Origin of the sequence: Cytobacillus sp. OWB-43 (assembly GCF_034651445.1) — a bacterium.
GTDB lineage: Bacteria > Bacillota > Bacilli > Bacillales > Cytobacillaceae > Cytobacillus > Cytobacillus kochii.
Genome location: NZ_JAYEFF010000002.1, coordinates 314,870 through 430,212, shown reverse-complemented (window position 1 = coordinate 430,212; position 115,343 = coordinate 314,870). Strand labels below are relative to the sequence as shown.

The 115,343-nt window shown below is 37.5% G+C and carries 100 protein-coding genes (1 of these 100 cut by a window edge); 82 read left to right on the top strand and 18 right to left on the bottom strand.

Going from position 1 to position 115,343, the window contains the following annotated elements:
* Positions 1-199: 199 nt before the first annotated feature.
* Positions 200-640 (bottom strand): DUF2798 domain-containing protein, encoded by a 441-nt coding sequence (locus tag U9M49_RS11880; RefSeq protein WP_307316600.1) that lies wholly within the window; start codon positions 638-640, stop codon positions 200-202.
* A gap of 407 nt (positions 641-1,047) precedes the next feature.
* On the opposite strand from U9M49_RS11880, the gene U9M49_RS11875 reads away from it, so the two are divergent.
* Positions 1,048-1,545 (top strand): MerR family transcriptional regulator, encoded by a 498-nt coding sequence (locus U9M49_RS11875; RefSeq protein WP_233435182.1) that lies wholly within the window; start codon positions 1,048-1,050, stop codon positions 1,543-1,545.
* Between the two features lie 169 nt (positions 1,546-1,714).
* On the opposite strand, the gene U9M49_RS11870 is transcribed toward U9M49_RS11875, so the two are convergent.
* The 5 genes from U9M49_RS11870 to U9M49_RS11850 all read right to left on the bottom strand — a co-directional run bounded on the left by U9M49_RS11870 (position 1,715) and on the right by U9M49_RS11850 (position 6,933).
* Positions 1,715-2,365, bottom strand: a complete 651-nt coding sequence (locus U9M49_RS11870) for a hypothetical protein (RefSeq protein WP_095371501.1) — start codon at positions 2,363-2,365, stop codon at positions 1,715-1,717.
* A 13-nt stretch (positions 2,366-2,378) separates the two neighbouring features.
* Positions 2,379-2,879: a PadR family transcriptional regulator gene (locus tag U9M49_RS11865; RefSeq protein ID WP_095371502.1), complete on the bottom strand. Its 501-nt coding sequence runs from the start codon at positions 2,877-2,879 to the stop codon at positions 2,379-2,381.
* Between the two features lie 60 nt (positions 2,880-2,939).
* Positions 2,940-5,408, bottom strand: coding sequence for an ABC transporter permease (locus U9M49_RS11860; RefSeq protein ID WP_322909861.1), 2,469 nt, complete (start codon positions 5,406-5,408; stop codon positions 2,940-2,942).
* Positions 5,371-6,102 carry an ABC transporter ATP-binding protein gene (locus U9M49_RS11855; protein WP_095371504.1) on the bottom strand — a complete coding sequence of 244 codons (732 nt, stop codon included), beginning with the start codon at positions 6,100-6,102 and terminating at the stop codon, positions 5,371-5,373. The genes U9M49_RS11860 and U9M49_RS11855 overlap by 38 nt, the downstream gene beginning before the upstream one ends.
* Positions 6,103-6,234: 132 nt before the next feature.
* A complete protein-coding gene (locus tag U9M49_RS11850; protein WP_307316496.1) occupies positions 6,235-6,933 on the bottom strand; it encodes a 4'-phosphopantetheinyl transferase family protein in 699 nt (232 codons plus the stop codon).
* A 165-nt stretch (positions 6,934-7,098) separates the two neighbouring features.
* On the opposite strand from U9M49_RS11850, the gene U9M49_RS11845 reads away from it, so the two are divergent.
* The 10 genes from U9M49_RS11845 (at position 7,099) to U9M49_RS11800 (ending at position 29,072) form a co-directional block, all read left to right on the top strand.
* Positions 7,099-8,364: a cation:proton antiporter gene (locus U9M49_RS11845; protein WP_095371506.1), complete on the top strand. Its 1,266-nt coding sequence runs from the start codon at positions 7,099-7,101 to the stop codon at positions 8,362-8,364.
* Between the two features lie 16 nt (positions 8,365-8,380).
* Positions 8,381-9,943: an NAD(P)-binding domain-containing protein gene (locus tag U9M49_RS11840; protein WP_322909860.1), complete on the top strand. Its 1,563-nt coding sequence runs from the start codon at positions 8,381-8,383 to the stop codon at positions 9,941-9,943.
* Positions 9,944-10,004: 61 nt separating this feature from the next.
* Positions 10,005-11,246, top strand: a complete 1,242-nt coding sequence (gene fabF, locus U9M49_RS11835) for a beta-ketoacyl-ACP synthase II (RefSeq protein WP_307316500.1) — start codon at positions 10,005-10,007, stop codon at positions 11,244-11,246.
* A 14-nt stretch (positions 11,247-11,260) separates the two neighbouring features.
* The gene (locus tag U9M49_RS11830) at positions 11,261-19,405 is read left to right on the top strand and encodes a non-ribosomal peptide synthetase (protein ID WP_322909859.1); all 8,145 of its coding nucleotides are present in this window, start codon (positions 11,261-11,263) and stop codon (positions 19,403-19,405) included.
* A gap of 4 nt (positions 19,406-19,409) precedes the next feature.
* The gene (locus U9M49_RS11825; protein ID WP_095371509.1) at positions 19,410-23,393 is read left to right on the top strand and encodes a non-ribosomal peptide synthetase; all 3,984 of its coding nucleotides are present in this window, start codon (positions 19,410-19,412) and stop codon (positions 23,391-23,393) included.
* Entirely contained in the window at positions 23,362-24,855 is a 1,494-nt protein-coding gene (locus tag U9M49_RS11820; RefSeq protein WP_322909916.1) for an argininosuccinate lyase, read from the top strand. Before U9M49_RS11825 ends, U9M49_RS11820 begins: the two co-directional genes overlap by 32 nt.
* On the top strand, positions 24,848-25,771 hold the full coding sequence (locus tag U9M49_RS11815) for a kinase (protein ID WP_095371510.1): 924 nt from the start codon (positions 24,848-24,850) through the stop codon (positions 25,769-25,771). Before U9M49_RS11820 ends, U9M49_RS11815 begins: the two co-directional genes overlap by 8 nt.
* Complete coding sequence (locus U9M49_RS11810; protein WP_307316606.1) at positions 25,765-26,820, top strand: PLP-dependent cysteine synthase family protein; 1,056 nt, start codon at positions 25,765-25,767, stop codon at positions 26,818-26,820. Before U9M49_RS11815 ends, U9M49_RS11810 begins: the two co-directional genes overlap by 7 nt.
* On the top strand, positions 26,798-28,036 hold the full coding sequence (locus U9M49_RS11805; RefSeq protein ID WP_095371512.1) for an ATP-grasp domain-containing protein: 1,239 nt from the start codon (positions 26,798-26,800) through the stop codon (positions 28,034-28,036). Before U9M49_RS11810 ends, U9M49_RS11805 begins: the two co-directional genes overlap by 23 nt.
* Positions 28,017-29,072, top strand: a complete 1,056-nt coding sequence (locus U9M49_RS11800; RefSeq protein WP_322909858.1) for a GntG family PLP-dependent aldolase — start codon at positions 28,017-28,019, stop codon at positions 29,070-29,072. The genes U9M49_RS11805 and U9M49_RS11800 overlap by 20 nt, the downstream gene beginning before the upstream one ends.
* Here the strand turns inward: U9M49_RS11800 and U9M49_RS11795 are convergent.
* A complete protein-coding gene (locus U9M49_RS11795) occupies positions 29,059-30,069 on the bottom strand; it encodes a helix-turn-helix domain-containing protein (protein ID WP_157733856.1) in 1,011 nt (336 codons plus the stop codon). The genes U9M49_RS11800 and U9M49_RS11795 overlap by 14 nt on opposite strands.
* Positions 30,070-30,181: 112 nt before the next feature.
* On the opposite strand from U9M49_RS11795, the gene U9M49_RS11790 reads away from it, so the two are divergent.
* The 14 genes from U9M49_RS11790 to U9M49_RS11725 all read left to right on the top strand — a co-directional run bounded on the left by U9M49_RS11790 (position 30,182) and on the right by U9M49_RS11725 (position 45,118).
* A complete protein-coding gene (locus U9M49_RS11790) occupies positions 30,182-30,331 on the top strand; it encodes a hypothetical protein (RefSeq protein WP_157733857.1) in 150 nt (49 codons plus the stop codon).
* Between the two features lie 11 nt (positions 30,332-30,342).
* Positions 30,343-31,014: a response regulator transcription factor gene (locus U9M49_RS11785; protein ID WP_095371515.1), complete on the top strand. Its 672-nt coding sequence runs from the start codon at positions 30,343-30,345 to the stop codon at positions 31,012-31,014.
* A 230-nt stretch (positions 31,015-31,244) separates the two neighbouring features.
* Positions 31,245-31,895: a GNAT family N-acetyltransferase gene (locus U9M49_RS11780; RefSeq protein ID WP_095371516.1), complete on the top strand. Its 651-nt coding sequence runs from the start codon at positions 31,245-31,247 to the stop codon at positions 31,893-31,895.
* Positions 31,885-32,634 (top strand): SDR family NAD(P)-dependent oxidoreductase, encoded by a 750-nt coding sequence (locus U9M49_RS11775; protein ID WP_322909857.1) that lies wholly within the window; start codon positions 31,885-31,887, stop codon positions 32,632-32,634. Before U9M49_RS11780 ends, U9M49_RS11775 begins: the two co-directional genes overlap by 11 nt.
* A gap of 19 nt (positions 32,635-32,653) precedes the next feature.
* Entirely contained in the window at positions 32,654-33,604 is a 951-nt protein-coding gene (locus U9M49_RS11770; protein WP_307316521.1) for an ACP S-malonyltransferase, read from the top strand.
* Positions 33,605-33,607: 3 nt separating this feature from the next.
* Entirely contained in the window at positions 33,608-34,516 is a 909-nt protein-coding gene (locus U9M49_RS11765) for a hypothetical protein (protein ID WP_095371519.1), read from the top strand.
* A 13-nt stretch (positions 34,517-34,529) separates the two neighbouring features.
* The gene (locus U9M49_RS11760) at positions 34,530-35,966 is read left to right on the top strand and encodes a class I adenylate-forming enzyme family protein (protein WP_322909856.1); all 1,437 of its coding nucleotides are present in this window, start codon (positions 34,530-34,532) and stop codon (positions 35,964-35,966) included.
* Positions 35,948-37,174 (top strand): aldehyde dehydrogenase family protein, encoded by a 1,227-nt coding sequence (locus U9M49_RS11755; RefSeq protein WP_095373583.1) that lies wholly within the window; start codon positions 35,948-35,950, stop codon positions 37,172-37,174. The genes U9M49_RS11760 and U9M49_RS11755 overlap by 19 nt, the downstream gene beginning before the upstream one ends.
* Positions 37,167-38,843 (top strand): thiamine pyrophosphate-binding protein, encoded by a 1,677-nt coding sequence (locus U9M49_RS11750; RefSeq protein ID WP_322909855.1) that lies wholly within the window; start codon positions 37,167-37,169, stop codon positions 38,841-38,843. Before U9M49_RS11755 ends, U9M49_RS11750 begins: the two co-directional genes overlap by 8 nt.
* Positions 38,844-38,852: 9 nt before the next feature.
* Positions 38,853-39,893 (top strand): 3-oxoacyl-ACP synthase III family protein, encoded by a 1,041-nt coding sequence (locus tag U9M49_RS11745; protein ID WP_095371522.1) that lies wholly within the window; start codon positions 38,853-38,855, stop codon positions 39,891-39,893.
* Between the two features lie 4 nt (positions 39,894-39,897).
* A complete protein-coding gene (locus tag U9M49_RS11740; RefSeq protein WP_095371523.1) occupies positions 39,898-40,152 on the top strand; it encodes an acyl carrier protein in 255 nt (84 codons plus the stop codon).
* Positions 40,153-40,156: 4 nt separating this feature from the next.
* Positions 40,157-40,552 (top strand): 3-hydroxyacyl-ACP dehydratase FabZ family protein, encoded by a 396-nt coding sequence (locus tag U9M49_RS11735; protein WP_095371524.1) that lies wholly within the window; start codon positions 40,157-40,159, stop codon positions 40,550-40,552.
* Positions 40,553-40,698: 146 nt separating this feature from the next.
* Positions 40,699-43,779, top strand: a complete 3,081-nt coding sequence (locus tag U9M49_RS11730) for an efflux RND transporter permease subunit (RefSeq protein WP_322909854.1) — start codon at positions 40,699-40,701, stop codon at positions 43,777-43,779.
* A 112-nt stretch (positions 43,780-43,891) separates the two neighbouring features.
* The gene (locus tag U9M49_RS11725) at positions 43,892-45,118 is read left to right on the top strand and encodes an MFS transporter (protein WP_095371526.1); all 1,227 of its coding nucleotides are present in this window, start codon (positions 43,892-43,894) and stop codon (positions 45,116-45,118) included.
* A gap of 168 nt (positions 45,119-45,286) precedes the next feature.
* Here U9M49_RS11725 and U9M49_RS11720 read toward each other — a convergent pair whose 3' ends face one another.
* The gene (locus tag U9M49_RS11720) at positions 45,287-45,922 is read right to left on the bottom strand and encodes an aspartate/glutamate racemase family protein (protein ID WP_095371527.1); all 636 of its coding nucleotides are present in this window, start codon (positions 45,920-45,922) and stop codon (positions 45,287-45,289) included.
* A 122-nt stretch (positions 45,923-46,044) separates the two neighbouring features.
* Between U9M49_RS11720 and U9M49_RS11715 the strand changes: the two genes are divergently transcribed.
* The 3 genes from U9M49_RS11715 (at position 46,045) to U9M49_RS11705 (ending at position 47,689) form a co-directional block, all read left to right on the top strand.
* Positions 46,045-46,710, top strand: coding sequence for a uracil-DNA glycosylase (locus tag U9M49_RS11715; RefSeq protein WP_322909853.1), 666 nt, complete (start codon positions 46,045-46,047; stop codon positions 46,708-46,710).
* A 260-nt stretch (positions 46,711-46,970) separates the two neighbouring features.
* Entirely contained in the window at positions 46,971-47,255 is a 285-nt protein-coding gene (locus U9M49_RS11710) for a YwdI family protein (RefSeq protein ID WP_157733858.1), read from the top strand.
* A 62-nt stretch (positions 47,256-47,317) separates the two neighbouring features.
* Positions 47,318-47,689, top strand: coding sequence for a DUF423 domain-containing protein (locus tag U9M49_RS11705; RefSeq protein ID WP_095371531.1), 372 nt, complete (start codon positions 47,318-47,320; stop codon positions 47,687-47,689).
* A gap of 326 nt (positions 47,690-48,015) precedes the next feature.
* On the opposite strand, the gene gerQ is transcribed toward U9M49_RS11705, so the two are convergent.
* The 3 genes from gerQ to hemQ form a co-directional block, all read right to left on the bottom strand.
* Positions 48,016-48,456: a spore coat protein GerQ gene (gene gerQ, locus U9M49_RS11700; RefSeq protein ID WP_322909852.1), complete on the bottom strand. Its 441-nt coding sequence runs from the start codon at positions 48,454-48,456 to the stop codon at positions 48,016-48,018.
* 20 nt (positions 48,457-48,476) lie between these two features.
* Positions 48,477-48,899 carry a cell wall hydrolase gene (locus U9M49_RS11695; protein ID WP_095371533.1) on the bottom strand — a complete coding sequence of 141 codons (423 nt, stop codon included), beginning with the start codon at positions 48,897-48,899 and terminating at the stop codon, positions 48,477-48,479.
* A gap of 135 nt (positions 48,900-49,034) precedes the next feature.
* On the bottom strand, positions 49,035-49,787 hold the full coding sequence (gene hemQ / locus U9M49_RS11690) for a hydrogen peroxide-dependent heme synthase (RefSeq protein WP_095371534.1): 753 nt from the start codon (positions 49,785-49,787) through the stop codon (positions 49,035-49,037).
* Between the two features lie 289 nt (positions 49,788-50,076).
* Here hemQ and pta point away from each other — a divergent pair, with 289 nt between their 5' ends.
* Together pta and U9M49_RS11680 are read left to right on the top strand one after the other, a co-directional pair.
* Positions 50,077-51,054 (top strand): phosphate acetyltransferase, encoded by a 978-nt coding sequence (gene pta, locus U9M49_RS11685; RefSeq protein ID WP_095371535.1) that lies wholly within the window; start codon positions 50,077-50,079, stop codon positions 51,052-51,054.
* Between the two features lie 27 nt (positions 51,055-51,081).
* Positions 51,082-51,924, top strand: a complete 843-nt coding sequence (locus U9M49_RS11680; RefSeq protein ID WP_322909851.1) for a lipoate--protein ligase family protein — start codon at positions 51,082-51,084, stop codon at positions 51,922-51,924.
* A 212-nt stretch (positions 51,925-52,136) separates the two neighbouring features.
* On the opposite strand, the gene U9M49_RS11675 is transcribed toward U9M49_RS11680, so the two are convergent.
* Complete coding sequence (locus U9M49_RS11675) at positions 52,137-52,868, bottom strand: RsfA family transcriptional regulator (RefSeq protein WP_095371537.1); 732 nt, start codon at positions 52,866-52,868, stop codon at positions 52,137-52,139.
* A 356-nt stretch (positions 52,869-53,224) separates the two neighbouring features.
* Here U9M49_RS11675 and U9M49_RS11670 point away from each other — a divergent pair, with 356 nt between their 5' ends.
* From U9M49_RS11670 to U9M49_RS11660, 3 genes are all read left to right on the top strand, one after another.
* On the top strand, positions 53,225-54,526 hold the full coding sequence (locus tag U9M49_RS11670; RefSeq protein WP_095371539.1) for an HD domain-containing protein: 1,302 nt from the start codon (positions 53,225-53,227) through the stop codon (positions 54,524-54,526).
* A gap of 45 nt (positions 54,527-54,571) precedes the next feature.
* On the top strand, positions 54,572-55,084 hold the full coding sequence (locus U9M49_RS11665; RefSeq protein WP_095371540.1) for a YwgA family protein: 513 nt from the start codon (positions 54,572-54,574) through the stop codon (positions 55,082-55,084).
* A 127-nt stretch (positions 55,085-55,211) separates the two neighbouring features.
* The gene (locus U9M49_RS11660) at positions 55,212-56,318 is read left to right on the top strand and encodes a hypothetical protein (RefSeq protein ID WP_322909849.1); all 1,107 of its coding nucleotides are present in this window, start codon (positions 55,212-55,214) and stop codon (positions 56,316-56,318) included.
* Positions 56,319-56,722: 404 nt separating this feature from the next.
* Here the strand turns inward: U9M49_RS11660 and U9M49_RS11655 are convergent, their stop codons facing one another.
* On the bottom strand, positions 56,723-56,908 hold the full coding sequence (locus U9M49_RS11655; RefSeq protein ID WP_095371543.1) for a 2-hydroxymuconate tautomerase: 186 nt from the start codon (positions 56,906-56,908) through the stop codon (positions 56,723-56,725).
* 222 nt (positions 56,909-57,130) lie between these two features.
* On the opposite strand from U9M49_RS11655, the gene U9M49_RS11650 reads away from it, so the two are divergent.
* Both U9M49_RS11650 and U9M49_RS11645 read left to right on the top strand, forming a co-directional pair.
* Positions 57,131-57,787 (top strand): site-2 protease family protein, encoded by a 657-nt coding sequence (locus U9M49_RS11650; RefSeq protein ID WP_322909848.1) that lies wholly within the window; start codon positions 57,131-57,133, stop codon positions 57,785-57,787.
* Positions 57,788-57,805: 18 nt separating this feature from the next.
* Entirely contained in the window at positions 57,806-58,312 is a 507-nt protein-coding gene (locus tag U9M49_RS11645) for a YwhD family protein (protein WP_095371545.1), read from the top strand.
* Positions 58,313-58,507: 195 nt separating this feature from the next.
* On the opposite strand, the gene U9M49_RS11640 is transcribed toward U9M49_RS11645, so the two are convergent.
* Positions 58,508-60,586 carry a transglycosylase domain-containing protein gene (locus tag U9M49_RS11640; protein WP_307316562.1) on the bottom strand — a complete coding sequence of 693 codons (2,079 nt, stop codon included), beginning with the start codon at positions 60,584-60,586 and terminating at the stop codon, positions 58,508-58,510.
* A gap of 397 nt (positions 60,587-60,983) precedes the next feature.
* On the opposite strand from U9M49_RS11640, the gene speE reads away from it, so the two are divergent.
* The 5 genes from speE (at position 60,984) to U9M49_RS11615 (ending at position 65,781) form a co-directional block, all read left to right on the top strand.
* Positions 60,984-61,811 (top strand): spermidine synthase, encoded by an 828-nt coding sequence (gene speE, locus U9M49_RS11635; protein ID WP_322909847.1) that lies wholly within the window; start codon positions 60,984-60,986, stop codon positions 61,809-61,811.
* Positions 61,812-61,823: 12 nt separating this feature from the next.
* Positions 61,824-62,696: an agmatinase gene (speB, locus tag U9M49_RS11630; protein ID WP_095371548.1), complete on the top strand. Its 873-nt coding sequence runs from the start codon at positions 61,824-61,826 to the stop codon at positions 62,694-62,696.
* A gap of 272 nt (positions 62,697-62,968) precedes the next feature.
* Positions 62,969-63,409, top strand: coding sequence for a DUF1934 domain-containing protein (locus U9M49_RS11625; RefSeq protein ID WP_233435184.1), 441 nt, complete (start codon positions 62,969-62,971; stop codon positions 63,407-63,409).
* Positions 63,410-65,080, top strand: coding sequence for an arginine--tRNA ligase (gene argS / locus U9M49_RS11620; protein WP_322909846.1), 1,671 nt, complete (start codon positions 63,410-63,412; stop codon positions 65,078-65,080).
* Positions 65,081-65,220: 140 nt separating this feature from the next.
* Positions 65,221-65,781, top strand: a complete 561-nt coding sequence (locus U9M49_RS11615; RefSeq protein ID WP_322909845.1) for a hypothetical protein — start codon at positions 65,221-65,223, stop codon at positions 65,779-65,781.
* An 81-nt stretch (positions 65,782-65,862) separates the two neighbouring features.
* Here U9M49_RS11615 and uvsE read toward each other — a convergent pair whose 3' ends face one another.
* Both uvsE and cls read right to left on the bottom strand, forming a co-directional pair.
* On the bottom strand, positions 65,863-66,819 hold the full coding sequence (gene uvsE, locus U9M49_RS11610) for a UV DNA damage repair endonuclease UvsE (RefSeq protein ID WP_322909915.1): 957 nt from the start codon (positions 66,817-66,819) through the stop codon (positions 65,863-65,865).
* Between the two features lie 17 nt (positions 66,820-66,836).
* Complete coding sequence (gene cls, locus U9M49_RS11605) at positions 66,837-68,054, bottom strand: cardiolipin synthase (protein WP_322909844.1); 1,218 nt, start codon at positions 68,052-68,054, stop codon at positions 66,837-66,839.
* Positions 68,055-68,295: 241 nt separating this feature from the next.
* Between cls and U9M49_RS11600 the strand changes: the two genes are divergently transcribed.
* The 10 genes from U9M49_RS11600 to U9M49_RS11555 all read left to right on the top strand — a co-directional run bounded on the left by U9M49_RS11600 (position 68,296) and on the right by U9M49_RS11555 (position 82,896).
* Entirely contained in the window at positions 68,296-70,404 is a 2,109-nt protein-coding gene (locus U9M49_RS11600) for a heterodisulfide reductase-related iron-sulfur binding cluster (RefSeq protein WP_307316578.1), read from the top strand.
* Positions 70,405-70,648: 244 nt separating this feature from the next.
* Positions 70,649-71,836, top strand: a complete 1,188-nt coding sequence (locus U9M49_RS11595; protein WP_307316581.1) for an acetyl-CoA C-acetyltransferase — start codon at positions 70,649-70,651, stop codon at positions 71,834-71,836.
* Positions 71,837-71,857: 21 nt separating this feature from the next.
* Positions 71,858-72,709 carry a 3-hydroxybutyryl-CoA dehydrogenase gene (locus U9M49_RS11590; protein ID WP_251162327.1) on the top strand — a complete coding sequence of 284 codons (852 nt, stop codon included), beginning with the start codon at positions 71,858-71,860 and terminating at the stop codon, positions 72,707-72,709.
* Positions 72,710-72,804: 95 nt separating this feature from the next.
* Positions 72,805-73,935 carry an acyl-CoA dehydrogenase gene (locus U9M49_RS11585; RefSeq protein ID WP_095371556.1) on the top strand — a complete coding sequence of 377 codons (1,131 nt, stop codon included), beginning with the start codon at positions 72,805-72,807 and terminating at the stop codon, positions 73,933-73,935.
* Between the two features lie 23 nt (positions 73,936-73,958).
* Positions 73,959-75,098, top strand: a complete 1,140-nt coding sequence (locus U9M49_RS11580; protein ID WP_095371557.1) for an acyl-CoA dehydrogenase — start codon at positions 73,959-73,961, stop codon at positions 75,096-75,098.
* Between the two features lie 150 nt (positions 75,099-75,248).
* Entirely contained in the window at positions 75,249-75,878 is a 630-nt protein-coding gene (locus U9M49_RS11575; RefSeq protein WP_095371558.1) for a TetR/AcrR family transcriptional regulator, read from the top strand.
* A gap of 110 nt (positions 75,879-75,988) precedes the next feature.
* Complete coding sequence (icmF, locus tag U9M49_RS11570; protein ID WP_095371559.1) at positions 75,989-79,252, top strand: fused isobutyryl-CoA mutase/GTPase IcmF; 3,264 nt, start codon at positions 75,989-75,991, stop codon at positions 79,250-79,252.
* Positions 79,253-79,883: 631 nt separating this feature from the next.
* A complete protein-coding gene (gene rpoE / locus U9M49_RS11565; RefSeq protein ID WP_095371560.1) occupies positions 79,884-80,423 on the top strand; it encodes a DNA-directed RNA polymerase subunit delta in 540 nt (179 codons plus the stop codon).
* A gap of 282 nt (positions 80,424-80,705) precedes the next feature.
* Complete coding sequence (locus tag U9M49_RS11560) at positions 80,706-82,307, top strand: CTP synthase (protein ID WP_095371561.1); 1,602 nt, start codon at positions 80,706-80,708, stop codon at positions 82,305-82,307.
* 262 nt (positions 82,308-82,569) lie between these two features.
* Complete coding sequence (locus tag U9M49_RS11555; protein ID WP_322909843.1) at positions 82,570-82,896, top strand: hypothetical protein; 327 nt, start codon at positions 82,570-82,572, stop codon at positions 82,894-82,896.
* Between the two features lie 246 nt (positions 82,897-83,142).
* Here U9M49_RS11555 and U9M49_RS11550 read toward each other — a convergent pair whose 3' ends face one another.
* Positions 83,143-83,670, bottom strand: coding sequence for a DUF2529 domain-containing protein (locus U9M49_RS11550; RefSeq protein ID WP_307318189.1), 528 nt, complete (start codon positions 83,668-83,670; stop codon positions 83,143-83,145).
* A gap of 267 nt (positions 83,671-83,937) precedes the next feature.
* Here U9M49_RS11550 and U9M49_RS11545 point away from each other — a divergent pair, with 267 nt between their 5' ends.
* The 8 genes from U9M49_RS11545 (at position 83,938) to U9M49_RS11510 (ending at position 91,530) form a co-directional block, all read left to right on the top strand.
* Complete coding sequence (locus U9M49_RS11545) at positions 83,938-84,306, top strand: response regulator (protein ID WP_095371562.1); 369 nt, start codon at positions 83,938-83,940, stop codon at positions 84,304-84,306.
* Positions 84,307-84,534: 228 nt separating this feature from the next.
* A complete protein-coding gene (locus U9M49_RS11540; protein WP_095371563.1) occupies positions 84,535-85,392 on the top strand; it encodes a class II fructose-bisphosphate aldolase in 858 nt (285 codons plus the stop codon).
* 458 nt (positions 85,393-85,850) lie between these two features.
* The gene (locus U9M49_RS11535; RefSeq protein ID WP_095371564.1) at positions 85,851-87,137 is read left to right on the top strand and encodes a UDP-N-acetylglucosamine 1-carboxyvinyltransferase; all 1,287 of its coding nucleotides are present in this window, start codon (positions 85,851-85,853) and stop codon (positions 87,135-87,137) included.
* Between the two features lie 92 nt (positions 87,138-87,229).
* Entirely contained in the window at positions 87,230-88,192 is a 963-nt protein-coding gene (gene glpX / locus U9M49_RS11530) for a class II fructose-bisphosphatase (protein WP_095371565.1), read from the top strand.
* A 308-nt stretch (positions 88,193-88,500) separates the two neighbouring features.
* Positions 88,501-89,769, top strand: coding sequence for a transcription termination factor Rho (rho, locus tag U9M49_RS11525; RefSeq protein ID WP_095371566.1), 1,269 nt, complete (start codon positions 88,501-88,503; stop codon positions 89,767-89,769).
* Between the two features lie 155 nt (positions 89,770-89,924).
* Positions 89,925-90,131, top strand: coding sequence for a 50S ribosomal protein L31 (gene rpmE / locus U9M49_RS11520; protein WP_095371567.1), 207 nt, complete (start codon positions 89,925-89,927; stop codon positions 90,129-90,131).
* A gap of 192 nt (positions 90,132-90,323) precedes the next feature.
* Positions 90,324-90,938 (top strand): thymidine kinase, encoded by a 615-nt coding sequence (locus U9M49_RS11515; RefSeq protein ID WP_095371568.1) that lies wholly within the window; start codon positions 90,324-90,326, stop codon positions 90,936-90,938.
* Between the two features lie 145 nt (positions 90,939-91,083).
* Positions 91,084-91,530, top strand: a complete 447-nt coding sequence (locus tag U9M49_RS11510; protein ID WP_095371569.1) for a hypothetical protein — start codon at positions 91,084-91,086, stop codon at positions 91,528-91,530.
* 12 nt (positions 91,531-91,542) lie between these two features.
* On the opposite strand, the gene U9M49_RS11505 is transcribed toward U9M49_RS11510, so the two are convergent.
* The gene (locus tag U9M49_RS11505; RefSeq protein ID WP_322909842.1) at positions 91,543-92,517 is read right to left on the bottom strand and encodes a multidrug resistance efflux transporter family protein; all 975 of its coding nucleotides are present in this window, start codon (positions 92,515-92,517) and stop codon (positions 91,543-91,545) included.
* Between the two features lie 216 nt (positions 92,518-92,733).
* Here U9M49_RS11505 and prfA point away from each other — a divergent pair, with 216 nt between their 5' ends.
* From prfA to atpD, 24 genes are all read left to right on the top strand, one after another.
* Positions 92,734-93,807 carry a peptide chain release factor 1 gene (gene prfA / locus U9M49_RS11500; RefSeq protein ID WP_322909841.1) on the top strand — a complete coding sequence of 358 codons (1,074 nt, stop codon included), beginning with the start codon at positions 92,734-92,736 and terminating at the stop codon, positions 93,805-93,807.
* Complete coding sequence (prmC, locus tag U9M49_RS11495) at positions 93,800-94,666, top strand: peptide chain release factor N(5)-glutamine methyltransferase (RefSeq protein WP_322909840.1); 867 nt, start codon at positions 93,800-93,802, stop codon at positions 94,664-94,666. The genes prfA and prmC overlap by 8 nt, the downstream gene beginning before the upstream one ends.
* A 406-nt stretch (positions 94,667-95,072) precedes the next feature.
* Positions 95,073-95,756 carry a stage II sporulation protein R gene (gene spoIIR / locus U9M49_RS11490; RefSeq protein WP_322909839.1) on the top strand — a complete coding sequence of 228 codons (684 nt, stop codon included), beginning with the start codon at positions 95,073-95,075 and terminating at the stop codon, positions 95,754-95,756.
* Positions 95,757-95,842: 86 nt separating this feature from the next.
* On the top strand, positions 95,843-96,295 hold the full coding sequence (locus tag U9M49_RS11485) for a GNAT family N-acetyltransferase (protein WP_095371574.1): 453 nt from the start codon (positions 95,843-95,845) through the stop codon (positions 96,293-96,295).
* Between the two features lie 165 nt (positions 96,296-96,460).
* Complete coding sequence (locus U9M49_RS11480) at positions 96,461-97,504, top strand: L-threonylcarbamoyladenylate synthase (RefSeq protein ID WP_322909837.1); 1,044 nt, start codon at positions 96,461-96,463, stop codon at positions 97,502-97,504.
* 210 nt (positions 97,505-97,714) lie between these two features.
* Positions 97,715-98,047, top strand: coding sequence for a hypothetical protein (locus tag U9M49_RS11475; protein WP_322909836.1), 333 nt, complete (start codon positions 97,715-97,717; stop codon positions 98,045-98,047).
* A 457-nt stretch (positions 98,048-98,504) separates the two neighbouring features.
* Positions 98,505-99,056, top strand: coding sequence for a manganese efflux pump MntP family protein (locus tag U9M49_RS11470; protein ID WP_095371577.1), 552 nt, complete (start codon positions 98,505-98,507; stop codon positions 99,054-99,056).
* A gap of 163 nt (positions 99,057-99,219) precedes the next feature.
* The gene (locus tag U9M49_RS11465) at positions 99,220-99,681 is read left to right on the top strand and encodes a low molecular weight protein arginine phosphatase (protein ID WP_095371578.1); all 462 of its coding nucleotides are present in this window, start codon (positions 99,220-99,222) and stop codon (positions 99,679-99,681) included.
* A gap of 23 nt (positions 99,682-99,704) precedes the next feature.
* Positions 99,705-100,994, top strand: a complete 1,290-nt coding sequence (locus U9M49_RS11460; protein ID WP_095371579.1) for a methyl-accepting chemotaxis protein — start codon at positions 99,705-99,707, stop codon at positions 100,992-100,994.
* A gap of 99 nt (positions 100,995-101,093) precedes the next feature.
* Positions 101,094-101,540: a ribose 5-phosphate isomerase B gene (gene rpiB / locus U9M49_RS11455; RefSeq protein ID WP_095371580.1), complete on the top strand. Its 447-nt coding sequence runs from the start codon at positions 101,094-101,096 to the stop codon at positions 101,538-101,540.
* Positions 101,541-101,618: 78 nt separating this feature from the next.
* Positions 101,619-102,161, top strand: a complete 543-nt coding sequence (locus U9M49_RS11450; RefSeq protein ID WP_095371581.1) for a TIGR01440 family protein — start codon at positions 101,619-101,621, stop codon at positions 102,159-102,161.
* A 279-nt stretch (positions 102,162-102,440) separates the two neighbouring features.
* Entirely contained in the window at positions 102,441-103,682 is a 1,242-nt protein-coding gene (glyA, locus tag U9M49_RS11445) for a serine hydroxymethyltransferase (protein ID WP_095371582.1), read from the top strand.
* A 210-nt stretch (positions 103,683-103,892) separates the two neighbouring features.
* Positions 103,893-104,522, top strand: coding sequence for a uracil phosphoribosyltransferase (gene upp, locus U9M49_RS11440; RefSeq protein ID WP_095371583.1), 630 nt, complete (start codon positions 103,893-103,895; stop codon positions 104,520-104,522).
* A gap of 158 nt (positions 104,523-104,680) precedes the next feature.
* Positions 104,681-105,832, top strand: coding sequence for a non-hydrolyzing UDP-N-acetylglucosamine 2-epimerase (gene wecB, locus U9M49_RS11435; protein WP_307318204.1), 1,152 nt, complete (start codon positions 104,681-104,683; stop codon positions 105,830-105,832).
* A 298-nt stretch (positions 105,833-106,130) separates the two neighbouring features.
* Positions 106,131-108,377, top strand: a complete 2,247-nt coding sequence (locus tag U9M49_RS11430; RefSeq protein WP_322909835.1) for a S8 family serine peptidase — start codon at positions 106,131-106,133, stop codon at positions 108,375-108,377.
* Positions 108,378-108,690: 313 nt separating this feature from the next.
* On the top strand, positions 108,691-108,912 hold the full coding sequence (locus tag U9M49_RS11425) for an AtpZ/AtpI family protein (protein ID WP_095371586.1): 222 nt from the start codon (positions 108,691-108,693) through the stop codon (positions 108,910-108,912).
* A 6-nt stretch (positions 108,913-108,918) separates the two neighbouring features.
* Positions 108,919-109,308: an ATP synthase subunit I gene (locus tag U9M49_RS11420; RefSeq protein ID WP_095371587.1), complete on the top strand. Its 390-nt coding sequence runs from the start codon at positions 108,919-108,921 to the stop codon at positions 109,306-109,308.
* Positions 109,309-109,315: 7 nt separating this feature from the next.
* The gene (atpB, locus tag U9M49_RS11415; protein WP_281203301.1) at positions 109,316-110,026 is read left to right on the top strand and encodes a F0F1 ATP synthase subunit A; all 711 of its coding nucleotides are present in this window, start codon (positions 109,316-109,318) and stop codon (positions 110,024-110,026) included.
* A gap of 79 nt (positions 110,027-110,105) precedes the next feature.
* Positions 110,106-110,318, top strand: coding sequence for a F0F1 ATP synthase subunit C (gene atpE, locus U9M49_RS11410; protein WP_095371589.1), 213 nt, complete (start codon positions 110,106-110,108; stop codon positions 110,316-110,318).
* A gap of 130 nt (positions 110,319-110,448) precedes the next feature.
* On the top strand, positions 110,449-110,967 hold the full coding sequence (locus tag U9M49_RS11405; protein WP_224936757.1) for a F0F1 ATP synthase subunit B: 519 nt from the start codon (positions 110,449-110,451) through the stop codon (positions 110,965-110,967).
* Positions 110,964-111,500, top strand: coding sequence for a F0F1 ATP synthase subunit delta (locus U9M49_RS11400; protein WP_095371591.1), 537 nt, complete (start codon positions 110,964-110,966; stop codon positions 111,498-111,500). The genes U9M49_RS11405 and U9M49_RS11400 overlap by 4 nt, the downstream gene beginning before the upstream one ends.
* Before the next feature lie 24 nt (positions 111,501-111,524).
* Entirely contained in the window at positions 111,525-113,033 is a 1,509-nt protein-coding gene (gene atpA / locus U9M49_RS11395) for a F0F1 ATP synthase subunit alpha (RefSeq protein WP_095371592.1), read from the top strand.
* Between the two features lie 146 nt (positions 113,034-113,179).
* Positions 113,180-114,040, top strand: coding sequence for a F0F1 ATP synthase subunit gamma (locus tag U9M49_RS11390; RefSeq protein ID WP_095371593.1), 861 nt, complete (start codon positions 113,180-113,182; stop codon positions 114,038-114,040).
* 32 nt (positions 114,041-114,072) lie between these two features.
* Positions 114,073-115,343: the 5' portion of a F0F1 ATP synthase subunit beta gene (gene atpD, locus U9M49_RS11385; RefSeq protein WP_095371594.1), read on the top strand. Its footprint extends 151 nt past the window's final position; only the first 1,271 of its 1,422 coding nucleotides appear in the window; it begins with the start codon at positions 114,073-114,075; its stop codon lies off the right edge, out of view.

Genomic DNA, 115,343 nt, shown 5'->3' with positions numbered 1-115,343 from the left:
CATTCGACTCCCTGAGGGAAATAGAGGGGAATTTGAGACCCCACAGGTATTGCAGAGAAGGCTCAAGCGTTCCCTCCCCGTGGAAAGCGAATGTCTGTAGTGAAATGGAACGGACTTTTTTACAATTGATTTTTTATAGATTACAATTTGTTTTTGTTCGTTTTGAAGTTAGGTCATTTAGTTTTGCTCCACCCTGTTTTTATCCATTCAGTTCGGGTTTTTGTATGGCCGGTTTTATATATTTACATAGTAATTTCCTCGAGATAGGGCCAACGATTAATAACTGTGAAGGAAGGGCAACAATAATATTTAAGGCTAATGTCTTTAGATAAGCGGTAAAAATAGAACCTTCAATCCCTGTTGTTATCAAGGTCAAGATGATTCCGTATGCTGACATGATGGCAACCATTATAGGAACCATACAAAAAGCAAAAACAATAATAAAGTTGAATTCTTTTGATTGGTCATAAGGTAGAGACCTTGCAAGTTTGTGTGCGACTGGCTCAACGAAAGACTCTGCGATAAAAGCAACAATAAAAGTTATTGCAAATTGAATCAATGCACTACCTAAGCTATACGATGAAAAGCCGTGTAAAGCTGAGTTGTAAACGGACATGATTAAAACCATCCCAAAACACATGAATAGGCCAAAAATAAGGCCTTCTTTTTTATTACTAGGCAAATGAAAAACAACCTTTCTTTTAAGAGAATAAATGTAATTATATCGGTTCAAATTTTTCTTCATAAGTGACATATTTGTGAATTTTACTAAGAGATTTCATTTCCTTATATATCTTTTGGGGGTTTTTAAAGGTTATGAAATTAGTTTTGCTAGTTTAAAAATAAAACATATAAGTTTAACTAATAGGGCTCTCGTTAAAACCGTTCTTTTGAGGGCATTTTTCATTTGTCCATAGAAGGAGAGAAAATTGAAGTTGAGAAATTGTTTAATAAATAGCGATGGAAGCTTTCCATTACGAATTTGCTTTTTAACTAAATATTTAAAATTTATAAATAACTACTATATTGAATGTTGAGGAATATGTTATGGTAAAGTTACACAATGAAAAAATATTGCGAAATGAGAGGATGACCATTAAAAAGACTAAATATTGGACAGTTGGAGACTTATCAAAACTAACGGGGCTTACGTTTCGAACTTTACGATATTATGATCAAATTAGTTTATTATCTCCATCTGAATATTCCGAATCTGGACATAGGTTATATGATGAGGAAGACATTTTAATTTTATTTCAAATTCTTACTCTGAAAGATTTGGGGTTATCACTCGAAGAGATTAAATCTACTTTGAAAGATGAAGATTACACACCTAAGAAAGTCATTAACCTTCATATAGAGCGGTTGAAAATTGCGATAAAAAATCAGGAAGGTCTTTTAAAAGAATTACAAAATTTATCTTCTCTTATGCAACTAGAACAACATATAACGTTTGATGATTTAGCCCAGGTCTTAATGATGAAAAAGAATGCAACCCCTACCCAGAGAAGAAGTAAAGCATTAACCTTTAAAGAAATCACATAGTATGATATTTGTTAGGAAGAAGGAGCCCATTTTTCAACATATGTATTATTACTTTGATATTTGCATGGCTTGAATCATAGGTTCAAAAAAGTAAGTAAAAAGCCCGATTACCCTCAAAAAACTGGTAAACGGACTTTTGTTTTATAAAGTGATGGAAAATCATTTCTAATTATGACGATGCGTGTTTTTTCGATTCTTTTGGAAAAATTGTGTAGGAAAAAGAAATTAATCCATCAATAACTAAAATAATTGTCCAAATCCTACTTAAGTTATTTGTTGCTGAATGATCAAAAGGGAACGCAGCGTTACTTGATGCAAACCATTGTTGAAAGAAGTCCCCTATAGAACTAATCGTGGAGAATTGGTTTGATAATCCAAGAAAAAGGGCTAAAAGAATATGCACACCTAAAAATATGAGAAGATGCATAAAAAAGTGTTTTCTTTCTACAGCAGCAAATTCCTTTCCATCCAACTCTTTTACTTGATCTTCTATATTAATTGTTTCGCCTCTCCAGTTTGCTACTTTTTTCTGTATAAATCGATCAAGCTTTCTGAAATCTGATTTCCCATAGGTAAATGCGTATACAATCACAATTAATATAACAACCTGGTAGCTTGTAAATTCACCAGTTCTCATATAATCCATAAAGCCCATTGTGGCAATCCATAGGTCGTTCACTATAAAAATGCCGAAGAAAAGAAAACTGAGCTTATTTAACTTGAACCAATATCTTAAAATGAGAAAAGATAGTATTGAAATCCAGAAAATAACTTCAGCAGCAATAAAAAACTCCCATTTATGGTCTAAAATAAAATCCATTTAGTAAACCCTCCTAATTTTCTGTTAGCATTTCTATCCATTTCATGTCAGCTTCAAGATGCAGTATCTTACCATCAATTAAATAATGAATGGCCTCATTTTCTTCAGAAAATACGTGACTATTTCTTAGTTGTTGTAATTGAAAGATGTTTTTAATGATGAGTTCCTTATGTTGTTTAATCATCTCGCCAAGATTTTTAAATGATAGTTGTTTTGCACAAAGTAATTTAAAGTAAAACTCATCTTGAAGGAGGGAGCTTTCAACCGGTAGCAATAGCCATTTTTGAAGCTCAGCTTTCCCCTTTGGTGTAATGCGATAAATTTTCAGTTCTGACTCTTTTTCTTGTGCTTCTTGTACAAATTCATCTCTAATTAATCGATCAATCGTTGTATATATTTGTCCAGCGTTTAAATCCCACTGTTTATAAACCATAGATTCGAAAGAGACTTTTAAATCATAACGATGGCGAGGAGACTGGGATAAAAGCGTCAATATGGCATGCTTTACTGACATATAAATTCCTCTTTCCTCTTTTTAATAATATGAATGGGTAGTTGTAGAAATGCTACCCATCTAATCTTGTTTAAGTGATTTTGATATCGTTATTTTATTGACTGTATATGAAGGTAATACTGAAGCTGCTATGCTGACAATTAAGCCACAAATGATAGAAATAAGTATTGTCTCTAATGGTACAATAAATTCTATCAGTATATCTTCTGAGGTTTTGGCGTTTAAATAGATTGTGGCAATTCCAAGAGATATGCCAATCAAAATACCGTTTAACCCAATAATAAGCCCTTCACTTATGATGGTTTTATAGATTTGCCATCTTGTAAAAGCAATAGCTCTCATCACGCCAATTTCCCTAACTCGGTCCATTACATTCATTGTTAATGTGTTTAATATACCAATTCCCGTTATGATGATAGCAATCATTAATAATCCACTAAAGAGTGATTTTACGCCTGGAAGGGCACGCTCTTGTTTAGATATTTCTTCATTTAAAGTCTGTACAGAGCTTAAATCAAAAGGAAAAGTGTTAAGAAGTTCATTTTTTACAGAGCTTTCATCTGTATGTTCATCTAAGACTATTAATCCCTTAGAAGGAGACACATTGGGATGCAGTTGGTTGATATTCTCTTCTGAAATAAACGCAGTATAGCCACCATATTGTGTTGTATTAACTTTCCCAACAACTCTTAAGCTGTTTTCTTTTCCATTTTGATAAATAGTCATAGTATCGCCTATTTTTCCGCCCCACTCACGAAACGCATATTCTCCTAGTAAAATGGTATCTTTTTCTTCAAGTGCATCCAATATTTGCTTTTGCTCAGATTCATGAGCGTAAAATAAAGGATTATTACTATACCAATCATTCTTCACTTCTATCATTGTAAATTGGCGATTCTCATCGCCTATGCTCCAAGTGGCTTGGCTTTCGCTATAAGCCATAACATCTTTTACACCATCCATCTGACTAATCTGTTCTAGTTTTTCATTAGAGATCGGAGTCTCGCTGCTAAACTGAATATTACCACCAAAGGAACGGATGACATCTCGGCTTATGTTTTGTTCTAAAGAAGTAAAGATAGATGAAACGAGTAAGCCAAGACAAATAGCAATTGCAAGAATTAATGACATATTTGAAGAACGATTTAATGTAAGTAATGTGCTCTTTCCGGCAATACTTCCCTCGTATCCCAAAAATGAAGTTTTAGAAAAGAGAATCGTCAAAGCCTTCATCATTATAGGATATAGAAGTATAACAGCTACTAAAAGAAAAACGATGGATATGGCATGAGGAATAAACACACCTAATAATACAATACACCCAATGATCGTTCGCTTTTTTTGACCGCTGACCTTTTCAGTAGGTATGGACTTTAAACTACTAATTACATCTACTTTGCTAGCATAAGTAACTGGAATTAAAGATGCGAGCATAGGTATGATAATACCTAATAAAATGGAAAGGGGAAGTGCATACATGAATTGCATTTTGACTTCAATGTTTGTTTGGAAAGAACCGAATAACCCATCTTGGAGCAAGTTTGCTAGCATAAACCCTGCTGGAATGCCAAGAATAAGTCCAATAATTACGAGATATAAGACTTCCATAAGAAATAGGATTTTGACTTGATTAGGTGTATAGCCGACAGTCTTCATGATGGCTATTTCATTCTTTCGTTCCGATACACTAACATAAAGGGTGTTGTATAAAATGAAAGCCCCAATAAGCATGGCGAGTCCACCAATGGCATAAAGCATGAAATACAACTCTTCTAATTGATTGGTTTGTCTTTCATCTAAAACGACCTTTTGAAATATGAGTTCTTCATTTTGTAAGCTGTCCTTTATTGCTGTTATACTGCTTATTTGTTCCACATTCTCTTTAAACTTTATTCTTATTTCACCAATTTGGTTTGGTGCATTATACAATTCTTGAATATTATCTAAAGTTGTAAGAGCTCGCCAATTCTTATTACTTGCCTCATTCCAGCTTGCTGGACCTTCCAACAAAGCTGTATCAGCTACAATTGCTGATATGGCTACATCTTTATTACCTTTAGGAAGTTGTATATTCAATATTTCTCCTGCGCGTAGATTCCACAATTCGGCGGTAGTCTCTGATATAATAATGCCCTTTTGATCAAGGTTACCAGCAATGACATCTAATGATAATAACTCGTTATCAAAGGAAGAAAGCCCGGTTAATCTCAGATTGCTTTCAGCGGAATGATGTGCACTATCTAAATTAATTTTTGTTTGTCTATGGACTAGCCCTGTTATGCTACTAATATCTGAGTTTGTTTCAACTTCATCCAATATTTCTTCTGAAAAAGTATTGGATGTTGAATGGATAGTATAATCAGCGTTCCCTGTGAACTCCTTTAGTTGCTCCGTTGTAAGATATTTTGCCGTTTCGACAGTGCTGATAACTGCGAACATCGTGGTAATCCCAATGAGAATGGCCAATAAAGTAAAGAAGGAACGTGATTTTTTACGAATTAAGTTTCGTAATGATGCTAGCCATAGCATTTTGATCCCCGCCTTCTGCTTGCTTAATATCCGATTCAATCATTCCGTCTTTTAACAAAATAATACGATTCGCAAAGCTTGCTGCATACATATCATGAGTAACCATGATAATCGTGAGTTTCTGGTCTTGGTGAAGAGAAGAGAGTAGTCTTAATATTTCTGTTCCCATTTTTCTGTCAAGATTGCCAGTCGGTTCGTCTGCGAGTACTAATTTTGGTTCCATTGATAATGCTCTTGCTATAGAAACACGTTGTTGTTGACCACCACTTAATTGCGAAGGATAATTTTTTTCTTTGCCTTCCAGTTTTGTGGATTGGATGAGATTAGTAACAGTTGTTTGAATACTTGCTTTTGGCAAACGATCGGCGTGCATAGGAAAAGCAATATTTTCTTCAACTGTCATGTTAGGAAGAAGCTGATAATTCTGAAATACAAATCCAATATTCTTTCTGCGGAAAAGTGTTCTTTCCTTTTCTGACATGTCTTGAAGTTTTGCATGATTAACTTGGATGTTTCCAATATCCGCTTGGTCAAGGCCACCAAGAAGGTTCAATAGCGTACTTTTTCCAGAACCTGAGGGTCCCATAATTGCAATAAATTCCCCTTCATTTATTGTTAAATCAATGCCCTTTAATACTTCGTATGATTCCTTTCCAATTTCATAAGTTTTCTTTATACCTTCTATTTGAATCATATAAAGCCTCCTATTCAGTATATACTCAGTATATATATTGTATACTCAGTATATACCACTAATATATACTGAGTATACACTAAATGCCAATTTTTAATAAAAATAGTTCAATCTCCCTGTTAAAACATTTCACTAAAAGAATGAATCATACTTATAAAAGAAGGGGGAGACAGGCTGTGATGTACAAAGCGACAATATATAACTGGAAAGAGTGTAAGTATTTAAAAATAATGAATCGGTAGGATAGTTTCTTAAACAAACATCCTTTGAAATGATGGTATGAATTAATTTAGGGTCAGTATAAAAACCAACACCTAAATGTTTTAGTATGGATTCCTTTTGTGTCCAGCAGTGGATGAAAGCTCGTTCGCCATCTGATTCTATTTTCTTCAACTGGTCCAATTCTGTATTGGTCATGAATAGCTTAGCAGTATCATTCATATCTAGTTGGTAAGGTTTGAGTTCCTCGATATCAATTCCAACTGAATGGCTTAAACTAATTGCAATACAGGCCCAATTATTTGAGTGGCTTATATTAAAAGTATAAGGATGTTTATGCTTGTTAGATATGTACGGTTTGCCGTATTTAGAGTATTGGATATGGATTGAAGCAGGAGGAGTATGCAAATAATACCCGAGCAGATTTCTAAGTGCATATCTACAGGTTAAATAGCGATGTCTTTCCGTCTTATGTATAAATTGATTGGCTTTAGTGATTTCGACTGCTGAAAGTATACTGTATTGTTCCGTGTATGTTTTACTCAGGTCAATTAACCATATGGCACATTCCCCGTCGATGATGTGATGCATCTTCTCTTTAAAAACAACCATTTTCCCACCTTCTCGTTTTTTTATTTTACATTCTCATACTAATAACTTACTAAAATATGGCTATAACGCAATAGAATCAATTTAATTTTGCGTAAAATACGGATTTTTGAAACCCTTTAGACTATTAAACTTTAGGAGAAATAGTACAAGAAAAGGAGCCGTGATATGGGAAATGAGATGCATATATTTATAAAAATGTTAGTAGTTTTTATCCTAATATTGATTGCCTCCAGAAGTGTTGGAAGGCTATGCACTTATGTCGGACAACCACGTGTATTAGGGGAAATGTTAGCAGGGGTAATATTAGGACCAACATTATTTGGAGCAGTATTTCCGGGCCTGTATGCAAATTTGTTTGATGCTGATATTAAAAATATCCTGTACATGTTTAGTCATTTAGGACTGGCACTTTATATGTTTCTAGTTGGAATAGAGGTTAATTTTAAAAAGTATGATAAAAAGTTTTATCGAAACTCAGCAAAATTATCGCTATCAGGTTTTTTGGTACCCTTTGTAGCAGGAATCGCTTTGGCTTTTATTTTGAAGGATGCTTTCTTTCAAGGAGATAATTTCCTCCATTTTGCATTGTTTATTGCCATTGCAGTTTCCATGACAGCTTTTCCTATGTTGGCACGTATTCTCCAAGAAAAAAACATGATGAAGACAAAAATAGGTGGGATTACACTTTTATCTGCGAGTGTGATAGATGTCTTAGGTTGGTTGTCGCTAGCTGCAGTTATTGCTTTAGTAGAGACAAATTCCCTCAAAGGTGGAGGAGTGACATTTCTCGGAACTATAATCTTTGTCATTGTTTTATTTAAAGTATGTAAACCATTACTAGAGAGAATATTTGTAAGCGTAGTAGAAACAGGAAAGATGCATCAGGGGCTTTTAGCGCTGATACTTGTCCTCGTTTTAAGTGCAGCAGCATTTACTGATTATATAGGGGTGTATTCAGTATTTGGTGGTTTTATGATGGGGCTCATTATGCCTAAGAATAAAGTGTTTGAACAGCAGGTTCGCTCAAAATTAGAAGACATTGTAGTGGTCTTCCTTGTCCCCATTTTCTTTACGTACTCTGGGATCAACACGCAATTTACTACACTGAACGTCTCGCTGCTCATCATGTTTTTAATCATTCTTATTTTTTCATCTATCAGTAAATATGCTAGCTGTTTGATTACTATGAGGGCAGCTGGATTTGGATGGAGGGAGTCATCAGGGGTAGGTTCATTAATGAATGCCAGAGGATTAATGGAATTAATCGTACTTAATGTTGGCTTAACATATAACATTATTTCTCAAGACTTATTTAGTTTAATGGTTTGGATGGCAATTATCACGACTGCGATGGCGTTACCTGCTTATCATTTTTCGGAAAAATTCAAATTCAAGAAGGCGCTACCTTCAAATACTATCACAATAAAATAAAAGGAGAGATTTATATATGGAAGTAAAAATGGACAATCATATCTATGATGTATTAATTATTGGTGGAGGACCTGGTGGAATACAAACGGCACTTACTTATTCAGAGATATGTAGAGAAAATGGGGCTGAACCTAATATGGTTGTTCTAGAGGCTTTTAACAGAGCTGGATATAGCTTCACAAAGTATCCCGTTCACGAAAAACTTATTAGTAATAATAAATTGTATACTGGTAAACCATTTAAAAGCCGATATGCAGAAAGGTTCGATTGGAATAGCTTAATTACAAAAGAGAAGAATATATTAATGAGAAATTATAGCCAGGATTTTTATCCAAATAGGAAAGCAATTGTTGATATGTTAAATGATCTTATTGACGAATGTAATATCCCGATTAGTTATGATACTCAGTGGATTCAAACGAATAAAACAGAACAAGGGTTATTTGAGGTCATTACTACTAAAGGAACTTTTACAAGCAAAGCAGTTGTTGTAGCAACAGGTCTAAAACCTGTTATCCCAAAAATAGAGGGAATAGAGCATATAACCATGTATGAAAATATGAAAACAAAAGAATCATACAGGGACAAGCGTGTTCTAATCTTAGGGAAAGGCAATAGTGGACTTGAATGTGCACAGGAGATATTAAATGAAGCGAATGTGATTATGGTAGCAAGCCCTTCCTCAGCAAAAATGGCTTACAAAACCCACTATGTTGGAAATATCCGAGCGGTTAATTCGATTTTTGCAGAAAACTATCAACTTAAACATCAAGCAGCACTGCTTGATTGCCATATAAAGAGTATAGAGAAAGTAGCAACAGGTTTTAATGTAACCGTTGAATATATTCATGCAGACGGTGAAGTTGAAACACTTTTCTTCAATGAAGTAATTGCAGCAACAGGCTTTAAGTCAAATATAGATCAACTGATAAAGGATTTTAACATCCAGTTGTTGCATAAAAAATTCCCATCGATTAATGGGGTATTTGAATCGACAGAGGTATCCAATTTGTATTTTGCAGGAGCACAAACACATGGTCTAGATTATAGAGGATATTCTACAAGTGGATTTATTCACGGATTCCGTTATAACTCACAAATACTTGCGAACCATCTAGCTGAAAAATTTAATATCAGCAAAATGGAAAAATCATTAGAACAAGAGCCATCAAAGAGAATACTAGATGAGTTGAATGAATCGCCAGAATTATGGCTTCAGCCTGGATATGTTGGCTATCAATTAAAATTTGATGGGCAGCATTGGTATGAAAATGGTCATCGGACAATTAATGAATTCAAAGATTCAACATTGAACACTAATGAATTAACCATCTTTATTTCGCTGGAATATGGGGACATTAGTAAATTTGAAGAAACATTTAGTATTCCAAGAGTACCAGGGGATGCTACACAAAGTGTGCATATTCATCCAGTTATTAGAGTGAAACAAGGTGACGAAATAATTAAATATGACTTGGAAGAACATTTGGAATCAAAATTTGATGCTGATCTTTATGTTCCAGTAATAAAAGAGATAGTGACAAATGCAGTGGAAAAAGAGTCGTCATTATCCTACTAGACTATTGATTTTTTTTACAAGTTTAAAAATCTATTTTTGCAGTAATTAGGGAGGATAAAAATTGAAACAAAAAGCAGTTGTAACCGGAATGGGCGTTGTAACTCCTATTGGAATTGGGGTAGAGCAATTTTGGGCAAATTTAATTCGTGGTAAAAGTGGGGTAGAGCCCATTTCTAATTTTGATACCGAGCATTTTACTACTAAGTTTGCAGCACAAATCAAAGATTACCAAGCCGAAGACTATTTTAATAGTAAGGAAATTAAACGTATGGATGCATATACTCAATATGCATTAATTGCGACAAAAGAGGCACTCAAACAATCGCGTTTGCCCTTACAAAATATTGACCCCTATCGGATAGGTGTAATCGTTGGTTCGGGTTCTGGTGGGCTCAAGACAGTATTAGAAAATGATAAAAGGCTGATTGAACGAGGGGCTAAAAGGGTCAGCCCCTATCTTGTTTCATCTATGGTAGTAGATGCAGCCTCTAGTGAAATCACTTTATTAACCGGGGCTAAAGGGAAGAGTGGAGCCTTTGTTACTGCTTGTGCCACGGGTACAAATTGTATAGGTGAAGGTTTAAGAGCAATCCAGTGGGGTGAAGCGGATGTAATGATTGTTGGCGGAGCAGAAGGAGATTTGACCCCATTAGATCTTGCGGGATTTTCTAATATTAAAGCGTTATCAACTAGAAATGACGACCCACAAGGTGCAAGTAGACCATTTGATAAAGATAGGGATGGATTTGTACTAGGAAGTGGTGGGGGAGTTCTTATTCTTGAGTCTGAAGATTTTGCAAGAAACAGAGGGGCTACTATTCTTGCTGAAATCGCTGGATATGGCTCTACTTCAGATGCCTATCATCAGACTGCTCCTGACCCAAATGCTGAGGGAATGATGATGTCAATGAAGAAAGCTATTGAGGATGCTGGCGTAGAACTCTCTGAAATTGATTATATCAATGCTCATGGTACGAGTACAAAATACAATGATTATTATGAAACCATGGCCATTAAAAAACTGTGGGGAGAAGCAGCAACAAATATTCCTATAAGTGCAACAAAATCAATGACAGGCCATTTATTGGGGGGAGCAGGAGCGGTTGAACTAGTAGCAAGTATCTGCTCTATAAGGGAAAATCTTATACATCCTACAATCAATTGTGATCATATTGATCCTGAATTAAATCTTAACTTTGTCCCACATGAGGCATTAGCGAAACAGGTAAAAGTGGCTTTGAGTAACTCATTTGGGTTTGGTGGTCATAACGCAAGTTTAGTAGCGAAAGAATGGAATGAGTAAAGGGAGGGTGGATTATGGATATAACGAAGATGAGTTCATCATCAGCTGAAATAAATTTTCCAAACAGTGAGAAAAGTATTCATGAATTAATTGAAATGCAAGCGATTCAAACACCTAACCTTCCTGCAATTATTTTTGAAAACAAAGCTATGTCATATGCTGATTTAAATCAAAAAGCAAATCAGTTGGCAAATTATCTACTCAGTGAAGGTCTTCAGCCTGAAGAACCTGTGCTTGTATGTTTAGATCGTTCCTTTAATATGGTGATTACGCTTTTAGGTATTTTAAAAGCAGGAGGCGCTTATGTGCCGTTAGATTCAGATTACCCATCAGATAGGCTCTCATATATGGTGGAGGATATTCATTCTCCATTTTTAATTACCTCAAAAGAAAAAGAAAACTTATTTATAGCAATGAATAAATTAATAAATAAAAAAATTCTAGTAGATGAGGAGAAATGGAAAGTTCACTCTGGAGAATCCCCTTTGGTACAAGGAGATAATAATCGTTTAATGTATATTATTTACACTTCGGGCTCAACAGGAGAACCTAAAGGAGTGGCAAATACACATCAAGCATTAAACAACCGCTTACAGTGGATGCAGAATGAACATGTCTTAGGAACTGCCGATAGAGTACTCCAGAAAACCCCGTACAGTTTTGATGTTTCAGTATGGGAAATCTTTTTGCCATTAATGACCGGTGCTGCTATCGTACTGGCTAAGCCAGGAGGACATAAAGATCCCACTTACTTGTTGAATTTAATTAAAGAACAGAACGTAACAACCATACATTTTGTCCCGTCCATGTTATCTGTCTTTCTTGAAGTAATTCCAGCTAAACAGATAACATCATTGAAAAGGGTGATTTGCAGTGGTGAAGCCCTAACAAAGAAAATTGAATTAGATTTTTTTTCTAAATATGAAAATACCAATTTATATAACTACTATGGTCCAACAGAAGCAGCAATAGATGTTTCATTTTGGAAATGTACGGGTGATGAAAGTGAAAGAGTTGTACCTATTGGTTATCCGATAAGTAATACTCAATTATATATTTTAAATGAAAATCTGGCACCAGTTGTTCCTGGTGAGAGTGGCGAATTATATATCGGAGGGATTGGCCTTGCAAGAGGCTATTACAACAGAGAGGAATTAACTAGACATTCCTTTATACATCATCCAAATAAAGAGAGGGGTCGTTTATATAAAACAGGGGACTGGTGTAAGGAAAGGTCAGACGGAGCAATAGAATATATAGGAAGAAAAGATTTTCAAGTAAAGGTTCGTGGTTTTCGAGTTGAACTTGGAGAAATTGAAGCTTCTCTAGAAAAAAGAAAAGAAATAAAAAAGTGCATAGCAACACCGTGGGACCAATCTGGTGAAATGAGTATAGTAGCATATGTGCAATTTAGTAAAGGTTTTGTGCTCGAGGAGTCTGAATTGAGAGATTATCTTAATACTAAGTTGCCTGAACATATGATTCCTTCCGTATTTATAGAAGTGGAATCTATTCCATTATCATTAAATGGAAAAGTCGATAGGAAAAAGCTGCCAACTCCTTATAGAAGCAATATAGAAAGTGTCCCAACCAATGTAACGGAGCAAAAGGTGGCTGGGATTTGGAAACAACTTCTATACTTAGAGGCTGTTGATATGGATACGCCTTTTATCAAATTAGGTGGTAACTCTCTTTTCGTAGCAAGATTAGTAGGAAGAATTAATGGAACATTTAACCTTTTCCTTACTATTAAAGATGTTTTCGAAGCAAAGACTATAAGACAATTATCTATTCTCATAAATGAAAAGTATCAGGATGGTAAAAATGAGGAGTTGGTATGCAAAGAAGTACAGAAAGGCGAAGCATCTTGCCTATCTGATGCACAAAAACGTTTATGGTTTTTAAATAAATTGGATGGTGACAGTCCTCTATATAATTTACCTCATTATATAGAAATCAATGGGTTCTTGGATACTGCTGGTTTAAAGGCGAGTCTCCATCAAACATGTATAGAAAATGATATTTTTTCATACCGGTTTGGTGACAAGGATGGAGAACCTTACCAATATAAAGAAGTCATTGAAGGTATAACTGTATCGGAAGTTGATCTGTCAGACTATCCATTAGAATTGGCAAGAGAACAGGCAGTTAATTTTATGAAAATCGATGCAAAAATTCCTTTCTATATACAAAAAGAAAGGGTTTTTCGATTCAAGCTTTATAAATTAGCAGAAAATACGCATATTTTTTATTTTAATTTCCATCATATCATTTCAGATGGTTGGTCTGATCATGTTTTTATTCAAGCGCTCTTTAGACATTATCAATCATATATTCAAGAAAAAGAATTGAAAGAAAAAACGAAGGTAACATACCAAGATTATATTTCAATGCAATCTGCCCATTGGAATCAGCCATATATGGATGAGCAACTTGCCTTTTGGAAAAAGGAACTAGAAAAAGAGCAACCGATAGTAAACTTATCAGCTGGTAAGCAAAAGCAATCCAATTCAATGCAAGGTGAAGAGATTACCTTTTCATTACCAGAAGGAATAATAAAGGAGCTAAAAAACTATTGCAAGCATAAAGATGTAACGGTGTACACTGTATTTTTGGCTATTTATATTATATTTCTACATAGACTTTCAGGTGAACATGATATTTCTGTAGGTTCCCCTGTGGCCGGAAGAAAGCAAGCAAATTTTGAAGACATTATCGGCTTATTTGTTAATACGGTTGTTATACGAAATGAAATAGATAATGATCACAGCTTTGAACAATTCTTAAAGCAAATAAAAAATAAAGCGATGAATGTGTTTTCAAATGATGATGTTCCTTTTGAAAAGGTTGTTGAAGAGGTTAGGCCTAATAGGAAGTTGTTTGGAAGTCCTTTCTTTCAATATATGTTTGCTTTTGAAGAAATGCCAAATACAGATGTTACAGTTGAAGATTTAAACCTCAGTCCCATTAAATCTGTTTTTAATGGTTTATCGAAATTCGATTTAACATTATTTATTAAAAAAGAAGGGGCAGAATATCTAGGCAAGTGGGAATATAGAAGTGATCTATTTAGTGAAAAGATTATGAAGCAATATAATAATATTTTTCTTCAAATCCTTCAATCGGTGATGGAAAACACGCAGATTAAAATTAAAGATATTTCTATCATTAAGGAAGAGAGTAAAAGGGAGTTAATAGTAGATTTAAATAATACGAAGGTGGATTTTCCTAACTGTTGCCTACATGAGCTTTTTGAAGAACAGGTCAAAAGAACACCTTCTGCTACTGCAGCAATTTTCGAAAATGAGATTTTAACTTATGAAGAACTAGATAAGCGCGCCAATCAATTAGCACATGTTTTGATAGAAAGAGGTGTGCAACCTGATCAACCGGTAGGGTTAAGGATGGATAGGTCGTTGGGGCTTGTGGTTGCTATGCTTGGTATTTTAAAGGCAGGAGGCGCCTATTTGCCAATCGATAAGGAAGCACCTGTACAACGTGTGTATAGTTTATTAAAAAGTGCTAAATCAATTGTTTGTATCACAGATGAAAAGGGATTAGCAACTAAAAATACTACATTTATAGAATATGAATTAATAGATTCTTTCAGTACCTACAAGAGTGAAAAGCCAACGGTGAAAATATCTCCAGATCATTTGGTATCTGTATATTATACTTCGGGATCAACTGGGGCCCCTAAAGGAGTGAGTAGTACACATAGGGGTTGGGTTAATCGTATGTGTTGGATGCAAAATAAACATAAACTACAAGAAAATGAAGTAGCCTTGCAGAAGACAACTTTAACTTTCGATGATTCAGCAGTAGAGTTTTTCTGGCCATTGATGATAGGAGGAGCAGTCGCATTCATTCCTGCAGGTGCACATCGTGAACCGACAAGTATTATCGAATATGCAATACGATACAAGGTGGCTCTGCTACAATTTGTGCCAAGTATGCTCAAGATGGTTATTGAAGAAATCACACCTTTGCAGAAAGAGAAATTATCTAATTTAAGGGTTGTTGTTTCTAGTGGCGAAGCATTAAAGGCTTCATTGGTCAAAAAATTCTACGAAAAAATGCCTGGTAAATTATTTAATACCTGGGGAGCAACAGAGGTATCTATTGATTCAACGTGCTATGATTGCACGCCTGATGACGAATTTGAAACAGATATTGTATCAGTTGGACGCCCTATTGATAATAATCGGGTATACGTGCTTGATCATCAATTAAATCCACTTCCATATGGGGTCCCAGGAGATCTTTATATAGCTGGCATTGGTCTTGCCAGAGACTATTTGTATGACCCTAAAAAAACAAATGAGTCCTTTGTTGCTGATCCTTTTTTTGAAGGGGAGAAGATGTATAGAACAGGGGACAGAGGATATTTAAATGAACATGGCGAGATTATGTTCCTTGGAAGAGATGATAATCAAATTAAAATTCGAGGAATGAGAGTAGAACTTGGAGAGATAGAAAGTAGTATTGCAGCTTTAGATTTTATAAAAGAAGCCATTGTCACTGCAAATGGACAGCAATTAAGTTGTTATTACATTTTAAATGTAGGTGAAGATAAGCAGGCTGTTGATATAAGAGAACATCTAACAGAACACTTACCTTCTTATATGATACCTGCCTATTATATGAAGTTAGAGAGTTTTCCGCTGAATGCAAATGGAAAAGTAGATAGAAAAGTTCTTCCTCAACCCAATGCGGAACATCTTATGATTAATCAGGATTACGCAATCCCTGAAAGTGAGATAGAGAAAAAAGTAGCAGATATTTGGAGTGAAAGATTAGGCATTGATTCTGTTGGACTGAATGATCATTTTTTTGAATTAGGCGGCCATTCCTTATTAGGCGTACAGATTATCTCGCAAATAAACAAAGCCTTTCAAATCTCTTTAACCGTACGATCATTATTTGAAAATCCTACAGTTAAACAATTATCCAATTTGATTCAAGCTTCTACTTCTATTTCAGAATTGTCACCGATTGTTAAGGTAGCAGATAGACAAGATTGGCATCCTTTGACTGATGCACAGCAAAGAATTTGGTTTTTAGAAAAATTAAATACAGATAATACGAGTTATAACCTTCCGCTTATCATAAAATCAACTGGCAGGTTTGATATAAATCGTTTAAATGATGCAATAAACAAACTTATTATTCGGCATGAATCATTGAGGACTCAATTTTTAGAAATCGATGGTTTTCCTTTTCAGAAGGTCATTCCTGGATATGAACAGTGTGTGAAGGTTATAGAGGCAAGTGAGGATACTTTACAAGAGTGCATTAATCTTGAGATGAAAATGAAATTTAACCTAGAAGACCCTCCGTTAATTAGAGGAAGTGTTTTGCGATGTGAGGAACGAGATATCTTCGTACTAATACTTCACCATATTATTTGTGACGGTTGGTCTATAAATGTACTAAAAAATGAGCTTATTCAAGTTTATATGGGGAATGAGGATTGTTTTGCAGAAGAGCCAATTCAGTATTTAGATTATACTTATTGGTTGTCTAATAAGCAGAGTAAAATCCAACATCAACTAGAATATTGGAAAAAGATATTTAATGAAGATATTCCAATTATTCAGCTTCCAATGGATCATTTAGAAAATAACACAAGATATAATCATACGATTCACAAAAAAATTGATTTGAATAAAGCCAATGAAATTAGGGCTTTTGTTAGAAGCAATAAAGTAACCCCATTTATGTTTTTCTTGAGTGCATTTTATGTTCTTTTATCCCGCTTAAGTGGGCAAAAGGAAATTACTCTAGGTACACCGATTATTAATAGAAGTAATACCGAATTAGAAAAGGCAGTAGGGTTATATTTAAATACGCTACCACTTAAAGCGGATATCAATGAGCATTTGAGTTTTACCGAGTTTTTAATGAAGACAAAAGCAATTGTCTTGGGCGCATTCGAAAATCAAGATATTCCTTTTGAACAAATTGTTGAGGCTGTTCAACCTGAAAGAAATATAGACCGGAATCCGTTATTTGACATATTAATAAATTATCGGAAGTTTGAAGAGCAAAAAACGTTCAGCGTTCATGGTGAGGAAATAGCTGAACTAGAAGTAGCGGATATAACGTCTAAATTCCTGATGACTTTATATATTGAAGAGACAGCAGATCAATTTAAATTCAGTATAGCTTATCAAAATCATTTATTTTCAGTTGAGCGAATGGAAGACTTTTTTGAACAATACTTGAGTCTATTAAATACTTTTATCGCTAACAAAGAACAATCGATCCTACAACCGAGTTTAATGACGGGAAAATCAAAAAAAATATTACCTAACCCAGAGAAACCACTGTACAAAAAAAGCTATCCTTCTGTTACCGAACAGGTTGAATATTGGGCAAAGAACACGCCCGAGAAAATCGCCGTGGAAGAAGGTAATAAATTTTACTCGTATACGCAATTATCTAATTATTCTAATAAAGTGAGCGTTGGTTTACGAAGATGTGGCATTAAACCAGGGGATGTTATTGCTATTCAAGGCAAAAGAAGTTATTCGATGATAGGCACAATCGTAGGTGTATTAAAGGCAGGCGCAACATTTTTAAATATTGATAATGATCTACCTGCACAACGGGTTACTCAAATGATTGAGCAGTCAAAAGCTAAGGCTATTATTCTTACTGACAATTTAGGCATTCATCAGAGCGTTTTTTCAATTAGTACTCTCGCTACATACCATGTAGATGAGTTTGTTAATAGGTTGGAGAATTCAAGAAGTATGAAACCTATCAATCATGACAATGCTTATATATTCTTTACTTCAGGTACTACAGGTCAACCGAAAGGAATATTAGGATCTCATAATAGCCTTTCACATTTTCTCAATTGGCAAAGAAAGCATTTTAGTGTCAGTAATGAAGATAGAAGTGCCCAGCTGACTCATACAACGTTTGATGTATACTTACGTGATATATTTTTACCGTTAACAAGTGGATCTACAGTTTGTGTACCTGTAGAGGATGAGGAGGAAGATATTTTTCATTGGCTCAATGAGAAAAAAATCACGCTCCTTCACGCTGTCCCGTCTATTACCATGCACTGGTTTAGAAGCGGTTTGAAGATAAAATTGCCTTCATTAAGGCACATATTTTTTGCTGGTGAACCGTTACCTGATTATTTGGTAGAGAAGTGGAGAGAGGTAACATGTGCCCAGGTCAATAATTTTTACGGTCAAACGGAAACAACTTTAGCCAAGAGCAGTTGTCCCATCGATTCAGCATTACAAAGTAATACAGTAATGCCTATTGGTAGCCCTATTTCTGATGCTCAACTTCTTATTGTGAATAAAAGTGGTGATCAATGTGGAGTTGGTGAAATGGGTGAAATTACAATAAGAACACCTTATATGTCTATGGGCTATATTAATTCCCGAGACAAGATATTTGAACAACATAAATGGTCAGGTTCTTCAGATGATGTGTTATATAGGACAGGTGATTTGGGGAGATATCGTCCAGATGGATTAATTGAGATTTTGGGTAGGAAAGATCATCAAATAAAAATAAGAGGTGTAAGAGTAGATAAGAATGAAGTAGCAGCTGCTATCGTTAATGAAACTCAAATCACTGATTGTGCAGTAATAGATGTAAATACAGATGACGATGTTCACTTAATTGCTTTTGTTGTAGTAAACAAGGAAATGTTTAATCCGAATGAACTACGGATTCGGTTGAGAGAAGTACTGACATTGTCGATGATACCTAATAAATTTATATCCATACCAGAAATTCCTGTTACGAAAAATGGAAAAGTAGATGTATCGAAGTTAATGGCTTGGTCTAGTCAACAGGAACACATCACTGGCTCTTATTCTTTTCAAACAAAAATGGAAAAGGATATGAAAAGAATATGGAATCATCTTCTACCAGGAAAAGTGATACGTCCCGATGACAATTTCTTTGAATTGGGTGGCTATTCTTTGCTAATTGTACGTATGATTGCCGCTGTAAAAGATGAAATTGGCAAGGATTTATCCTTAATTGATATTTTTAAATACCCTACGATACGAAGCTTAACGGCCTATCTTTCTCTAAAATCAGGTCAAAGTGGTAATAAGACCGTAGCTGTGAGAAAAGTTGAGCGAATAAAAAGAACAGTTACTTATAGTGGAAAGGAGTGAAAAAATGGACGAGTCATTAGAAGAAAATGTGTACCTTCTCCCGGCTTCTTTTGGACAAAAGAGAATATGGTATTTTGAAAAGTTATTTCAAAAGAGTCCAACTTATAATATTCCTTTTATCTTTAAGCTTAGTGGTAGATTAAATGAAAAAATACTAGAACATTCAATTATGAAAATGATTGAAAGGCATGAAATATTTCGAACGACATTTCTTGAAGTGGATGGAGAGCCAGTACAAAAAGTTTCTGTCTCTTCTCCAACTTTTAAATTGATAATGAAAAATAAGCAAGAAATTGAAGAGGAAGTAAAGTTAGAAGAGTATATACAGAGCTTTGCCAAAAAAGCATTTGATATCGAAAAGGGTCCTCTCATTAATTTTGAATTAATTAAAATCGATGAGCATTTTCATTACTTTCTTTTTAATGTACACCATATTATTTATGATGCGTGGTCCTTAGATATATTCAAAAAAGAACTTTTAAATATATATACACACTTAGAAAAAGGGGATGAGCTTCAAATTAGCGATCCTGAATATCACTATGCGGATTTTGCTAATTGGGAAAGTGAGTCACTTCTTGATGGGAAACTAGAACAGAGTATTGGCTTCTGGAAGGAATACTTGAAAGATGCTTCTCCCTTTTTACAATTACAAGCTGATTTCCCAAGACCAAGAGAACAGACCTACAGCGGCAACAATATTAGGCTATCTTTTCCTAACGAGTTGGTAGGAAAGGTAAGGGAGTATACTCAAAAGAGTGGATCCACAATGAACGCCTTTTTTATGGCAGCCTATTTTATTTTGCTTTATAGATATACCGGTCAAAAAGATATTGTCATAGGTAGTCCAATATCTAATAGAAAAGCAGCATTTACCGAAGATATGATTGGATTTATTGTTAATACACTTCCTATTCGTATGTCTTTAAAACCCTATAGTAAATTTTCATCCGTATTGAAAAAGACAATCAAATCTTTTCTAAATGTATACGAAAACAGTACGGTTCCATTTGAGAGAATTGTCCAAGAGGTTAATCCCAAAAGGGAAAACTCTTATCATCCTATATTTCAGGTTCTATTTACTTACCATGAGCAAAGAACAGAAGTTGAACAATGTTTAAAAGTCGAGTATGAAAAAATTAATACAGGTACATCAAAGTTTGATAAGGTCCTGTATATAAATGCTGAAGGAAATCAAGCATATGCAGAAATTGAGTACAACCCTGATATTTTAAGCAAGCAATCAATGGAAAGGTTCATTAACCATTATATTCAATTAGTTCAAGATATTATGGCGGATCCTAATAAGCCAATATCTAAATTGAGCTTTATGAGTAAGCATGAAATTGCCGAATTAACAAGCTTTAATATGAAGGGAAGGCCGCCATCTTATATCCATGATAGGATTGCCTATCACTCTCTTCATAAGCCAAATGCCTGCGCTGTCAAAACAGATTCAGGCAGTTATACTTTTGCAGAATTGGAGAGAAAGAGTAATCAAATTGCAGCCATAATAAGAAGAAGCGGTAGTAAACAAGGGAGCATAATAGGTCTTTCCATGAGTCGGACTTTAGAGCAAATAGCGGCAATATTGGGAATTATCAAAAGTGGGTGTGCGTATTTACCAATTGATCCGTCGCTTCCTGTAAACAGGATGAATTTTATGCTTAGTGATGCAAATGCTCCGCTTTTGTTGACTGATAAAGTAGTGAATCAACATGGGGTTCCTTATCAGATTATCAACATAAAAGAGGCAATGCAATCAGAGCTGGATAAACCACTCCTGTGTTTAAAGGAATTGCCTCCAGATGAGATGCTAGCATATGTAATATATACATCGGGTTCATCCGGCAAACCAAAAGGAGTTAAAGTTACACATGCATCATTGCTCAATCATATTGATGATTACTTAGAAGTGTTTCCTTATCAAGAAAGTGAAAGGGTCTTACAAAACATAAATTTTACATTTGATGCGTCAATAACCGAAATATTTGGTTCGCTGATAGGAGGAGGTACACTGGTTCTCACGAAACAAGAGAATCAATTTGATATCGCTTATTTAGCGAATTTAATGTATCAAGAAAGAGTCACGAGAGCACAGCTGTTTCATAGTTTAATAGATAAATTGAATGATCAACCTCTATTTAATAATAATGACTCGCTTCGAATGGTTTTCACAGGAGGTGAAGCACTTAATAGGAAAATAGTGGAAAAATTCTATGAATCGATTAATATCGATGCAACACTAGTCAACTTATATGGACCAACAGAAGCGACTGTTGCGGCAAGTTATCATATATGTAGTAAAACATATCCTAACGTTACGATGCCAATAGGGAAAAACTTTGAAGGTTACCAACTAATAGTATTAGATGAGAATCTTCAACTCGTTCCTAAAGGCGTTGAAGGAGAATTGTTTATTGGTGGTCCAAGTGTATCACAGGGGTATATTAACAATGAAGAGTTAACAAAAAACACATTTATTACTTTAGATGTAATTGGACAAAATCAAATGTTTTACAAAACAGGGGACATTGTGAAGCAACTGGCAAGCAATGAGTTTTTGTTTATATCAAGGAAGGATTCCCAAGTAAAGATTAGAGGTTTTCGAATAGAATTAAACGAGATAAAAAGTACCATTCTAGATTACCCTGAGATAACAGATGCTGCAGTCGTTACACATATAAATAATGGAGAAAATCAAATCTATGCTTTTCTTGTTAAAAATAAAGATAGTCAAATAATAGCTGCAAACATAAAACGGAGACTGCAACAAGTGCTTCCGCATTATATGGTACCAGCATCCTTTGTTTGGGTGGATGAAATTCCCCTCTCCTCAAATGGTAAACTTCTCGTCAACGAATTGCCTTTTGAGCGAAATGACCTTGTGAGCAAAGTGAAGTTAATGCCAAAGAGCAATGTGGAAGTCAAACTTTGTCACATTTGGCAAGAGGTATTAGGTATTAAAGAATTGGGGGTTAAAGAGGATTTCTTTGATCTCGGTGGTTACAGTATTAAAGCCATTGAAGTAGTTGCCGCCGTTCGAAAAGAGTTTAATGTCAGTATGACGATTTCTGACTTATTTAAGTATAGAACGATTGAGCAATTGAGTGAATTTATTGAAGATGGGAACAAAGTGAAAGTTGATAATAATGTAGTTGTTTTAAAGCAATCAGATACAACTCACCCTCCATTATTTTTGATTCATCCGGGAGGTGGGGGGGCACTCTGTTATATGCCACTCGTGAAAGATATGTCTATAAATCTTACTATATATGGAATAGAATCCATTGGATATGGAGATAATCAGCAGCCATTAAATACTATACAAGAGATGGCAGTTAAATATGTGGAGGAAGTATTACAAATTCAAACGGAAGGTCCATACAGAATAGCTGGTTGGTCCATGGGTGGGACAATTGCGGTAGAAATGGCAAGAATATTAGAAGAGCGAAACTATCATGTATCATCAGTTATACTTTTTGATGCTCACCCTTTTCATAACTTGCAGTCAGTAGCTAATAGGGATCCATTAATCGTATGGGCACATAGTTTAGGGATGGACTTAGAGGCATTTAGTCAACTTTCAAATAAGGATAAATATACAGAAGTCTTAGAGAGAGCGATTAGAAAAGGTGTACTACCTAAAGGCTCAGAACAAGAGGATGTAAAAAGAATCATTGAAGTAATGGGGAAGAATAACATTGCATGTGAGTCGTATAAGTTTGTTCAAGAAATTACTTCAGATTTAGTTCTTTTTAAATGTAAAAAAATTGATGAGACTCAGCCTCATGCACTTGTTGATGAAAATATTTGGCGGAATAGGACGTTAGGCAAGGTAACGGTCATACCAGTTGATGGTAATCATAATAATTTACTGGAATCTCCACATTCTGTAGTAATAGGAACAATGATGGATCAATTATTATCGTTAAAGGAGATGAAGCAAATTGAGAATGACAGGAAGAGTCAAGAGTCCCCCGCATGAAATCATGAATAAGCTTATATTATATCCGCAGCTATTGTTTGAGTCAGATAACTATCTAGAACATTATCTATCTATTGAAAAAGTGCTCATAAAATCTTATGAGGAAATGAATTTAATTAATACAACAGATGCTGTAAAACTCTTAGAAAGTGTAAAATCTGTACAAAAAGAAAATATTATTAAAAGCGCCTATTCTAATATGAATGATATTGCCTTTTCTATTGAAAAGGCAATTGATGAGAACTTGGGTAAGCCAGTATTAAATTGGCATTTAGACAGAAGCAGAAATGATTTACAGGCATGCGGACAGTTAATGTATGCAAGGGATTCATGGATCAGTCTAATTCAAAAATTTCAAAAGCTCTTGATAGAGTTATGGGCACTGGCTTCTAAGTATAAAAGGACGATTATGCCAGGCTATACACACTTTCAAACGGCGCAGGTGATGAGTGTCGGATTCTATCTGACTGCCATAAGCCGTCATATACAGAAGACATTGGAGAAAATGGTTCTTTGTTTGGAGTCTATAAATGAAAGTTGTCCATTAGGCTCTGGGGCAATGTCAGGTCAGGAGTATCCATGGGATTTGGAAATGATGGCAAATGATCTAGGTTTCGATTCATTTGGTGGACATGCTTTAGTATGTGTGGCATCACGGGATTGGATTTTAGAAATAGGAGAGAGTCTGGCATTCTTTGGTGTTAATATGAGCCGTTTCATGACAGATATGATGAACTGGGGGAGTAGTGAATATCAATTCCTTCATTTTCCTGATGAACTAGTAGGTATCTCTTCCTCCATGCCACAAAAAAGAAATCTTCCTATACTAGAGAGAATTAGAGGAAAAACAAGTCATCTAATTAGTTATTATCAGGATTTTATGTTGGGTCAACGGAATACACCCTTTAGTAATCTAGTGGAGGTTTCAAAGGAATCATCGAGCAACCTACCACGGCTTTTCCAAACAGCAAATGACATTGCGGATCTTCTGCTACTTATTTTTGAGAATATTGATTTCAATATAAATAAGATGAAAAAAAGGTGTGAAGAGGATTACCTTGGTGGATTTACGTTAGCCAATTATTTATCAGCTAAAGAAGGCATTCCTTATCGTAAGGCCCAAGTCATTTCAGGTGAATTCATCACCTTAGCAATCAATGAGGGAATTGCGCCAAAAAAACTACCCATTTTATTATTATCACAAGTCTGCGAGCGGTATGGCTATAAACAGCTTCAGATAAATCAAGCTACTTTAGTTGATATATTTGACCCAGAAAAAGCCTTGTTTGTAAAAATTACAGCCGGATCTGTTCACCCTGAAGAAGTAAATGAAATCATAGAGTGTCAGAAAAGGCAAAACGCAGAGTTTATTCGTCGTTTTAATCGGATAACAGAAAAGGTGACCGAGGCAAAGCAGAGATTAGATAAATGGGTGCCCGGAAAGGAAAATGTAAATGATTAAGGAAGCCAAAATGGTATGTGATAACGAAGTGATTACCGGTGTTGGTAGAGCATGTGGTACCTTTGGAGAATTCCTACAAGGGATCCTACCAGATAATCAGGAATTTTTAGTCACTTTTCCAATTAATCGGTTTTCGACTTGCTATTTTAACTCATCCCCATCTGCTCAAGAGTTAGAAGTTTTTCCTCCCCATAAGAAAAAAACTAGACAATTAGCTATTAATATTTTGTCTTATTTTAACTTACCTACAGGAGGAAGACTGGAAATAGATAGTGAGCTTGTTGAGGGGAAAGGGTTGGCGAGTTCGACTGCTGATATGGTGGCAGCTATAAGGGCAATAGAAGACTGTTACCCAATTAAGATTCCTATTTATCTTTTAGAAGAGATGATGAGAAGAATTGAGCCCTCCGATGGCATTATGTATGAAGGCGTTGTGTCTTATTACCATCGCGAAGTTAAGATTAGAGGCAACTTTGGTAGTTGTCCACCATTAACCGTTCTTGCAATTGATGAAGGTGGGGTAGTAGATACAATTGAGTTCAACCACCAAATTAAACCATTTGATCAAAAAGAAAAGGTAGAATATGAACGTCTTTTACAACAGGCAGAAGGTGCTATTGTAGTAGGCGATGTGAACTTATTGGGGCAGGTAGCGACAAGAAGTACAGAGATGAATCAAAAGGTTAGACCGAAATTGTTAATAGATAAAATGAAAAGAATTAATCAAGAAATAGGAGGGGTTGGTATAGTTACAGCTCATAGTGGTACTTATATTGGAGTTTTACTATCGGATACGGATCCCAATTATATAGATAAATTGAAAAAGGGTATTGAAAAGTTTAAATCCTTTGGACTAAGTGCTGAAGTCTTTCACTCCCTACCCTCTACAAGAGAAGGCGGGGGGTGGCTTTGGTGAATGATAGTATGATCAATCTGATAGGTAGGACACCAGCAGTCAGGCTACGGCTGGAAGCAAATAGTGTCGCACCGGTTTATGCAAAGTTAGAGATGAATAATCCTTTCGGTATGAAGGATCGCGTAGCAAAAAAGGCAATTTATGAAGCAATCAATGCGGGAATTTTAAAACCTGGAGGCGTCATTGTAGAAAGTTCTTCAGGTACATTGGCTATGGGAGTCACATTAGTAGGAACGTATCTTGGCTATGATGTGCATATTATTACGGATCCACGTATTGATCAGTTAACGTTGGCGAAAATGAAGGCTTTGGGAGCCAATGTTCATATTGTAAAAGAAATGGAAGAGGAGGGAGGGTGGCAAAGGGCGAGACTTAATTACCTTCATCGCTTTATGGAAAGCCACCCCAATGCCTTTTGGCCAAGACAATATGAAAATCCTAATAACCCCCTTGCTTATGAGGATTTGGCCAATGACTTAATCAATGATATCGGTAGAGTTGATTATTTGGTAGCGGCAGTGGGAAGTGGAGGGTCCTTATGTGGAACGGCTAAAGCTTTAAAAAAGGAGAATCCCTCATTAAAGGTAATTGCAGTAGATGCAGTAGGAAGTGCGATTTTCCAACAAAAAGATCAGCCTCACAGACTCCAAGGAGGATTGGGGAATAGCTTGAAGCCGCAAAATGTTGATTACTCCATAATAGATAGTGTGCATTGGCTGAATGATCAGGAAGCTTTTTCATGGACTTTAGAACTTGCTAGACATGAGAAGATATTTGCTGGAAACAGTTCGGGGAGTGTTTATGCTGTAAGCAGATGGCTAAGTACACAAGTCAACAAAGACAATGTGATTGTTGGCATTTTTCCAGACAGAGGAGATCGATATTTTCATTCAATATATGATGAGAAGTATTTAAGGAAACACGGTATCATAAGCAATTGTTTAAACATGAATCCTGTCGAGGAAAAGGATATTAAGGATGTGTGTAATTGGTCATATACCCATATCAATCGAGGGGAGAAAGTGAATGAAAAAGTTGCTGTTTATTGAATCTAATACGACTGGTACAGGAATGCTGGCACTGGAAAAAACGGTGGAACTAGGGTTAAGGCCAGTGTTCATAACAAATAATTCTAGCCGTTATGAGCAATTGACATTAATTGATTGTGAGGTTGTTATAGCAGAAACGAATGATTTAGAAGGCTTGAAAAATACAATTTTGAATCACTTTACATTAGAAGAGATTGCAGGTATTACAACAACAAGTGAATTTTATATTTATACTGTCGCATGTTTGAATCGCCTTTTTCATTTTTCTGGTAATTCGCCAGATACAATCAAAATTGTAAGAAATAAGTCTGCTGTTAGACAGGTATTAAGAGAATGCTCAGAACTCTATCAGCCATATTTTAGATTAGTAGAATCAGAGCAAGACTTAGAATTATTAAAAGGTGAACTTAATTATCCAGTCATTGTAAAGCCAATTGATGATAGTGGGTCCAATTTCGTACGTAAATGTATGGACTATCCATCATTATCTGCATATGCAAAAGAGATAATGAGAATTACTCATAATGTCAGAGGTCAAACGAAAAAACAAGGAGCTTTGATCGAAGAGTATATAGAAGGGCAAGAATACAGCGTAGAAGTTTTTTCCGTTAAAGGTAAACATCATCTGATAGGAGTGACCGAAAAACAATTAAATAAGGGAGATTTTTTTATAGAAAGTGGTCATGTATTTCCAGCTAGGATAGATGAAAATCTTAAAGGAATAATTGAAAAAGGGGTTTTACTTATTCTTGAAAGTTTACTTTGGAAATCAGGACCTGCTCATCTAGAGATAAAGATAAAAGATAATAAAGTATTTTTAGTGGAGTTTAATGGGAGACTTGCAGGAGGTATGATACCTGAACTTATAAAATATGCAACTGGAGTGGATCTGCTTAAAGAACAATTAAAGAATGCATCAGGAATTGAACCGTTAATTGAGGAAAAAAAGTCATTAACTGCAGGTATCAAATTTTTAGTGCCTAGTGTGTCAGGGGAAATAAAAGAATTGCATAATGTTAAATCTCATAGTGATATAAAAGAGGTTCGTTATTCTAAAGTACCTGGTGACTATGTAAAGAAAGCGGAAAATGCGTATGGCCGAATAGGTTATATGGTGGTAGCCTCACGAACTTATAGTGAAATGAAATGTTTATTGGATGGTTTTGAACAATCAATGCTAATTGAGGAGTGTGTACATGATCAATTATTTAAGTGATACAATTACGTTGCCAACAGATGCCATGATGCAATCAATACAAGAAGCAAAGCTAGGTGATGATGTTTATGGGCAGGATGAAACAGTAAATCATCTTGAAGAATTTGCTGCAAAGTTAACAGGGAAAGAAGCGGCCTGCTTTATGCCGAGTGGTACAATGGCGAATTTAGCTTCTATCATGGCTTACTGTCCAAGAGGAACAAAAGCACTCGTTGGTGATGAATCTGATATCTATATTTTTGAAGCTGGAGGAGCTTCAGTTTGCGGGGGGATTATGTACGAACCTATTCGTACACAGTCTGATGGAAGTCTCTCTATAGAAGATTTAACCAACGCTATTCCAATCGATAAGAACGATCCACAATTTGCTCTGCCGGCGTTAATCTGTCTTGAGAATACACATAACAGGTGTGGAGGGAAAGCGTTAAGCTTAGATTACTTAAGTGAGATAAAGCGTTTTGGGGATGAAAATCATATCCCTATCTATATGGACGGGGCCCGTGTCTTTAATGCAGCTCTCTCATTAGGTGTCGATATAAAAGAGATTACACAGCATGTGGACTCTTTACAATTTTGTTTATCAAAAGGGTTATCGGCACCTGTAGGCTCGATTGTATCAGGTACAAAACAACACATTAACGAAGTACGAAGAATTAGAAAAATGTTGGGTGGAGGAATGCGCCAGACGGGAATTTTAGCAGCTCCCGCCTTGGTGGCCCTTCAAACCATGATAGATAGACTGACAGAAGATCATCAGAAAGCGAAAAGACTTGCGAAAGAATTAGAAGCGATTGATGGGATTGAGGTTGAAACAAAGGATGTACATTCAAATATAATCATGTTCAAAATCATTAATGAAAATTTCACTTGGAAGTCATTTCTTGAGGCTGCAGAAAAAAATAATGTAATATTTTCTGAGATGGGATATGGTAGAATACGAGCGGTTATTCATAGACATATTACAGATGACGATATCACTTCAACAATTAAGATCATAAAAGAGATACTACATTCTAATATTATTAAAGCCTACTAGCATACTGTTTTATAGTATGCTTTATTTCTTCTTTGATGGCGTTAGATATTTCTTGATCATTAATTGAATCTGCTATGCTTAATGCTTTGTTAACATGTAACTCACCATTTCTGGAATCCCCTTTTAAATAGTGAATTTCAGCAAGGGAGTGTAGTGATTGGCTACAGAAAGCATATTTCCTTTCAAAAGAAAATATATTTACTGCTTCATCGAAGTATTGTTGGGCGATATCTAAATCGTTTTTTCGCTTATGTAGAATGCCCAATAGATATCTTACTTCTCCTGCACAATAAAATAAGTGATTAGATTGTAAGTAGTACTCTAGGCGATAACAAATATCAAAGCATTCACTATCTCTATGATTTTCATAGTAAAGACAGGCCAGATTATAGGCTACTCTAGGGAAGAGGGACTTATCCTCAATATAGGGACTATTTTCTAAAGCTTTGTATGATGAAATAAAAAGACGAAGAGCCTCTTTTAGTTTATTTTGTTCTAAGAGTAATAATCCAAGAGAATTCGTAATATTAATATCTATTTCGTTAATTATTTTTCCGTTTTGGATGAGTTTCCGCAGCAGTATTTCAGCTTTTTCAGGGTTTTGGTCTCGTTTATGATAAAGAACTGCCTCAATCCAACTTAGAAATCTGAGGAATTGTCGGTTGTTTAATAAAGGGTTGTTATTAGAGAAATTTTTTGCCTCTTCATAGTGGTATTGTAAAGTGATAAAATCTAATTGATAGAGACTCTCTCGGCAAAGCCTCTTAAATTTTTGTACGTAGGATATAAGTTCTGCTTCATCATTATCTGATAAAATGTATTCAATAGGGATATTAAGTTTCATGCAGATCTCTTTCAGTATATCCAATCTAGGCAGTTGCTGTCCTTTTTCGATACGATATAAAGTGGATTCATCACATATATTATCAGCTAAATATTGCCTAGAAAACCCGTTTTTCTTTCGATAATAGGCAATTTTTTCACCTGTTTTCTCCAAAAGACCAATCCTCCTAATGAAATATGTCTAAATATTGCGTAAATACATATACATTTTAACAAATTTTTGGGTGATAATGGTATTAGATAATCAAAAGGAGGGGAAAAAGAGGATGAAAGTCCTAAATAAATTTATTATTGGTTTACTACTTACTATAGGCGTATTTAATGGAGTGATTAAATCTGAAGTAGTACAAAGTAATGGTGCTGATAACATCGGTATAGGTATATTCGAAGATAAACCTATCCCAGGCCATCACTAGGAGAAAAAGTTATGAAGCCTAAAAAAGTTTTGATTGTGGGGAAAGAGAAGGCGTTCAAAAAAGGCTCGATACATTCCGTATTATTGAATAAGGAAAAATATCAGCTTCATTACTTAAACAATGAAAATCTTTTACAAGATCCACTATTTTTAAAGGGATTCTCCTTGGCAATTATTAATAAAGTTAAAAGCATTTATATAGACAGTCTTCTAGAAAATAAAGTTCCTAGCATTGTATTAATTGGAAAAAGGGAGCAGCATTTAATCTCTGTTGTAAGTAATGTCCAAGGAATCGTTTCAAAGGAAAAACCAGAAGAGATACATTTTGCCATTGAAATGATAGAAAAGGGCGGCTTTTACTTTTCGACAGCTTTAAAGCAATATATCTTTCCTTTAATGGGTAATAAAATTCCGTTTGATCTTGACGAAGAGTTGAAGTATATACCTACGATTTTAACTGAAATGGAGTTAAAAGTCGTAGAAGAGTTAATAAATGATAAAACCAATCAACAAATCGCAGATACCTTGTATTTAAGTAAGCGGACAGTTGAATACTATATTACATCTAGTATGCAAAAATTAAAAGTAAACTCAAGAGTAGGTCTGGCGGTTAAGATGACGAAGGCCATACTATTGCAGAATCAATCAATAAGTATAAGAAAAGTTCAAACGGTATATGCCTAGAGTCTGACCAAATGTCAGACTTTTTTTTATGGAAAAAGAAAAAATAGAGGGAAGTAGTTCAAAAGTGAGATTGGCATCCAATTTATTTATACAGTATACACATCTCAACTAGTAACACAGAACTAAGATAGGAGAATGTAAGAAGACGACTTACATTTGCGTGATTTACGGGTTCTTTTGACCCACTCCTATTTTATGATGAGCTTAATAAATACAAATAGGAGGAAATTATGAAAGGTAATTTTGTTAAACTACAGGCTCTTGAAGAAGAAGATTTTAAGTTGTTCTCAAAATGGGTTTGTCCATCAAAAGTAAGTGCATTGGCGAGAGGGGCCCAAGACTTTGCCACATTGGAGGACATTAAGGCTGATATTAGAACAGGGAATACAAATTATGCCACAGTGCTTACACATGACAATGAAAAGATAGGATTTATCTCCTGGCAGCCTCAGAAGTATGAAGGAAGTTATTTACTTGGTGGTGTAATAGGAAATCCCGATTTATGGGATATGGGTTACGGGGCAGAAGCCTCATTATTGATTTTAGATTATTTATTTCATTTTAAAAATGCTCACAAAGTTCAATTCATTAATGGTTTATACAATTTGAGGACTATTCGTTTTCTAATAAAGAATAAAGTCACAATAGAAGGGGTTCTACGTGATTATTTCTTCTTAGATGGAGAGTATCATGATGCTGTGGTTTCTTCTATTTTGAGGGAGGAATATTACTCTCAGGATGAGGGGAATCTGCCAGAGGATATGATCCCCAAAAGTGAAAAAGAGAAAACTAGAAAAGAATTATATGAATATCTCAATCATCAATGGAAGGATGAGTGCTTTCCAAGTTTGGTAAAAGGTGTTGGCGTTAATGTGGAGTGAAAAGGTAGTAGTCATAACAGGAGCTTCAAAAGGAATAGGAAAAAGTATGTCAAAGCATTTTACTGAATTAGGTGCAACTGTAATCATGCTTTATCGATCTTCGTTATCAGAAATCAAACAAGTAGTTGAGGAGATAAAAAAAGAAACGGGTCATGAGCGCGTGTTTTTTGAAAAACTGGATGTCAATGATATTGAAATGGTCAAAAATGTTTTTCAAAATATAATATCCACGCATAAGCGAATTGATGTACTTGTTAATAATGCGGGTATCAGTTTTGGTGGTGCATTAATTCCAAGTAATCCGGTAGAGAAGTGGAAAGAGATTGTGGACACCAACATTATGGGAACAATTAATTGCATTCATGCTGTTTCTTTTCACATGTTGTTAGCACAAAGCGGTTCAATTATTAATATATCATCCCTTTCAGGGTTGGTAGGAATAGAACGACTAAGTGCGTATAGCGCAAGTAAAGCGGGAGTAATTGGTTTAACACGCTCACTTGGAAAGGAGTATGCCCCTTATAATGTCAGGGTGAATGCAGTTGCTCCAGGATATATTGAAGACACTGGAATGGTAGATCGAATTCCAGAAAAGCAGATGACTGAGTTTCGAAAGAAAATCGCCATGGGCAGATTAGGGACTGCAAAAGAAGTTGCTGAAGCTGTATCATTTCTTGCTTCAGATAAATCAAGTTATATCACGGGGCAAACGTTAGTCGTTGATGGAGGACTAATGTGAATGGATGGAGGTAGAAAAATTGAGAACAGCCATATTGTTTCCACCTTTAATGAAACTTAAAAAGGGAGATTTCAAAAATTTATATGATCGTTTCCCTTTAGTAAGAGAACAGTTTGAACAAGCAAGTGACATTATCGGTAAAGACTTAGCAAAAAGTTTTTTTTTAGAAAATGAGGCCATGACAAATCGTGGAGATATTGCCCGAACGAGCATTGTAACAATCAGTTCAGCTTTATATAAGCTGATTAGAAATGAAATTAGTCAGCCAGATTTTTATTTAGGTCCAAGTCTAGGCCAAGTAAATGCTATCCATTGTAGTGGAAGTCTTGATTTTACAGATACTGTTAAAATGATTCAAGCTATGTGCTTAATGGAGGCTGAGGAGAAGAGAAATAAGGGCAATGGAGTTTATTTCTTCTACAACATTGATACCGAGGTACTGGATGATCATATTACTGAATTACGTAATAAAGGCTGTACGCTAGAACCATGTATGTACGGAACTTCCAATCAAATGATTGTTAATGGAGATACAAAAAGTCTTGAGGAGCTAAGTAGCAAAATATCACCTCTTGGGGGCCTTGGAATCACAATTCCTTATGGACCACCAGGTCATTGTTCTCTTCTTCAATCTGTTAAAGAGAGATTTGAGAATGAATTCATGCCCATGATCAAGCCGGTGAATCCCATTAAACCTTTGGTTAGTAACGTAACTGCCACACCCTTATATACCGGGAAAGAGATAGCGAATGAGCTAGTTAATCAGTACACCAAACCTGTTCAATGGTATCAATCGCTAAAGTTTTTAGCAGAAAATAATGTGCAAAAGTTGATTGTGGTAGGGCCTGGGAATTTTGTAGCCAAATCACTACAATTTACAGATATTGATTTTGAAGTGGAATCATATCTTGTGGCGGAGGAGATCAATAAAATATGTACAAGAAGTAGTAGTTCGTCTATTGGAGGTTAAAAGATGATAGGTCTAGTGTTTCCCGGTTTAGCACCATCATACTATGAAGATATTAAAACTTTTATGCAAAATAGTCCATTTTCAAAAAGAAGATTTGAAGAGGCGAGTGAAGTTTTAGGTTTTTCATTGATTGAGGCTTTCAAAAGTGTAGGAGATAAAGATTACGTAGTGATGGAATGTGCTTTCCTTGCCAATACAATGGCTGTGTTAGACCATTTCTATGAGGAATATAGCCTTTCTCCTCAAGTGGTAATTGGTCCGAGTTTTGGTGGAATTGTTGCAGCGATTTACGTGAAAAGCATTTCTTATAAAGAAGCTGTATGGATAACAAAAGAATCCAATAAATTATCAGGTGAATGGTATGAACGGCTGGGGGATTTCAAAACCCACTTTGTTTATAATCTTTCATTGAATGAGTCCAATAAAATCATTGAGGATTTCAAGTCGAAAGGGCATTTTTTAGAATTGGTTGGAAATATGGAGAGTGTAATGTGTTTTTGCGGTAGCGCTTCTACAATTGATCTATTAAAAAGAACCTTAAATAATAGGCCAAAGTGTTTTTCTCTTCATACTATGGGACATCCAATCCATAGTGAGGTATTAACTCCTTTACGACTAGATGTAGAAAGGGAAGTTTTTGCTAATGTTCAATTTAAGCCCCCTACTCTACCCATCATCTCGGATGTAGATGGAAGATTAATTAATCAGTCAGAGCAATTAAAAGTGATGATGTCGGAAGGATATGACCTCCCTGTACGTTGGGACTTAGTAACTGAACAGATGGAATCTCTCGGAATCAAAGAGGTGTATGTTGTAGGTCCTAAAAATTTATTTTACCAACTTCTGAAAAATAAAATTAAGACCATTAAGGTTGATCCTGATTCGATAATTAAACAGGCAGTGACCCATTAAAGGACGGAATAAAATGATATTTACAGAGAGTGGATCCTATACAAAACAAATACTCTTCCACGATATAAGACAATCTATCGAAAGTTTATCTTTTCACAGTATCTCCAGTGGAGATCGAGTTGTAATTTCCGCAGAAAATTCTTATGAGTTTATTGTTACCCTATTTTCACTAATCCATTTAGACTGCTCCATTATACTTCTAGATGGACAGGTAGGTGAACAAAAAATTAAGAGAGTTATGGAAGAAACCAATGCAAAGATTTGCTTAATAGATCGTGATTTGCCTATCGTGAATTCAATAAGTATAAAGTCATTGGCATCATCAGATGAAATATCGTATATAGAATTTAAATTAAATATCGAAAAATGGAAATCAAGAAAGGATGCACTAATACTATATACATCAGGCTCAACGGGACAATCAAAAGCAATAATAAAGTCTGGACAGTCCATGTTTATCAATTTAGAAAGTACGATGAAAAGCATGTGCTACCTTCGAAACGACATATTATTACCGGTTATTCCTTTTTCGCATTTTTACGGATTATCTTTAGTGTTCATTTGGTGGATGATGGATTGTCATTTGGTCTTATGTGATTACAAGAAAGTAAGGAAAATTCTAAAGGCTATTTCTGATTACAAAGTAACGGTTGTTGATGCTATTCCTTCTACGTATCATGTTTTAATACAGCTAATGGAAAAAAGGCAAGAGGTTAGAAATGATTTAAAAAGATCAAGTGTTAGATTGTGGTGTATTGGAGGTTCTCCATTATCGGCTAAATTAGCTGCTGATTTTGAAGGTTATGTAGGCAGGCCCTTGCTTGACGGCTATGGTCTATCTGAAGCAGGAAATATAGCTTTAAATACAGGTAACGAGAAAGGCTGCGGTAAACCTTTAGAGGGTGTAACAATAATGATAATGGATGAATATGGAAAAGAAGCTCCAACTGGAAACATTGGTGAAGTGTTAATAAAAAGCCCCGGATTAATGGAAGGATACCTTGGTTTAAAGAAAGAAACAGAAAGAGCCTTTCTAGATGGATGGTATCGTACAAGTGATTTGGGATATATGACACAAGATCAGCATCTTTACGTAGTTGGGCGAAAAGGGGAGGGGTTCCTAAGGAAAGGTTATCTCATATACCCAGCAACAATTGAAAAAGAAATATTTGATTCTTTGGGATATAGAGGGAAGGTCTTTTCCTTTAGAGACGAAAAGAAAGATTCATATGTACTTATCTTTATAGAGGAAGATCCTGCAAAAATAGCTGAAATTAAACGAAATATTTATACACATATAGATCCTTTCTATCAGCCAAATAAAATCTTAGTGTTAAAGGAATTTCCATACTTGTTAAATGGAAAGGTTGATCAGGTTGGATTACAAAAACTTGCATCACAATGGAATCAAAATAGAGAGGAGGATTCAAATTGCATAGCACTATCATAGTTGATTCTTTCCCATCTTTAGTTCTGGAGAGAAAGGAAGCGATTGAGCGTACAATTGAATATCTCGAAAAAAACAGAGAATGTATGATGGAAATATTGACAGAGGTTTCACCTTATCATACAGCTAAAGATGAAATAAATATATCTATTCAAGCTCTCACCCGCGCGATTGCAGAGGTCAATGAAAATAGGCCACCAACATTGAATAGTATGTCAGTATTTATGCCATCAAACGTTTTGTTATACTCATATGTCCTCTACTTGTTAATCCCTTCGCTTTATGTAGAAAAAATTGAATTTAGGGGATCAGGGCTTGTTATTGAACAAGTTAGAAAGCTACACAATTTGTTAAAAGAAATACATCAGTTGCCTATTCACTTATTAGAATTGTCTCATCGAAAGTACATTAAAGAATCAGCTCTACAGGCGGAACTAGTCATTTTTACTGGTGCCTATAAAAATGCTGAGGAAATTAAATTCCAACTTTCAGAAGATCAATTCTTTGTTTTCTTTGGTCACGGAGTCAATCCATTTATCTTAACTGAATCAGCGGATGTAGAAAAATCCATCAATGACCTTGTTTCTATACGGACATATAATTCCGGGCAAGACTGCTTAGGTCCAGATGTTATTTATGTGCCAGAACATTTGAAAGAACCATTCGTTTCAATGTTAAAACAAAGATTAGAGATACTCAAATTCGGTAGCAATAAGGACGAAGTAATGGATTATGGCCCTATTCACTACCTATCTGCAATAGACGTTGTGGCCGTACATTTAAATCAATTTAGTAACTATATCTACTCAGGAGGTAATATTCATTATCGTGAAAGAAGAATAGAACCAACGATCTTGTTAAGCAAAATAGAGGATGATTTGCCAATGGCTGAATTCTTTTCTCCTATCTTTAATGTGGTTACGTATAAGAATGTTGACGAAATCTTGGAGGTTTTTAATACAGGTTATTTTCTTGAGAGAGCGATGGGGGCAACGGTGTATGGAGATTGCAATAAAAATTTAATCGATGCATTACATAAGAGGCATACGGTATCAATAAATGAAACCTTATTAGATATAGAAAATGGAAATGCCCCGTTCGGAGGTTATGGTCCGATGGCTAATTATGTTTCTTATAAAGGTCAATTAATCATTAAGCCTATTTTACTTTCGAAAATCCTCCATGATTATTGGGAGTCGAAGCATGACTAGTAATACAGTGTGGTATGCAATTACACAAGCCCTAAAATGCAATGGAGTAACTCAAGTTTTTGGTTTACCTAGTGATGATCTTGCACTAATGATAGAAATAAAAAAGAATAACATTAATTTTTTAATAACAAAGGATCAAAGAAATGCGATGTTCATGGCAACTGGTTATAGTTTGGCCATGAATCAATTAGGTGTATGTGTTGTTGGAAAAGGACCAGCAATGATGAATTGTATGACGGGTGTCCTTGAGGCAGATGCACAATGTGCACCGGTTTTAATCATTGCAACTAGCACTAAAACAGAAAAATATGGCTTTAATAGGTCCTTCCAGGAAGCTAATCAATACGAAGTTGTGTCTCCTCTAGCAAAGTGGGCCCACCGTGTGGAGAGCGCTGATTCAATTCATTGGGTAATGAAGAAAGCAATATTTCTTGCCACATCAGGATCACCTGGACCTGTTTATATAGAAATACCAGAGGACATTGGTTTTCAACAGGTGCAGAAAAATGAATTTTCCTCATATATACCTACCATTCATTCAAAGCTTTCTGCAGATGTAGAAAATATAAACAAAGCAAGAAGGATGATTAAAGAATCAACAAAACCGATCATCATTTACGGGGGCGGAACGAAACGGGGAAGAGATAGACATATATTAAAGGCATTTGCGGAATGGCTTAGGGCACCTATCTTTGTAACAGCTTCAGGACGTGGTGCGATTTCTGAAGAGGATCCTCTTTTTTGTGGTTTAGCAGGATTATATTGTCCAGCTCATATGATGGAACTTATCACACAATCAGATTTATTTATATCAGTGGGTAGTAGACTCGAAGAAACAGCTACTTTCGGTTGGGAAGCCTCACTAAAAGCAAATAAAATGATTCAAATTAATATCAGTGAGCAAGGTTTCAATCTTTTGTATGATAGTTTTAATCTCCAGGGGGATGCAGAAGAAATTTTAAGTAAATTAATGGAGACTAGTATTCCAAGAGAAGATTCATATCAGTGGATAGAATTTGCGGAAAATTTAAAGAATCATCTCTTTAGAGAAAAGGATGCAGTAACTTATCATTATAATCAATTAAGGGTTGCTGACATTCTTAACGTGTTAAATAGTTATTTACCTAAAGAGGTTGTTTTTGTTCATGAAAATGGTTTGCAAGACATGTGGAGTTATTTTTATCCTTATCATGCTCTAAAAGCGGGTCAGGATGCTATTACTCCTAGCGAACAAACGCCTTTAGGATTTGGAGCAGCAGCAGCAGTAGGGGTTGCCCAAGCTCAAAAAGACAAAATGGTTGTGGCTATAGTAGGAGACGGTGCATTTAATCTTTTCCAAAGCGATCTTTCAACTGTAGTACAAAATAAAATTCCCATCATATATGTTGTTTTAAATAATGGTGGATATGGATGGTTAGCTTATCAAAATAAAAATAATGGGGCATCTTCCGTTTTTATTCATGAAGAGGAATCGGCGCTTATAGGTGTACATTCAAATCTGCATCACCTACAAGTAAAATCCTGTCATGAACTCGTAGATTCAATTAAAGAAGCTATGGCTGCGTATAGAGTAGGTAAATCAGTTATACTAGAATGCTTTGTACAAGTAAATGATGTAGCATCTGCTTTAAAAGATATATATGGGGATTTTCCAATAAAGGAGAGGTGAATAAGGTAAATGGAAGCATTACTCACTGAAAAAATATTGAATCAAACGGGTTTAGAAATCCCAGTTAATATTCAAGGGATAGGATTTCGTGTACCAGGCAAAATTGTAAAAAATGAAGATCTGGTGAAAGAACTAGATACAAGTGATCAATGGATACAGGACAAAACCGGAATAAAGGAAAGGAGGTACTTAGAAGATGAGTATGTGACTTCTGACCTCTGTGCAAGTGCAGCGGCGGAGGCACTCTTGGATGCCGATATTCAAGCAGAAGAGATTGATGCCATTATTGTAACCACTACATCACCTGATCAAGCATTACCTTCAACTGCAATGATTATCAAAGAAAAAATAGGTGCAGAAAAAGCGATTCCGATTGATCTTACGCAAAGTGGCTGTGCAGGTGGGATATATGCTATGTATGTCGGGACTCATCTACTCCAAAATAGCAATGTGAAAAATGTATTAGTGATCGGTTGTGAAATCCTTTCGAGGATTAGTGATCCAAAGGATCGCACTACACGTGTGTTTTTTGGTGATGCAGCTGGAGCAATGGTGTTGCAAAAAACAAGAGAGGGTGAAGGCATTCTTTCCTTCCATTTAGATTCAGAGCTTAATTATGCAGTTCAAATCCCTGGAGGCGGGACAGTACCATTGGGTGAAAATGAAGATTATAGAACAAGCCAATTTGTTAAGATGAATGGTCGTGAAGTCTGGAATACTGCAACAAGAGTAGTTCCAACCTCTATAAGGGAAGCCATATTATCTGCAGGATTAACAATAGGTGATATTGATCATTTCTTAGTCCATCAGGCAAATCTTAATATAGTAAAAGAAGTTATGCATGATTTAAATGTCCCACTCGAAAAAACGACCATAACTGTACAAGAATATGCCAATACTGGTTCAGCGACATTATATTCAGTTTTATATAAAGCCTTGAAAGATGGAAAAGTGAAAGAGGATGATACGATTGTTCTTTCAGCTATTGGTGCGGGTTTCTTATGGGGTTCTATCTGCTTAAAATATACTAAAAATGAGAAAAGGGGTTAGGAAAATGAAAGAAAAAATAAAAGAAAAATTTATTGAGGTCTACAAAATGGACATTAAACCGGAGGAATTATTGGATGATAGCTATTTATTTGGGCCAGATTCAGTATATGGTTTAGATTCTATGGATGTTTTGGTTTTCATTAATGAATTAAAAAAAGAATTTGGCTTAGAATATAGCACACTAGATACTGATTCCTTTATGACTATCAATAATATTATTAGTTTTATTGAGAAACAAAAAAAATCTGAATCTGTTTAAGGTTATGGAAAGCTTATCGTATTTACCGCACAAATACCCTTTCCTATACGTAGATCGAGTAGTTGAAAGAGACCCGATGAAGTGGGTAAAGGGTTATAAAAATATAAGCAATAACGAATGGTTTATCAGTGAAAGTCAAAAAAGTATGCCCTCTACACTTATTATTGAAGCAATTGGTCAAATAGGCGCTTTTGTCCGTATTGAAAAATCAGAAAAATATGAAATATTAGCTGGGATTAATGGCGCTCAAATACATGGTTCAGCCTATCCAGGGGATAAGTTAGATTTGTACTTTGAGGTTACAAGGATAAGAAATGGATTAATGAAAGGGAAGGGTATTGCTTCAGTTAATGGTTCTGTAATTGTTTCTATAGATGAAATTACAACTGTTTACCTATGAAAAAACCTCCTTTTTTAGGAGGTTTTTAGCATTTTTTAATAACAGGCGAAATTTGCGTGATACTCTAATCTTTTTGTTGTTCAAACTGAATACAATAGAGAGGTGTTTGTAGGTGATAATAAGTAAAATATAGAAGGAGTCGAAGAATGAAGTCAATCATTAATTTTTCAATTAAGAACAAGCTCGCAATTTGGATCGTCACAATCTTTATTATAGTCTTTGGTATGTTTTCTGCCTTTCAAATGAAAATGGAGCAACTCCCAAATATTAATGAGCCAATCGTTGATATTACAACTATTTATCCCGGTGCATCGTCTGAAGAAGTTTCGGATAAAATTACCAATCAGATAGAAAATGGTGTGCGGAATTTAGATGGGGTAAAAAATGTGGTATCAACTTCCATGCAAGACGCGTCATCGATCCAAGTAGAATATGGATTTGACAAGGATCTTAAGGAAGCAGAGCAGGAAATTGAAGAAACGATAAAAAACCTGAATCTTCCGGAGGATGCCCAGACACCAAAGGTTGCGAGACTTAGCTTTAATGATTTACCAATTTTAGTAGTATCCGTATTAAATCAGAATAGTAACCTTTCGGAAGTAAGCAATCTCGTAAAAAATGAAATACAGCCGGCTTTTGAAGAAATTCAGGGAATCTCTACAGTAAATATCGTTGGGAATGAGACGAAAGAGGTCAGAATCAATCTTTTACCGGAAAGACTACAAGAATATCAACTGCGTGATCAAGACGTAGCAGAATATTTGAATAGCGTGTTAAATGAATTTTCATTAGGCGTGAAAGAGGTTGATAATCAAGAAAAGGTCGTTGCGATTCAAAGCGAATTGGATATAGAAAAACTAAAGGATATTAGTGTGCCAATTAATCCGCAATCTGTAATAGAAGGAGTAGATCAAACAGCAGAAGCAACACCTACCCTTAATGATATTGCCGAAATTGAGTTAGAGCAAAGCTCTTCGTCCATCTCTAGATTTAATGGGGAAGAGTCAATTGGTATCCAAGTAGTACAAGGAGTAAACGGGAATACGGTTGAAATTATTGACGCAATAACCAATAAAATGGATGAATTAGAAAAACAGTATGACGGTTTAACATTTGAAACAGTATTGAATAGTGGCGATCCAATAAAAGATTCCATCAGTATGATGTTCAAAAAGGCTCTAATAGGAGCCGCCTTTGCAGTATTGATTATATTACTGTTTCTGAGAGATATAAAATCTACCCTTATATCGGTTATTTCAATTCCACTATCATTACTCATTGCATTATTGTTACTTCATCGAATTGGAATTAGCTTGAACTTAATGACAATTGGAGCGATGACAGTTGCCATTGGAAGAGTAGTTGATGACTCAATTGTTGTTATTGAGAACATTCATAGAAAAATAAAGTTATCTAAAGAACCATTGAGTGGAAATGCATTAATTGTAGCAGCTACAAAGGAAATGTTTTCACCAATTATGTCCTCTACGATTGTAACAATTGCAGTGTTCCTTCCATTAGGGCTTGTTGATGGTCCAGTAGGAGAACTATTTTATCCTTTTGGATTAACAATCGTATTTGCCCTTTTAGCCTCACTGTTAGTTTCTATAACAATTGTGCCAATGATGGCTCATTTTATGATGAGTAGAAAAGTTGAAAAGCGTGCTTCTAGAGATAAGAAACATAAAGGAGAAACGTATAGAAAGATACTAAGATGGAGTCTTAATCATAAAATCGTATCTTTCACATGTATCAATATTCTTTTAATTGGTAGTTTGTTTTTGATTCCATTTATTGGCGTCACCTTCATACAAGAAGATGAAAATAATTTACTTATTATCACTTATGATCCAAAAACAGGTGATACAAGAGAAGAAATTAATGAGCAAGTGGAGACTGTAGAAGATTATTTGCTTGGCAGGGAACATATTGAGCTCGTTCAATCATCACAAGGTGGAGGAAATCCACTTAACCCAGCGGATACGCGACAAGTTTTATTCTTCATTAAATATAAAGGAAGCGTTGAAGACTTTGGAAAAGAGCAGGAAGTAATCTCTGCTGAAATTCGGAAGCAAACCGAGGGAGAATGGAGTTTTCAGGATTCTGGTTCAGGCAATAGTCAAATGAATATTTATGTTTACGGTAATAATTTTGAAGAGATTAATCAGTCAATAGGTCAGATTGAAGATAAACTATCAAATAGAGAAGAAGTAAAGAGCATAAAAACTAATGTCTCTGAGTTGCATGATAAGCTTGGTTTTCAGCTGAAACTGGATGAATTAATTGATAATGGTGTGCACCCAGAACAGGTTTATTCAGCACTAGGTGGAGGGGTTGACATGAGACTCACCACTATAAATGAGGAAGGAGACGACTTACCTGTTTACTTGAATACAGCAAAAGCGATTGAAAAACAGGAGGATTATCTTAAGTTGCCTATTTCCACTTTGTCTGGTGAAGAGATAGAACTATCAGAGGTGACAGAACTTATTGAGCAAGAAGCTCCCTCAGCTATATACAATCGTAATGGCAAGCAATATGGTGAAGTAACGATTAATGTTCAAAGCAATGATATCAATAAGACAATCAAAGGTTTAGAAAGTGAATTAAAAGGGATTTCATTTGGGAATGGAGTCAACCTCGAATTTGGCGGTGTTTCAGATCAAATTGAAGACTCTTTTAATCAATTAATTATTGCTTCAGGTCTTGCTATCTTCGTTGTATTTTTCGTTTTAATTGTCACATTTGGAGGTGGTCTAGCACCATTTGCTATCCTATTCTCCTTGCCATATGCAATTATTGGGAGTTTGGTTGGACTCTTGTTAACTAGAGAACCAATTAGTATTTCAGTAATGATTGGTGCCTTAATGTTAATCGGAATAGTTGTAACAAATGCGATCGTTTTAGTGGCGAGAATTATTCAGAATGAAAAAGAAGGTATTGATTTAAGGGAGGCAATATTAGAAGCGGGTACAACACGTTTGAGACCGATATTAATGACCGCTTTTGCAACTGTAGGGGCATTGGTTCCACTTGTGTTTACTGGTGAGACGGATGGAAGTGGCTTAATTTCGAGGGGGTTAGGGATAACAGTCATTGGTGGTCTTACAACTTCAACAATACTCACTTTGATTGTAGTTCCAGTTGTTTATGAAGCTTTAATGAAGATGAAAAAGAAGTTTAAAAAGAAAAGAGCTCAAAAAGAAGAAGTAAACATTGAGGCTTAGTGGTGTTTTCACTAGGCTTTCTTTTTCTCAATTCTGTGGGTATTTTGGACGAGAATAAGATCTGTTTATGCTTTTAAATTTGTGTGAAAGTATTCAAAAAGGAGAATGAAAGGTGAGTTCAATTTTTAATAACCGCTTTATTTATTGTATCCTTTTCTCTGCCTTATTTCTTCAAATGGGTATTTGGATTAGGAACTTTTCGATATTACTATTTGTTACTGAACAAACGAATGGGAACGCTATAGCCATTTCTTTTATTATGCTTGCGGAGTATGCCCCCATTTTCTTGTTTTCTTTCCTAGGAGGAACATTTGCAGACCGTTGGCGACCAAAGAAGACGATGGTATGGTGTGATATTCTTACGGCAATATCAATTTTTGCTATTTTTGCTGCGCTACTTTTTAGTACTTGGAAAGTTGTCTTTTTTATTACTTTAATTTCTGCAGTACTTTCCCAGCTTTCACAACCAGCGGGTATGAAGTTATTTAAGCAAAATCTCCCAGACAAACTATTACAGCCTGCGATGTCTCTTTATCAAACCTTATCTGCTGTTTTTATGATAATGGGGCCGGTCATTGGTACCATTGTTTATGAAAACTTAGGCCTTCTCCCTTCCATTTTAATAACTGGAAGTGCCTTTCTATTATCTGCTTTTTCGTTGTTTTTCATTACAGAGAGTAAAAATATTGAAAGGGAGTCGTCCATACATATAGCCAATATTTTGGATGATATGAGGGGTGGAATAAAATACGTCCTTAAAAATAATCAATTAAAAGCGCTGGGAGCATGTTTCTTATTTGCAGGACTAGCAGTAGGGCTCATTCAACCAATGAACATTTTTATTGTCATGGAAAAATTGTCATTAGGAACAGAGTATTTACAGTGGCTTCTCATGATAAATGGCTTAGGAATGGTGATTGGTGGAGTAATATCATTTACTTTATCTAGTAAGATACAACCGATGAAGTTTTTAGCAATAGGAGTGGCAATGACCGCGATATCTATAAGTATAATTGGCTATTCAACAGTACTTATGCTAACACTATTAGGACAATTTTTATATGGGGTATTTCTTCCGGTTATTCAAATTGGCATTCATACAATGGTATTAAAAAATACGAATGATCATCTTATAGGGAGGGTCAACGGTATTTTAGTGCCTCTGTTTAGTGGGTCTATGGTAATGAGTATAACATTAGTAGGCATATTAAAAAGTGTGGTATCAGTAACTTTTATCTTTCAAGTGTCTGCTTGTTTATTCCTTGTTGCTTTGGCGATTATTTTACGAAACACAAAGCAGCAGTCATTGAATGAACCAGGACAAGCTAGAAATGTTTAATGTGTGAAGCTACTAAATAGTGAGCAACTACTATATGAATTTATCATTCCTTGTGAATAGGTGGCTTCATTTGAATCCGTATCGATACAAACATTTCTTAATAAAAATGAACAGTAGAGCAATTTAGTGAATAAAAGAAACAAGCAGTGGTTATGCTTGTTTCTTAAATCATTTTTGCAGTATATATTGAAAACACCGTTTCGCAGTTGCTTCCGGTGCAACAAGAATAGGGGTGTTGGGTGTTACTTGGTTAGCTACATGTGCCATGCTGTATTGCGAGAGGACGATGACATCTACCTTTCCATCCATTTCCGCCACCATTCTCCTGACTCTTTCGTCATGCTCTTCTTTTTTCCCTTCAAAAAGTAGATGGATGATGCCAGGATCAACAACAGATTCAATGGCACAGTTCGGTTGACGTGCTTGTAGGTAATTAATTAGCGCTTCGGGTGTTTCTCTGACGGTAGAGATTAAACCGATACGATTATATTCTAAAGCCTCATCTAGCATCGCTTCGTCTGAACGGAACATTTTCACTCGACAAAGTGGTTGAAGGATAGCTGTTAAAGGATTGAATGCCGAACAAGTTAGCTGAATACAATCAGGGCGAGCTTCCGCTGCTAAAGAGACAGATTTTGAAAAGCGCCGAGCAATTTCTGGTGTCAATGAGCCGCTTTCTTCAATCATCGTCAGTAAGTGAGTATCCATGAAATGTAATAATTCAACCTCAGGCGCCACTTTTCTAAACGCTTCTTCTATAGGCTTTAAAGCAGTCGTTGTTGCGTGTATTAAGGCAACCTTCATTTTATCTATCACCTCATCCTTTCCGCTTTCGTGCTTTCATTTCCGAGCAGTTAATTGTATTCTCTATAGTATATCTAATAATCAATGAAAATAGTATAAAAACTAATGAAGGAGAGAAAGAGATGAATTCGGATTGGCAGAATAGACTTTCTCCGGAGAAAGAAAAGCCTTACTTCCAAAAGTTGATGAGCTTTTTAGAACAGGAATATCGGCATCATACGATTTATCCTGTAAAGGGAAATATCTTTAATGCATTGGAATATACGAGCTTTGAAGAGACAAAGGTGGTTATCCTTGGTCAAGACCCATATCATGGTGCCAATCAGGCGCATGGCTTAAGCTTTTCGGTACAACCTGGTGTGAAAATACCTCCGTCTCTACGAAATATATATAAAGAATTAGAAGCAGATATTGGTTGTCCCATACCTAACCATGGTTGCCTCATTTCTTGGGCGAAGCAGGGGGTATTATTATTAAATACGGTATTAACAGTAAGAGAAGGAGAGGCCAATGCTCATCGTGGACAAGGGTGGGAAGAGTTTACGAATCATATTATTACTTCTTTAAATCATAGAGAGAAGCCTATTATTTTTGTGTTGTGGGGGAAGCCCGCGCAAGCGAAGTTAAAGTTAATTAATACAGAAAAACATGCCACTATCCTCGCGCCCCATCCGAGTCCGTTATCTGCTCATAGAGGCTTCTTTGGTAGCAAGCCATTCTCAAAAATTAATCAAAAATTGTTAGAATGGGGAGAGAAACCGATAGATTGGAAAATAGACAATTTATAAGACTTTTCGTCATGTTTCACGTGAAACGAGAGGGGTGCTGTCGAAATGCCGGAGAAAAAGGTAAGCTGTGTCAAATGTAAATTTTTCTATGTTACATGGGATCAAAGATTTCCCAGAGGCTGCAAGGCATTTGGTTTTAAAACAAAAAAATGGCCATCGATGGAGGTTCATACTGCGTCAGGGCAATCGTGTTTGCGTTTTGAAAAGAAGAACTGATACACTATAAGAAGAAAAAGATGGTAGATGAAGTAGGTGAATACATGAGTATTTCAATCGAGAAAATGCTAAGTAAAATGGAAGCTGAGATTAGTGAGGCGAAGGGGTTAAATGAATCGGCAGTAAGAGAAAGAGTCCATGCTATTAAAACGTTGTGTGAAGTGATTCTTGATCAACAATCAACGGGAGCAGTCCGGGCGGCGCAAACGCAGCAACAACCGATGGTAACTACCCAGACGAATATCCCCAGTCCTCAACAGGTAAGCCTGAATGAAAAACCAATGAAAATGGGTGATGAGGCAAACGGTGAGTCAATTTTTGACTTTTAAGGAGTGGCTTTGCTTTACCTGTTATACTAAATATATACTTAAAAGAAAGAGGCTGAAAATAAATGAAGCTTTTCATCATTATTGGGGCGATTTTTGCCTTTCTAGCAGTTGCATTTGGTGCATTTGGTGCCCATGCTTTAGAAGGTAAAGTAGTAGGCAAGTATATGGATAATTGGCAAACGGCTGTACAATATCAAATGTTCCATGCTATTGGAATTTTTATTGTTGCTTTATTATTATCGAAAATGCCAGACTCCTCCTTATTAACTTGGTCGGGCTGGTTAATGGCATTTGGTATCTTATTTTTCTCTGGAAGTTTATATATCTTAGCATTAACGAAAATATCCATATTAGGCGCCATTACACCTATTGGTGGTGTAGCATTCCTTGTAGGTTGGGTACTTATTCTTGTATTTGCTGTAAAACACCTATAATAATGAAGGGCTGAACATTTATGATGTTCAGCCCTTTTTCAAAAGAAAGTATAAAATTGTTCAATGAGTTATCATGTCTAGCTCCAGCGTCATGGAGCTCGAGGTCATAAGTCAAAGCTGTCTATGAGGTAAAGGACAACCTCACAGCCATCTTCGTCTTATGCTTGTCGCTCCAGAGCGAGCCGCTTCCGCTTTTCATCATGTCTAGCTCCAGCGTCATGGAGCTCGAGGTCATAAGCTAATCCGTCAAAAAGGTTAAAGAACAACCTTTCCGCCGGCTCGTCTTATGCTTGTCGCCGAAAGGCGGGCGCCTTCCGCTTTTCTGCTTACCTTGGGTTGTATTGTGTTAATTGTGCTGGATAATAGTATTCAATCTCCTCAGGAAAAACAACATAATCTAAATAAATCATTGGGATTAAGTAGCGCTCACCCGTTTCGGGGTCACTAATAATGACATGATCACGTCCAGCTGCTTCAATGATTCCTTTAAACACTTTGGCATTCCATTGTGAATTATTTTCAAATGTTGTATAAATGGATGCAAGCTTGCCGCGATTTAATCTGAGAATATTTTCAATAAAGGATTGTTCCATTGGCAGTTGACCTGTTGTTTGACCTTGAACGTTTGTTGGCATCCCTTGTGTTGGTATGTTTACTTGAGGTGGTTGAGTGTTGTAATTCTGTTGAGGCTGCTGCTGATATTGGTTGCTGTATTGCTGTTGTTGTTGGGGATACCCACCATAATAAGGATAACCTTGTTGAGTCATTGCACTTCCCTCCAAATAAATTAATAAACAGATGGGCAATCTGATTCGGTAGGGATATAGAAACAGTGTGATTTGAACCTACCTGAATTCCATTGGTTATACCATTGTGCTGGACAATCGCCACCTGGTCTAAAAAACCATAAAGCATTACTAGCAGGGTGTTGCCTTTCGCCTTTTAAAACTCTTCTTGCTAAGTTCAATTCATTCGATCGTGCCGCTTGATAAAAATAGCCTTTCTGCGTTGCTTCAAACCCACCAGGATTTTGAAAAACCATTTGCCTAATGGATGTAATGTCTTTAAAATCCAAGCAATTACCAAGGACGCGATTGACGCCGACATTGCCAACCATTAACATACCAAGATTTCCTTCACCTTCTGCTTCTGCACGCAAAAGTCTTGCTAGTAGCTTTACATCTGCTTCTGTGTAGGCTATCACGCCCATACAATCACCTCTTAAAAGTTTTGCCATGTTGCTAGATAGAGGCTTATTCATAAACTCACTATTTATAACTATGTATAAGCCTTTTCTTTTATGACAAAAAAACTCCCGCCAATAAATTGACGGGAACAATATCGATTAATTAACATGTAAAAACTTACTTAAGCCACTTTCTGGTAATAGGTTGCCTACATAGAAGGCACCGAACTCTCCGTAACGAGCACTTACTTCATCAAAACGCATTTCGTATACGAGCTTTTTGAATTGTAGCACATCGTCGGCAAATAAAGTGACGCCCCACTCATAATCGTCAAATCCAACTGAGCCAGTGATGATTTGTTTAACTTTGCCAGCATAAGAGCGCCCGATGAGACCATGGCTGCGCATTAATTCACGACGTTGATCCATTGGGAGCATATACCAGTTATCCTCACCTTGTCTACGCTTATCCATTGGATAGAAACAAACATATTTCGCTTGTGGAAGTGTTGGATATAGTCGACTTCTCACATGAGGATTCTGATAAGGGTCTTCATTAGAATCTCCTGCCATATAGTTACTTAATTCTACGACAGAAACATAAGAGAAAGTCGGAATCGTATATTCTGCTAATTTTGTTTTATTGAATTCGTTTTCTAGCTCATTTAATTCTTCCATTGTTGGGCGTAAAAGCATCATCATAAAGTCTGCTTTTTGACCGACAATTGTATATAGTGCATGGCTACCTTGCTCGGCAGCTTGCGTGGTGTTCCATTTATCAACCAGTGATAGAAATTCGTGAATAGCGGCTTCACGCTCATCGCTAGAAATCATTTTCCATGTAGTCCAATCGATGGCACGGAAGTCATGGAGACAATACCAGCCGTCAAGAGTTTTTGCTGCTTCGTTCATTGTCATCGCTCCTCATATATGTACTATTTACTTCATGTTTACTATACCATAGTTTAGCCAGCAAACCACACGATTAAAACTAGCTAGTGTTGATTAGTTATTTTGCTTAATGGATAGGTTATAAGTATGATATGAATGAAGAGCTTCAGTGCACTGTTTTATTTAAGAGAATTCATTTTTTGGAATTAACCGACATTTGCCTTTTCTATTGCTATTTAACGAGCGGTCTATTGTAATGGAAGAAGAGAAGAAATAATTGCATTTAAATGATTAATTGGAGGGGCTTAATATGAGCAACTTATTTGAAATAATGAAAGCAAAAATAAACGGGAAGAGCTTGAAAATCGTTTTTCCTGAAGGTACAGACGATAGAATTCTTATTGCTGCCAGTCGCTTAGCTGAGGAAGGCATTCTTGTACCTATTTTACTTGGAGATGAAGAGGGAATTACTAATCAGGCCACTAAATTAGGGGTTTCTTTAGAAAATTGTACAATCATTGACCCAAAAAATAGTGAGTATATGGATGAATTGCTTCCTGTATTTGTCGACCGGAGAAAAGGGAAAGTAACAGCGGAAGCAGCAAAGGAAATTCTTTTGGATGAAAACTATTTTGGAACGATGCTTGTTTATGCAAACAAAGCGGACGGCTTGGTAAGTGGAGCGGCACATTCAACAGCAGACACTGTCAGACCGGCATTACAAATTATTAAAACAAAAGCAGGGGTGAAAAGGACCTCTGGTGTATTTATTATGGTTCGTGGGGAAGAACAATATGTTTTTGCTGACTGTGCGATCAATATTTCCCCTGATGCAGAAGGATTAGCAGAAATCGCTGTAGAGAGTGCAAAAACAGCAAAAATGATGGATATTGATCCTCGTGTGGCTATGTTGAGCTTTTCGACAAAAGGATCTGCAAATTCTCCAGAAACTGATAAGGTCATTGAGGCAGTAACTATGGCAAAAGAAAAAAATTCAGAGCTTGTCATTGATGGAGAGCTTCAGTTTGACGCAGCGTTCGTACCTTCTGTCGCAGAGAAAAAAGCGCCGGGTTCACCAATCAATGGACAAGCAAATGTCTTTGTATTCCCAAGCCTCGAAGCAGGAAATATTGGCTATAAGTTAGCGCAAAGATTAGGTGGATTTGAAGCGGTAGGTCCGATTTTACAAGGTTTGAATCAACCGGTTAATGATCTTTCCCGCGGTTGTAATGAGGAAGATGTCTATAAGCTTGCGATTATTACGGCTAGCCAAGCTTTAGTCGAATAGTTCTTAAATGGTAAAGGAGCAGAAGGAATGGAAGAGGCTTTAAATTTATTAGAACAAAAAGAATGGCGTATAATTGATCAGTCGCAATCAGGGCGATTTGTCAGTGCACTTCACTCTTTCGGTATGGATGATACTTTATGCGCTTCGGTTGGGGCGGGACTCTCTCCTGCTACTGCGAGAAGCTGGGTGCATGACCGCACAGTCGTACTTGGTATTCAAGATACAAAACTGCCTTTTATTAACGCAGGGGTTCAATTTTTACAGCAACAAGGTTATGACTGTATTGTGCGGAATTCAGGTGGGCTTGCGGTTGTTCTCGATGAAGGTGTCTTGAATATTACTTTAGTGCTGCAGGAAACGGAAAAAGGTATTGATATTAACCGTGGATATGATGCGATGTGGTTTTTAGTGAAAGAAATGTTCGCCGATTTTCCCGTAGAAATTGAAGCGAAAGAGATCACCAAGTCCTACTGTCCGGGGAGTTATGATCTAAGCATTGGCGACCAGAAATTTGCAGGCATTTCACAACGCAGATTGAGAAAGGGTGTCGCTGTGCAAATCTACCTTTGTGTAAATGGCAGCGGCAGTGAACGAGCGCAGATCATTCAAGAATTTTACCGTATTAGTAAAGAGGATGAGAAGACTAAGTTTACTTATCCTGACATTGATCCAACAGTGATGGCTTCGCTAGCTGAACTACTCCAAACGGAATTCACCATAGAAGATGTGATGCTCCGCTTCCTACAAACATTAAAGAAACATAGTGGCACGCTTCATTCAGGTCAGTTAACCGTCACTGAAGCACCAATGTTTGAAAACTATTTCGACCGTGTAGTCGATAGAAACGAAAAAATCATGAACAAGAAATAATATGGGTCCAGGCAACTCCCGAATAATTTGCAGATTTTAGAATGAAAACAGGTGCTCTTTTGCTCGTTTTACCACTGGTGGAGGGCCTATCAAATGTACGAATAAATCTTAATCTAGTAAGTCACGCTAAATAGAAAATAACTGAGTAAGCTGGTTCAGCCTTTTACTCAGTTATTTTTGTATGTGTTTGTGGTAAACCACAGTCTAATCATTTATTCTGCTAGTTTTTCTAAATTGCCATTACGATCCATTTTGAATTTAGTGGCGGTTCTTTCCTCATCATCTAAAATCGCTAATTTTCGAGCACGGTTCATAATATTCATTAATGTCTCGTAATCTTCTTGGATAGTGACACTATTCTGCTCTAGCTTGCTTACTCTTGCCGCTAATTCTTGGTTTCTAGCCTTTAAAGAAGCATTCTCGCGCTTAAGTCTTTCATTCTCATTTTTTAAGATATCCAGTTTAATACTTGAGTGACTTAATGATTCAAGGTATTGAATGACACTTGCCATCGTCATATTAGATGATGAAGTTTCCTCCGTTTTGAATACAGGTGTCTTCACTTCTTCAGTAGGAGCCGCATTAGGTGTTGTGACTTCAGGTTCTTCAAATAGCAAATCATTCATCGGCTCCATCGCTGTTTCTACGTCATCTAATGTAGGAACTGGTGGTGAATATAATAGTTTTTTCTTTCCACCTTGCTCTTTGCCAAGCATTCTTTGTCGTTGCTTTCGTTGTTTTTTTGCTAGTTGAAGGGCTTTTTCATATTGGTGCCGTACAACTGCATTCCAGCGAAACCCGCAAGCTGCTGATGTGCGATTCAACTTATCTCCAACTTCTTCAAATGCATTTAATTGCGTACTACCTTCACGGACATGCCTTAAAACCGTTTCTGCTAATAATAAATCATTTTCCTCTGACCATGCATCTTGACGTACTTTCATGATCTCAACTCCCTAAATTTTTATAATAGTTAAGCTTTAGCAATAGGATTGTCAAGAATACAAGGTTTTATACATTCTATGTTTGAAAGGATAGTAGAAGATGGTTTCTAATAGATACGTATGGTAAATCATGTTAAAAATGTCGAAAAAAATTCTCATTTCGCCAAAAAACAACTAGGACAGGGGTTCGTATGTGCAGGAGAGGTTGGTCTATTACATTCGGGGGGTGAAACAAGAGAAAGAGAAAGATATAATAGGGGAAGTAAAAAAAAACTGATGAAGAGCAATCAAATGTTTAAAGGTAAAAAAAGAAGTTAATATATTGGTTATGTCTATATAAAAAGGGAGGTGTCATGATGTCATATGCGACAGAAAAATTAACTGAAGAAAAGGTATTTAAAGATCCTGTTCACCGTTATATTCACGTGAAAGATCGTCTTATCTGGGATTTGATTGGTACTAAAGAATTCCAACGTCTAAGAAGGATTAAACAATTAGGAACAACCTTTCTTACCTTTCACGGAGCGGAACATAGCCGATTTAATCATTCGCTTGGTGTCTATGAAATTGTTAGGCGAATTGTCGATGATGTCTTCAAAGGACGTCCAGAGTGGAATGATGACGATCGTTTATTAACCCTTTGTGCAGCATTGTTACATGATTTAGGTCATGGGCCGTTCTCGCATTCTTTTGAAAAGGTATTTGGCTTAGATCATGAAAATTTTACAAAGAAAATTATTCTCAGTAACACAGAAGTCAACAATGTGTTAAGAAGAGTAAGTGATGATTTTCCAAAAAAAGTAGAAGAAATAATTGCGAAAACGTCTAAAAACAAATTAGTTATCAGTTTAATCTCTAGTCAAATTGATGCCGACCGGATGGATTACTTACAAAGAGATGCCTATTTTACAGGCGTGAGTTATGGTCATTTTGATATGGAACGTATTTTACGAGTGATGAGGCCAAGGGAAGACCAGGTTGTGATTAAACAAAGTGGCATGCATGCTGTTGAGGATTACATAATGAGTCGATACCAAATGTATTGGCAAGTGTATTTTCACCCTGTAACGAGAAGTGCAGAGGTGATCTTAACAAAAATACTCCATAGGGCAAAGGCTCTATATGAAGAATCTTATCAGTTCAAACAAGCCCCTGCTCATTTTTATTCTTTATTTAAAGGCGAAATAACGGTGGATGATTACATTCATCTGGATGAATCAATTGTTCTATACTATTTCCAAATGTGGCAGTGGGAAGAAGATGAGATTTTAAGTGATTTAGCGCAACGTTTCTTAGACCGTCATCTCTTTAAGTATGTTGAATTTGACCCAGCCAAGGAATATAAGAAACTGTCAGAGCTGTCTATCTTATTTTTAAAAGCGGGAATTGACCCTGAATATTACTTAGTTGTCGATTCTTCCTCTGATTTACCTTATGATTTTTATCGACCGGGTGAAGAAGAGGAGCGTTTACCGATTCATTTATTATCGAAAAATGGAGAGGTAAGGGAATTATCTCGGGAATCATCGATTGTTGATGCTATCTCAGGTAAAAGAAGGACCGATCATAAATTATACTATCCTGCCAATCTCCTTCATGATGAAGGGCCACATAAAGAGATTAAGAAACAAATACGAAAATTACTAGACTTAGAATAAAAAAGTTCGAATGGAACGTAATAAATAATTAGGAGATGAATCAATGTGCTGAAAGACCATGCAAAAATCATTCATGCCATTGCTGCCTCGGATGAAATTGTCGGCCGTAAAAAGCTACAAAAAATGATTTACATTGCAAAAAAAATCAATTACCCTTTTCATGAGAAATTTGCCTTTCACTTTTATGGACCTTATTCAGAAGAACTCACTCTTCGTATTGAAGAGCTATGCAATATGGGATTCTTGAATGAAATTAAAGAAAAAAAAGGTGGATACTATCAATATCGTTATACACTAACCGAATCGGGAACAGAATTTCTAGAATTAAATGAAGTAAGTATGCCTCATTTAAAAGACTGTCTCGTTGATATGAATGGCCAATCAGCAAGATTTCTAGAGCTAGTATCCACTGTCTTATACTTCGAGGAACTGCCTAAAGAAGAAGTAAAGGAAAAGATCTTCACGCTCAAAAGCAAACAACGATATACAGAAGAAGAGATTAACCAAGCTTATCACTATATCGATGCCTTAAATACAAAAGCCGCTATCCTATCATAGGAGCGGTCTTTTTAATATTGAGGTTGTTCATATATATGCTCGTGTGAAAATGATATTGCGTGCCTTAATCGGTAATATGAACTGAGTGCTTCTGTTTTGATGGATTAGAGTTTGTGAGTCACTCAAGTTGAGCAAAGAGAATGAGCGCTTCGTAAATGAAGTTTGTGAGTCACTCAAGTTGAGCAAAGAGAATGAGCGCTTCGCAAATGAAGTTTGCGAGTCACTCAAGGTGAGCAAAGAGAATGAGCGCTTCGCAAATGAAGTTTGTGAGTCACTCAAGTTGAGCAAAGAGAATGAGCGCTTCGCAAAAGAAGTTTGCAAGTCACTCAAGTTGAGCAAAGAGAATGAGCGCTTCGCAAATGAAGTTTGCGAGTCACTCAAGTTGAGCAAAGAGAATGAGCGCTTCGCAAAAGAAGTTTGTGAGTCACTCAAGTTAAGAAAAGAGAATGAGCGCTTCGCAAAAGAAGTTTGTGAGTCACTCAAGGTAAGAAAAGGAACTGAGCGCTTCGCAAAAGAAGTTTGTGAGTCACTCGAGTTGAGCAAAGAGAATGAGCGCTTCGCAAAAGAAGTATGCGATTCACTCAAGTTGAGCAAAGAGAATGAGTGCTTCGCAAAAGAAGTTTGTGAGTCACTCAAGTTGAGCAAAGAGAATGAGCGATTCGCAAAAGAAGTTTGTGAGTCACTCAAGTTGAGCAAAGAGAATGAGTGCTTCACAAATGAAGTTCGCGAGTCACTCAAGTTGAGAAAAGAGAATGAGTGCTTCACAAATGAAGCTCGCGAGTCCCTCAAGTTGAGAAAAGAGACTGAGCGCTTCGCAAAAGAAGTTCGCAAGTCCCTCAAGTTGAGCAAAGAGAATGAGTGCTTCACAAATGAAGTTCGCGAGTCCCTCAGTAAGAGAAAAGGAACTGAGCGCTTCGCAAAAGAAGTTTGTGAGTCACTCAAGGTAAGAAAAGGAACTGAGCGCTTCGCAAAAGAAGTTTGTGAGTCACTCAAGTTGAGCAAAGAGAATGAGTGCTTCACAAATGAAGTTCGCGAGTCACTCAAGTTGAGCAAAGAGAATGAGCGCTTCACAAATGAAGCTTGCGAGTCACTCAAGTTGAGCAAAGAGAATGAGCGCTTTGTAAATGAAGTTTGTGAGTCACTCAGGTTGAGCAAAGAGAATGAGTGCTTCACAAATGAAGTTCGCGAGTCACTCAGAAAGAAAAATGGAGATGAGAGCACAACTAAACCGTAAATATACACATATCTCATGCTGTATTTTTACGCTCTTACGATTTATAGTTATACACGCATAAAATTTAATTTGTTCCGGCTTCTACTCACCCTGGGAAGTTTCTTTTCTTGTCTGAAAAGAAAACGTTGTATTTCCCTCAGAATTGGGTAGTTCTCTTAAATCTAATGGGATCCGGAAAGGAACGTTACAAAAAAAGGTGGCAGAGCCAAAGTTTGATTGGATTCGGCCGAAAATGAGTCAAAAAAAGGAAGCGAGAGGGAATTTTGATATGAAGACCCTAGGCAAAATCAATAATAGTGTACAAGAACAATAGAGAATCCTACATTAAGGGATTCACCAAAAAAAATAACCGGCACCAATGAATAACTAACATTGTCAGTGCCGATATATTTTAATCTTGTATTTTATTGGTCGCTCAGACGCTTGCCACCAACAGCGTAATGGTTCTTGCTCATTTCTTCGATAAATACAGTGATTTTTTCATTTGGAGCACCTGTTGTTTCGCTCACGGCTACTGTGACTTTTTCTACGAGTGCTTTCTTTTGATCTTCTGTACGTCCTTCAAGCATTTTAACAGTTACGTATGGCATAAGTTCTTCCTCCTAAATGAATTCGCGCTGTTTCTGAACAACGATTATTTTAAGTTTTCCATATTTTCTTCATTTAGACAAGCAAATTTATAGTAGCGCATGATTTCCTTATTGCAGGAATGATGCGTTATACTTTAATATGTATGACAAAGATAAGGTTTACATATGGTTAATGAAAAGGTATAAAACACTCATTCATGAGTTAAAAAAGGGGATTAAAGTGTGGAACAATTCTTAGCCTATCCACTTAGGGATATTCCCTATGTAGCTATCACGTTAATTATTGCCTTCACTCTTCATGAGCTTGCCCATGCGTGGGTCGCCTATAAATTTGGTGATCCCACGGCAAAAAATCAAGGCAGATTGACGTTGAATCCCATTAGTCATTTAGATCCGATTGGGACACTCTTAATTTTTATAGCGGGTTTTGGGTGGGCGAAACCAGTCCCTGTTAACCGCTTCTTTTTTAAAAATCCGAGGCTTGCTGGTGTATGCGTTTCTTTAGCTGGTCCATTGAGTAATTTTGTTTTGGCTACATTTGCTTTAGGTTTATGGTATTGGTTAATTGGAAATGGTTATACAGTGCCGGAGTCGTTGCTCGCGTTTCTCAATATTTTTATTGGTCTAAATATGCTTCTTTTCATATTTAATTTAATCCCTTTGCCGCCTTTAGATGGCTATCGGGTGATTGCAGATTTAGTACCAAATGATTGGCGAGCGAAGATGACGTCAATTGAGAATTATGGAGGTCTTATTTTTCTCATCCTTGTGATTACACCGCTCAGCCAATATACGATTAGCCCTATCCTGAATACATTACTTCCAGCGATTATGGAAAACCTAAGCGCATTCTTTTATACATTATTTGTGAGATCATAGATGAAGGAGGAGTTTCAAATGGCAGAGAATAAGAAAAAAATGGAGTTTAATATTATTAAAAGTGACCCAACTGAGGGGCATGGTGGATTCGGGGCCGGTGCTTTTAGTTTAGATAATGTTTCGCCGGTTATTATAGATGTCAATGAAAAAGAGGCTTCAATCGAGGTTGGGGCAATGCATGCCCGCAGCCCACAAGAAAAAGGCATTAAGTTTTTAAAAACAAAAGAAGAAGTCCCTAATGGTAAGCCATACTGGTTAATCTGGGTAACGGTAGAACGTGGGGCAGAAGGTACGTATTATGCGGGTGTAACAGCTTGTGAGTTTACAGTTGATCGATCAATTAGAAGAGGGTATAAGTCACTTCCTGAACATGTGAATCGAATGGATAAATCAATTAAAGGTCAAGTGATCGTGGATCATATGGATGTTTCTTCTAAAGAAGTATTAGCTAAATTCCTACAAGATTATGATGCAGGTATGTGGGAGAGATCATCAGAACAACTAAAAACAGATTTGCAAGCATAAGAGACAAATTCAGCCATAATTGTGGCGTATTTGTGACAGTTTATTGAAGGAATTTACAAAGTATTGCTTCAAGTGGATAAAAAAAGTAAACTTAATATTAGTGCAAAGCACTGTATAGAACTAGGACACGAAAAACCTCGACAGCTACTGTCGAGGTTTTTCATTATTTCTACTATTGTCATGTTTGTGTGCGAATTATGAAGTCCATGGTAATATCTTCTTGTACCAAGGCTTTTTTTCCTTAGGGGCTGGCTCTTTCTCTTTTTGTTTTTCCTCTGCTTGGTATTCAGGCAGGTGAAGCGAACAGTATTCAGTTGGTTCGGTTCCCTTAATAAAGTAGGTAAAACGTTTGACAGGGCAATTTTCTGTTGCTAGTTTGCCAGTGGAAGGTTCAACATAAACGCCTATTGTATTTTTTGTTGGTGTGAACTGGCGGATTGGTAGGTCCTGGTGCGCATCTTCCATATAATTCCCCCAAATTTCCTTTGCAAACGCCTTTTCCTTCACAAGGTCGATCGTTTGATTATCATCGTAACCTGTCCATACAGCAGTAACGAGCTGGGGAGAGAATCCAGCCATCCAGCTATCAGTCTCCGTCGAACCAGATTTTGCTGCGTATGGTCTTGTGAGTTGATTGCTAATAGTAGATCCAGTCACACTAGCATATCCATTTAATGTCTGATCAAAAATGCCCGTCATCATCTCTGTTACGACAAAAGCTGTATCCTCATCTAATACTTGCTCATGTGACCCCTTAGCCTCGTAAAGGACATCGCCTTTATAATCCTCAACTCTTGTTATAAAAACAGGGTCAGTACGCTTCCCACCATTAGCTAACATGCTGTATGCATTGGCAAGCTCTGTTACTCTTAATCCGGATGTACCCAGGGCGAGTGAAGGGACTTTGGCCATCTTAGACTGAATACCAAAATCTTTAGCGGTCTTAACGAGTGTTTCTTCACCTAAAAAAAGGTGGGTTTTCACAGCATATATATTATCCGAGAGCGCTAGTGCCTGCGCCATTGTTATATCCCCATCTGCATACTTATTATTATAATTATGAGGTGCATATGTTGATTGTCCATCGTCAAACCGAAAAGTAGTAGGTTTGCTCATTACTGTTGATGCTGGTGTAAATCCTTGTTTAATGGCCGCGTAATATAAAAGGGGCTTCATCGTAGATCCAGGCTGTCTAATCGCTTGTAAAGCTCTATTAAATGAGCTCTCTTCATAATCTGTTCCTCCAACCATGGCTTCTACATGTCCATTTTTAGGATTCATTGATACAAGCCCGACTTGCATTGAAGTATCTTCTGTCATCACTTCTTCAATTGTTTTCTCTGCTATCTCTTGTTTTTGGCGATCTAGTGTTGTGTAAACTCGTAATCCACCAAGTTCAATCATTCTTTCATCAAGGTCTAATTGGGATTTTAGTACGGCTTTGACTGCATCTTGAAAGTAGGGGGCAACAGTGTTCACGTAATATTGATGCTCACCAACGAAAGTAAGCTCTTCATTGAAAGCATTTGCCATTTCCTTTTTCGTAATATATTGATTCCCTACCATAGAAGTTAAGATTAACTTTTGCCTTTGTTTCGCTTTCTCAAATGAGGCAAGAGGTGAATAGGCACTTGGTCCTTTTGGAATACCTGCGAGCATAGCGGATTCGGCTAAAGTTAAATCAGCTGCATCTTTTCCAAAATAAAACTGACTAGCTGCTTGTGCACCGTAAGCCCTGTTACCGTAATAGATTGTATTTAAATAGCCTTCTAGTATTTGCTCTTTTGTGTAACTCATTTCTATTCTTAGGGTATAAAACGCTTCTTTTATTTTCCTTGTCCACGTTTTATCTTGATCGAGAAAGAGGTTTTTAGCGTATTGCTGACTAATAGTACTCGCACCTTGTACCTTTGCCATTGCTTTGAGGTCTGCCAGCAAGGCGCCAGCAATTCTTTTATAATCAAAGCCATGATGTTCATAAAAACTCTGATCCTCAATCGCGATCGTCGCATGAATTAAGTCTGGGGAAATATCAGTAATATCTGCCCAATACCTTTTCTCCCCTGTGTGACTTTCACCAATAATAGACTCGTCACTTGCCATATATAAAGTGGATTGTGGTACGGCAAGTGGTGGTGGACCTAAAATTTTGGCATAAATGAAAATACCGATGAGCAGGCAGACCATTAACGCTAAACCTATTAAGCTACAAATGACGAGTGCTCGCAAATATTTACCTGCATTTCTAAAGCGCTGATTTGTCATGATTTCCACATATACCACCCCCATTTTAATGTGCTTCGTTTACATATAGTATTGAAAACTATAGGGTATTTTAAACATGCATATTTGTGATTACACGAATATCTAAAGTCTGCATGAAAACCCCCCGATTGGGTCAAACATGAATAGTAGAGAGAGCCAGGTCAGCAAACATCTACATCGGTTCAATCATATAGCTGAAACGCCAAAGACTGTTCCGATTTCACAATGAATGAGTGCGAAGATTCTATTAGCCCACTCCTCTTTTTAGCGGGTATCTGCTTTTTAACAAAATTTTCACTTGCAATTTTGCTAGAATCCTCTATACTTTTCTCATGTTTGTCATTTTGCTTTTCGGGAACGATAAGGTTAAATGAGGCACTTTTTTAATAGAAAGGATTGAAGAATAATGAGCATTTGGTTTACTGAAAAACAAACAGAGAACTTCGGTATCACGATGAAGGTGAATCGAACTTTACATACGGAACAGACAGATTTTCAAAAGCTAGACATGGTAGAAACAGAAGAGTGGGGCAATATGCTTCTTCTTGATGATATGGTCATGACTTCTGTGAAGGATGAGTTTGTTTATCATGAAATGGTCGCTCATGTGCCTTTATTTACTCACCCAAACCCTGAGAATATCCTCGTTGTCGGTGGTGGAGACGGAGGCGTTATTCGTGAAGTGTTAAAGCACCCTAGCGTGAAAAAGGCGACACTTGTAGATATTGATGGGAAGGTTATTGAATTCTCGAAAAAATACTTGCCAGAAATTGCAGGAAAGCTTGAAGACCCGCGTGTAGAAGTAAAAGTGGGCGACGGCTTCATGCATATTGCTGAAAGTGAAAACGAATATGACGTTATTATGGTCGATTCAACAGAACCAGTGGGTCCGGCAGTTAACTTATTTACTAAAGGTTTCTATGCAGGTATTGCTAAAGCATTGAAGGAAGATGGTTTATTCGTAGCGCAGTCAGATAATCCGTGGTTTAAAGCAGACTTAATCCGCAATGTTCAAAAGGATGTAAAAGAAATTTTCCCAATTACACGTCTGTATGTGGCGAATATCCCTACTTATCCTAGTGGATTATGGGCATTCACTATCGGTTCGAAAAAGCACGATCCACTAAAAGTGGAAGAAGAGCGTTTCCACGAAATTGAGACGAAATATTATACAAAAGAACTACATCAGGCTGCATTTGTACTACCGAAATTTGTTAAAGATTTAGTGGAATAAGGAGGGCTCTCTATGCGTTTTGATGAAGCTTATTCAGGAAATGTGTTTATTAAAAGTCATCCGCATTATGAAGACAGCAGTGCTGTAATTTATGGGATGCCAATGGACTGGACAGTTAGTTATCGTCCGGGTTCAAGATTCGGCCCAACAAGAATAAGAGAAGTATCCATCGGCCTTGAAGAGTATAGTCCTTATTTAGATCGAGATCTAGAAGAAGTGAAATTTTTCGATGCAGGAGATATTCCATTACCATTTGGAAACCCGCAAAAAAGTATCGATATGATAGAGGAATACATTGACGGACTACTTGCAGATAATAAATTCCCTATTGGTATGGGTGGGGAGCATTTAGTTAGCTGGCCAGTCATAAAGGCGATGTATAAGAAATACCCTGACTTAGCGATTATCCATATGGATGCACATACAGATTTACGAGATGATTACGAAGGCGAACCACTTTCTCATAGCACACCAATCAAGAAAGCGGCTAATCTCATTGGTCCAACAAACGTCTATTCATTTGGGATTCGTTCTGGTATGAAAGAAGAGTTTCAATGGGCTAAAGAAGTAGGGATGCATATTTCTAAATTTGAAGTATTAGCACCTTTGAAGGAAGTTTTGCCACAATTAGCTGGTCGTCCTGTCTATGTGACAATTGACATCGATGTCCTTGATCCTGCACATGCGCCGGGTACAGGTACTGTTGATGCTGGAGGCATTACTTCTAAGGAGCTTTTAGCCTCTATTCATGAAATTGCTCGTGCCAATGTGAATGTGGTTGGCTGTGACCTAGTTGAAGTGGCACCCATTTATGACCCTTCAGAACAAACTGCGAATACAGCTAGTAAGCTTATTCGTGAAATGATTTTAGGTTGGGTGAAATAAATTGATGATGCGAACAAATTCTATTATAGGAGAATTTGTTCGTTTTTTATTTGGTTTTGTGTGATATCTGGTGTTTAGTTCAAAAATACAAACTACGTGAAAAGCTTTATCATACGCTTTTCATCAGAAAAGTTCTGTGGATGCCCGTGGTATACTAGTTGTCAAAGTTGTTGTTGTATAATTATTCATGACTGGAAGATAACATTAATTTGTTTTATACTAATAAGGTTATAGAAATTTCGTTTGAAACGGTATAAAAGGATGTGGAGGGATTGTCGAAAGTTTTAGATGATCAAATTCCTGTAAAAATAAATGTGAAAACGACCATCCATGATGGGAATAGTAAGGATACTTTTGAATTAACGGCGGCTGGTCGATACTATAAAAAAGGAAATGCCAGATATCTTCAATATGAAGAAGAGATGGATGTAGGCATGGTGAAAACCATTGTAAAAATGACTGAGGATGACGGTTTAATCTTACGAAGTGGTTCGATAAAAATGCGCTTGCCATTTAAAATGCATCAGTCTTTAAGAGGTAATTATACGACCCCATATGGTGTATTTAATTTAAAAACTTTAACGAAGAGAATGGTGCATGAGTTTAAAGAAGAGACAAACATTGGCTCTATTGATTTGATGTATGATTTAAACATGCAAGGATCTAAAGCAGGAACCTATCATCTAACCATTGCATTTGAGGAGGAAAACTGAGTGAATATCGTTGAACAGGTGCAACAAAATCTGAAACAAGAAATTAAACAAGCGGTCATAAAAGCTGGCTTAGCTGAAGAGGGACAAATTCCTGATGTTATTCTAGAAATACCAAAAGACAAAACGCATGGTGATTATTCTACAAATATGGCGATGCAACTTGCAAGAGTGGCAAAAAAAGCGCCAAAAATGATTGCTGAAGATATCATTACTCACTTTGATCAATCAAAAGCTTCGATTGAAAAGATGGAAATCGCTGGGCCAGGATTTCTGAATTTTTACATGGATAATCGTTATTTAACGAACTTAATTCCTACCGTGTTAGAAGCAGATGAAGCCTACGGTCAAACAAATGTAGGTAATGGCACAAAAGTTCAAGTAGAGTTCGTATCTGCTAATCCAACAGGTGATCTACACCTAGGCCATGCGCGTGGGGCAGCTGTTGGTGATTCATTATCCAACATTCTAGCGAAGGCAGGCTATGATGTTACGCGTGAATACTATATTAACGATGCCGGCAACCAAATTAATAATCTCGCTTATTCTGTAGAAGCCCGTTATTTCCAAGCATTAGGTATGGAAAAGGAGATGCCGCAAGACGGTTATCATGGGGAAGATATTATTAATATCGGTAAAACACTTGCTAAAGAACATGGTAATGAGTATGTCGATTACGATGCCCAAGAGCGTTTTGACACTTTCCGTGAGTATGGTTTGAAATATGAAATGGAAAAATTAAAAAATGACTTGGAAGATTTCCGTGTTCCTTATGATGTATGGTATTCAGAGACTTCACTTTATCATAATGGAAAAATCGACCGTGCATTGGAAGCATTAAAAGAAAATGGTCATATATACGAAGAAGATGGTGCGACATGGTTCCGCTCTACTACTTTTGGTGATGACAAAGATCGTGTTTTGATTAAAAATGACGGCTCCTATACGTATTTAACGCCAGATATTGCTTATCATAAAGATAAATTAGAGCGTGGCTTTGAGAAAATTATTAACGTTTGGGGTGCAGACCATCATGGTTATATACCGCGTATGAAAGCTGCCATTCAAGCACTTGGCTATAGTAAAGAAGCCCTTGAAGTTGAAATTATTCAGCTCGTTCATTTATATAAAGATGGCGAGAAAATGAAAATGAGTAAACGTACAGGTAAAGCAGTAACCATGCGTGATCTTGTAGAGGAAGTCGGTTTAGATGCGACTCGTTATTTCTTCGCGATGAGAAGTGCGGACACTCATTTAGATTTTGATTTAGATCTAGCTGTATCACAGTCTAACGAGAACCCAGTATATTATGCACAATACGCACATGCGCGTATTTCAAGCATCTTAAGACAAGGTGAAGAACAAGGGTTAGTTCTTGACGCCCAAGCTGACTTATCATTAATCGGAGCAGAAAAAGAACTAGATGTATTGAAGAAAATTGGCGAATTTCCACAAGCAGTAGGTGAAGCTGCTGAAAAGCGCATGCCTCATCGAATTACCAATTATATCTTTGACTTAGCATCTACTTTCCATAGCTTCTATAATGCTGAAAAAGTTTTAGATAGCGATCAGCCTGAAAAGTCAAAAGCAAGACTAGCACTAATTAAAGCGGTACAAACAACATTGAAAAATGCATTAGCGTTAATCGGTGTGTCAGCTCCTGAAAAAATGTAAGAGACGTACAGCAAGCGCCCCACTCGTGTAGTGGGCGCTTTTTTTCTTGAAATAGAATTAAATTCACAAAGAGTAGTAATGGAGAAGAATTGCGCGTAATCCATGTTTACGCGTAAAAGACGAAGGGAGAAGGAGAAGAATTGCGTGAAAGTCGTGTTTGCCCGCAAAAGGCAAAGGGAGAAGGAGAAGAATTGCGCGTAATTCATGTTTACGCGCAAAAGACGAAGGGAGAAGGAGAAGAATTGCGCGTAATCCATGTTTACGCGCAAAAGACGAAGGGAGAAGGAGAAGAATTGCGTGAAAGTCGTGTTTGCGCGCAAAAGACGAAGGGAGAAGAAGAAGAATTGCGCGTAATCCATGTTTACGCGCAAAAGACGAAGGGAGAAGAAGAAGAATTGCACGTAAGTCGTGTTTGCGCGCAAAAGGTAAAGGGAGAAGGAGAAGAATTGCGCGAAAGTCATGTTTACGCGCAAAAGACGAAGGGAGAAGGAGGAGAATTGCGCGAAAGTCATGTTTACGCGCAAAAGACGAAGGGAGAAGGAGGAGAATTGCGTGAAAGTCGTGTTTGCGCGCAAAAGACGAAGGGAGAAGGAGAAGAATTGCGTGTAAGTTATGTCTCCGCAGTAAAAGACAGAAGAAAGGGGATTGGTGTTATTAAGTTTTACATGGCACTTCTAACATTACACATAGAAAGAACCTAAAGCAGATAAAAAGATCATTAGTCTACTTTAGGTTCTATTTATTTTTATAGGTATGAATCAGAGCATATATTGTCTTATCCACTACTTCCATTCAACCGTTCCGCCACCAACACGCTTGACTCCGCGAATGCTAGCGACATCTTCAACAAGTTGTAAACATGCTAAGTTCTTTGCTTTCGCTTCAATCATTAAATCCACATCTTGACCTACTTCGCGAATGGCCGTTAGCAGGGGTTGTACAAACTGGAAATCCACATAATCAGCATGCGACCGATAGGCTTTATCTGATTTAGGTGAAGACACATGGATTTTAGGTCGCAAACCCTTATGGCTCCATGTTTGAAATACGCGTGGTAATAATTCTCTTAAAGGAATGTCCACGAGATTAGCCATATGGTGATGATAATCAAAAATCATTGGCACCTTTTCCTCTTCACATACAGCAAGTGTTTCCTCGGCATTATAGGTTTTATCATCGTTTTCTAACGTCATTCTCGCTTTAATATGTGAGGGTAAAGTTTTAAGATTTTCCTCGAAACGTTTTAAGGATGTCATCTTATCACCATAAGCACCGCCTATATGTATATTGATAATAGCGGTCTGGCTTAAACCCATTGCTTCGAGCATGTCAAAATGATATTGCATGTCGATTACGGCATTTTCGGTTACTTCCTGTCTAGGAGAAGTAAATAAAGTAAACTGATTAGGGTGGAAGCTTACACGTAAATGATGGTCTTTAATCAATTTACCCAATTCATACCATTCATTCTTAAAGGGCGATTGGAAATCCCATTTCACATCGGGGTGAGTAGCAAGTGGCACTATCGAACTTGATAATCGGTATAATGGGATTTCATGAGCAATATTATAATGAAGCATTCGCTTTGTGTGAGCAAGATTAAGTGCAGTAATTTCCCTCAGTTTATCTAATCTTTCATGAGCATTTAATTGTTGATAGCGAGCGTAAGTAAGTGTTTTTGCAGGGGAGGCATCCCATAATGTAATCGCATGAGATACATACCCGAAACGAATTGAAATCAATAGTTATCGGCTCCTTATAAAAAGAGATCTACACATCGTGCTAATAATTCTTTCCCTTGTCTCTTCAGGTTGAAACCAGAAATATCTTGATATTGCAGTTTTTCTGCATTCGCTAAATCCTTATGAAATACTTCGCTTAGTTCTTTATGAAAATGAAGATCCTCACTATAACAATTTATTTCATCATTAAGAAAGAAGCTTCTTTTATCAAAATTAGCTGTTCCGACGACAGCAACTTCATCGACGATCATTGCTTTTGCATGATAGAAACCTTTTTTATACTCATACACTTCTGCTCCTGCCTTCAGTAATGGACGTAAGTAACGATGGGAAGCTTCTTTGACAAGAAAGTGGTCACTCGTATAGGGAATCATAATCGTTACTTTTACCCCTCTTGTTAATGCGGACAATAGATGCTGCATTACTTCTACATCGGGAATAAAATAGGGTGTACCAATTTCAATGAATTGTTCAGCATTTTCAATCAGTGCGATATATTCCTCTTTCAAGAATGCACCATCATTCACTTTAAACTGATGTTCTACACTGCCTTTTGTTATATCTTTTGGAAAATACTTTTCAGTTTTACTTATTAGTTGGTTGCTAGCATCTGCCCAATCTTGTAGGAAAACACTTTGTAAAGTATGTGCACCTTCTCCATTTACTTTTAAATGGTAGTCTCGCCATGGTGTAAGTTTACGGTCAAGGTTGATATACTCAGGGCCTACGTTAAATCCACCTAAATATCCTACTTTTCCATCAATTACAGAAATTTTCCTATGATTTCTTGCTTGTACGTTGTAGAATAGAAAGGGAAACGTAGGTGTATGGGCAAAGGCTAATTGAATACCATGAGAACGTAGCTCTTTTTTGAGTTTAAAATTCAGAATAATCGGTAAACTACCAGCCCAATCTAATAGCAGACGTACCTCTACACCTTCATTTGCTTTTTGTTTTAAGATAGTTAAAAATTCCTGTCCTATTCCTTCGTCTTTAACAATATAAAAGAGAATATGGATATGGTGTTTTGCTTTTTTTAATTCCGTAAAATAATCATCAAATAATGAAGGTCCGTCCGCAAAAAGGACAAAGTTAGCGAAAGCGGGGGAGGGGTTCATTCGGCTGACTGTTTTTAAATGTTTTTTACGACCAAGGGCATAATCGACCCATAGAAGAAAAATAAATACGATAGCAATCAGCAAGATGACCGCAACAGAAAGAAGGATTGTCAAGTTGATCATCTCCCAAAACAGTATGTTTAAATAGTATCTCCATAGAGACCTATTCTATTATCGCTTTTATTGCCTGAAGAAAAAAGGATAAAATAAATAAAAAGTAGTTGACTGAATGCTCATTCATTATATAATGGAACTAAGATTTAAATTCAGAAAATTTTAATACGATAAAATTTTCTTTTTACATTGAATAATCTTCTTATACACATGGATTAGTCGAGAAAGGAGTAGAACACACGTGAATGGATTATTATGGGTTAACCTTATTGCGACCGTTCTTGTAATCGCTTACGCACTTAGTTTGTTTGCTTATTTGCTCAAGACCAGATATGAGTACATTAAGCTTGGAAAGAAAACGGCATTTGACAATAATGTTAAAGAGCGTATGAACAAAATTTGGGTCAATGTATTTGGGCAAAAGAAGCTTTTAAAGGATAAAAAAAGTGGCGCTATCCACGTCATGTTCTTCTATGGCTTTATTTTAGTCCAGTTTGGTGCAATCGATTTTATTATCAAAGGAATTTCGCCTGGATCACATCTTCCATTAGGTCCGTTGTATCCAGGATTCACTTTTTTCCAAGAAATCGTCACTTTAATGATTTTGGTTGCCGTCATCTGGGCATTTCACAGAAGATATGTTGAAAAGCTTGTTCGTCTAAAAAGAGGTTTTAAATCAGGGATTGTTTTAATTTTTATTGGCGGCTTGATGTTATCTGTTTTATTAGGAAATGGCATGTCGATGATTTGGCACGGACATGATCCTGTATGGACGGAACCGGTCGCTTCGCTTTTCGCCATCGCCTTATCATGGATTGGTGAAACAGCTTCTATTGTAGTCTTTTATGTTTCTTGGTGGATTCACTTATTATTCCTACTCGCTTTCCTAGTCTATATTCCGCAATCGAAGCATGCTCATTTGATTGCAGGACCAGTAAATGTATATTTCAATAGATTAGATAACCCAGGAAAGTTAAAACCAATCGATTTCGAAGATGAATCACAAGAGACATTTGGTGTTGGACATATTGAAGAGTTTTCGCAATTACAAATGATCGACTTTTATGCTTGTGTTGAGTGTGGTCGTTGTACAAATATGTGTCCGGCGACTGGAACAGGTAAAATGCTTTCTCCGATGGATCTTATCATTAAGTTGCGTGACCATTTAACATTCCACGGGGCAGCGGTGACTAGAAAACAACCATGGGTACCGACATTTGCCTTTTCGAATACGAAGGGAAATCAAATTGCTTTAGCAGCTGGGGCAGAGGGTGCTGAAGAGGCGGCAGCGGGCCTCGCTTATAGTCCGAGTTTGATTGGGGAAGTCATTACAGAAGAAGAAATATGGGCATGTACAACTTGCCGTAATTGTGAAGACCAATGCCCAGTTATGAACGAACATGTAGATAAAATTATTGACCTACGCCGATATCTTGTTTTAACAGAAGGTAAAATGGATGCCGATGCACAACGTGCGATGACGAATATCGAACGTCAAGGAAATCCTTGGGGACTAAACAGGAAAGAGCGAGAAGATTGGAGAAGTCTTCGTGAAGATGTACATGTTCCTACAGTGAAAGAAATGAAGAAAGCAGATGAATCTTATGAGTATCTGTTCTGGGTAGGAGCAATGGGTTCTTATGATAACCGTAGCCAAAAGATTGCCCTTTCCTTTGCTCGTCTTTTGAATGAGGCAGGAGTTAAATTTGCTATCCTTGGCAATAAAGAAAAGAACTCAGGTGATACACCAAGACGTCTAGGGAATGAGTTCTTATTCCAAGAGTTAGCAACAAAGAATATCGAAGAGTTTGAGAAAAATGAAGTGAAGAAAATCGTAACAATCGATCCACATGCTTATAATATCTTTAAAAATGAATATCCAGACTTTGGGCTTAAAGCCGAGGTATACCACCATACGGAAGTATTAGCGAAATTGGTGAAGGACGGTGTGTTAAAACCACAATATGCCGTTGAAGAAACGATTACCTTCCATGATTCTTGTTATCTAGGGCGCTATAACGAAGTATATGATCCACCTCGTGAAATTTTAAAATCGATTTCAGGTGTGAAACTAATTGAAATGGAGAGAAATCGCGAAAAAGGAATGTGCTGCGGTGCTGGTGGTGGATTAATGTGGATGGAAGAAGAAACAGGTAATCGTGTCAATGTTTCACGTACAGAACAAGCATTAGCGGTCAATCCAACGGTTATTAGTTCAGGGTGTCCATATTGCTTAACGATGTTATCAGATGGAACAAAAGCAAAAGAAGTAGAAGAAAATGTACAAACATATGATGTAGCTGAGCTTTTAGAAAAAGCTGTTATCGGTGAACAAACACTCGCTTCATAGAAATAAGGAGAGAGGAATTGAAACGTATAAAAATTCAGTAAAAATAAATTTTATGAATTTTTAGGATATTGTTTTAATTCTTCTCTTTTTTCGTGTAAAATAAAGTAAATAAAGCGCTTTCATGATATTTGTAGAAATTTTACTTTTTTCTATGGACATCCTTTGAGCGAGCGTTCAGTCAATAGCCTCTTTAGTTAAAAGAAAATTTAGTGAATAAGAGATAAATAGGAATGGAGTGAAAGTTTTGAGTAAAACAGTCATTGTTGCAGGTGCGAGAACACCTTTTGGTAAGTTTGCTGGTGGGTTAAGCTCTTTCACCGCTTCAGATTTAGGTGGAATCGTTGTTAAAGAAGCTCTAAAACGAGCGAATGTTGCTGGGCAAGATGTAGGCGAAGTAATTTTAGGCTCAGTCTTACAAGGAGGACAAGGACAGCTCCCGTCAAGGCAAGCAGCGCGAAAAGCTGACTTACCTTGGGAAGTGAAAACGGAAACAATCAATAAGGTATGTGCTTCAGGAATGAGGAGTGTGACCTTAGCAGATCAAATTTTAAGACTAGGTGAAGAAGAGATCATTGTTGCCGGTGGAATGGAATCGATGAGTAATGCTCCTTATCTTCTGCCAAAGGCTAGATGGGGATTAAGAATGGGCGATGGCAAAGTGCAGGATTTAATGACATATGATGGTTTAACTTGCAGCTTTTCTGGTGTGCATATGGGCACTTATGGGAATGAAACAGCAGAAGCATTCAACATTAGTAGAGAAGAACAAGATAGATGGGCATTGAGAAGTCATCAGCGAGCAGCAGAAGCAATTAAATCAGGTAAATTAGCTGAAGAAATTGTGCCAGTTGAAGTACCGCAAAGAAAAGGTGAGAGCATCGTCGTTTCAGAAGATGAAGCGCCTAGGAAAGATACATCCTTAGAAAAGTTAGCTAAACTAGGTTCCGCGTTTGGTCCAGGTGGAAGTATTACTGCAGGGAATGCTCCTGGTGTAAATGACGGTGCGGCTGCCCTTGTACTGATGAGTGCAGAAAAGGCAGAGCGTGAAGGAAAAGAGATAGGGGCAGTAATTCTCGGTCATACAGCAATTGCGGTAGAAGCAAAGGACTTTCCGCAAACACCTGGCTTAGTCATTAATGAGTTATTAAAAAAGACAGGTAAAAGCTTAGATGATATTGATTTATTTGAAATAAACGAAGCCTTTGCAGCAGTTGCCTTAACAAGTGGAAGAATTGCTAATTTAGATGAAGAGAAGGTAAATGTGAATGGCGGTGCGGTTGCCCTCGGTCACCCGATTGGCGCAAGTGGTGCAAGGATTATTTTAACACTCATGCATGAATTAAAGCGTAGAGGTGGCGGTATTGGCATTGCTGCTATTTGTTCAGGTGGAGGTCAGGGTGACGCAGTAATGATAGAAGTGGCCAAACAATAAATTCCTGGAGGGGATAAATAAATGAGTATCAATACAGTAATGGTTATCGGTGCAGGACAAATGGGTTCAGGGATCGCGCAAGTTTGTGCGCAAGCGGGATTTAGTGTTTATTTAAATGATTTAAAGCAGGAGTTTTTAGACCGTGGATTAAGTGTGATTAAAAAGAATTTAACTAGACAAGTAGATAAGGGCAGAATGCAAGCAGAAGAAATGGAAAAAGTTCTTGCTAATCTGATTCCCTCTACTTCATTAGAAGATGCAAAACAGGTTGATTTAGTGATAGAAGCAGCTGTTGAAAATATGGAAGTGAAGACAAAGATATTTAACCAACTAGATGAAATTACGCCAGCACATACGATATTAGCATCAAATACATCTTCTTTACCGATTACTGAAATTGCCGCAGCGACTAAACGTCCCGATAAAGTGATTGGTATGCATTTTATGAACCCTGTACCAGTCATGAAATTAGTCGAAATTATACGTGGTTTAGCAACAACAGACGAAGTGTATCAAGCCATTGAGGACATGACGAAACAATTAAACAAGGTGCCAGTAGAAGTGGAGGACTTTCCAGGTTTTGTTTCTAACCGCATTCTCATGCCGATGATTAATGAGGCTGTCTATACATTATATGAGGGAGTTGCAACGAAAGAAGCAATCGATGACGTTATGAAACTGGGTATGAACCATCCGATGGGACCGTTGACTTTAGCAGATTTCATCGGTTTAGATACGTGTCTCTATATTATGGAAATTTTACACGAAGGCTTCGGTGATGATAAGTATCGTCCATGTCCTTTATTAAGAAAGTATGTAAAGGCTGGATGGCTAGGTAAGAAAACTGGTAAAGGTTTTTACGAATACGCTTAATGATTAAGTAAGTTAAATAATTAGTCGAAGTGGATAAAAATCTTTTTTGAACCTTGCTAAGACACATACAATTGACGACATCGGGGGTTAAGTATATGCATTTAAAGTTTACTGAAGAGCAAGAGATGATGAGAAAAATGGTGAGGGATTTTGCTCAAGCCGAGATAGCTCCATATGTGGATAGGATGGAAGCTGGCGAGTTTCCAAGGGAAGTCTTGAGGAAAATGGGAGAGCTTGGATTAATGGGGATTCCCATTCCAGAAAAATACGGTGGCTCTGAAATGGATTTTATGTCCTATATCATTGCTATTAATGAAATCTCTAAAGTAAGTGCAACAATTGGTGTGATTTTATCTGTCCATACATCTGTAGGTACGAATCCAATTGTTTATTTTGGTACAGAAACACAAAAACAAAAGTATGTTCCCAAGTTAGCTAGTGGAGAATATTTGGGTGCGTTTTGCTTGACTGAACCAAGTGCAGGTTCTGATGCAGGAAGCTTAAAGTCAAAAGCGGTAAAAAAAGGAGATCAATATATTATCAATGGCTCCAAAGTATTTATTACAAACGGTGGAGAAGCGGATGTCTATATTGTCTTTGCTTCCACAAACACAGCATTAGGAACAAAAGGAATATCGGCTTTTATTGTTGACAAGGATACCCCTGGACTAGTCATCGGAAAAGATGAACATAAAATGGGACTTCATGGTTCAAGAACTTTACAGCTTAGCTTTGAAGATATGGAGGTACCTTCGGAAAACCTTTTAGGTGAAGAAGGTGAAGGCTTTAAGATTGCCATGTCTAATTTAGATGTGGGGAGGATTGGCATTGCTGCCCAAGCCCTGGGGATTTCTGAAGCTGCCCTTGAGGCATCCACTCGTTATGCTAAAGAAAGAGTCCAATTTGGTAAGCCGATTGCAGCCCAGCAAGGTATTGGCTTTAAGTTAGCGGATATGGCAACGGCAGTTGAAGGAGCAAGACTACTAATCTATCGTGCTGCTCATATGAGACAAAACGGTCAAAAATGTGGGAAAGAAGCATCAATGGCTAAATTATTCGCTTCTAAAACAGCTGTTGAAGTCACAACGGATGCGATTCAAGTATTTGGTGGCTATGGCTATACAGAAGATTATCCAGTAGAAAGATATTTCCGTGATGCAAAAATAACGGAAATATACGAAGGTACAAGTGAAATTCAAAAGCTAGTAATCAGTAAACAACTTTAACAACTTATCTTGGAGGAGTAATCATGAATTTTCAATTAAGTGAAGAACATGAAATGATTAGAAAAATGGTAAGAGATTTTGCTGAAAACGAAGTGGCGCCGACCGCTGCTAGTCGTGATGAAGAGGAACGCTTTGATCGCAATATATTTAATAAAATGGCTGAACTAGGTTTAACAGGTATTCCTTGGCCAGAGGAATACGGTGGTATTGGGAGTGATTATTTAGCATACTGTATAGCGGTGGAAGAACTGTCACGTGTATGTGCATCTACCGGTGTAACTTTATCTGCACATACATCCCTAGCCGGATGGCCAATTTATAAATTTGGTTCAGAGGAACAAAAACAAAAATATTTAAAGCCGATGGCACAAGGTGAAAAAATAGGTGCTTATGGTCTAACGGAACCAGGTAGCGGATCTGATGCTGGCGGTATGAAAACAACGGCGAGATTAGAGGGCAGTCATTACATTCTTAATGGCTCAAAAATTTTCATCACAAATGGTGGTGAAGCAGAAATCTATGTTGTATTTGCTTTAACTGATCCTTCAAATAAACATAAAGGAACAACGGCCTTTATAGTCGAGTCTAATTATGAAGGATTCTCTGTCGGTAAAAAAGAGAAAAAGTTAGGTATTCGTTCTTCTCCTACAACTGAAATCATTTTCGAAGAGTGTAAAGTACCAGTTGAAAATGTGCTCGGCGAAGTCGGTGAGGGCTTTAAGATTGCGATGATGACGTTAGATGGTGGTCGTAATGGTATTGCTGCACAAGCTGTCGGAATTGCTCAAGGTGCGTTAGATGCGGCAACTGCTTATGCAAAAGAGCGTGTTCAATTTGGAAAACCGATTGCGGCCCAGCAAGGAATTGGTTTTAAATTAGCAGATATGGCAACAAGTGTAGAAGCAGCTAGACTATTGACCTATCAAGCAGCTTGGTTGGAATCTGCCGGACTGCCTTATGGAAAAGAATCAGCTATGTCTAAACTTTTTGCTGGCGATGCGGCGATGAAGGTGACAACGGATGCTGTGCAAGTATTTGGTGGCTATGGTTATACAAAGGATTATCCTGTCGAGCGTTACATGAGAGACGCAAAGATTACACAAATTTATGAGGGTACTCAAGAAATTCAAAGATTAGTCATTTCAAGAATGGTTACGAAATAACAAATAAAGAAATGGGGCGCCGATTATGTTTAGGTACGCAATTAGATCGTTGCCCCGCATTAAATGATTCTTCTCATAGATCCATTAAGTAAAGAGAGGTTTATACAGTCATCAACATGGATGGAGGGTATAAAAGGACGGTAGATAATCATGTCAAAGAGAGAAGTACAGGCCTCTGTCAAAGATGAAAAGCTTGTAAAAAAAAGAAGAGATCAAATGATCAAAGGCGCGGTGAACCTATTCATCGAAAAGGGGTTCCACCGAACGACGACAAGAGAGATTGCGAAAGCTTCTGGATTTAGTATTGGTACATTATATGAATATATCGGAACAAAAGAAGACGTACTATATCTTGTCTGTGACAGTATTTATGATAAGGTTCGAGAGCATCTACAAAAGGGGCTAGACACAAAAAAGGGAACGATTGATAGCCTGAGACAAGGGATAGCAGATTATTTCCGAGTCGTTGATGGTATGCAGGATGAAGTGCTAGTGATGTATCAGGAAGTAAAGTCTTTATCGAAAGACGCGTTACCTTATGTTTTAGAAAAAGAAATTGAAATGGTGGCAATGTTTGAGAAAGTAATCGTTCTTTGCATAGAAAATGGAGAGCTTTCATTACCTGAGACAAAGGTCAAAATGATCGCTCATAATATTTTTGTCCAAGGACAAATGTGGGCGTTTAGGCGTTGGTCATTACAAAGAATGTTTACGATTGAGGAATATATTGAACTACAAACAGATTTACTTTTTCAAGCAATTCATGCAGAGAAACGATAATAGATTAACTGTAAAAATAACTGAAAATAAAATATTTTCACAACTAAGATTACCTTCACCGAAAGAAAGAACAGTGATGATTAATGCTGGATGAAGAGGAGGATTTATCCATGAGTACGATAGAGGTTTATAAACCAAAGAATCATGTCCGATTTGTAACAGCTTCAAGTTTATTTGATGGTCATGATGCATCTATTAATATCATGAGGCGTATTATTCAAGCGAGCGGGGCAGAGGTCATTCATCTTGGGCATAATCGGTCAGTTGAAGAAGTAGTGAATGCTGCCATACAAGAGGATGTCCAAGGAATTGCCATGTCTTCCTATCAAGGAGGTCATGTTGAATATTTCAAGTACATGTATGACCTCTTACAAGAAAAGGGAGCACCTCACATTCGCATCTATGGTGGCGGTGGAGGCGTTATTATTCCACGTGAAATTAGAGAATTGCACGAATATGGCATAGCAAGAATTTTTTCACCTGAAGACGGCAGAAAGAATGGCTTGCAAGGAATGATCAATGAAATGCTAGAAGAATGTGATTTTCCTACGTTTACTCAACAAGATGATAACCTAGTTAAGAAGCTTCCAGAAGGCAATGTGAACTCGATAGCAAGGTTAATTACAATCGCCGAACATCACATTAGTTTAGAGAAAGAACTTGCGGCCAGTCTGGATCCCGTAATGGATAAAGTGAAGAAACTAGAGAAACAAGTCCCAGTCGTTGGTATCACTGGAACAGGGGGAGCGGGTAAAAGTTCATTAACGGATGAACTAATTAGAAGGTTTATCCATGATATCCCTGATAAGAAAGTAGCTATTCTTTCAGTTGATCCGACAAAACAAAAAACAGGTGGGGCATTACTCGGAGATCGGATAAGAATGAATGCGATTTTTCATCCGAGAGTCTATATGCGAAGCCTGGCAACAAGAAAAGCGAGAAGTGAATTGTCACTGGCTATTAAGGATGCGATTTCAGTAGTAAAAGCTGCTGGTTTTGATTTAGTCATTGTCGAAACAAGTGGTATCGGTCAAGGGGATGCAGGTATTACGGATATTTGTGATGTCTCTATGTATGTGATGACTAGTGAATTTGGCGCTCCTTCACAGTTAGAAAAGATTGATATGATTGATTATGCTGATTTAATTGTTATCAATAAATTTGAACGTAAAGGGTCGGAAGATGCGAAAAGACAAGTGCAAAAGCAATATCAGCGCAGTCACATGCTATTTGAAAAAGAACTTGATGACATGCCTGTCTTCGGTACGATTGCCAGTCAATTTAATGACCCGGGCACGAATGCCGTATTTGCTAATCTTGTTGAAATCATAAATAAACAAGCGGGTTTAAATTGGGTAACCACTTATGAGAAAACGGCTGATGTAGAAAAACAAAATGTCATCATTCCGAATGATCAACGTTACTATTTAAGAGAAGTTTCTGATACGGTACGCACCTATCATAAAAAAGCCGAAGAACAAGCGGATTTAGCAAGAAAGCTTTTTCAGCTAGAGGGTGCAATGACCATGTTATCTGAAGAAAAAGATACAAGTGCGCACAGTGCCCTGCAAATGTTAAAAGATAAGACATATGAACAATTAACAATTGAATCTAAGAAGATATTAGAAGGTTGGGAGCAGTTAAGAGAGCAATACAAAGGTGATAAGTTTGTCACAAAAATAAGAGATAAAGAGATAGTAACTATTCTGCGGACGAAGAGCTTATCTGGCTTAGAGATCCCGAAAGTGGCTCTACCGAGTTATAAAGATTACGGGGAAATTATCAAGTGGGTTTATAAAGAAAATGTACCAGGCTCTTTCCCTTATACAGCTGGTGTTTTCCCTTTTAAACGAGAAGGAGAAGATCCGAAGAGACAATTTGCAGGTGAAGGTACACCTGAAAGAACCAACCGTCGTTTTCATTATTTATCTAAAGATGACGATGCGAAGCGATTAAGTACAGCTTTTGATTCAGTTACTTTATATGGAGAAGACCCGGACTATCGCCCAGATATATATGGAAAAGTAGGAGAGAGTGGCGTTAGTATTTGTACACTTGATGATATGAGGAAGCTCTATGCGGGCTTTGATCTTTGTCACCCAACGACTTCTGTCTCTATGACAATAAATGGTCCGGCCCCTATCATCCTAGCGATGTTTATGAACACAGCCATTTCTCAGCAAGTTGAAAAGAAAGAAAAAGAATTAGGTAGGAATCTCACAGTAGAAGAGTTTGCAGAAGTCAGAGCTTTCACTTTACAAACTGTACGCGGAACCGTTCAGGCTGATATTTTAAAAGAAGACCAAGGCCAGAATACTTGCATATTCTCCACTGAGTTTGCCTTAAGAATGATGGGAGATATTCAACAATATTTTATTGATCAAAAGGTTCGAAATTATTATTCTGTTTCCATTTCAGGCTATCATATTGCCGAGGCGGGAGCGAACCCTATCTCTCAATTGGCGTTTACCTTAGCCAACGGTTTTACTTATGTGGAATATTATTTAAGCAGAGGGATGAATATCAATGACTTTGCGCCAAACCTTTCATTTTTCTTCTCGAACGGTTTAGACCCAGAATACACTGTTCTCGGTCGAGTCGCGAGACGTATATGGGCGACGGTTATGCGCGACAAATATGGTGCAAATGAGAGAAGTCAAAAATTAAAATACCACATTCAAACGTCTGGTCGTTCTTTACATGCACAAGAAATAGACTTTAATGATATTCGTACAACGCTGCAAGCATTAATGGCACTCCAAGATAATTGTAATTCTCTTCATACTAATGCATATGACGAGGCGATTACAACACCGACAGAAGAATCAGTTAGGCGAGCGATGGCTATCCAAATGATAATTACTAAGGAACATGGATTGTCTAAAAATGAAAATCCTTTACAAGGTGCATTCATTATTGATGAATTAACAGATTTAGTCGAAGAGCAAGTATTGGTTGAATTTGAGCGAATGAATGATCGCGGTGGCGTACTAGGTGCGATGGAGACACAATATCAACGCGGTAAAATTCAAGATGAATCGATGTATTATGAAATGAAAAAACATACAGGAGAGCTGCCGATTATTGGTGTCAATACGTATATCAATCCAAATCCACCAGCAGATGATGCAGTTGACAGTATGGAGATTGCCAGGGCATCTAAAGAAGAAAAAGAAACACAAATACGTAATCTGCAACTTTTCCAAGAAAGAAATCAAGCAGTTGCTCAAGAAGCACTGCAACGATTAAAAGAGGTTGCAGTAAGCGGTGGGAATATTTTTGACGAACTAATGGAAACGGTTAACGTAGCAAGTTTAGGACAGATAACAAATGCATTATATGAAGTGGGCGGACAATACAGACGGAATATGTAAATTGTCATAATTGAATAATAACCCGGACCATCTAAAAATGTTAAAAGGTGAGTTCGGGTTTTTAAACGTCTAGAGAGGATATTTTATTCATTGACTTTTCCGGAATGAATAAATTGGGTACAATGGAGTAAAGTGATCGTATTCAACAAAATTTCTTGAGTAAATAAGATATACAATTGCTAACCATCATCATATAATAGTATCGGTATGGATTTTGTTTTTTAAGGTGGGTGCGAGTGTGAAGCAAATTATGATTGTTTTTGCATTCATAGTGTTTATCATATGTGCACGATATCTTTATTCAATACAACTAGGGGCCATCCCCTTCTTTTTGTTGTCTGTCTTTTTTACTCTTTTAGCAATAAGATTGTATCAAAAGGAGAGACAACTCGAAGGTCAATGTAAAAAGTAGGAAAACTTATCGTTAAAGGTAGCATAAACACTAATAATTTGTTTATAATGAAGAATATGCGTTTTTTTCTTTTAAGAAGGCACCGCTGCTTGTAACCTAGAGATTGGACGAGTATGTTTAGGTTGTCTTTTTTATTTTTAGCGTTATACTATTAGGCACGAAATATTTGATTACATGTTGCTAATACATAGCTTGATATAGGGAAAGGAAGTGCTGGTCTTGAGTTTAAAAGGATACTCAAAAGAGCAATTAAAAGAAATGGCATTAATTGAAGTGGCTCATGAATTATTAAATGAAAGAAAAGAGCCTTTGGCGTTTGCTGACATTGTGAGTGAATTAAAAAACCTTTTGGATCTTAGTGAAAAAGAATTCCAAGAGAAGATTGCCCAGTTCTATACAGATTTAAATATCGAAGGGCATTTCATTGGTCTTGGAGACAATCGTTGGGGACTGCGTGCATGGTACCCTGTAGAACAGTATGAAGAGGAAGTTGTTACAGTTATTAAGCCGAAGAAGAAAAAGGCGAAAAAATCTGTAATAGATGAGGAAGAGGAAGATTTTGAAGAAGAAGACATCGATTACGATGATTTAGAGGATTACGATGATCTAGATGAAGACGATGATGTGGATGATCTTCTTGATGATGAAGACGATGACGATGAAGATATCGAAGAAGATTTCGATGAAGACGATGATCTCATCGATGATTTAGAAGATGATGATTTAGATGAAGATGAAGACGATGAGGACAGAAAATAATAGCCTTGACTTTTTTCTTGTAGCCTTGTAGAATCATTTTTGGGCTCCTTTAAAAAGGAACGATCATAAATTGATACGCTAAAAGCGCTCCCTTACTTAATTAAAGTAAGCGGGGCGCTTTTTATTTTTTTGAGTAAGGCTTGATAGTTGAGCATGTGCTGCTTCTACCAAGTTTTTCAAATAAAAGGTCGTGCATGGGACAATTTTTTATGAAAGATAAGATTCATCTTTTTAAACAAAGGATAAATGCACAAGCTATGAATAGTTAAGGGGGAATCATTCATGACAAAATATATTTTTGTTACAGGCGGCGTTGTTTCGTCATTAGGTAAAGGAATCGTTGCAGCATCTTTAGGACGTTTGTTAAAAAATAGAGGGCTTAGCGTAACGATACAAAAGTTTGACCCGTATATCAATGTGGACCCAGGTACAATGAGTCCTTATCAACACGGTGAAGTTTATGTAACAGGAGATGGCGCAGAAACGGATTTAGACTTAGGTCACTATGAGCGTTTCGTAGACATAAACTTAACTAAATACAGCAGTGTAACAACTGGGAAGATCTACTCAACGGTTCTACGTAAAGAGCGTCGTGGAGATTATAACGGAGGAACGGTTCAAGTAATCCCTCATGTTACAAATGAAATTAAAGATAAAGTTTTCCGTGCGGGACATGAAACGAATGCAGATGTCGTTATTACTGAAATCGGTGGAACTGTCGGTGATATCGAATCATTACCATTCCTAGAGGCGATTCGCCAAATTAAGAGTGATATCGGCCGAGATAATGTTATGTATATTCATTGTACATTGGTGCCGTATATTAAAGCGGCTGGAGAAATGAAAACAAAGCCTACACAACACAGTGTAAAAGAATTAAGAAGCTTAGGTATTCAACCAAATGTTGTCGTTGTCCGTACAGAAATGCCTATCTCTCAAGAAATGAAAGACAAGCTTGCACTCTTCTGTGATATTGATAAAGAAGCAGTTATTGAATGTAGAGACGCTGAAACACTTTACACTATTCCATTAGCTTTACAAGAACAAGGCTTAGATAAACGTGTATGCAAAGAGATGAAATTAGATTGTGCAGAAGCAGATATGACTGAGTGGAAACAACTTGTAGACAAAGTGCTTCACTTAACGAAGAAAACAAAAATTGCACTTGTAGGGAAATACGTTGCTCTTCAAGATGCTTATATTTCTGTTGTTGAAGCATTAAAACATGCAGGTTATGCACATGATGCAGATATTGATGTAAAATGGATCAATGCAGAGCATGTCACTAAAGAAAATGTTGCTGAACTTTTAGGGGATGTTGACGGTGTTCTTGTACCAGGTGGATTTGGGGATCGTGGGATTGAAGGAAAAATCCTAGCAACACAATATGCCCGTGAAAACAATAAACCATTCTTAGGCATTTGTCTGGGTATGCAACTGGCTACTGTTGAATTTGCTCGTAACGTTCTTGGATTAGATGGTGCACACTCAGCGGAAATCAATCCTGAAACGAACCACCCAATCATTGACCTTTTACCTGAACAAAAAGATGTTGAAGATTTAGGTGGTACACTACGTTTAGGCTTACAAGCATGTAAACTAGAAGAAGGTACAGCTGCTTATGAAGCATACCAAGATGAAGTCGTTTACGAACGTCATCGTCACCGTTATGAATTTAATAATCACTACCGTCAAGAAATGGAAGAAAAGGGTCTTGTCTTCTCTGGTACAAGCCCAGATGGTCGACTAGTAGAAATCATTGAATTGAAAGATCACCCATGGTTCGTGGCATCTCAATTCCATCCAGAATTCACATCTAGACCAACACGTCCACAACCACTTTTCCGTGACTTTGTCGGTGCTACAATCAATATCAATGAATAAATTGTTATAAGGAGGAGATTTCCGGATCTCTTCCTTTTTTTGTGTAAAATCAAGAATTCAAAAGGGTACAAAAATAAAATTTGGTATTTTTATTACAATCAATCTTCATAAAGCTAGCTTCTGTAAGTGGTATGACGTTACTCAGAAGGAAAAACCAAAGGTGAGCGCTTCGCAAAAGGGGTTTGCAAGTCACTCAGAGAGAAAACCAAAGGTGAGCGCTTCGTAAAAGGGGTTTGCAAGCCACTCAGAGAGAAAACCAAAGGTGAGCGCTTCGCAAAAGGGGTTTGCAAGCCACTCAGAGAGAAAACCAAAGGTGAGCGCTTCGCAAAAGGAGTTTGCAAGTCACTCAGAGAGAAAACCAAAGGTGAGCGCTTCGCAAAAGGGGTTTGCAAGTCACTCAGAGAGAAAACCAAAGGTGAGCGCTTCGCAAAAGGGGTTTGCAAGTCACTCGGAGAGAAAACCAAAGGTGAGCGCTTCGCAAAAGGGATTTGCAAGTCACTCAGAAGGAACACTAAAGGTGAGCGCTTTACAAAAGAGGCCCGCATGTCGTTCAGAAAGAGAAAGAAACATGTATCAGTGCATATCGTAAATTTGTCACTGAAAAATGTATGAACGAAACAAAAAATTTCACAGTAAATAATTTAGAATCGCTTCACACTTGCAAAGAAAAGTAATATTGGTTTAAAGAGACAATGAAACAAACACTAATCATTTATTTCAAAGCCGTTGTGTAGTTAAGAATATATGCGCCCGAGAAATGAGCCCTTCTATAACATATAAAAAAAGCAAGGAACCCCGTCAAAATGGAATCCCTTGCCTCATATAAATACACATATTAATAATCTGCTAATATCTCGTCTAACGTAAATTTAATTCCATGATAGATAAATAATGCTCCTATCGCAGATGGATAACCAACTCGTTCCCCGCTTTCATTTGGAACAAGTCCTTGCTTCAGTTGTAAGTCGAAATGTACATCGGAATAGGAGGCTAATTGCTCCGTGTTATCAGATGGAAGGGCACTTATTGTTGCAAAAGGTATGAATTGATTACTCAAATGTTGTGCTAATAGGAGTGCTTCCTTGTCATCACTCTCTCTGGTGATAATGAGAAAACGGTCACTAGCTGAGATATCATCAAATGATGCAGAAGAATCCCAGACTTTTGCGTTTGCCAGTGCGTCTACTCCCTCAGTTGCTTCGATACCGACAGCTTGCATCTCCTGTTTTCCGTAAATATATATATGGCCCTCACCGACACTCGCTTGAGCTAAAATTCGAGCAGCATCTTCTATTGATTCTTCATGATTGTCTTGCCATTTTTTAAATAAACCGAATAATTGTGTAGAAAAAATCTTTAACATTAATAATTCCTCCTGTACTTCTCCCAATATTATCATTATATTGAAATAAGACGAAATCACAAAATAATCAGGCTGCTCACTTTGGTTTTTTGGTGCTACAGTAATTGATTGATACACAACGAAAAGAGAACCATCAACTTGTCGAAATATAGCAATTAACGGCGATGACTCATTCTAGTTATTTTCCTAACAAATGCAGGAAAAAAACACTTAGAGTCGAATTTAAAAACATTAAGTATTCTTGATTAAACGAGAATGGGGTGTATTATGAAAGGGAAAATATTGATTGTCGATGATCAGTTTGGTATAAGGATTCTATTAAATGAAGTTTTACAGAAGGAGGGCTATGAAACGTACCAAGCAGCAAACGGAATTCAAGCCCTTGATATTGTAGCGAAGCATGACCCAGACTTAGTATTATTAGATATGAAAATCCCAGGTATGGATGGGATTGAAATTCTAAAGAGAATGAGAGAAGGGCATCATGATATAAGAGTCATCATTATGACTGCTTATGGAGAATTAGATATGATTCAAGAGGCAAAAGATTTAGGTGCTTTAACACATTTTGCTAAACCATTCGACATAGATGACATTCGGGCGGCAGTTAAGAAATATTTACCAGTACCTAAATAAGGTTATACAATTATGCCTTTTTTAATTAATAGTACATCTTATTTATGAAAAGTTATAACCTAATCATAGATTTTCTCTGCACATTTTGGTATGATACAAATGGAATTTATATGTTCATTTCATTTTTTCCGTTTGATGGAGAGCTATTAGGGTACATAAACATGTAGCTGGAAGGAAATCCTTTAAAAGGAATGACTGAAGTGAATAAGACAAGGAGGATTTTTACATATGCCTTTAGTTTCTATGACTGAAATGTTGAAAAAAGCAAATGCAGAGGGCTATGCAGTTGGTCAATTCAACTTAAATAATTTAGAGTTTACACAAGCAATTTTACAAGCAGCTGAGGAAGAAAAATCACCTGTAATTCTTGGTGTTTCTGAGGGTGCAGGTCGTTATATGGGTGGATTCAAAACGGTTGTTAAAATGGTAGAAGGTCTAATGGAAGACTATAATATTACTGTTCCAGTGGCCATTCATCTTGATCATGGTTCAAGTTATGATAAATGTAAAGAAGCAATCGATGCAGGATTTACTTCTGTTATGATTGATGCTTCTCATGATCCATTTGAGCAAAATATCGAAATTACTTCTAAAGTAGTAGAATATGCGCATTCAAAAGGAGTATCTGTTGAGGCTGAGCTTGGCACTGTTGGTGGACAAGAAGATGACGTTGTTGCAGATGGCGTTATTTATGCAGATGCAAAAGAATGTGAAGAATTAGTTCAGAGAACAGGGATTGACTGCTTAGCGCCTGCTCTTGGGTCTGTTCATGGACCATACAAAGGTGAGCCTAACTTAGGGTTTACAGAAATGGAAGAAATTCGTGGCTTAACAGGTGTACCACTTGTATTGCATGGTGGGACAGGTATCCCAACGAAAGATATTCAAAGAGCAATTTCTCTAGGAACAGCAAAGATTAACGTAAATACAGAGAACCAAATTGCATCTGCGAAAAAAGTACGTGAAGTCCTTGCGGCAGATGAAAAAATGTACGATCCACGTAAATATTTAGGGCCTGCTCGTGAAGCAATTAAAGCAACAGTAATTGGGAAAATGCGCGAGTTTGGTTCTGCTAACAAGGCATAAAATAGAAAAGAAGCCGTTGTTCATTCAACGGTTTCTTAAGCTTATTTAAAGCAACTTCTCAATTCAATCCCTCTTGACTCTCGGAAAACTCATTAGTCAACAATTTCCATCGGTGAATGAATCCATGATGCAAATGTTTCCTTAAAAATTTACATATTCATAACAATTCGAAACAACAACTACATTTCCAATTGTTATGGTGTAAAATAGGAGAAGGAAGATGCATCTAAATGCCTATCATATGTGAGCTTTTTAAAAATTGTTAGACATGTTAACATAAAGATGCTTATTTTTTCAATAGATAGACAACAATGGTAATGTAGATTACACCTGTGTTTTTTAAAAATGCGGGTTTGTTTTATGACTGATAGAGCAAAAGATTCCACATAGGACAAGCTTATTCTTATAGAGCATCCTCTATAAAGGGGTTGCGTTAACGGCTTAGAAGGGAGTTCAAAATGGAAAAGCTTATGATTGCAGGCGGGTACCCATTAAAAGGAACAGTGAGAATTAGCGGCGCGAAGAATAGTGCAGTTGCCTTAATACCGGCAACAATACTAGCAGATTCGCCTGTAACAATAGAAGGTTTACCAGATATTTCGGATGTGCAAATCTTAAAAGGTTTACTAGAGGAAATCGGTGGTGAAGTAACATTCGCTGATGGAGATATGCAGGTTGATCCTTCTGCAATGATCTCCATGCCTATGCCTAATGGCAAGGTGAAAAAGCTTCGTGCTTCTTATTATTTAATGGGGGCCATGCTTGGACGATTTAATAAAGCAGTCATTGGACTTCCGGGTGGTTGTCATTTAGGACCGAGACCGATTGATCAGCATATTAAGGGTTTTGAGGCACTCGGCGCAAGTGTAACAAATGAACAAGGCGCGATTTATTTACGTGCAGATGAACTAAGAGGTGCACGTATTTATTTAGATGTCGTCAGTGTTGGTGCAACCATTAATATTATGCTCGCTGCTGTAAAGGCAAAGGGTCGTACGGTTATAGAAAATGCGGCTAAAGAACCTGAAATTATTGATGTTGCTACATTGCTGAATAATATGGGTGCAAAAATAAAAGGCGCAGGTACTGATGTCATCCGTATTGACGGTGTAGATCAGCTCCATGGATGCCAACATACAATTATTCCTGATCGTATTGAAGCAGGGACTTATATGGTGCTTGCTGCAGCTTCTGGAGAGGGCGTTTTAATTGATAATGTTATTCCCCATCATCTTGAATCATTAACGGCAAAGCTAAGAGAAATGGGTGTACAAATTGAAGCGGGTGATGATCAAATTTTTGTCGGTCCCGCTGAAAAAATGAAGGCAGTAGATATTAAGACACTTGTATATCCTGGTTTTCCAACCGATCTTCAGCAACCATTAACGGCATTGTTAACGAATGCAGAAGGAACAAGCATGGTAACTGATACGATATATGGGGCTAGATTTAAGCATATTGATGAATTGAGAAGAATGAACGCCAATATTAAAGTAGAAGGTCGTTCGGCTATTATTAACGGCCCTATGAAGTTACAAGGTGCCAAAGTAAAGGCAAGTGATTTACGTGCTGGAGCGGCGCTAGTCATCGCAGGCCTTATGGCTGAAGGTGTAACAGAGGTTACAGGCGTTGATCACATTGATAGAGGTTATAGTCATTTAGTTGAAAAACTCAATGGTTTAGGGGCAACGATTTGGAGAGAAAAGCTAACTGATCAAGAAATTGAACAAATGAATAATGCTTAATGATGAATTGACAATGTTAAAAATGTACATCTAGATTCCGCATCGATTTCAGTACATACTGAGACGAAGTGAATATTGGGGAGGAAGTAAAAATGGAAAGAAGTTTATCAATGGAGTTGGTTCGTGTTACAGAAGGTGCAGCACTAGCATCTGCTCGTTGGATGGGCCGTGGATTAAAAGATGAAGCTGATGGTGCAGCAACTGAAGCAATGAGAGATATCTTTAATACAGTTCCTATGCAGGGCAGAGTAGTGATTGGTGAAGGTGAAATGGATGAAGCACCAATGCTATATATTGGCGAAGAGCTTGGAACAGGTTCTGGCCCTCAAGTTGATATTGCAGTCGATCCTGTAGAAGGTACAAGTATTGTTGCCTCTGGTGGTTGGAATGCGCTTGCGGTTCTGGCAGTGGCAGATAGAGGTAACTTACTATATGCACCAGATATGTATATGGATAAAATTGCAGTTGGACCTGAGGCGGTTGGGCAAATCGATATCAATGCTCCAGTGATTGATAACTTGAGAGCTGTTGCGAAAGCAAAAAACAAAGATATTGAGGACGTTGTTGCAACTGTACTTAATCGTGATCGCCACCAACATATTATAGAGCAATTGCGTGACGCTGGCGCTAGAATTAAGCTAATTAATGAAGGTGATGTAGCAGGAGCCATTAATACGGCATTCGATCATACAGGCGTAGATATTTTATTTGGAGCAGGTGGTGCCCCTGAAGGTGTTGTTGCAGCTGTAGCATTGAAATGTCTTGGTGGTGAATTGCAAGGTAAACTGCTTCCCCAAAACGATGCGGAACTAGAAAGATGTATTAAAATGGGATTAGATGTTAACAAAGTATTATTGATGGAAGACCTAGTTAAAGGCGATGACGCAATCTTTGCTGCGACAGGTATTACGGATGGAGAACTTTTGAAAGGCGTTCAATTTAAAGGATCTTACGGTTCGACGTCTTCTGTCGTTATGCGTGCTAAATCGGGCACAGTAAGGTTTATTGATGGTCGTCATAGCTTGAAGAAAAAACCTAATCTTGTAATTAAATAATTGATGATAGACCTAAGAAGTGCATCCTTGCATTTCTTAGGTTAAATTAAAATAGAAAGAATCCTTCCAAATATCCTACTATAAAATGTAGTTGCCTAACATAGAGGTTAGGGGTAAAATAAAAGATATTTTCAAAGGAAGACCAATCATTCCTCTATTACAAAGTAGAGTTGATTAAATCAAACTCTTCGTTTACTTCAGGAAGCCTCAAACATACTTTCCTTTCCAACCATATTCGAATGTATAATGAATCTTATTTCTTTAGCATATGGGGGAAATAATCGAAAAATCTAAAGAGTGGTGTAGAAATGGGACTAAATATTTCAAGTCTAGAGAATATGAAATTGAAAGAACTTTATGAACATGCAAGAGAATATAAAGTTTCTTATTATAGTAAATTATCAAAGAAAGAACTTATTTTTGCGATATTAAAAGCGAGAGCGGAACAAGAAGGATACTTCTTTATGGAAGGTGTTCTAGAAATCATTCAATCAGAAGGTTTCGGTTTCTTAAGACCGATTAACTATTCGCCTAGTTCAGAGGATATTTATATCTCTGCATCGCAAATTCGTCGCTTTGATTTAAGAAATGGTGACAAAGTTTCTGGTAAAGTTCGTCCGCCGAAGGAAAATGAACGTTATTTTGGTTTGTTACAAGTGGAAGCGGTTAACGGAGATGATCCAGAGACATCAAAGGAACGTGTTCATTTCCCAGGTTTAACGCCTCTATATCCTGATCGTCATATGAATTTAGAGACAAAAACAAGACATATTTCAACTAGAATTATGGACTTAATTTCACCAGTTGGTTTTGGACAACGTGGCTTAATCGTCGCTCCTCCAAAAGCAGGAAAAACGATGTTGTTAAAAGAAATTGCCAACAGTATTACAACGAATCATCCTGAAGCAGAGCTTATCGTATTACTTATTGATGAAAGACCGGAAGAAGTAACCGATATTGAACGCTCTGTTGCTGGTGATGTTGTTAGTTCAACATTTGACGAAGTGCCGGAAAATCATATTAAAGTGGCCGAGCTCGTATTAGAGAGAGCGATGCGTCTAGTTGAGCATAAGCGCGATGTTGTCATCTTAATGGATAGTATTACACGTTTAGCTAGAGCTTATAACTTGGTCATTCCTCCAAGTGGTCGTACGTTATCAGGCGGTATTGACCCAGCCGCATTCCACCGTCCGAAAAGGTTTTTCGGTGCCGCAAGAAATATTGAGGAAGGCGGAAGCTTAACCATCTTAGCTACTGCTCTGGTTGATACGGGATCACGTATGGATGATGTGATTTATGAAGAGTTTAAAGGAACGGGGAATATGGAATTACATCTTGATCGTTCGCTTGCGGAAAGAAGAATTTTCCCTGCAATTGATATTAGACGATCTGGTACACGTAAGGAAGAATTGTTGATTCCTAAGGATCATCTTGATAAACTATGGGCAATCCGTAAATCAATGACTGATTCTCCTGATTTTGCGGAAAAACTCATGAGAAAATTAAAGCAAACGAAATCAAATGAGGATTTCTTTGCCTTATTGAGTGAAGAGATGAAAGCAAAACGCTCTCATTAGGTTTGGAATCAAATGGTAAAGCTGATTCGTAATCGATGATTGCAAATTAAGCTCGACCTTGTTATAATGATTCCAGTGCGTTTCTAAGATTACGGTGAATCCGTAACTATATAACTCTGTTTCAGAATGATTCAGGGCGGAAGGAGATGAAAAGAATGAAAGCAGGAATTCATCCTAACTATAAAACAGCAATGGTGAAATGTGCATGCGGTAACGAATTCGAAACGGGTTCTGTACAAGAAGAAATCCGTGTAGAAACTTGCTCAGAATGCCACCCATTCTATACTGGACGTCAAAAATTCGCTGAAGCTGGCGGACGTGTTGACCGTTTCAATAAAAAATACGGCATCAAACAGAAGTAATTTAAATAACAATCAAAGCAGGCAAGTCATGATACTTGCCTGTTTTTTCATGAATGTCGAAAAATAGTGGTGCACACCACCACTATTTTTCGGCATTTAACATAAGAATGTTTCTTTTGTGAGACCTTAACAGTAAGGACTGTAATAGGTGTTTATAGATAGATTAGATTGTTGCGGAAGGAGAGACCTTTCATGTATGTTATCAATCATCATGGATGGGTTGAGGTAATTTGCGGGAGTATGTTCTCTGGTAAGTCAGAGGAGCTTATTCGCAGAGTAAGGAGAGCGCAATTTGCCAAACAGCAAATTGCTGTATTCAAGCCTCAAATCGATAAACGTTATAGTGAAGAATCAGTTGTTTCTCATAATGGGGCATCGTTTATTGCTCAACCTGTAGCCTGTTCAGAGGATATTTTGTCATTTGTTACGTCTGATACAGAAGTCGTAGCTATTGATGAAGTTCAGTTTTTTGATAATCAAATCATTGAAGTTGTGGAGATGCTTGCGGGGAACGGTCATCGTGTCATTGTGGCTGGGTTAGACGTTGATTTTCGTGGTGAGCCTTTTGGTCCGATGCCGGATTTAATGGCTACTGCTGAGTTAGTGACAAAACTACAAGCCGTATGTGCTGTTTGTGGTTCACCTGCTAGTCGAACGCAGCGTTTAATTGATGGTAAACCAGCATCATATACAGACCCCACCATTCTTGTTGGCGCATCGGAATCGTATGAACCTCGGTGCCGTGAACATCATGAAGTGATTGGCAAACCAAAAAGTATTAAAAATCACACGGAAATGATGAAATAACACATTTTTGATTGGAGACGCTAACTTTGGCGTCTTTTTTGGAACGAAAAAACTCCCTGGCATACATTTTTTTACATAGGAAATATTGCTTGCTGAAATTTTAAAATGAATGGGCATTTTATTTAGTAGGGGGTGCCATTCATTCATGAAAAAAACCATTACAGGTGTTTTGTTAATCAGTCTACTAACTGGTTGTTCTTATAATTACGGTGCAAACGCTGATAAAACTTATGATATCAACAAACATACCGATACCGTTAGAATAAGCAGCCCTTCTGGTCATCGTTCCGAAGATGTTCAGGAATGGTCGATGTATGAACAAAATCCCAACTTATTAAATACCAATGGCGATAAAAAATCAGACCGTAGTGATATTAATCAAGCAAGATCAACGATTAATAAGCTTACTGATTATGAACCAGGTGGTATATGGATTGACGGGGAATATATGCATGTAACTGTGTATACGAATAAAGACTTTTCATCAAAAGCGGAACGTGAAAAAGCTGAGGAAAGTTTGCAAAAAAAATTAGTTGGTGCGGTGCCGACCTATTATATAAATGTGAAAATTAGAGAAGACCATACAGACTAAAGAGACGGTGAATTAAACCGTCTCTTCCTTTTCCTTTTTAAATCCCTTTTGAGGTAAATTGGATACATAACTATGAAGTGCCATTCCGAGTATTACTAAACTGATTCCAACCGTAGCAGTGGCAGAAGGAAGAGGAGCAGATAAAATGATCACTTCACCAATCATTGCGAAAAGCACTTCAAAGGATTGTGTTGCCTCCACAGCTCCAAGTTTTTGCATGTTGCCTTGAACGAGATCGGTGGCAGCAAAGAATAGTACCGTTGCAAAAACACCTGAAAATAAGGCTACTAACCCCGATTGATAAACTTGACTCATCGATGGCATGCCAGCTGTTTGTAAACCAATAAATGCAAGTAAGAGCCAAAAAGGAAGGCTAGCTATTGTCATACCAAGCACTCTTTGATAAGGATCTAAGCGCTTGTTTGTTAAGGCCATCATTTTTCGATTCCCTAGAGGGTAAGCAAACGATGCAATAAGAATGGCTAAGGTGCAAATAAAAGTATCTTTCACCGATACAACAGAGGCATGGTCCCATTGGATAACGAATACGCCAACTAAAATAATGAGACTCATGAGTAGTCCTCTAAAAGGAATTTGCCCTTTTATGCGAATGACTCCTTGAGAAGTGTGGCGCATTTCATAAAATAATGGGGCAAGTAGACTGCCAGAAATAATCGTGATTTGCCAGGTGGCAGCAATTAGCCAGCCGGGACCATAGGCAGCAGCAAAACATATAGGGGCATAAAATAGCCCAAAGCCAATTGTGCTCCATAGCATCCATTTTCCAGGAGCTTTTTTCATTTCAATCATAAGTGCACGTAAGCTCTTACGGTATAAAACAATGATAAGTAGAAGTGGAATCATAAAGAAGTAACGGAGCGATGCACTCCAATACCAGCTTCCTCCATTCATTTCCATAGCTGCATTTAAAACAAATGTAAAAGCAAAAAAGAATGCGGAGAGTATTCCAATCATAATGGCTTTCATGTGCTGCACCTCATTTTTAATTAGATAACTTTACTATAGTAAACGATGAAAGATTCATCAATCGAATAACAGAAATTTCTAAAATAATCTAAAGTGGTTTTGACTGAACAAGGCGGCTATACTATAATTAGAATGTTATACGTTGGAAATAAAACTGCATACTGATAGCAGTGATAAGATAGATGCTTGTTAATAATGAATTAGAGGTGAATAACCGTGTTTGATCGTCTTCAATCTGTAGAGGAACGCTATGAACGTCTTAATGAATTGCTTAGTGATCCAGAAATAGTAAATGATCCAAAAAAATTACGTGAGTATTCAAAAGAACAGTCTGATATCCAAGAAACAGTGGATACATATCGTGAATATAAAGAAATACATGAACAATATACAGACGCAAAGGCCATGTTGGAAGAGAAATTAGATGCTGAAATGCGTGATATGGTGAAAGAAGAGATTTCTGAATTAGAGGGAAAAGTGGAGCAATTAGAAGAAAAATTAAAAATCCTTCTCATTCCAAAGGACCCTAATGATGACAAAAACGTTATCGTAGAAGTTCGTGGCGCAGCTGGTGGAGATGAAGCTGCACTGTTTGCGGGTGATTTGTACCGTATGTATAGTCGCTATGCAGAGGTCCAAGGTTGGAAAATTGACGTCATTGAAGCAAGTAGTACAGGAGTCGGTGGCTATAAAGAAATTATCTTCATGGTAAACGGAAACGGTGCTTACTCTAAATTAAAATATGAGAATGGTGCGCATCGCGTGCAACGTGTACCGGAAACAGAATCAGGCGGTCGCATTCATACGTCTACGGCAACAGTAGCGGTGTTACCTGAAGCAGAAGAAGTGGAAATTGAGCTTCATGATAAAGATATCCGTGTCGATACTTTTGCATCTAGTGGACCGGGTGGACAAAGTGTTAATACGACTATGTCCGCAGTAAGACTTACCCACCTTCCTACGGGAACTGTCGTTTCTTGTCAGGATGAAAAGTCGCAAATTAAGAACAAAGAAAAAGCGATGAAAGTTTTGCGTGCACGTGTATACGATAAATTCCAACGAGAGGCACAAGCTGAATACGATCAGCAGCGTAAATCAGCTGTAGGGACAGGGGATCGTTCTGAACGTATCCGTACGTATAATTTCCCACAAAACCGTGTAACTGATCACCGAATTGGTTTAACTATCCAAAAGTTAGACCAGATCCTACACGGTAAGATTGATGAAATTATTGATGCTCTTATTTTAGAAGAGCAATCGGCTAAACTAGAGAGTGCGACTAATGAGTAATCGCAGAGTATTCGAAGCCCTTAACTGGGCTTCTTCTTTTTTAGAAGAAAATCAACGGGAAGGATATGCTGCTGAAATTTTACTAAGACATTATATGAAGATGAGTCGAGCTGAATTCTTAACAAGATTACGTGAAGAACTTCCTGAGGAGATCGATCAACTTTTTTCAAAGGCGATACTCACTCATATTACTGGTGAGCCTATTCAGTATATTATGGGCTATGAGGAGTTTTATGGTAGAAAATTTAAGGTGAATAAGGAAGTTCTTATTCCTAGGCCAGAAACAGAAGAGTTAGTCCTTGCTACGCTTGAGCGTATTCGTGCACGTTGGCAAGATGATACAGGGTTAAAAGTGGCCGATGTTGGCACAGGTAGCGGTGCAATTGCTATTACTCTGAAACGGGAAAACCCTCAGCTTGATTGTTTTGGAACTGATCTATATCCTGCAAGTTTAGAAGTAGCTAAGGGTAATGGGGCTTATTTAGACGCAGACATAAATTGGATAGTAGGGGACTTGCTGCAGCCTTTTATCAACTCTGGAGTAAAATTAGATATAGTTATCTCCAATCCCCCTTATATTCCAACTGCAGATCGTTCGTGGATGTCAGAGATTGTAACTGAACATGAGCCTAATCGTGCCTTGTTTGCTGGAGAGGATGGTTTAGACATCTATCGCCGTTTAGTAAATGAATTACCATATGTACTAACCGAACAAGCACTTGTTGGATTTGAAGTAGGTGCAGGTCAAGGGGAATTGGTCGCAAACTTATTAAAAGGTGCCCTCCCACAAGCACAGGTCGAAGTCGTCTTTGACATTAACGGGAAAGATCGAATGGTTTTCGCTGAAATAAGTAGCTAATGAGGATTTATAGCATTAGGAACTGATTGAAACCACCGCTCTCGGTAAGGAAATAGGAACCAAGAGCGGTGGAAAAAGAAAAATGACGGCACTTGGTGAAACGTCCAAGAGTGAGAGCGTTGTAAAGTGAACTGTCCTCGGTAAAAAAAGCTAACAGTCGTAAAAATTTAAAAATCCCCCAAAGAATACTTTCTGCAAGCTTCTCCCATTATAAAAGAAAAAAGACTCGTTATGGACATATGTATGGATTATAAACAAAGTAACGCTTTGTACATGTTAACTTAATCCGTTCACCATCTAAATTTAGTCTATCTTTCCTTCTTATTTTTATAACTTTTTAATTTTAATAGTTTAAGATGTTCTCTTTCTGACCACACTGTGGATAGTGAAGGGATGGTGCAGGAAGATGAAAACGAAATCGATTGTGAACTTATACATCTTAATTTTATCATTAGGTACTTTATTTAGTTTATATATACCGCAAACAGAGGTAGTGGCTGATGAATCACTAGTCATTCCTAACGAAGCGATCCGTTTAAGAATTCTAGCGAATAGCGATATGGAGAAAGATCAAAAGATTAAACGTGCGGTGAGAGACGAAGTAAATGCAAATATAACAGAGTGGGTATCCGATTTAACCTCTTTAGAAGAAGCAAGAGCATTGATTCAATCAAAATTACCAGAAATTCAAAAAATAGCCGAACGAGTTGTAGCTGAAGCAGGCTCTCAACAAACAGTTAAGACGGAGTTTGATAAAGTAGATTTTCCGACGAAACTTTATGGCCAGTTTTTATACCCTGCTGGTGAGTATGAAGCGATTCTAATTACGCTTGGTGAAGGAGACGGTGCGAACTGGTGGTGTGTTTTATTTCCACCATTATGCTTTCTTGATTTTTCAAATGGTGTGGCTGTGAGCGAAGGGTTTAGTGATGAAGAACAGCAAGAGGAAGAATTAGTAGTGGAAGAAGAGAACGTAGAAGAAGAAATGACCGAAAAAGAAGAAGATCCTGTTTATGCAGGTGAACAAGATGAAGAAGAAGTGGAAGTAAAATTCTTTTTAGCAGAGATATGGGATAAGCTATTCGGATAATATTTTAACTCTAGCAAATTTTTAGTTCTATCAATTTCAATTAACTCATATTCATAGACTATAAAATGAGGTAGAGGGTGAAGTGAATGAAAACAAGTATTGTAAGAGTTGCACAGAAGCAAGATGAAAACGAGCTCATGAAATTTTTAACAGAAGCGTCAGTTCGATCGGAAGGTGTAGCGGACTTAATTGATTACTTTTTAATTATGGAAGATGAAGAGGGAGAAATAAAAGCGACAATTGGCATCGAACCTTATGATACGGTTGGTTTGTTACGCTCGCTTGTTATGAAGTCAGAAACAACGGTGCAGACAGATTTATTGTATTTATTGCAACAAATTTTTCTATTAGCAAAAGAAAAAGGGTTATCCACAGTATATTTAGGATCAAATCGCAAAAGTACACTACAATTATTTTTATTAATGGGTTTTCAACAAGTGGATAAATCGGAATTGCCAACATTTTTAGTAGAAAAAGAACATATTAAAAATGTCCAATCTGTGGATAACTCTTTCTTTTTAAAATATTCACTCGAATAATGTGGATATATCCACAAAGTTATACACAAAAACGATGTGTTTATTCACAATTTGTGGATAATACCTTGAGTTATCACCTTGCTTCTTTTATACTGTCTTAGATGATAGACTGAAAATAGGGGGATTTCCCCTATTTAGAATGAAAGATATTGAAGGTGGATAACAATGAAAACAATTAGATGGTCAGTGGATAATAATGTGGATAATTTGAATAGTTACCCACAAATTGTCCAAGCCTCTGATTTACTTAAAGAAAATGAGGTTGTTGCTTTTCCAACTGAAACCGTATATGGGTTAGGTGGGAATGCAAAGAGTGACGGTGCCGTAGAGAAAATCTTTGCTGCCAAAGGAAGACCGGCAGATAATCCCTTAATTATTCATATAGCAAAGAGGATGCAACTGCAGGAACTGGCTGAAGAGATTCCATTAAAGGCAGAACAATTGATGGATGCCTTTTGGCCAGGACCATTAACGATTATTCTTAAGAAAAAAAGGGGTAGCCTTTCTGATTTAGCAACAGCAGGATTAAAAACTGTTGGCTTCCGTATGCCTGATCATCCTGTAGCATTAGCCATTCTTGCCCAAACGGATTTACCAATAGCTGCTCCAAGTGCAAATAGCTCAGGAAGACCGAGTCCAACAACAGCGGATCACGTGTGGGAAGATTTAGAAGGAAAAATTGCTGGTCTGGTAGACGGAGGAGCCACTGGTGTTGGTGTGGAGTCAACCGTAATTGATTGCACAGAAGAGATACCTGTTATTTTACGGCCGGGTGGTGTGACCAAGGAACAGATAATTGCGGTGATAGGTGAGGTAAAATTAGATCCGGCGCTACATAATCAACAAGCCAAACCAAAATCGCCTGGTATGAAATATACACATTACGCACCAGATGCACCATTAACATTAGTCGATTCAACTCCGATGCAGTTGCAACAATTGATCAATGAAAAAAGGGCAGAAGGACTGCGAGTAGGTGTACTGACAACAGATGAAAATAAAGATTTCTATGAAACGGATGTTGTTCTTTCTATGGGTGCGCGGGAAACGCTAGATACCGTGGCTGCAGGTTTATACTATGCATTGAGAGCATTTAATCATGAGAATGTCGATATCATTTTAGGTGAGGTTTTCCCATATGAAGGTGTCGGTGTGGCGATTATGAATCGCTTAGAGAAAGCTGCAGGCCATAGGCGCATTCAATTATAAGTAGACTTGGGAATGAGTGTTTCAGAACCTGAACAAAAAATTGTTCAGGTTCTGATTTGTTATCCCTTTTCACCTTAGAAGCTAAAAACAGAGGCTCAGTTTTTTTAAATGATTCTTATAGCGTGCTATTTCAGCAGAAATCCGGTAAGCTGTGTGGGTAAAATGATCATATTCCGATTGTATTACTTATGAGCGGAGCTTTTTTATTTTGTGCGTAAAAAAGCAAATCTGTCCTTGATAGCTCATAAAAAGAGGAAATCCGCGACTAAAAAAGCGGTGAAACTCTTAATAAGTCGCAAAAAGGCAAGAATCGCGACTAAAAAAAGAGACCCGCCAATGATCAGTCGTGAAAAGGTCAAATCCGCGACTAAAAAAGCGGTGAAACTCTTAATAAGTCGCAAAAGGGCAAGAATCGCGACTAAAAAAGGAGAACCAACTATGATCAGTCGTGAAAAGGTCAAATCCGCGACTAAAAAAGCAGAGACACTCTTTATAAGTCGCAAAAAGCAAGAATCGCGACTAAAAAAAGAGACCCGCCAATGATAAGTCGCGAAAAGAGGCAAATCCGCGACTAAAAAAGAAATCTCATCCCAAATCACTCGCGGAAAGCCCTACTAAAAATGATTTACCCTGCAAATAATGTACATTTCAGCATCCATAAACAACGTTGGTTTCCTTCTACACTACACGATATCCGCCGGCAATCAACTCTATTGATGCATCTTCGCTAGTGAAAATCACTACTATGAAAACAGAAAAAACCTGCCTTAATTGTGAGTCCTCTTATGGCAAAACAAGCATACTAAAAATCCCTGTATGTATGCACTTTGCATTATCCTGCCGCGTAACTACATCCCTAGCCTATAGAGATGCGCTGAGATTTTTGCAACCATCATATTTCGCTCTATCGAAGCAGTTTTGTTTTCGCCTAAAAAAACAATTCTAATTCTCCTTGGACATGCATATCTTCAAAAGAGCAAGTCCCGAGGAGGCTAAAGAGATGACGTTGTTAGTAGGTGAAGTCTTAACTTTAAGTTTAATGGCGTTTGCCTTAGGAATGGATGCATTTTCAGTTGGATTAGGTATGGGGATGTACAAATTAAGGTATCGGCAAATATTATATATAGGCTTTACGATTGGAGTATTTCATGTCATCATGCCATTGTTAGGAATGATGGCAGGGAAGTTTTTATCAGTTTATTTTAGTGAGATTGCTGCCTATATTGGTGCCGGTTTGTTGATGCTTTTAGGCCTGCAAATGTTCTGGTCAAGCTTAAAGGCTGAAAAAGAAAGTCTGTTGACCCCTGTTGGTTTTGGCTTATTAATTTTTGCTTTAAGTGTAAGTTTAGACAGCTTTTCAGTTGGGCTTACATTAGGTGTGTTGGGGGCAAAAACGGCTCTTGTTCTTACATTATTTGGTGTAATTGCCATGGTTCTTACTTGGGCAGGATTAATGATAGGAAGAAGAATGCAAGGGTGGTTCGGTAAATATAGTGAGACACTTGGAGGGGCGATTCTTTTTGCTTTTGGCGTCAAAATGTTATTCATGTAATATGGTTAAAATTTCCTAATAAAAATCAGTTAAGGTGCGTATTATTGATGTGTTTCGACAAAAAATTCTTAAAATTGTCGAAATATGTCGGTGATAGACACCTTATTTTGTCTATATCAAATAGGAGTTTTGGATTATAATGTAAGAGAAGGAGGCGAGCTTTATGGCTCACGTTTTATTTATTTGTACAGGTAACACATGTCGAAGCCCCATGGCTGAAGCGATATTACGTCATATAGACATTCCAGATGTAAAGGTGAAATCTGCGGGCATTTTTGCAAGTCAAGGTGGACCTGCATCTGCTTATACATCTCAAGTTTTAAAAGAAGAAGGCATAAGCATCAATCATCAATCAGCTCAATTGAATGAAGAGCTTATTCAATGGGCGACACATATATTAGTGATGACAAATGGACATAAACATGCGATTTTATCACATTTTCCTAATGCTATGGGAAAAGTTTTTCTAATAAAAGAGTTTGCTTATGATGGTAAACAAGAAGATATCATTGATCCATTCGGTGGGACGTTGCAACAATATAAAGAAACCTATAATGAACTACATGGAAGCATAAAAAAAATAGCAGAAGTATTAAAAGATAGTAATCAAGATAAACAAAGATGAACAGGTTGAAGTAGGGGGCAATCATGGAGACGCGTAAGATGAAATTTAGTTTAAGGAAAAAATTGGTTCTTCTCATCTCAGTATTAGCCGTTATTACATACTCAATAAGTGCGATATGTATTCAGTTCGTATATCCTTTAATGGGAAATATGCCGATAAGTAAAGAATTTTTTACGATTATTGTTCTTTTGCTTGGAGCGATTTGGTCTGCGATCTTAGCATTTATTGCAGCAGGGCTTATTACAAAACCACTTAAAGACTTAGAGCATTCTGCTATAAAAGCAGCGAATGGTAATTTACAAGAAAAGGCACAGGTTTCGCGTTCGGATGATGAAATACGTTCTTTAGGATTAGCCTTTAATCAAATGCTAACGAGTTTAAGAGAAATGATTGAACGAATTGATGAGAACTTTGCTATGACAAATAAAAAAGTGCACGAAATTTCCGCGGAGTCTTCGGTTGCTAATGAGCAAGCTGAAGCAATTGCTACAACTATCTCAGAAATATCTCAAGGAGCAGAAAACTCAGCGGTCGCAACACAGTCTGTTGCCGAACTTGTTGATGAAGTCATTCGAATTGCTGAAGAAGTTCAGGTGCAGGCAAAGCAATCTGAGCAAGTATCTGAAGAGCTTTTTGGTGATCTGAATAAATCCAAACATGCCATGCATTCACTTATTTCTGGAATAGAAAAACTAGCAGTAGGTAATCAGAAATCGTTAGAGACTGTAAAAATTTTAGAAGAAAATGCAGTCAAAGTAGAACAAATTATCCAACTTGTTGGCGATATTGCCACGCAAACAAACTTATTAGCATTAAATGCTTCTATTGAAGCGGCGAGAGCAGGAGAGCATGGTAAGGGCTTTGCTGTGGTTGCCGAAGAAGTGCGCAAGTTGGCTGATGAAAGTGCGAAAGCTGTGCAAGGAATATCGGAATTAATTAAAAATATTCAAGAAGAAGTGCGTAATGTGGTCAGTCAAATTTCCAATCAAGTGGAGTCTGCCAATCAAGAAGCACAAAAAGGGACCGAGACACATGCCGTCATTGAAGAGATGACGCAAACTGTAGATCAAATGAATGCTGCAGTGACCATGATTAAAGATTTAGTAGATAAACAAATGCATGCTATGCAGGAAACTTCAGCCCAATCGCAACAAGTAGCAGCGATTGCGGAGGAAACGTCTGCCGGTGCACAACAAGTTGCTGCTTCAACTGAGGCTCAAACATCTGTGATTGATACAGTCGACATACTAGTAAAAGAATTACAAGAGCAAGCCAACCAGTTAAAAACAGATATGAATAAATTTAAAGTGTAGCCTACCCAACTGAAAAGTAATTGCATCTTTATAATTTTTAAATTTTGTGTCAGAATAAAGTGATAATCATACAATCAAGTTTGATTGGAGGCATAAAAAATGAAAGTTGCAATTGCATCAGATCACGGTGGATTAAACATTCGTGCGGAAATAAAGTCATTATTAGAAGAACTCAATATTGAATATGAAGATTTTGGTTGTGAGTGTAGTACTTCTGTAGATTACCCTGATTATGCTTTACCGGTTGCTGAAAAAGTAGCGAGCGGTGAATTTGATAAAGGTATTCTCGTTTGTGGGACAGGGATTGGGATGTCTATAGCAGCCAATAAAGTGAAAGGCATTCGCTGTGCGCTTGTTCATGATACTTTCAGTGCGAAAGCAACAAGACAGCATAATGATAGTAATATGTTAGCGATGGGAGAAAGAGTCATTGGCCCAGGGCTTGCAAGAGAGATTGCCCAAGTATGGCTTGGCACGGATTATGAAGGCGGTCGCCATCAAAACCGTATTGGGAAGATAGATCAATACGAAAAAGAAAATCTATAAAACTTTGTTGCATATGTTGACTTCATGAAAGGAAGGAAGACATATGCATCTTTTTTATCTTGAGAAGAGAGGGAGCATATGATGATGGAAGAGTTAATACAACAATGGCGGGATATTTTAACAGAGTTTACACAAAAAGTATCACTAAACGAAGACAAATTAATTGTTATTGGCTGTAGTACGAGTGAAGTGATGAGTAATCATATCGGCACGGCTGGTTCAGAGGATGTGGCTGAATTCATCTTTTCAGAACTAATGAACTTACAAAAACAAACAAATGTTCAAATCGCTTTTCAATGCTGTGAGCATTTAAATCGCGCCATTGTTCTCGAACGAGCATCCGCTAAGAAGTATAACTTAGAAGAGGTGAGTGTTGTGCCAATCCGAAAAGCGGGTGGTGCGATGGCGACTTATGCGTTTCAACATTTCGATGCCCCTGTTGTAGTCGAGCATATAAAAGCTGATGCAGGGATAGATATCGGTGATACCTTCATTGGCATGCACTTGAAGCATGTGGTTGTACCTATTCGTCTTTCATTAAAAGAAGTAGGTGGTGCACACGTCACATTAGCAACGACTAGGCCGAAGTTGATTGGGGGAGAAAGAGCGGTCTACCAATAGAAATAGTCATTGTCTGATAATGCGCCGCTAGCGATAAGTAGATAAATGACGTATGTAACTAATTATTTCTGCATAACTTTTATTCGGAAATACCAACTTTACCCTTCATTTCATAATCATTTACATGTAACCGTTTTCCGTTAATATGGATAATTTTTTTCTCTTAATAAACAGTAAGCTTGCCTGTATCCTCCTGAAAAAACATGATAGAATAAAGGAGAATTTTCATAATAGCTATTCATTTTTGATAGTGTGGTAGAGATAAGGGAGGATTATTGTATGAAGCATTTAGCGCAGCAGGACGAGCAAGTTTTCAAATCAATTCAAGATGAATTAGGACGTCAGAGAAGTAAGATTGAATTAATCGCTTCAGAGAACTTTGTGTCAGAGGCGGTAATGGAGGCACAAGGATCTGTTCTCACGAATAAATATGCTGAAGGGTATCCTGGTCGTCGTTACTATGGTGGCTGTGAGCATGTTGATGTAGTGGAAGATTTAGCTAGAGATCGCGCGAAGCAAATCTTTGGAGCCGAGCATGCGAATGTTCAGCCTCATTCAGGTGCGCAAGCAAACATGGCAGTGTACTTCACGATTTTAGAACAAGGAGATACTGTCCTTGGTATGAATCTATCCCACGGTGGCCACTTAACGCACGGGAGTCCTGTAAACTTTAGTGGTGTCCAATATAATTTCGTTGAATATGGTGTAGACGAAACATCTCATACCATCAATTACGATGATGTATTAGCAAAAGCGAAAGAGCATAAACCGAAGCTAATTGTAGCAGGTGCAAGTGCGTATCCTCGTGTGATTGACTTCAAGCGTTTCCGTGAAATTGCAGATGAGGTTGGCGCTTATTTAATGGTCGATATGGCTCATATTGCGGGCTTAGTGGCAGCTGGTCTTCACCCTAATCCAGTACCATATGCTGATTTCGTGACAACAACAACTCATAAAACATTAAGAGGTCCACGTGGTGGTATGATTCTTTGTAAAGAAGAATTTGCGAAAAAAATCGATAAATCGATTTTCCCAGGTATTCAAGGTGGTCCATTAATGCATGTCATTGCCGCTAAAGCTGTAGCTTTCGGAGAAGCATTAGAAGATAGCTTTAAAGAATATGCGGAAAGCATTATCACAAATGCTAAGCATTTAGCAGAGTCACTTAAAAAAGAAGGCATCGACTTAGTATCTGGTGGAACAGATAACCATCTTTTACTTGTAGATGTTCGTTCATTAGGTTTAACGGGTAAAGTAGCAGAAAAAGTACTTGATGAAGTAGGTATTACGGTTAATAAAAATACAATTCCATTTGATCCAGAAAGCCCATTTGTGACAAGTGGTATACGTATTGGTACAGCAGCAGTTACTTCTCGTGGATTTGCAAAGAACGATATGGAAGAGATTGCTTCTATTATCGCGTTCACGTTGAAAAATGCGGAAGACGAAGAAAAGTTAGCTGAAGCTTCACAACGAGTAGAAGCATTAACAAGCAAATTTATTTTATATCCAGAAAGATAATCATCTAGTTTATCCAGCCTTCGCTTGAGGGCTGGATTTTTGTTAAGTTATGCCAACTATAACGAATGTTCTAAAAGTATCTTCTACATTTTCTTTTCTTCCAATGGCAATAAATGTTTCTATGTCAAGAATCGTAGTTGCCCCACAAACATTTTTTCTGTAAAATAGTACGAAGTGTGATTTGTACAATCAGTAAAAGGAGAGATATTTATGGCAAAAGTATATGTTTTCGATCATCCATTAATCCAACATAAGCTTACATACATTCGTGAAAAAAATACAGGTACGAAAGAATTCCGTGAACTCGTTGATGAAGTATCAACTTTGATGGCTTTCGAAATCACGAGAGATATGCCTTTAGAAGAAATTGAAATAGATACACCTGTTCAAAAAACAAATTCAAAAGTTCTTTCTGGAAAGAAAATGGGAATTGTGCCGATTTTACGTGCAGGTATTGGGATGGTAGACGGTATTTTGAAATTAATCCCTGCAGCTAAAGTAGGTCATGTTGGCTTATATCGTGATCCAGAGACTTTAAAACCAGTTGAGTACTATGCAAAATTCCCTGGTGATATTGAAGAGCGTGATTTCATTGTAGTTGATCCAATGCTTGCAACAGGCGGATCTGCAATTGAAGCAATCAATTCTTTGAAAAAACGCGGTGGAAAAAGCATTAAATTTATGTGTTTAATTGCTGCACCTGAAGGGGTAGAAGCATTAAAAGAAGCACATCCAGATGTAGATATATATATCGCTGCATTAGATGAAATGTTAAACGAAAAAGGCTACATCGTTCCTGGTCTTGGGGATGCGGGAGATCGTTTATTCGGTACAAAATAAAAAAATAAAGTTAATTATAGAAAATGAGCCCGTCCTAGGACGGGCTTTTTTACAAGAATGCTTCCCTTTAAGTGGATCTGATAAAGATCTGTTCGACAAATGTTTGTCGGAAGGTGAGTGCAACCAGCACTTCTTTTAGAAAGGTGGACGAGTGTTTTATGCAAAGACCGATTAAGGTAATGAGTATATTTGGAACAAGACCTGAAGCGATAAAGATGGCACCGCTTATTCTTGAGCTCAACAAGCACCCACAAGACTTTCATTCTATCGTTACAGTGACTGCTCAACATCGAGAAATGCTTGATCAGGTGCTTAAAATTTTTCAAATAGAACCGGACTTTGATTTAAATATTATGAGAGCAAGACAAACGTTAGTAGAAGTGACAAACCGTGTATTGTCTGGTTTAGATGAAGTAATGAAAGAGGTTGAACCAGACATTGTTCTTGTTCATGGGGATACAACAACATCATTTGCGGCCAGTTTAGCAGCTTTTTATAATGGGATTACTGTCGGCCACGTGGAGGCAGGCTTACGCACTTGGAACAAATTTTCTCCTTACCCAGAAGAAATGAATCGTCAGCTGACAGGTGTAATCAGTGATCTTCATTTCTCGCCAACAGAGAAATCGGCCGATAATCTATTGAGGGAAAATAAATCTGCAGAGCAAATATTCATTACGGGTAATACGGCGATTGATGCGTTAAAAACAACAGTGCGACCGGAATATCAGCATGAGATTTTAGAGAAAATTGGTGACGATCGCTTAATCTTGATGACAGCCCATCGCAGGGAAAATCTTGGCGAGCCGATGAGACATATGTTTAAAGCGATCAAAAAAATTGTCGAAACGCATGAAGATGTACAATTAGTATATCCGGTTCACCTAAACCCTGCTGTAAGAGAAGTTGCGAATGAAATTTTACAAGGGCATCCACGGATTCATTTGATTGAGCCACTAGGGATGATCGACTTTCATAACTTTTCCTCGCGTGCCCATTTAATTTTAACTGATTCAGGTGGTGTACAAGAAGAAGCACCATCGCTAGGAGTGCCTGTGTTAGTGTTGCGTGATACAACAGAACGCCCTGAAGGTATTCAAGCAGGCACATTGAAACTCGTTGGTACAGATGAGGAAGTTATCTATGCAAACGCTAATGAACTGTTAACTAGTAAACAGGCGTACAATGCGATGTCGAAAGCTTCTAATCCATACGGGGATGGTCACGCTTCTGAAAGAATTGCAGAGGCCATTAAGTATTATTTTCGTGAAGGTTTAAAGAAGCCAGCTCCATTTAAGCCCTTAATATAAGAACGCTATTTTCGTAATGGTTGTAGCTTTTAACTCACTTACGATACTAGATTCTTTTTATTGTGCACTAGACACTCGCTTTTTCGCGAAGATCCTATAAGCCTCCTCGGATTTTTCCTGCACGGCAACTCGAGGATTTCTGCAGCATTACACATTGGTTTTAAACGGCCTATAATAAAAAAGGTGATTACCTAAGTTTAAAAAGGGTATTCACCTTTTTTATTTGCGCTTCCCATTAAATTCCGTAGTATAGGGAAGCTAGAAATCGAAGACGCTAACAAAAAAAGGAGGAGTCGTAATGAAGAAAAATCTATTTATTCTCGTTATTATTCTTTTTCTTTTTCCTTGTACGTTAGGTATGAGTGCGTCTTCATCTCAACTAATTGTGCCTTCCTTGGATGAAATTAAAACAGAAGAACAAGTAGCTATCATCGTTTATAGTGATGACGCTGACTTACAAGTAGAAAAGGAGAAGCTCAAAGCACAAGGTGTCGCAATAAGATACATATTTAACTATGCCCTAAAAGGGTTTTCTGTTGAAGCAACAAATGATAAGTTAGCACAAATAGAAAGGAATCAAACAATTCATCACCTTACGACCGTAAAAAATTATACTGTGCAAGCAGAGAATGACAATATTCAGCTTATTGGTGGAGAGGCTATTAGAGGATATTTTGATGATGATAATCACCGCCTTACTGGAGAAGGTGTTAAGGTTGGCGTCATTGATACGGGGATTGATTATCGTCATCCAGATTTACGCATTAGTTATGGTGGTGGGAAAGACCTCGTGGACCAAGATGACGATCCGATGGAAACAGTGAATATGGGACGGTTGGATACATTGCACGGCACCCATGTGGCAGGTATCATTGCAGCCAACGGAAAAGTTAAAGGTGTGGCACCAAAAGCAGAGGTTATTGCATATCGTGCTTTAGGCCCAGGAGGAAGCGGGACGACAGAGCAAGTGTTACAAGCAATAGAACAAGCGATGAAAGATAAAGTGGATGTCATTAATCTTTCATTGGGAAATAATGTGAACGGACCTGATCTCCCTATTAGTCTTGCTTTAAATAAGGCAGTCGATAGTGGAATTGTTGCTGTTACATCATCGGGTAATTCAGGGCCTGGCATTTGGAGTGTTGGCTCACCGGGTACGGCTGCCAAAGCGATATCTGTAGGAGCCTCTACCCCTACATTAAAAGTACCTTATTTACATATTGGTAAAAAAGAAATGAAGTTGTATCCACTGCAAGGAACGATTCCGTGGGATTTAAACAAATCATTTGAGTTATATAACGGTGGCATTGGGAAAGAGGAGCAATTAAAAGGAGCTAATGGAAAAGTAGTTATTGTGGAGAGAGGGGAATTAACTTTTACGGAAAAAAGTAAGAATGCCAAGGAAGCAGGAGCACTTGCTTTGCTCATTTACAATAATACACCGGGCTCCTTCATGGGCAATTTAGAAGGGGTGTTAGATATCCCGGTTGTGTCATTAACGAAGGAAGATGGGGAAGAGATTAATCAAGAGCTTTCACAAGCTAAAAGATTATATGGACAAACAGTGATAAAGGAAGAAAAAGACATCTTAGCTGAATTTAGCTCAAGGGGTCCTGTGACTTCTACTTGGGAAATAAAACCTGATGTGGTTGCACCAGGAGTAGCCATTAATAGTACGGTACCTGGTGGATACACACCATTACAAGGAACAAGTATGGCAGCGCCTCATGTGGCAGGGGCAGCCGCTTTGTTAATACAGGCTCATCCTGAATGGCGCCCTGAGCAAGTAAAAGCAGCACTAATGAATACGGCCTTATCTATGGTGAATGAAGATGGTACGCCATACCGGACCTTTGAACAAGGTGCGGGCCGGATTCAATTGAAGGAAGCATTAATGACATCTACATTAATCTATCCATCGTCCATACAGTTTGGTAAGTTTAAGTTATCAGAACAACATCATGACCATGTAGCAAAAATTACGGTAGAAAATACAACCGATGAAAAGCAGTCCTATGCTTTTGAAATCCCGAAAAAACAAAAGGGGATTGAATGGCGTCTACCATTATCATTTATGCTTGAGCCTAAGGAGAAGAAAACCATTCGATTACATATGATCGTTAATCCAAAGGAACTCACTGAAAAACTGGCAGACGGTACGATTCGGTTGAATAGTAATAAGCAAACAATTCAGCTTCCTTATTTATACGTATTGGAAGAACCGGATTATCCACGTGTCATGGGCTTTAGTTTTGGTAAAGGTGATAGTAAGAAAACGTATCGCTATGAAGTGTATTTACCAGGTGGAGCGGAAGAGTTTGGGATTGCTTTATTCGATTCAACTTCATTAACTTTTATAGGCATGCTTGATTGGAAGAAAGATGTAAAGAAAGGCCAGGTAGAAGAGGATTTATTCATAAGCGATTTACCACAGCCTGGTTTGTATATTGCAAAAGTATTTGCTCGCAAATCTGGACAAGAAGATTGGATAGAGACCCGTTTATTCATTGGGGCTAATGGAGAATTAGAAATGATAGGAAATTAAGCGGTATAAAAATATTATAATTGAAAAACAATAGCCAAAAAGAACGCATAAATTTTCAGAATTTGCAAGAAAAATCTAGTGAAGATTTTATGAAAAAAGTGTGAACATCCATATTTTGCCCAAAAGAGAACTGGCGAAATTCCCATTAAACGCATTGACATTGACATGCCCCTATTGTATGCTTACAAAGGGTATTATTGATAAGGTTTTCATGAGCAGATTTTATAGTTTTATATCATATGAAATAGACGATTTATCATACTGCTTTCCTCAGAAAACCTCTTACCATTCTCGATTGAGAGGATGCGTTTTAATGCGTCATAATGACCGTCGCCCTTTTAAAGCGATGGCACTCATGTCCGCCATTCTTTCCCAATTAGTAGGCGCCATCCTTCTAGGTGTTTTTGCTGGAAGATGGTTCGATCGGTTACTAGAGACCGAACCACTGTTTCTAATAATCGGTTTATTACTAGGTTTGACAGTGGGCATTTATGCCATGCTTCGTTTAATCCAACAATTTTTTTCAGGAGAATAAACAAATATGCCGGAAATACAAGAAAGATTTAGTAGACAACGTAAATACATGCTTTTCTTGTTGTCGTTCTTTGTACTCGGCTGGGGCTTTACGTCTTATCAATCTATCTTTCTTGGCCTGATTTTGGGAACCGTTCTCAGCTTCTTTAATCTTTGGTTAATTGTAAGGAAGATGATTCAGTTCCGAGAAGCAGTAGAGAAAGAGCAAAAGGTGCGTTCACTAGGAACGATGTCGCGAATGGCATCTGCCGCTTTGGCAGTTATCATCGCCCTGGAGTATCCAGCGTATTTTCACCTTATAAGTGTAGTGTTGGGATTAATGACGTCCTATTTAGTCATTATGATAGATTTTTTTCTTCAATCTTTTCATTTACGTAAAAAGCGGGAAGAGAGGTGAATAATTTATGGATCATGGAGCTCCATTGAGAGAATTTATGGGGTTAAACTTCAACTTATCTAATATTCTGATGATAACAGTAGCAAGTGCGATAGTTTTCTTAATTGCTGTCATTTCAACTCGTCGTTTAGCAATGAAGCCGACAGGCATGCAAAACTTTTTTGAATGGGTGATGGACTTCGTTAAGAACATCATCAACAGCAACATGGCATGGAAAGATGGTGGTAGATTCCACGTGCTTGGAATCACACTCATCATGTACGTATTTGTATCGAACATGCTAGGACTTCCATTTGCAGTCACCTATAACCACGAGCTATGGTGGAAATCACCAACAGCTGATCCGGTCGTAACGCTTACACTAGCAGCGATGGTGGTAGGTCTTTCACATTATTATGGTGTGAGAGTGAAGGGTCTGAAAGAATATGGGAAAGATTTCTTCAAGCCAATGTGGTTTATGTTCCCATTGAAAATCATTGAAGAGTTTGCCAACACATTAACACTTGGTTTGCGTCTTTACGGTAATATTTATGCAGGGGAAATCCTACTGACATTACTAGCAGGCTCACTTGCAACAGGGTTCTTAGGACATGCTGTAGCAGTATTACCAACATTATTATGGATGGGATTCTCCGTATTTATCGGTGCTATCCAAGCATTTATTTTCTGTATGTTAACAATGGTTTATATGTCTCACAAAGTGAGTCACGACCATTAATATATACCTGTTCATTACATGAACAAAACATGTTTGTTAAAAATAATTTTATTCCAAAATTTTAAGGAGGAAACAAATAATGGGTCTTATAGCAGCAGCAATCGCAATCGGTTTAGCAGCACTTGGTGCAGGTATTGGTAACGGATTAATCGTTTCAAAAACAGTTGAAGGTATGGCACGTCAACCAGAAGCTCGTGGTATGCTTCAAACTACTATGTTCATCGGGGTAGCGTTAGTTGAGGCGATTCCGATCATCGGCGTAGTTATCGCATTCATGGTTATCGGTGGCTAATTTTTTGTATTTGTAAAATGGCGAAGATCATCACAAGTGGACCTTCGCCTTTCCTTTATGTAAATTCAATCGAATGACTTTAAAATAGTTTGACCTTAAGTGAACGTCTCTTGAAGGGAGTGAATCGAGGGTGTTATTAGATAGTTATGTATTAGGTGCATCTGGCGGCTTTAATGGTGGCGACATCGTATTCCAATTGATTATGTTCATCATTTTGTTAGCTTTAATTAAAAAGTTTGCATGGGGCCCACTTATGGGAATCATGAACCAACGTGAAGAACATATCGCTGGTGAAATTGAAGCAGCAGAAGCAAGTCGTGTAGAGGCGAAGAAATTACTAGAAGAGCAAAAGCTTCTATTAAAAGAAGCGCGTACAGAAGCGCAAACGTTAATTGAAAGCGCGAAAAAGCAAGGTGAAGCGCAACGCGAAGAGATAATTGTTGCGGCACGTGCTGAAGGCGATCGTTTGAAAAATTCTGCAAAACTTGAAATCGAGCAGCAAAAAGAACAAGCTGTATCAGCTATTCGTGAACAAGTTGCTTCATTATCTGTCCTAGTTGCTTCGAAAGTTATTGAGAAGGAATTAAGTGCAGCCGATCAAGAAAAACTAATTAACGAATATATTCAAGAGGCAGGCGAGAAGCAATGACGAGCTCAATAGTGGCAAAACGTTACGCGTTAGCTCTATTCCAGCTTGCGAATGAACATCAGCTTCTTGACCAAATGGAAGATGAGCTTCGTGCAGTGAAAGACGTAGTGAATCATGACTCTGAATTTAAAGCAGTGCTAAAGACTCCTAAGCTCTCTATTCAAAAAAAGAAAGAGATCGTAAAAGAAGCTTTTGCATCTGTTAACACATATGTGATAAACACTTTACTCATCATGGTGGAGCGTCATCGTGAAGATGAAATCACAGGTATGGTCGAGCATTTCTTAGACCTATCAGATGAGCAAAAAGGAATTGCTGAAGCGAAAGTTTACTCTGTTCGTCCTTTAACTGATGAAGAGAGAAACGCTTTATCTGCAACATTTGCAGCTAAAGTGGGCAAGCAATCCCTTCGTATAGAAAATATCGTTGATTCAAATTTATTGGGCGGTGTCAAGCTTCGCATAGGAAACAAGATTTTCGATGGCAGCTTACGTGGCAAGCTAGATAGACTTGAGCGACAATTGTTAGGCTAAGATTCGTAGATAGGGGTGAAACTCATGAGCATCAAAGCTGAAGAAATCAGTGCGCTGATAAAAAAGCAAATTGAAGGTTATCAGTCGGAAATTCAAGTGAGTGATGTCGGTACAGTTATCTCAGTAGGTGATGGTATCGCGCGTGTTCATGGTTTAGATAACGCCATGGCTGGCGAACTTGTTGAATTTTCGAATGGCGTTATGGGTATGGCGCAAAACCTTGAAGAAAGTAACGTCGGTATTGTTATTTTAGGACCATTCACAGAGATCAAAGAAGGCGATGAAGTACGCCGCACAGGACGTATCATGGAGGTACCAGTAGGTGAAGAACTTATTGGCCGTGTTGTAAACCCTCTTGGACACCCTGTTGATGGAATGGGACCAATCAATACAACAAAAACTCGTCCGATTGAAGGACCGGCTCCAGGTGTTATGGATCGTAAATCTGTACATGAGCCATTACAAACAGGTATTAAAGCGATTGACGCATTAGTGCCAATCGGTCGTGGTCAACGTGAGTTAATCATCGGGGACCGTCAAACAGGTAAAACATCTGTTGCAATCGACACAATTTTAAACCAAGCTGACCAAGATATGATTTGTATCTATGTTGCAATTGGTCAAAAAGAATCAACTGTACGTAATGCTGTTGAAACATTACGTAAAACAGGTGCACTAGATTACACGATTGTTGTAACTGCATCTGCATCTCAACCAGCTCCATTACTTTACTTAGCACCATACGCTGGGGTAGCAATGGGTGAAGAGTTCATGTATAACGGTAAACATGTACTAGTTGTTTATGATGACTTAACAAAACAAGCATCTGCTTACCGTGAACTTTCATTATTATTACGTCGTCCTCCAGGTCGTGAAGCATATCCAGGGGATGTATTCTACTTGCACAGCCGTCTTTTAGAGCGTGCAGCTAAACTAAGTGACGCAAAAGGTGCCGGTTCAATCACTGCGCTACCTTTCATTGAAACACAAGCAGGTGACGTTTCTGCCTATATTCCAACAAACGTTATTTCTATCACTGACGGACAAATCTTCCTTCAGTCTGACCTATTCTTCTCTGGTGTTCGTCCAGCGATTAACGCAGGTCTTTCTGTATCACGTGTTGGTGGTTCTGCACAAATCAAGGCAATGAAAAAAGTAGCTGGTACATTACGTCTAGACCTTGCTTCATTCCGTGAACTTGAATCATTCTCTCAATTTGGTTCAGATTTAGATGCAGCAACACAAGCGAAGTTAAACCGTGGTGCTCGTACAGTTGAGGTTCTTAAACAAGACCTTAATAAACCACTTAAAGTAGAAAAGCAAGTTGCGATTCTTTATGCGTTAACTCGTGGTTTCCTTGATGATATTCCAGTTGAAGATATCCGTCGTTTTGAAGAAGAATATCTTACTTGGTTAGATCAAAATCATAAAGAATTGCTTGACCATATCGCTACAACTCAAGGCCTTCCGGCTGATGAAGATATGGCAGCTGCAATTAACGAATTCAAGAAAACGTTTGTGGTTTCTGAATAATCATTGCAGAGTTAGACAGGATGGGATCGTTGTCCCTTCCTGCCTTTTCATGCATTGTTTTTACAGGATCTAATGATATATAAGGATTGGGACAGCCTACGCGCTAACCAATCAAACACACTTAAGTATAAGGGTGGTGAGAACCTGTGGCATCATTACGTGATATAAAGAACCGAATCAATTCTACGAAGAAAACAAGTCAAATTACAAAAGCTATGCAAATGGTATCAGCTTCAAAGATGACTCGTGCGGAAATGAATGCAAAAGCATTTGTACCTTATATGGAAAAAATCCAAGAGGTAACAGCGTCTATCGCAATTGGTAGTGCAGATGCATCACATCCAATGTTAGTGAGCCGTCCGGTTAAGAAAACGGGTTATGTCGTCATTACATCTGACCGTGGACTAGCTGGGGCATTTAACAGTAGAGTTCTAAAAGCCGTTAACCAAACAATTCAACAAAGACATAAGTCTAATGATGAGTTTGCGATAATAGCGATTGGTAGAATGGCCGTTGATTTCTTCAAAGGAAAAGGGATGAATGTAATCGTCGATATCGTCGGCGTAGCAGACCAGCCATCATTTGCTGAAATCAAAGACTTAACAACTAAAACGGTTGGTATGTTCTCTGATGAAACATATGATGAGCTATACATTTATTACAATCACTATGTCAGCGCAATTACTCAAGAAGTAACATCGAAAAAAATCTTACCACTAACAGATATTTCTAGTGGGTCAGACCAGTTAACTTCGTATGAATTTGAGCCTTCCGCTGAAGAAATTTTGAAAGTATTGCTACCTCAGTATGCTGAAAGCTTAATCTATGGTGCATTATTAGATAGTAAAGCTAGTGAGCATGCCGCGCGTATGACAGCGATGAAGAATGCTACGGATAATGCGAAGGATCTAATCAATGCATTAGACTTAAGCTATAACCGTGCGCGTCAGGCTGCAATTACTCAAGAGATTACTGAAATTGTCGGTGGAGCAGCTGCTCTAGAATAATTAAATAGCATTTCTTATTAGGAGGGAAAAAGATGAACAAAGGACGCGTTCTTCAAGTTATGGGTCCGGTTGTTGACGTAAAGTTCGAAAACGGTCAATTACCAGCAATCTATAACGCATTGCAAATTGATAACACTTCGCGTAACGAATCTGAAGTTGGAATCAACTTAACCCTTGAAGTTGCCCTTCATTTAGGTGATGACACTGTACGTACAATTGCTATGTCTTCAACAGATGGTTTACAACGTGGAACTGAAGTAATAGATACAGGTGCAGCCATCTCTGTACCAGTAGGTGATATCACTCTTGGCCGTGTATTTAACGTACTAGGTGATACAATTGACCTGGATCCAGCCATTACTGGTGATGCTCGTCGTGACTCTATTCATAGAGAAGCACCTACATTCGAAAAACTTTCTACAGAAGTAGAAATTCTTGAAACAGGAATTAAAGTAGTAGACTTACTTGCTCCTTACATCAAAGGTGGTAAAATCGGTCTATTCGGTGGTGCCGGTGTTGGTAAAACCGTTTTAATTCAAGAGTTAATCAATAACATCGCTCAAGAGCACGGTGGTATTTCTGTATTCGCTGGTGTTGGTGAGCGTACACGTGAAGGTAATGACCTTTACTATGAAATGACTGACTCAGGCGTTATTAAGAAAACTGCGATGGTATTCGGACAAATGAATGAGCCACCTGGAGCACGTATGCGTGTTGCCCTAACTGGTTTAACAATGGCTGAATATTTCCGTGATGAGCAAGGACAAGACGTTCTTTTCTTCATGGATAACATCTTCCGTTTCACGCAAGCAGGTTCTGAGGTATCTGCCCTACTTGGTCGTATGCCATCTGCCGTTGGTTACCAACCAACACTTGCAACTGAAATGGGTAAATTACAAGAACGTATTACTTCAACGAATGTTGGATCTGTTACATCAATCCAAGCGATTTATGTACCTGCCGATGACTATACTGACCCGGCTCCAGCAACAACTTTCGCTCACTTAGATGCAACAACAAACTTAGAGCGTAAATTATCTGAAATGGGTATTTACCCTGCCGTGGATCCATTAGCATCTACATCACGTGCACTTTCACCTGAAACAGTTGGTGAAGAGCATTATGAAGTAGCTCGTACTGTACAACAAACGTTACAACGTTACAGAGAGCTTCAAGATATTATCGCGATCCTAGGTATGGACGAGCTTGGAGACGAAGATAAGCTTATCGTTGAACGTGCGCGTCGTATCCAATTCTTCTTATCTCAAAACTTCCACGTAGCAGAGCAATTTACAGGCCAACC

Bases quoted from the DNA above. Each gene is read 5' to 3' on its own strand.
- U9M49_RS11880 (WP_307316600.1), bottom strand. From the start codon at position 640: ATGTGTTTTGGGATGGTTTTAATCATGTCCGTTTACAACTCAGCTTTA.
- U9M49_RS11875 (WP_233435182.1), top strand. From the start codon at position 1,048: ATGGTAAAGTTACACAATGAAAAAATATTGCGAAATGAGAGGATGACC.
- U9M49_RS11870 (WP_095371501.1), bottom strand. From the start codon at position 2,365: ATGGATTTTATTTTAGACCATAAATGGGAGTTTTTTATTGCTGCTGAA.
- U9M49_RS11865 (WP_095371502.1), bottom strand. From the start codon at position 2,879: ATGTCAGTAAAGCATGCCATATTGACGCTTTTATCCCAGTCTCCTCGC.
- U9M49_RS11860 (WP_322909861.1), bottom strand. From the start codon at position 5,408: ATGCTATGGCTAGCATCATTACGAAACTTAATTCGTAAAAAATCACGT.
- U9M49_RS11855 (WP_095371504.1), bottom strand. From the start codon at position 6,102: ATGATTCAAATAGAAGGTATAAAGAAAACTTATGAAATTGGAAAGGAA.
- U9M49_RS11850 (WP_307316496.1), bottom strand. From the start codon at position 6,933: ATGGTTGTTTTTAAAGAGAAGATGCATCACATCATCGACGGGGAATGT.
- U9M49_RS11845 (WP_095371506.1), top strand. From the start codon at position 7,099: ATGGGAAATGAGATGCATATATTTATAAAAATGTTAGTAGTTTTTATC.
- U9M49_RS11840 (WP_322909860.1), top strand. From the start codon at position 8,381: ATGGAAGTAAAAATGGACAATCATATCTATGATGTATTAATTATTGGT.
- U9M49_RS11830 (WP_322909859.1), top strand. From the start codon at position 11,261: ATGGATATAACGAAGATGAGTTCATCATCAGCTGAAATAAATTTTCCA.
- U9M49_RS11825 (WP_095371509.1), top strand. From the start codon at position 19,410: ATGGACGAGTCATTAGAAGAAAATGTGTACCTTCTCCCGGCTTCTTTT.
- U9M49_RS11820 (WP_322909916.1), top strand. From the start codon at position 23,362: ATGACAGGAAGAGTCAAGAGTCCCCCGCATGAAATCATGAATAAGCTT.
- U9M49_RS11815 (WP_095371510.1), top strand. From the start codon at position 24,848: ATGATTAAGGAAGCCAAAATGGTATGTGATAACGAAGTGATTACCGGT.
- U9M49_RS11805 (WP_095371512.1), top strand. From the start codon at position 26,798: ATGAAAAAGTTGCTGTTTATTGAATCTAATACGACTGGTACAGGAATG.
- U9M49_RS11800 (WP_322909858.1), top strand. From the start codon at position 28,017: ATGATCAATTATTTAAGTGATACAATTACGTTGCCAACAGATGCCATG.
- U9M49_RS11790 (WP_157733857.1), top strand. From the start codon at position 30,182: ATGAAAGTCCTAAATAAATTTATTATTGGTTTACTACTTACTATAGGC.
- U9M49_RS11785 (WP_095371515.1), top strand. From the start codon at position 30,343: ATGAAGCCTAAAAAAGTTTTGATTGTGGGGAAAGAGAAGGCGTTCAAA.
- U9M49_RS11780 (WP_095371516.1), top strand. From the start codon at position 31,245: ATGAAAGGTAATTTTGTTAAACTACAGGCTCTTGAAGAAGAAGATTTT.
- U9M49_RS11775 (WP_322909857.1), top strand. From the start codon at position 31,885: ATGTGGAGTGAAAAGGTAGTAGTCATAACAGGAGCTTCAAAAGGAATA.
- U9M49_RS11765 (WP_095371519.1), top strand. From the start codon at position 33,608: ATGATAGGTCTAGTGTTTCCCGGTTTAGCACCATCATACTATGAAGAT.
- U9M49_RS11760 (WP_322909856.1), top strand. From the start codon at position 34,530: ATGATATTTACAGAGAGTGGATCCTATACAAAACAAATACTCTTCCAC.
- U9M49_RS11750 (WP_322909855.1), top strand. From the start codon at position 37,167: ATGACTAGTAATACAGTGTGGTATGCAATTACACAAGCCCTAAAATGC.
- U9M49_RS11745 (WP_095371522.1), top strand. From the start codon at position 38,853: ATGGAAGCATTACTCACTGAAAAAATATTGAATCAAACGGGTTTAGAA.
- U9M49_RS11740 (WP_095371523.1), top strand. From the start codon at position 39,898: ATGAAAGAAAAAATAAAAGAAAAATTTATTGAGGTCTACAAAATGGAC.
- U9M49_RS11735 (WP_095371524.1), top strand. From the start codon at position 40,157: ATGGAAAGCTTATCGTATTTACCGCACAAATACCCTTTCCTATACGTA.
- U9M49_RS11730 (WP_322909854.1), top strand. From the start codon at position 40,699: ATGAAGTCAATCATTAATTTTTCAATTAAGAACAAGCTCGCAATTTGG.
- U9M49_RS11720 (WP_095371527.1), bottom strand. From the start codon at position 45,922: ATGAAGGTTGCCTTAATACACGCAACAACGACTGCTTTAAAGCCTATA.
- U9M49_RS11715 (WP_322909853.1), top strand. From the start codon at position 46,045: ATGAATTCGGATTGGCAGAATAGACTTTCTCCGGAGAAAGAAAAGCCT.
- U9M49_RS11710 (WP_157733858.1), top strand. From the start codon at position 46,971: ATGAGTATTTCAATCGAGAAAATGCTAAGTAAAATGGAAGCTGAGATT.
- U9M49_RS11705 (WP_095371531.1), top strand. From the start codon at position 47,318: ATGAAGCTTTTCATCATTATTGGGGCGATTTTTGCCTTTCTAGCAGTT.
- gerQ (WP_322909852.1), bottom strand. From the start codon at position 48,456: ATGACTCAACAAGGTTATCCTTATTATGGTGGGTATCCCCAACAACAA.
- U9M49_RS11695 (WP_095371533.1), bottom strand. From the start codon at position 48,899: ATGGGCGTGATAGCCTACACAGAAGCAGATGTAAAGCTACTAGCAAGA.
- hemQ (WP_095371534.1), bottom strand. From the start codon at position 49,787: ATGAACGAAGCAGCAAAAACTCTTGACGGCTGGTATTGTCTCCATGAC.
- pta (WP_095371535.1), top strand. From the start codon at position 50,077: ATGAGCAACTTATTTGAAATAATGAAAGCAAAAATAAACGGGAAGAGC.
- U9M49_RS11680 (WP_322909851.1), top strand. From the start codon at position 51,082: ATGGAAGAGGCTTTAAATTTATTAGAACAAAAAGAATGGCGTATAATT.
- U9M49_RS11675 (WP_095371537.1), bottom strand. From the start codon at position 52,868: ATGAAAGTACGTCAAGATGCATGGTCAGAGGAAAATGATTTATTATTA.
- U9M49_RS11670 (WP_095371539.1), top strand. From the start codon at position 53,225: ATGTCATATGCGACAGAAAAATTAACTGAAGAAAAGGTATTTAAAGAT.
- U9M49_RS11655 (WP_095371543.1), bottom strand. From the start codon at position 56,908: ATGCCATACGTAACTGTTAAAATGCTTGAAGGACGTACAGAAGATCAA.
- U9M49_RS11645 (WP_095371545.1), top strand. From the start codon at position 57,806: ATGGCAGAGAATAAGAAAAAAATGGAGTTTAATATTATTAAAAGTGAC.
- speE (WP_322909847.1), top strand. From the start codon at position 60,984: ATGAGCATTTGGTTTACTGAAAAACAAACAGAGAACTTCGGTATCACG.
- speB (WP_095371548.1), top strand. From the start codon at position 61,824: ATGCGTTTTGATGAAGCTTATTCAGGAAATGTGTTTATTAAAAGTCAT.
- U9M49_RS11590 (WP_251162327.1), top strand. From the start codon at position 71,858: ATGAGTATCAATACAGTAATGGTTATCGGTGCAGGACAAATGGGTTCA.
- U9M49_RS11585 (WP_095371556.1), top strand. From the start codon at position 72,805: ATGCATTTAAAGTTTACTGAAGAGCAAGAGATGATGAGAAAAATGGTG.
- U9M49_RS11580 (WP_095371557.1), top strand. From the start codon at position 73,959: ATGAATTTTCAATTAAGTGAAGAACATGAAATGATTAGAAAAATGGTA.
- U9M49_RS11575 (WP_095371558.1), top strand. From the start codon at position 75,249: ATGTCAAAGAGAGAAGTACAGGCCTCTGTCAAAGATGAAAAGCTTGTA.
- icmF (WP_095371559.1), top strand. From the start codon at position 75,989: ATGAGTACGATAGAGGTTTATAAACCAAAGAATCATGTCCGATTTGTA.
- U9M49_RS11560 (WP_095371561.1), top strand. From the start codon at position 80,706: ATGACAAAATATATTTTTGTTACAGGCGGCGTTGTTTCGTCATTAGGT.
- U9M49_RS11550 (WP_307318189.1), bottom strand. From the start codon at position 83,670: ATGTTAAAGATTTTTTCTACACAATTATTCGGTTTATTTAAAAAATGG.
- U9M49_RS11545 (WP_095371562.1), top strand. From the start codon at position 83,938: ATGAAAGGGAAAATATTGATTGTCGATGATCAGTTTGGTATAAGGATT.
- U9M49_RS11540 (WP_095371563.1), top strand. From the start codon at position 84,535: ATGCCTTTAGTTTCTATGACTGAAATGTTGAAAAAAGCAAATGCAGAG.
- U9M49_RS11535 (WP_095371564.1), top strand. From the start codon at position 85,851: ATGGAAAAGCTTATGATTGCAGGCGGGTACCCATTAAAAGGAACAGTG.
- glpX (WP_095371565.1), top strand. From the start codon at position 87,230: ATGGAAAGAAGTTTATCAATGGAGTTGGTTCGTGTTACAGAAGGTGCA.
- rho (WP_095371566.1), top strand. From the start codon at position 88,501: ATGGGACTAAATATTTCAAGTCTAGAGAATATGAAATTGAAAGAACTT.
- rpmE (WP_095371567.1), top strand. From the start codon at position 89,925: ATGAAAGCAGGAATTCATCCTAACTATAAAACAGCAATGGTGAAATGT.
- U9M49_RS11515 (WP_095371568.1), top strand. From the start codon at position 90,324: ATGTATGTTATCAATCATCATGGATGGGTTGAGGTAATTTGCGGGAGT.
- U9M49_RS11510 (WP_095371569.1), top strand. From the start codon at position 91,084: ATGAAAAAAACCATTACAGGTGTTTTGTTAATCAGTCTACTAACTGGT.
- U9M49_RS11505 (WP_322909842.1), bottom strand. From the start codon at position 92,517: ATGAAAGCCATTATGATTGGAATACTCTCCGCATTCTTTTTTGCTTTT.
- prmC (WP_322909840.1), top strand. From the start codon at position 93,800: ATGAGTAATCGCAGAGTATTCGAAGCCCTTAACTGGGCTTCTTCTTTT.
- spoIIR (WP_322909839.1), top strand. From the start codon at position 95,073: ATGAAAACGAAATCGATTGTGAACTTATACATCTTAATTTTATCATTA.
- U9M49_RS11485 (WP_095371574.1), top strand. From the start codon at position 95,843: ATGAAAACAAGTATTGTAAGAGTTGCACAGAAGCAAGATGAAAACGAG.
- U9M49_RS11480 (WP_322909837.1), top strand. From the start codon at position 96,461: ATGAAAACAATTAGATGGTCAGTGGATAATAATGTGGATAATTTGAAT.
- U9M49_RS11470 (WP_095371577.1), top strand. From the start codon at position 98,505: ATGACGTTGTTAGTAGGTGAAGTCTTAACTTTAAGTTTAATGGCGTTT.
- U9M49_RS11465 (WP_095371578.1), top strand. From the start codon at position 99,220: ATGGCTCACGTTTTATTTATTTGTACAGGTAACACATGTCGAAGCCCC.
- U9M49_RS11460 (WP_095371579.1), top strand. From the start codon at position 99,705: ATGGAGACGCGTAAGATGAAATTTAGTTTAAGGAAAAAATTGGTTCTT.
- rpiB (WP_095371580.1), top strand. From the start codon at position 101,094: ATGAAAGTTGCAATTGCATCAGATCACGGTGGATTAAACATTCGTGCG.
- U9M49_RS11450 (WP_095371581.1), top strand. From the start codon at position 101,619: ATGATGATGGAAGAGTTAATACAACAATGGCGGGATATTTTAACAGAG.
- glyA (WP_095371582.1), top strand. From the start codon at position 102,441: ATGAAGCATTTAGCGCAGCAGGACGAGCAAGTTTTCAAATCAATTCAA.
- upp (WP_095371583.1), top strand. From the start codon at position 103,893: ATGGCAAAAGTATATGTTTTCGATCATCCATTAATCCAACATAAGCTT.
- wecB (WP_307318204.1), top strand. From the start codon at position 104,681: ATGCAAAGACCGATTAAGGTAATGAGTATATTTGGAACAAGACCTGAA.
- U9M49_RS11430 (WP_322909835.1), top strand. From the start codon at position 106,131: ATGAAGAAAAATCTATTTATTCTCGTTATTATTCTTTTTCTTTTTCCT.
- U9M49_RS11425 (WP_095371586.1), top strand. From the start codon at position 108,691: ATGCGTCATAATGACCGTCGCCCTTTTAAAGCGATGGCACTCATGTCC.
- U9M49_RS11420 (WP_095371587.1), top strand. From the start codon at position 108,919: ATGCCGGAAATACAAGAAAGATTTAGTAGACAACGTAAATACATGCTT.
- atpB (WP_281203301.1), top strand. From the start codon at position 109,316: ATGGATCATGGAGCTCCATTGAGAGAATTTATGGGGTTAAACTTCAAC.
- atpE (WP_095371589.1), top strand. From the start codon at position 110,106: ATGGGTCTTATAGCAGCAGCAATCGCAATCGGTTTAGCAGCACTTGGT.
- U9M49_RS11400 (WP_095371591.1), top strand. From the start codon at position 110,964: ATGACGAGCTCAATAGTGGCAAAACGTTACGCGTTAGCTCTATTCCAG.
- atpA (WP_095371592.1), top strand. From the start codon at position 111,525: ATGAGCATCAAAGCTGAAGAAATCAGTGCGCTGATAAAAAAGCAAATT.